Annotated in this window: 107 protein-coding genes and 1 pseudogene (1 of these 108 cut by a window edge); 28 read left to right on the top strand and 80 right to left on the bottom strand. The window is 60.3% G+C overall.

The annotated features are described in order from the left end of the window. Positions 1–149: 149 nt before the first annotated feature. The 3 genes from nrdA (at position 150) to yfaE (ending at position 3900) form a co-directional block, all read left to right on the top strand. Positions 150–2438, top strand: coding sequence for a class 1a ribonucleoside-diphosphate reductase subunit alpha (gene nrdA / locus ACJ8HA_RS01125; protein ID WP_025303641.1), 2289 nt, complete (start codon positions 150–152; stop codon positions 2436–2438). A 67-nt stretch (positions 2439–2505) separates the two neighbouring features. Next, positions 2506–3636, top strand: a complete 1131-nt coding sequence (nrdB, locus tag ACJ8HA_RS01120) for a class Ia ribonucleoside-diphosphate reductase subunit beta (protein WP_019453694.1) — start codon at positions 2506–2508, stop codon at positions 3634–3636. 3 nt (positions 3637–3639) lie between these two features. Next, positions 3640–3900, top strand: coding sequence for a class I ribonucleotide reductase maintenance protein YfaE (gene yfaE, locus ACJ8HA_RS01115; RefSeq protein WP_025303642.1), 261 nt, complete (start codon positions 3640–3642; stop codon positions 3898–3900). Positions 3901–3959: 59 nt separating this feature from the next. Here the strand turns inward: yfaE and ACJ8HA_RS01110 are convergent, their stop codons facing one another. Together ACJ8HA_RS01110 and ACJ8HA_RS01105 are read right to left on the bottom strand one after the other, a co-directional pair. Beyond that, entirely contained in the window at positions 3960–4112 is a 153-nt protein-coding gene (locus ACJ8HA_RS01110; protein WP_004935921.1) for a Hok/Gef family protein, read from the bottom strand. 230 nt (positions 4113–4342) lie between these two features. Then, a complete protein-coding gene (locus ACJ8HA_RS01105; protein ID WP_043136550.1) occupies positions 4343–5164 on the bottom strand; it encodes an AraC family transcriptional regulator in 822 nt (273 codons plus the stop codon). A gap of 116 nt (positions 5165–5280) precedes the next feature. Between ACJ8HA_RS01105 and ACJ8HA_RS01100 the strand changes: the two genes are divergently transcribed. Beyond that, the gene (locus tag ACJ8HA_RS01100; RefSeq protein WP_238969529.1) at positions 5281–6489 is read left to right on the top strand and encodes an FAD-dependent oxidoreductase; all 1209 of its coding nucleotides are present in this window, start codon (positions 5281–5283) and stop codon (positions 6487–6489) included. Between the two features lie 3 nt (positions 6490–6492). On the opposite strand, the gene ACJ8HA_RS01095 is transcribed toward ACJ8HA_RS01100, so the two are convergent. After that, on the bottom strand, positions 6493–7689 hold the full coding sequence (locus ACJ8HA_RS01095; protein WP_043136517.1) for a nicotinamide mononucleotide deamidase-related protein YfaY: 1197 nt from the start codon (positions 7687–7689) through the stop codon (positions 6493–6495). A 245-nt stretch (positions 7690–7934) separates the two neighbouring features. Between ACJ8HA_RS01095 and tyrP the strand changes: the two genes are divergently transcribed. After that, positions 7935–9143, top strand: a complete 1209-nt coding sequence (tyrP, locus tag ACJ8HA_RS01090; protein WP_004935940.1) for a tyrosine transporter TyrP — start codon at positions 7935–7937, stop codon at positions 9141–9143. A 61-nt stretch (positions 9144–9204) separates the two neighbouring features. Here tyrP and ACJ8HA_RS01085 read toward each other — a convergent pair whose 3' ends face one another. Further along, positions 9205–9744 (bottom strand): YfaZ family outer membrane protein, encoded by a 540-nt coding sequence (locus tag ACJ8HA_RS01085; protein ID WP_038876374.1) that lies wholly within the window; start codon positions 9742–9744, stop codon positions 9205–9207. A gap of 338 nt (positions 9745–10082) precedes the next feature. Here ACJ8HA_RS01085 and katA point away from each other — a divergent pair, with 338 nt between their 5' ends. Beyond that, positions 10083–11519 (top strand): catalase KatA, encoded by a 1437-nt coding sequence (gene katA / locus ACJ8HA_RS01080; RefSeq protein WP_033651930.1) that lies wholly within the window; start codon positions 10083–10085, stop codon positions 11517–11519. Between the two features lie 44 nt (positions 11520–11563). On the opposite strand, the gene menE is transcribed toward katA, so the two are convergent. The 10 genes from menE to ACJ8HA_RS01030 form a co-directional block, all read right to left on the bottom strand. Beyond that, positions 11564–12949: an o-succinylbenzoate--CoA ligase gene (gene menE / locus ACJ8HA_RS01075; RefSeq protein ID WP_442515160.1), complete on the bottom strand. Its 1386-nt coding sequence runs from the start codon at positions 12947–12949 to the stop codon at positions 11564–11566. Continuing rightward, the gene (gene menC, locus ACJ8HA_RS01070) at positions 12937–13920 is read right to left on the bottom strand and encodes an o-succinylbenzoate synthase (RefSeq protein WP_049207305.1); all 984 of its coding nucleotides are present in this window, start codon (positions 13918–13920) and stop codon (positions 12937–12939) included. The genes menE and menC overlap by 13 nt, the downstream gene beginning before the upstream one ends. After that, positions 13920–14777, bottom strand: coding sequence for a 1,4-dihydroxy-2-naphthoyl-CoA synthase (gene menB / locus ACJ8HA_RS01065; protein WP_049207307.1), 858 nt, complete (start codon positions 14775–14777; stop codon positions 13920–13922). Before menB ends, menC begins: the two co-directional genes overlap by 1 nt. 11 nt (positions 14778–14788) lie before the next feature. Then, positions 14789–15559, bottom strand: coding sequence for a 2-succinyl-6-hydroxy-2,4-cyclohexadiene-1-carboxylate synthase (gene menH, locus ACJ8HA_RS01060; RefSeq protein WP_043136534.1), 771 nt, complete (start codon positions 15557–15559; stop codon positions 14789–14791). Beyond that, positions 15556–17232, bottom strand: a complete 1677-nt coding sequence (gene menD / locus ACJ8HA_RS01055) for a 2-succinyl-5-enolpyruvyl-6-hydroxy-3-cyclohexene-1-carboxylic-acid synthase (RefSeq protein ID WP_147824053.1) — start codon at positions 17230–17232, stop codon at positions 15556–15558. Before menD ends, menH begins: the two co-directional genes overlap by 4 nt. Positions 17233–17612: 380 nt before the next feature. Next, the gene (gene elaB, locus ACJ8HA_RS01050) at positions 17613–17924 is read right to left on the bottom strand and encodes a stress response protein ElaB (RefSeq protein ID WP_025303653.1); all 312 of its coding nucleotides are present in this window, start codon (positions 17922–17924) and stop codon (positions 17613–17615) included. A gap of 115 nt (positions 17925–18039) precedes the next feature. Beyond that, on the bottom strand, positions 18040–19071 hold the full coding sequence (gene idnD / locus ACJ8HA_RS01045) for an L-idonate 5-dehydrogenase (protein ID WP_049203676.1): 1032 nt from the start codon (positions 19069–19071) through the stop codon (positions 18040–18042). Positions 19072–19093: 22 nt separating this feature from the next. After that, complete coding sequence (gene idnO, locus ACJ8HA_RS01040; RefSeq protein WP_025303655.1) at positions 19094–19858, bottom strand: gluconate 5-dehydrogenase; 765 nt, start codon at positions 19856–19858, stop codon at positions 19094–19096. A 239-nt stretch (positions 19859–20097) separates the two neighbouring features. Next, positions 20098–20607, bottom strand: coding sequence for a DUF1097 domain-containing protein (locus tag ACJ8HA_RS01035; RefSeq protein ID WP_025303656.1), 510 nt, complete (start codon positions 20605–20607; stop codon positions 20098–20100). Positions 20608–20737: 130 nt separating this feature from the next. Continuing rightward, positions 20738–21973: an MFS transporter gene (locus tag ACJ8HA_RS01030; protein ID WP_049203678.1), complete on the bottom strand. Its 1236-nt coding sequence runs from the start codon at positions 21971–21973 to the stop codon at positions 20738–20740. A gap of 288 nt (positions 21974–22261) precedes the next feature. Here ACJ8HA_RS01030 and ACJ8HA_RS01025 point away from each other — a divergent pair, with 288 nt between their 5' ends. Further along, positions 22262–23137: a LysR family transcriptional regulator gene (locus ACJ8HA_RS01025; RefSeq protein WP_025303658.1), complete on the top strand. Its 876-nt coding sequence runs from the start codon at positions 22262–22264 to the stop codon at positions 23135–23137. Positions 23138–23196: 59 nt separating this feature from the next. Here ACJ8HA_RS01025 and nuoN read toward each other — a convergent pair whose 3' ends face one another. The 14 genes from nuoN to lrhA form a co-directional block, all read right to left on the bottom strand. Then, positions 23197–24654, bottom strand: coding sequence for an NADH-quinone oxidoreductase subunit NuoN (gene nuoN, locus ACJ8HA_RS01020; RefSeq protein ID WP_025303659.1), 1458 nt, complete (start codon positions 24652–24654; stop codon positions 23197–23199). 6 nt (positions 24655–24660) lie between these two features. After that, positions 24661–26190, bottom strand: coding sequence for an NADH-quinone oxidoreductase subunit M (gene nuoM, locus ACJ8HA_RS01015; protein ID WP_025303660.1), 1530 nt, complete (start codon positions 26188–26190; stop codon positions 24661–24663). Between the two features lie 95 nt (positions 26191–26285). Then, positions 26286–28133, bottom strand: a complete 1848-nt coding sequence (nuoL, locus tag ACJ8HA_RS01010; RefSeq protein WP_019453716.1) for an NADH-quinone oxidoreductase subunit L — start codon at positions 28131–28133, stop codon at positions 26286–26288. Continuing rightward, complete coding sequence (gene nuoK / locus ACJ8HA_RS01005) at positions 28130–28432, bottom strand: NADH-quinone oxidoreductase subunit NuoK (RefSeq protein ID WP_004936014.1); 303 nt, start codon at positions 28430–28432, stop codon at positions 28130–28132. Before nuoK ends, nuoL begins: the two co-directional genes overlap by 4 nt. Then, positions 28429–28986 carry an NADH-quinone oxidoreductase subunit J gene (nuoJ, locus tag ACJ8HA_RS01000; protein ID WP_019453717.1) on the bottom strand — a complete coding sequence of 186 codons (558 nt, stop codon included), beginning with the start codon at positions 28984–28986 and terminating at the stop codon, positions 28429–28431. The genes nuoK and nuoJ overlap by 4 nt, the downstream gene beginning before the upstream one ends. A gap of 13 nt (positions 28987–28999) precedes the next feature. After that, a complete protein-coding gene (gene nuoI, locus ACJ8HA_RS00995; RefSeq protein WP_025160170.1) occupies positions 29000–29542 on the bottom strand; it encodes an NADH-quinone oxidoreductase subunit NuoI in 543 nt (180 codons plus the stop codon). Between the two features lie 14 nt (positions 29543–29556). After that, positions 29557–30534, bottom strand: a complete 978-nt coding sequence (gene nuoH / locus ACJ8HA_RS00990; RefSeq protein ID WP_025303661.1) for an NADH-quinone oxidoreductase subunit NuoH — start codon at positions 30532–30534, stop codon at positions 29557–29559. Next, positions 30531–33269 (bottom strand): NADH-quinone oxidoreductase subunit NuoG, encoded by a 2739-nt coding sequence (gene nuoG / locus ACJ8HA_RS00985; RefSeq protein ID WP_049234003.1) that lies wholly within the window; start codon positions 33267–33269, stop codon positions 30531–30533. Before nuoG ends, nuoH begins: the two co-directional genes overlap by 4 nt. 77 nt (positions 33270–33346) lie before the next feature. Beyond that, positions 33347–34693: an NADH-quinone oxidoreductase subunit NuoF gene (gene nuoF, locus ACJ8HA_RS00980; protein WP_442515159.1), complete on the bottom strand. Its 1347-nt coding sequence runs from the start codon at positions 34691–34693 to the stop codon at positions 33347–33349. Further along, a complete protein-coding gene (gene nuoE / locus ACJ8HA_RS00975) occupies positions 34690–35241 on the bottom strand; it encodes an NADH-quinone oxidoreductase subunit NuoE (protein WP_004936034.1) in 552 nt (183 codons plus the stop codon). The genes nuoF and nuoE overlap by 4 nt, the downstream gene beginning before the upstream one ends. 2 nt (positions 35242–35243) lie before the next feature. Continuing rightward, entirely contained in the window at positions 35244–37040 is a 1797-nt protein-coding gene (gene nuoC, locus ACJ8HA_RS00970; protein ID WP_025303662.1) for an NADH-quinone oxidoreductase subunit C/D, read from the bottom strand. Positions 37041–37136: 96 nt separating this feature from the next. Beyond that, on the bottom strand, positions 37137–37811 hold the full coding sequence (locus ACJ8HA_RS00965; protein ID WP_004936039.1) for a NuoB/complex I 20 kDa subunit family protein: 675 nt from the start codon (positions 37809–37811) through the stop codon (positions 37137–37139). Between the two features lie 15 nt (positions 37812–37826). After that, positions 37827–38264, bottom strand: a complete 438-nt coding sequence (gene nuoA, locus ACJ8HA_RS00960) for an NADH-quinone oxidoreductase subunit NuoA (RefSeq protein ID WP_025303663.1) — start codon at positions 38262–38264, stop codon at positions 37827–37829. Positions 38265–38972: 708 nt separating this feature from the next. Then, positions 38973–39917 (bottom strand): transcriptional regulator LrhA, encoded by a 945-nt coding sequence (gene lrhA / locus ACJ8HA_RS00955; RefSeq protein ID WP_025303664.1) that lies wholly within the window; start codon positions 39915–39917, stop codon positions 38973–38975. A gap of 856 nt (positions 39918–40773) precedes the next feature. Here lrhA and ACJ8HA_RS00950 point away from each other — a divergent pair. Continuing rightward, positions 40774–41988: a pyridoxal phosphate-dependent aminotransferase gene (locus tag ACJ8HA_RS00950; protein ID WP_025303665.1), complete on the top strand. Its 1215-nt coding sequence runs from the start codon at positions 40774–40776 to the stop codon at positions 41986–41988. Positions 41989–42095: 107 nt separating this feature from the next. Continuing rightward, a complete protein-coding gene (gene yfbR, locus ACJ8HA_RS00945) occupies positions 42096–42695 on the top strand; it encodes a 5'-deoxynucleotidase (RefSeq protein ID WP_025303666.1) in 600 nt (199 codons plus the stop codon). A 27-nt stretch (positions 42696–42722) separates the two neighbouring features. On the opposite strand, the gene ACJ8HA_RS00940 is transcribed toward yfbR, so the two are convergent. The 4 genes and pseudogenes from ACJ8HA_RS00940 to yfbV form a co-directional block, all read right to left on the bottom strand. After that, positions 42723–44573 (bottom strand): SLC13 family permease, encoded by a 1851-nt coding sequence (locus ACJ8HA_RS00940; protein WP_072008257.1) that lies wholly within the window; start codon positions 44571–44573, stop codon positions 42723–42725. 79 nt (positions 44574–44652) lie between these two features. Then, positions 44653–45263: pseudogene (locus ACJ8HA_RS00935) on the bottom strand (sugar phosphatase). Between the two features lie 17 nt (positions 45264–45280). After that, the gene (locus tag ACJ8HA_RS00930; protein ID WP_016926898.1) at positions 45281–45775 is read right to left on the bottom strand and encodes a YfbU family protein; all 495 of its coding nucleotides are present in this window, start codon (positions 45773–45775) and stop codon (positions 45281–45283) included. Positions 45776–45918: 143 nt separating this feature from the next. Next, positions 45919–46374, bottom strand: a complete 456-nt coding sequence (yfbV, locus tag ACJ8HA_RS00925; RefSeq protein ID WP_004936061.1) for a terminus macrodomain insulation protein YfbV — start codon at positions 46372–46374, stop codon at positions 45919–45921. A gap of 358 nt (positions 46375–46732) precedes the next feature. On the opposite strand from yfbV, the gene ackA reads away from it, so the two are divergent. Together ackA and pta are read left to right on the top strand one after the other, a co-directional pair. Further along, the gene (gene ackA, locus ACJ8HA_RS00920) at positions 46733–47935 is read left to right on the top strand and encodes an acetate kinase (protein WP_025303669.1); all 1203 of its coding nucleotides are present in this window, start codon (positions 46733–46735) and stop codon (positions 47933–47935) included. A 74-nt stretch (positions 47936–48009) separates the two neighbouring features. Then, positions 48010–50172 carry a phosphate acetyltransferase gene (gene pta, locus ACJ8HA_RS00915; RefSeq protein WP_043140081.1) on the top strand — a complete coding sequence of 721 codons (2163 nt, stop codon included), beginning with the start codon at positions 48010–48012 and terminating at the stop codon, positions 50170–50172. 63 nt (positions 50173–50235) lie between these two features. Here the strand turns inward: pta and ACJ8HA_RS00910 are convergent, their stop codons facing one another. From ACJ8HA_RS00910 to ACJ8HA_RS00890, 5 genes are all read right to left on the bottom strand, one after another. Further along, on the bottom strand, positions 50236–51195 hold the full coding sequence (locus ACJ8HA_RS00910; protein WP_049207313.1) for a transketolase family protein: 960 nt from the start codon (positions 51193–51195) through the stop codon (positions 50236–50238). Continuing rightward, positions 51188–52039 carry a transketolase gene (locus tag ACJ8HA_RS00905; RefSeq protein WP_099816994.1) on the bottom strand — a complete coding sequence of 284 codons (852 nt, stop codon included), beginning with the start codon at positions 52037–52039 and terminating at the stop codon, positions 51188–51190. The genes ACJ8HA_RS00910 and ACJ8HA_RS00905 overlap by 8 nt, the downstream gene beginning before the upstream one ends. Before the next feature lie 13 nt (positions 52040–52052). Then, a complete protein-coding gene (locus ACJ8HA_RS00900; protein ID WP_043140091.1) occupies positions 52053–53432 on the bottom strand; it encodes a PTS ascorbate transporter subunit IIC in 1380 nt (459 codons plus the stop codon). Positions 53433–53455: 23 nt separating this feature from the next. Next, entirely contained in the window at positions 53456–53737 is a 282-nt protein-coding gene (locus ACJ8HA_RS00895) for a PTS sugar transporter subunit IIB (protein WP_197822672.1), read from the bottom strand. A 92-nt stretch (positions 53738–53829) separates the two neighbouring features. Further along, the gene (locus tag ACJ8HA_RS00890; RefSeq protein WP_025303677.1) at positions 53830–54273 is read right to left on the bottom strand and encodes a PTS sugar transporter subunit IIA; all 444 of its coding nucleotides are present in this window, start codon (positions 54271–54273) and stop codon (positions 53830–53832) included. A 310-nt stretch (positions 54274–54583) separates the two neighbouring features. On the opposite strand from ACJ8HA_RS00890, the gene ACJ8HA_RS00885 reads away from it, so the two are divergent. After that, entirely contained in the window at positions 54584–55603 is a 1020-nt protein-coding gene (locus ACJ8HA_RS00885; RefSeq protein WP_442515158.1) for a LacI family DNA-binding transcriptional regulator, read from the top strand. Positions 55604–55657: 54 nt separating this feature from the next. On the opposite strand, the gene yfcD is transcribed toward ACJ8HA_RS00885, so the two are convergent. Together yfcD and yfcE are read right to left on the bottom strand one after the other, a co-directional pair. Beyond that, positions 55658–56203, bottom strand: coding sequence for an NUDIX hydrolase YfcD (gene yfcD / locus ACJ8HA_RS00880; RefSeq protein WP_004936086.1), 546 nt, complete (start codon positions 56201–56203; stop codon positions 55658–55660). A gap of 99 nt (positions 56204–56302) precedes the next feature. Next, complete coding sequence (gene yfcE / locus ACJ8HA_RS00875) at positions 56303–56854, bottom strand: phosphodiesterase (RefSeq protein WP_025303680.1); 552 nt, start codon at positions 56852–56854, stop codon at positions 56303–56305. A gap of 233 nt (positions 56855–57087) precedes the next feature. Between yfcE and yfcG the strand changes: the two genes are divergently transcribed. The 3 genes from yfcG (at position 57088) to ACJ8HA_RS00860 (ending at position 59131) form a co-directional block, all read left to right on the top strand. Beyond that, a complete protein-coding gene (gene yfcG, locus ACJ8HA_RS00870) occupies positions 57088–57717 on the top strand; it encodes a GSH-dependent disulfide bond oxidoreductase (protein ID WP_043140104.1) in 630 nt (209 codons plus the stop codon). Positions 57718–57828: 111 nt separating this feature from the next. Beyond that, positions 57829–58200: a dihydroneopterin triphosphate 2'-epimerase gene (gene folX / locus ACJ8HA_RS00865; RefSeq protein WP_025303682.1), complete on the top strand. Its 372-nt coding sequence runs from the start codon at positions 57829–57831 to the stop codon at positions 58198–58200. Positions 58201–58216: 16 nt separating this feature from the next. Continuing rightward, positions 58217–59131, top strand: coding sequence for a TIGR01777 family oxidoreductase (locus ACJ8HA_RS00860; protein ID WP_149570090.1), 915 nt, complete (start codon positions 58217–58219; stop codon positions 59129–59131). Between the two features lie 7 nt (positions 59132–59138). Here the strand turns inward: ACJ8HA_RS00860 and hisP are convergent, their stop codons facing one another. From hisP to ACJ8HA_RS00785, 15 genes are all read right to left on the bottom strand, one after another. Beyond that, positions 59139–59912 (bottom strand): histidine ABC transporter ATP-binding protein HisP, encoded by a 774-nt coding sequence (gene hisP, locus ACJ8HA_RS00855; protein WP_004936098.1) that lies wholly within the window; start codon positions 59910–59912, stop codon positions 59139–59141. Positions 59913–59933: 21 nt separating this feature from the next. Beyond that, positions 59934–60638: an ABC transporter permease gene (locus ACJ8HA_RS00850; protein WP_025303685.1), complete on the bottom strand. Its 705-nt coding sequence runs from the start codon at positions 60636–60638 to the stop codon at positions 59934–59936. Continuing rightward, positions 60635–61321: a histidine ABC transporter permease HisQ gene (locus ACJ8HA_RS00845; RefSeq protein WP_089196116.1), complete on the bottom strand. Its 687-nt coding sequence runs from the start codon at positions 61319–61321 to the stop codon at positions 60635–60637. The genes ACJ8HA_RS00850 and ACJ8HA_RS00845 overlap by 4 nt, the downstream gene beginning before the upstream one ends. Before the next feature lie 82 nt (positions 61322–61403). After that, entirely contained in the window at positions 61404–62186 is a 783-nt protein-coding gene (gene hisJ / locus ACJ8HA_RS00840; protein WP_004936109.1) for a histidine ABC transporter substrate-binding protein HisJ, read from the bottom strand. Between the two features lie 303 nt (positions 62187–62489). Continuing rightward, a complete protein-coding gene (locus tag ACJ8HA_RS00835; protein ID WP_060433724.1) occupies positions 62490–63062 on the bottom strand; it encodes a UbiX family flavin prenyltransferase in 573 nt (190 codons plus the stop codon). 131 nt (positions 63063–63193) lie between these two features. After that, positions 63194–64711 (bottom strand): amidophosphoribosyltransferase, encoded by a 1518-nt coding sequence (gene purF, locus ACJ8HA_RS00830; protein ID WP_025303688.1) that lies wholly within the window; start codon positions 64709–64711, stop codon positions 63194–63196. 21 nt (positions 64712–64732) lie between these two features. After that, a complete protein-coding gene (cvpA, locus tag ACJ8HA_RS00825) occupies positions 64733–65233 on the bottom strand; it encodes a colicin V production protein (protein WP_004936119.1) in 501 nt (166 codons plus the stop codon). 234 nt (positions 65234–65467) lie between these two features. After that, on the bottom strand, positions 65468–66205 hold the full coding sequence (dedD, locus tag ACJ8HA_RS00820) for a cell division protein DedD (protein WP_049203693.1): 738 nt from the start codon (positions 66203–66205) through the stop codon (positions 65468–65470). Continuing rightward, entirely contained in the window at positions 66206–67471 is a 1266-nt protein-coding gene (gene folC / locus ACJ8HA_RS00815) for a bifunctional tetrahydrofolate synthase/dihydrofolate synthase (protein ID WP_025303690.1), read from the bottom strand. Positions 67472–67662: 191 nt separating this feature from the next. Further along, the gene (accD, locus tag ACJ8HA_RS00810; protein ID WP_025303691.1) at positions 67663–68571 is read right to left on the bottom strand and encodes an acetyl-CoA carboxylase, carboxyltransferase subunit beta; all 909 of its coding nucleotides are present in this window, start codon (positions 68569–68571) and stop codon (positions 67663–67665) included. Between the two features lie 232 nt (positions 68572–68803). Next, positions 68804–69466 carry a DedA family protein gene (locus ACJ8HA_RS00805; RefSeq protein ID WP_004936130.1) on the bottom strand — a complete coding sequence of 221 codons (663 nt, stop codon included), beginning with the start codon at positions 69464–69466 and terminating at the stop codon, positions 68804–68806. Between the two features lie 78 nt (positions 69467–69544). After that, complete coding sequence (gene truA, locus ACJ8HA_RS00800) at positions 69545–70366, bottom strand: tRNA pseudouridine(38-40) synthase TruA (RefSeq protein ID WP_025303692.1); 822 nt, start codon at positions 70364–70366, stop codon at positions 69545–69547. After that, the gene (locus ACJ8HA_RS00795) at positions 70366–71376 is read right to left on the bottom strand and encodes an aspartate-semialdehyde dehydrogenase (protein WP_025303693.1); all 1011 of its coding nucleotides are present in this window, start codon (positions 71374–71376) and stop codon (positions 70366–70368) included. The genes truA and ACJ8HA_RS00795 overlap by 1 nt, the downstream gene beginning before the upstream one ends. A gap of 110 nt (positions 71377–71486) precedes the next feature. Then, a complete protein-coding gene (pdxB, locus tag ACJ8HA_RS00790; protein ID WP_043140127.1) occupies positions 71487–72608 on the bottom strand; it encodes a 4-phosphoerythronate dehydrogenase PdxB in 1122 nt (373 codons plus the stop codon). A 53-nt stretch (positions 72609–72661) separates the two neighbouring features. Further along, complete coding sequence (locus tag ACJ8HA_RS00785) at positions 72662–73435, bottom strand: AraC family transcriptional regulator (RefSeq protein ID WP_025303695.1); 774 nt, start codon at positions 73433–73435, stop codon at positions 72662–72664. A gap of 117 nt (positions 73436–73552) precedes the next feature. On the opposite strand from ACJ8HA_RS00785, the gene ACJ8HA_RS00780 reads away from it, so the two are divergent. After that, complete coding sequence (locus ACJ8HA_RS00780) at positions 73553–74473, top strand: DMT family transporter (RefSeq protein ID WP_019453750.1); 921 nt, start codon at positions 73553–73555, stop codon at positions 74471–74473. Here ACJ8HA_RS00780 and ACJ8HA_RS00775 read toward each other — a convergent pair. The 3 genes from ACJ8HA_RS00775 to ACJ8HA_RS00765 all read right to left on the bottom strand — a co-directional run bounded on the left by ACJ8HA_RS00775 (position 74470) and on the right by ACJ8HA_RS00765 (position 77046). Continuing rightward, entirely contained in the window at positions 74470–75888 is a 1419-nt protein-coding gene (locus ACJ8HA_RS00775; RefSeq protein WP_043140131.1) for a sensor histidine kinase, read from the bottom strand. The genes ACJ8HA_RS00780 and ACJ8HA_RS00775 overlap by 4 nt on opposite strands. Then, positions 75875–76549 carry a transcriptional regulator TctD gene (tctD, locus tag ACJ8HA_RS00770; protein ID WP_025303698.1) on the bottom strand — a complete coding sequence of 225 codons (675 nt, stop codon included), beginning with the start codon at positions 76547–76549 and terminating at the stop codon, positions 75875–75877. Before tctD ends, ACJ8HA_RS00775 begins: the two co-directional genes overlap by 14 nt. Positions 76550–76716: 167 nt before the next feature. After that, positions 76717–77046, bottom strand: coding sequence for a hypothetical protein (locus tag ACJ8HA_RS00765; RefSeq protein ID WP_025303699.1), 330 nt, complete (start codon positions 77044–77046; stop codon positions 76717–76719). 275 nt (positions 77047–77321) lie between these two features. Here ACJ8HA_RS00765 and ACJ8HA_RS00760 point away from each other — a divergent pair, with 275 nt between their 5' ends. From ACJ8HA_RS00760 to ACJ8HA_RS00745, 4 genes are all read left to right on the top strand, one after another. Then, entirely contained in the window at positions 77322–78302 is a 981-nt protein-coding gene (locus ACJ8HA_RS00760; protein WP_025303700.1) for a Bug family tripartite tricarboxylate transporter substrate binding protein, read from the top strand. Between the two features lie 15 nt (positions 78303–78317). Continuing rightward, positions 78318–78749, top strand: coding sequence for a tripartite tricarboxylate transporter TctB family protein (locus tag ACJ8HA_RS00755; protein ID WP_313244478.1), 432 nt, complete (start codon positions 78318–78320; stop codon positions 78747–78749). 11 nt (positions 78750–78760) lie between these two features. Continuing rightward, positions 78761–80278: a tripartite tricarboxylate transporter permease gene (locus ACJ8HA_RS00750; RefSeq protein WP_016926872.1), complete on the top strand. Its 1518-nt coding sequence runs from the start codon at positions 78761–78763 to the stop codon at positions 80276–80278. Between the two features lie 515 nt (positions 80279–80793). Further along, entirely contained in the window at positions 80794–81591 is a 798-nt protein-coding gene (locus ACJ8HA_RS00745; protein ID WP_127146845.1) for an MrpH family fimbial adhesin, read from the top strand. Between the two features lie 112 nt (positions 81592–81703). Here the strand turns inward: ACJ8HA_RS00745 and ACJ8HA_RS00740 are convergent, their stop codons facing one another. Further along, positions 81704–82336: a CatB-related O-acetyltransferase gene (locus tag ACJ8HA_RS00740; RefSeq protein WP_025303702.1), complete on the bottom strand. Its 633-nt coding sequence runs from the start codon at positions 82334–82336 to the stop codon at positions 81704–81706. A 156-nt stretch (positions 82337–82492) separates the two neighbouring features. Next, positions 82493–83488, bottom strand: coding sequence for a DMT family transporter (locus ACJ8HA_RS00735; RefSeq protein ID WP_089196120.1), 996 nt, complete (start codon positions 83486–83488; stop codon positions 82493–82495). A gap of 172 nt (positions 83489–83660) precedes the next feature. Here ACJ8HA_RS00735 and pdxR (ACJ8HA_RS00730) point away from each other — a divergent pair, with 172 nt between their 5' ends. Then, positions 83661–85127, top strand: coding sequence for a MocR-like pyridoxine biosynthesis transcription factor PdxR (pdxR, locus tag ACJ8HA_RS00730; protein WP_148123621.1), 1467 nt, complete (start codon positions 83661–83663; stop codon positions 85125–85127). Here the strand turns inward: pdxR (ACJ8HA_RS00730) and ACJ8HA_RS00725 are convergent. The 4 genes from ACJ8HA_RS00725 to ACJ8HA_RS00710 are packed head-to-tail and all read right to left on the bottom strand — an operon-like array spanning position 85124 to position 88778. Beyond that, positions 85124–85624 carry a protein disulfide oxidoreductase gene (locus ACJ8HA_RS00725; RefSeq protein WP_089196121.1) on the bottom strand — a complete coding sequence of 167 codons (501 nt, stop codon included), beginning with the start codon at positions 85622–85624 and terminating at the stop codon, positions 85124–85126. The genes pdxR (ACJ8HA_RS00730) and ACJ8HA_RS00725 overlap by 4 nt on opposite strands. After that, positions 85617–86333 (bottom strand): DsbA family protein, encoded by a 717-nt coding sequence (locus tag ACJ8HA_RS00720; protein ID WP_049294894.1) that lies wholly within the window; start codon positions 86331–86333, stop codon positions 85617–85619. Before ACJ8HA_RS00720 ends, ACJ8HA_RS00725 begins: the two co-directional genes overlap by 8 nt. Further along, positions 86330–88366: a protein-disulfide reductase DsbD family protein gene (locus ACJ8HA_RS00715; protein ID WP_043140150.1), complete on the bottom strand. Its 2037-nt coding sequence runs from the start codon at positions 88364–88366 to the stop codon at positions 86330–86332. The genes ACJ8HA_RS00720 and ACJ8HA_RS00715 overlap by 4 nt, the downstream gene beginning before the upstream one ends. Before the next feature lie 49 nt (positions 88367–88415). Next, a complete protein-coding gene (locus tag ACJ8HA_RS00710) occupies positions 88416–88778 on the bottom strand; it encodes a hypothetical protein (protein ID WP_033639760.1) in 363 nt (120 codons plus the stop codon). A gap of 205 nt (positions 88779–88983) precedes the next feature. On the opposite strand from ACJ8HA_RS00710, the gene flk reads away from it, so the two are divergent. Next, positions 88984–90012 carry a flagella biosynthesis regulator Flk gene (gene flk / locus ACJ8HA_RS00705; protein WP_049294895.1) on the top strand — a complete coding sequence of 343 codons (1029 nt, stop codon included), beginning with the start codon at positions 88984–88986 and terminating at the stop codon, positions 90010–90012. Between the two features lie 4 nt (positions 90013–90016). Here flk and ACJ8HA_RS00700 read toward each other — a convergent pair whose 3' ends face one another. Next, complete coding sequence (locus ACJ8HA_RS00700; protein ID WP_089196124.1) at positions 90017–90472, bottom strand: rhodanese-like domain-containing protein; 456 nt, start codon at positions 90470–90472, stop codon at positions 90017–90019. Between the two features lie 93 nt (positions 90473–90565). Between ACJ8HA_RS00700 and pdxR (ACJ8HA_RS00695) the strand changes: the two genes are divergently transcribed. Next, positions 90566–91999 carry a MocR-like pyridoxine biosynthesis transcription factor PdxR gene (gene pdxR / locus ACJ8HA_RS00695; protein ID WP_192839720.1) on the top strand — a complete coding sequence of 478 codons (1434 nt, stop codon included), beginning with the start codon at positions 90566–90568 and terminating at the stop codon, positions 91997–91999. Positions 92000–92026: 27 nt separating this feature from the next. Here pdxR (ACJ8HA_RS00695) and ACJ8HA_RS00690 read toward each other — a convergent pair whose 3' ends face one another. Then, positions 92027–92923, bottom strand: coding sequence for an endonuclease/exonuclease/phosphatase family protein (locus ACJ8HA_RS00690; protein ID WP_016926861.1), 897 nt, complete (start codon positions 92921–92923; stop codon positions 92027–92029). A 217-nt stretch (positions 92924–93140) separates the two neighbouring features. Here ACJ8HA_RS00690 and pepT point away from each other — a divergent pair, with 217 nt between their 5' ends. Then, positions 93141–94388, top strand: coding sequence for a peptidase T (gene pepT / locus ACJ8HA_RS00685; RefSeq protein WP_049207355.1), 1248 nt, complete (start codon positions 93141–93143; stop codon positions 94386–94388). On the opposite strand, the gene ACJ8HA_RS00680 is transcribed toward pepT, so the two are convergent. Further along, positions 94385–95497, bottom strand: a complete 1113-nt coding sequence (locus ACJ8HA_RS00680; protein ID WP_049207356.1) for an SLC13 family permease — start codon at positions 95495–95497, stop codon at positions 94385–94387. The two genes, pepT and ACJ8HA_RS00680, sit on opposite strands and share 4 nt — an antisense overlap. A 154-nt stretch (positions 95498–95651) precedes the next feature. Between ACJ8HA_RS00680 and apbE the strand changes: the two genes are divergently transcribed. Further along, on the top strand, positions 95652–96683 hold the full coding sequence (apbE, locus tag ACJ8HA_RS00675; RefSeq protein ID WP_049207357.1) for an FAD:protein FMN transferase ApbE: 1032 nt from the start codon (positions 95652–95654) through the stop codon (positions 96681–96683). Positions 96684–96735: 52 nt separating this feature from the next. Here the strand turns inward: apbE and ACJ8HA_RS00670 are convergent, their stop codons facing one another. Further along, complete coding sequence (locus tag ACJ8HA_RS00670) at positions 96736–96957, bottom strand: hypothetical protein (RefSeq protein WP_004936201.1); 222 nt, start codon at positions 96955–96957, stop codon at positions 96736–96738. 212 nt (positions 96958–97169) lie between these two features. Further along, positions 97170–98390 (bottom strand): beta-ketoacyl-ACP synthase I, encoded by a 1221-nt coding sequence (gene fabB / locus ACJ8HA_RS00665; protein WP_016926857.1) that lies wholly within the window; start codon positions 98388–98390, stop codon positions 97170–97172. 170 nt (positions 98391–98560) lie between these two features. On the opposite strand from fabB, the gene mnmC reads away from it, so the two are divergent. Then, positions 98561–100582: a bifunctional tRNA (5-methylaminomethyl-2-thiouridine)(34)-methyltransferase MnmD/FAD-dependent 5-carboxymethylaminomethyl-2-thiouridine(34) oxidoreductase MnmC gene (gene mnmC / locus ACJ8HA_RS00660; protein WP_442515157.1), complete on the top strand. Its 2022-nt coding sequence runs from the start codon at positions 98561–98563 to the stop codon at positions 100580–100582. Between the two features lie 41 nt (positions 100583–100623). Here the strand turns inward: mnmC and ACJ8HA_RS00655 are convergent, their stop codons facing one another. From ACJ8HA_RS00655 to prmB, 6 genes are all read right to left on the bottom strand, one after another. After that, complete coding sequence (locus tag ACJ8HA_RS00655) at positions 100624–100905, bottom strand: YfcL family protein (protein ID WP_164099840.1); 282 nt, start codon at positions 100903–100905, stop codon at positions 100624–100626. 32 nt (positions 100906–100937) lie between these two features. After that, a complete protein-coding gene (locus ACJ8HA_RS00650; protein WP_025303717.1) occupies positions 100938–101495 on the bottom strand; it encodes an elongation factor P hydroxylase in 558 nt (185 codons plus the stop codon). A gap of 80 nt (positions 101496–101575) precedes the next feature. Next, positions 101576–102382, bottom strand: coding sequence for a sulfite exporter TauE/SafE family protein (locus tag ACJ8HA_RS00645; protein WP_025303718.1), 807 nt, complete (start codon positions 102380–102382; stop codon positions 101576–101578). Between the two features lie 3 nt (positions 102383–102385). Next, positions 102386–103213: a penicillin-insensitive murein endopeptidase gene (mepA, locus tag ACJ8HA_RS00640; protein WP_043140182.1), complete on the bottom strand. Its 828-nt coding sequence runs from the start codon at positions 103211–103213 to the stop codon at positions 102386–102388. A gap of 5 nt (positions 103214–103218) precedes the next feature. Next, positions 103219–104304: a chorismate synthase gene (gene aroC, locus ACJ8HA_RS00635; RefSeq protein ID WP_004936219.1), complete on the bottom strand. Its 1086-nt coding sequence runs from the start codon at positions 104302–104304 to the stop codon at positions 103219–103221. A gap of 65 nt (positions 104305–104369) precedes the next feature. Further along, on the bottom strand, positions 104370–105302 hold the full coding sequence (prmB, locus tag ACJ8HA_RS00630; protein WP_025160157.1) for a 50S ribosomal protein L3 N(5)-glutamine methyltransferase: 933 nt from the start codon (positions 105300–105302) through the stop codon (positions 104370–104372). 170 nt (positions 105303–105472) lie between these two features. On the opposite strand from prmB, the gene smrB reads away from it, so the two are divergent. Continuing rightward, positions 105473–106003, top strand: a complete 531-nt coding sequence (gene smrB, locus ACJ8HA_RS00625; RefSeq protein WP_025303720.1) for an endonuclease SmrB — start codon at positions 105473–105475, stop codon at positions 106001–106003. 69 nt (positions 106004–106072) lie between these two features. On the opposite strand, the gene sixA is transcribed toward smrB, so the two are convergent. From sixA to ACJ8HA_RS00605, 4 genes are all read right to left on the bottom strand, one after another. Continuing rightward, on the bottom strand, positions 106073–106555 hold the full coding sequence (gene sixA / locus ACJ8HA_RS00620; protein ID WP_004936230.1) for a phosphohistidine phosphatase SixA: 483 nt from the start codon (positions 106553–106555) through the stop codon (positions 106073–106075). Between the two features lie 388 nt (positions 106556–106943). Continuing rightward, positions 106944–109109 carry a fatty acid oxidation complex subunit alpha FadJ gene (gene fadJ, locus ACJ8HA_RS00615; RefSeq protein WP_127146853.1) on the bottom strand — a complete coding sequence of 722 codons (2166 nt, stop codon included), beginning with the start codon at positions 109107–109109 and terminating at the stop codon, positions 106944–106946. Continuing rightward, positions 109109–110419 carry an acetyl-CoA C-acyltransferase FadI gene (gene fadI, locus ACJ8HA_RS00610; protein ID WP_025303722.1) on the bottom strand — a complete coding sequence of 437 codons (1311 nt, stop codon included), beginning with the start codon at positions 110417–110419 and terminating at the stop codon, positions 109109–109111. Before fadI ends, fadJ begins: the two co-directional genes overlap by 1 nt. 195 nt (positions 110420–110614) lie before the next feature. Further along, complete coding sequence (locus ACJ8HA_RS00605; protein WP_072145088.1) at positions 110615–110911, bottom strand: YfcZ/YiiS family protein; 297 nt, start codon at positions 110909–110911, stop codon at positions 110615–110617. 405 nt (positions 110912–111316) lie between these two features. On the opposite strand from ACJ8HA_RS00605, the gene fadL reads away from it, so the two are divergent. Next, the gene (fadL, locus tag ACJ8HA_RS00600) at positions 111317–112639 is read left to right on the top strand and encodes a long-chain fatty acid transporter FadL (RefSeq protein ID WP_004936243.1); all 1323 of its coding nucleotides are present in this window, start codon (positions 111317–111319) and stop codon (positions 112637–112639) included. 116 nt (positions 112640–112755) lie between these two features. Here the strand turns inward: fadL and mlaA are convergent, their stop codons facing one another. Then, on the bottom strand, positions 112756–113514 hold the full coding sequence (gene mlaA / locus ACJ8HA_RS00595; RefSeq protein WP_025303725.1) for a phospholipid-binding lipoprotein MlaA: 759 nt from the start codon (positions 113512–113514) through the stop codon (positions 112756–112758). Positions 113515–113542: 28 nt separating this feature from the next. Beyond that, positions 113543–114137, bottom strand: partial view of a c-type cytochrome biogenesis protein CcmI gene (ccmI, locus tag ACJ8HA_RS00590; RefSeq protein ID WP_043140192.1) — the 3' end only. 620 nt of this gene lie beyond the right edge of the window; the window shows 595 of its 1215 coding nt (coding positions 621–1215); its start codon lies off the right edge, out of view; its stop codon occupies positions 113543–113545.

The raw sequence follows: 114137 nt of genomic DNA, 5'->3' as shown, positions 1-114137 counted from the left end.
TTAGGCCGGTTTTGTTCACTTGCAAACGCCGTTTTTTCTCACTATCTTGTTACCTCACCGACATACAACCCCTATATATAGTGTTTACATACTGAGCAGAGCGACTACACTTCTGCTTAGGGGCACCATACGGACAGGTAAAACACCACATGAACCAAAGTCTGCTTGTAACTAAACGCGATGGCCGTAAAGAGCGCATCAATCTCGACAAAATCCACCGGGTCATCGATTGGGCCGCTGAGGGATTACACAACGTCTCGGTTTCTCAAGTAGAGTTGCGTTCACACATTCAGTTTTATGACGGCATCAAAACCGCCGACATTCACGAAACCATCATCAAGGCCGCAGCTGACCTGATCTCCCGCGATGCGCCGGACTATCAGTACCTGGCCGCTCGCCTGGCGATCTTCCACCTGCGTAAAAAGGCTTACGGCCAGTTTGAGCCACCGAAGCTGCACGCCCACGTCACTCGCATGGTCGAGATGGGCAAATACGATAAGCATCTGCTGGAAGACTACAGCGCTGAAGAGTTCGAGCAGATGGATTCCTTTATCGATCATTGGCGCGACATGAACTTCTCTTATGCCGCCGTCAAGCAGCTGGAAGGCAAATACCTGGTGCAGAACCGCGTCAGCGGCGAAATCTACGAAAGCGCCCAGTTCCTGTATTTGCTGGTGTCTGCGTGCCTGTTCTCCAACTACCCGCGTGAAACCCGTCTGGACTACGTCAAACGTTTCTACGATGCGATTTCCACCTTCAAGATTTCGCTGCCTACGCCGATCATGTCCGGCGTGCGCACCCCAACCCGCCAGTTCAGCTCCTGCGTGCTGATCGAGTGCGGCGACAGCCTGGACTCCATCAACGCCACCTCCAGCGCCATTGTGAAATACGTTTCGCAGCGCGCCGGCATCGGCATCAACGCCGGCCGCATCCGCGCGCTGGGCAGCCCGATCCGTGGCGGTGAAGCCTTCCATACTGGCTGCATTCCGTTCTACAAACACTTCCAGACCGCCGTCAAATCCTGCTCACAGGGCGGCGTGCGCGGTGGCGCGGCAACGCTGTTCTACCCGATGTGGCACCTGGAAGTAGAAAGCCTGCTGGTGTTGAAAAACAACCGTGGCGTTGAAGGCAACCGCGTGCGTCACATGGACTACGGCGTGCAGTTGAACCGCCTGATGTACCAGCGTCTGATCAAGGGCGAAGACATCACCCTGTTCAGCCCGTCCGACGTGCCGGGGCTGTACGACGCGTTCTTCGCCGATCAGGACGAATTCGAGCGCCTGTACACCCAGTACGAGAAAGATGACAGCATTCGCCAGAAACGCGTGAAAGCGGTTGAGCTGTTCTCGCTGATGATGCAAGAACGTGCCTCTACCGGCCGTATCTACATCCAGAACGTCGACCACTGCAACACCCACAGCCCGTTCGATCCGCAGATCGCGCCGGTGCGTCAGTCCAACCTGTGCTTGGAAATCGCCCTGCCGACCAAGCCGCTGGAAGACGTCAACGATGAAAACGGCGAGATCGCGCTGTGTACCCTGTCTGCCTTCAACCTGGGCGCGATCGACAGCCTGGACGACCTGGAAGAGCTGGCGACCCTGGCGGTGCGTTCACTCGACGCCCTGCTGGATTATCAGGATTACCCGATCAAGGCTGCGCACCGTGGCGCGATGGGTCGCCGCACCCTGGGCATCGGCGTCATCAACTTCGCTTATTACCTGGCGAAGAACGGCGTACGCTATTCCGACGGCAGCGCCAACAACCTGACCCACAAAACGTTCGAAGCCATTCAGTACTACCTGCTGAAAGCCTCCAACCGTCTGGCTCAGGAACAAGGCGCTTGCCCGTGGTTCAACGAAACCACTTATTCGCAGGGCATCCTGCCGATCGACACCTACAAGAAAGACCTGGATGCGATCTGCAGCGAGCCGCTGCACTACGACTGGGAAACCCTGCGTAAAGAGATCCAGGAAACCGGCCTGCGCAACTCGACGCTGTCCGCCCTGATGCCATCGGAAACCTCTTCGCAGATTTCCAACGCCACCAACGGCATCGAGCCGCCGCGCGGCCACATCAGCATCAAGGCGTCGAAAGACGGCATCCTGCGCCAGGTGGTGCCGGAGTATGAGCGTCTGAAAGACAACTACGAGCTGCTGTGGGAAATGCCGAGCAACGACGGCTATCTGCAGCTGGTTGGGCTGATGCAGAAATTCATCGACCAATCGATCTCGGCCAACACCAACTACGATCCGACCCGCTTCCCGGGCGGCAAGGTGCCGATGAAGCAGCTGTTGAAAGACCTGCTCACCACCTACAAGTTCGGCGTGAAAACGCTGTACTACCAAAACACCCGCGACGGTGCGGAAGACGCCCAGGAAGATTTGCAGCCTGCCAAGGCCGGCGATGACGACTGCGAAAGCGGCGCCTGCAAGATCTAAAGTTTGACCTAGCGGGCCGGAATTTTCCGGCCCCTTCATTTAGCCACGTTACGATGGATTCAGGCTTATGGCTTACACCACTTTTTCTCAGACCAAAAACGACCAGCTGCAAGAGCCGATGTTCTTCGGCCAGTCGGTAAACGTTGCGCGTTTCGACCAGCAAAAGCATGAAATCTTCGAAAAGCTGATCGAAAAACAGCTCTCCTTCTTCTGGCGCCCGGAAGAAGTTGACGTTTCCCGCGACCGTATCGATTACCAGGCGCTGCCGGAGCACGAGAAGCACATCTTCATCAGCAACCTGAAATATCAGACGCTGCTGGACTCCATCCAGGGCCGCAGCCCGAACGTCGCCCTGCTGCCGCTGATCTCGATCCCTGAGTTGGAAACCTGGGTGGAAACCTGGTCGTTCTCCGAGACCATCCACTCCCGTTCCTACACTCACATCATCCGCAACATCGTCAACGATCCGGCGTTAGTGTTCGACGACATCGTCACCAATGAAGAGATCAAGAAGCGCGCGAAAGACATTTCCGGCTACTACGACGATCTGATCGAGATGACCAGCTACTATCACCTGCTGGGTGAAGGCACCCACCAGGTGAACGGTAAAACCGTCACCGTCAATCTGCGCGCGCTGAAGAAGCAGCTGTACCTGTGCCTGATGAGCGTGAACGCGCTGGAAGCGATCCGCTTCTACGTCAGCTTTGCCTGCTCCTTCGCGTTCGCCGAGCGCGAACTGATGGAAGGCAACGCCAAGATCATCAAGCTGATCGCCCGCGACGAAGCGCTGCACCTGACCGGCACCCAGCACATGCTGAACCTGATGCGTTCCGGCGCCGACGATCCGGAAATGGCGGAGATCGCCGAGGAATGTCAACAGCAGTGCTACGATCTGTTCGTGCTGGCCGCCCAGCAGGAGAAAGAGTGGGCGGAATACCTGTTCCGCGACGGCTCGATGATTGGCCTGAACAAAGACATCCTGTGCCAGTATGTGGAATACATCACCAATATCCGCATGCAGGCGGTCGGCCTTGGTCTGCCGTTCGAAACCCGCTCCAACCCGATCCCATGGATCAATGCCTGGTTGGTGTCCGACAACGTGCAGGTAGCGCCGCAGGAAGTGGAAGTGAGCTCCTACCTGGTTGGCCAGATCGACTCGGAGATCAACGCCGACGACCTGAGCGACTTCGAACTGTAAGCGATGGCGACGCCAATCGTAACGCTGCGCGCCGCCGGCACGCAGCTCTCCTGCCCCAACAGTGAAAACTGTCTGCTCGACGTGCTGGAACTGCACGACGTGCAGGTGGAGTATCAGTGCCGATCCGGCTATTGCGGTGCCTGCCGCCTGAAGCTGGTGAAAGGTGAAGTGACCTACCGCCAGCAGCCGCTGGCGTTTATCAACGCCGGCGAGATCCTGCCCTGCTGCTGCATGCCGCTGACGGATATCGAGCTGGAAATGTAAAGTCGGGTGCCGGAAACCGCGCCTGGAGACCAGAAGGCGGGGTTGCCCCCGCCCTATGATTACCGCTTCACCTCACACGCCAACCTGATCAGGATAGTGATATTTTCCTGGTAGATTTTCAGCTCGCACAGCGAGTCTCTTATCATCCAGATAAATAACAAAACCGTAATACATACAACGGTTAGCGAGTGAAACACATGCCTTAAGCGCATGCTTGCCTCCTTGCTGTGAAGGGGCTACCATAACGGTGTCTAGGCGTTAGGGCAGCCCCATTCTGATTGAGAGTCAGTTTGGGGCTTTCATCTATCCGCCTTGTCACACAATGCCCAAGACGAACAGTCTCAAGCACCCGTCAAGAGAGTAACAGCATTCTCTCGCCGCGAATATCCCCTATAACCTTATGATTAATTAGGGATATATAACTATCCTCAAAGTATTTCGCTTAGCGCCCCTTTCCCGCCGATGCGGAAAAATAACGTGCCGGAGAATCGCCAAAGGCTTTGCGAAACATGGCGATAAAATTACTCGGCGAGGCATATCCCAGCGTTTCCGCTATCTGCAGCACCGTCTCGCCTTCGGCCAGCTTCGCTAACGCATACGACAACCGGGCCTGCTGGCGCCACTGTGCAAAACTCAACCCCGTCTCGCCGATCATCAGCCGCCGCAGGGTACGCGGCGACATCGCCCCCCATTCAGCCCACGCCTCCAGCGAACGCTCGCTCCCCGGCTGCGCCAGCAAGGCCTGCAGAACGCCGGCCAGGCGCGGATGGGACGACATCGGCAAATGCAGTGGTTCCGTCGGCGCCAAACGTATCTCGTCCCGCATCACCTGCGCCATGCGATCCTGCTCCAGGGTGAGCGCGCTGCGCTTGTCCCAGCCTTCTGCTCGCTGAGCCAGCGCCTGCAGCACGGCGCTAATGCCGATGACGCAGGGTACATTCGACAGATCGTGGCAGGCCTCCGGCGCCAGCAGCAAACTCCAGCCGCTCAGTGCGCCGCAGACCTGCACCCGGTGCTCCGTCGCCGGTGGGATCCAACCCGCCCGCTGAGGCGGAAGCACCCAATCGCCCTGCGCCGTGCGTACATGCAACAAGCCGCTTTCGACGCACAGCAACTGCCCGCGCACATGCTGATGCCAGTCGTATTCGCGCGTGCCCAACCGATACTCCCGGCCTGCCGCGTCGCGGCCGCCAAGGGCGATCAGCCAGGGGCCCGCCCGCCATTCGCTGCAGTCTGCGTCAGTGAAGTGAGGGTTATCGTTCACATTGGCCACTTATCACTATTTTTAGTCCAGATACCGTTATATCAACCTTTTCCTGCGCCGACATAATGAAATGCTTCCGGCCGCTCCCGTTTGTGGCCACTGACTCACGAGGGAACATGATGACAACACCCAGCATTGGCATTATCGGCGCCGGGCCCGGCGGTCTGTGTCTGGCTCAGGGGCTGAGCCGCTTCGGCATCCACGCCACGGTGTTTGAACGCGACACCACGCCGCAAGCGCGCGATCAGGGCTACCGGCTGCGCATCGATCCGTCTGGCCAGCAGGCGCTGGCCGCCTGCCTGCCGCCGGCGCACTACCGGTTGCTCTGCGCCGGCAGCGCGCAAAACAGCGGCGAGAGCAATCTATGGGATCCGCAGCTTGCCCCGCTCACCGGCCGGCGCCCCGAGCACTGGTTGCCGTCCAGCCAGCGCCAAACGCAAGAACCGAGCGGCGATCTCGGCATTCATCGCCAAACGCTGCGCGAGATCCTGCTTGCCGGCCTGCAAGACCGGGTGCGTTTCGGCCATACCTTGCGTGAATTTGCACAAACGCCGCAGGGCGTGGAGCTACAGTTCGCAAACGGCGAGCAAGTGCGAGTCGATGTGCTGATCGCCGCCGACGGCGTCAACTCGCTGGTGCGGCGGCGCTGCCTGCCCGAGGCGGGGCCCGAAGACAGCGGCGCGGTCACCCTCTACGGCAAAACACCGCTCGATGCGGCAACCCGGGCCCAATTGGCCCCTGAGCTGCTGAACGGCGTATCGGTGATCTTCGCCGACGGCGTATCGCTGGTGATTGAACCGATGCGCTTTCAGGCGCCCATGGCGCAGCTGGCGGCCGACTACGCGCCCGATTGCCGCCTCACGCCGGTCGACGATTATCTCTATTGGGCCTGTATCGGATCGGCTGAACGGCTCGGCGGGCCGACACGGGCGAAGGGAAGCGCAACGCTGCAGGCGCATGTACGGCATATCTCGCAGGGATGGGCGCCCGCTTTGCAAACGGCGTTAGCGCTGGCGGATCCCCTGTCGCTCAGCGTGCGGACGGTGCAGGTTACGGCGGCAATGCCGGAATGGCACAGCGAACGCATCGCCTTTCTCGGCGACGCCGTGCACGCCATGAGCCCGGCGGGCGGGCTTGGCGCCAACACCGCGCTGGCGGACGCCGCCAGCCTGGCGGCGCATCTGGCGCAAGCCGGCAGCGCCGCGCAGGCGCTCAGGGACTACGGTCTGGAACTGCACGTGCGGGGTGCCGCGGCGATACGCCTGTCACGGCTGGCGTCCGAACGGCTGCAGCAAAGCCGTGACGCCGGCAACTCGGCGCCATGACCGTCACTCGATAATTTCCACTACCTCCAGCCAGGCGTTTTTACCGCACGCCTGGCCCCCATTCAGCCAGCGGCGCAGCATATCCAGCGCCAGCATCGCTACCGACTCCTGACGCAGCCGCAGGCCGTGGCGCGACGCACGATAACGCACGGTCTGGCCAATACCGCCGCGCGGCGTGTGCAGCGCAATGCTCACCTGCTCATCGCGCATGGCGCTGACCGCCAACGCCAACGGCGCACCGGTCAACTCCGCCAGCGAGCGGGCGCGGGCCAGCGTCGTTTCCAGCGTTTCGATACAGTGCGCCGGCAGCAGCTCGCCCCCCGCCAGCGGTGCACCCTCGCTTTGCAGCTGCAGATTGATCAACCCGCCGCTGAATTGCTCGCTCAACGCCAGCTTCAGCCCTTGCTGACTCAGCCGCTGCGTTAACAACGCCGGCAACCCGACGGTGCCTTCAAAAATGCAGTTGTCCCCCGCCACTTCGCGCACGCGCCGCCATGCCTGCTCCATTTCCGCACGCCGGCTTTCCGGCCCGGTCAGCTTCAGTTCGATAATCGGGCTGGATGAGCGGTAACCCAGCACCACTTCCGGCGGCAGCGGCATGCCATCCAGCTCGGCGGCCAGATCGCTCTCGGAAGTGCCGAACGTCGTCAGGCGCAGGCACAGCGGCGGCGCCGGTAAGGTGAAGCGCTGGCGCAGGCGCGGCACGATCTGCTGTTCGACCATCACTTTGAATTCCGACGGTACACCGGGAGTGAAGAACATCTGACATTTGTTCAGCTGCAATGCGAAACCGCAGGCGGTGCCCACCGGGTTATCCAGCATTTCCGCGTTGGCCGGGATCTGCGCCTGCTTACGATTGGAAGGAGCCATCGGCCGCCCACGCTCGGTGAAATAGGCTTCCATGCGCGCCAGCCAGTCGGCCCGTTCGACCAGCTCTACGCCACAGGCTTTCGCCGCGGCCAGCGCGCTGAGATCGTCGCTGGTCGGCCCCAGGCCGCCGTTGACGATCAGCACATCGGCGATATGGCTTCGTTCCTGCAGGATCTCGATCAACGCAGAGAGGCTGTCTCCGACCGTTTCACGCCCGCTCATCGGCAGCCCCTGCTGGAACAGGTAGTCCGCCAGCCAGGCGGCGTTGGTATCAATAATTTGCCCGTGCAGCACCTCATCGCCGGTACTGAGCATCTCTACCCTTAACATTGATCTCTCCCACATTTTTTGGTCATTCCACTATAGAAGCCCGTAAATAACTTTTCACTAGCCGCCTGCGGATAATTTCAGCCATGGGTCCGTTTCTCATGTGCGATGCAGGCCTGCGAGATGTAAACATTAATGTACATCATGCGTAACGTCGGTTTGACACAAATTAGGGCTTCCACTATCCTGCCATCCTCATAAATCGTTACCTATAATTTTCAAAATCTTTCGGCTGGTAGAGAAAAAACGTGAAGAATCGCACTCTTGGCAGTGTTTTTATCGTGGCGGGCACCACCATTGGCGCCGGGATGCTGGCGATGCCGCTGGCGGCGGCCGGCGTCGGTTTCGGCGTCACGCTGGCCTTACTGGTCGGGCTGTGGCTGTTGATGTGTTACACCGCGCTGTTACTGGTGGAGGTTTACCAGCATGAGCAGGCGGATACCGGTCTGGGCACGCTCGCCAAACGTTATCTCGGCGGTGGCGGCCAGTGGCTGACCAGCTTTAGCATGATGTTCCTGATGTACGCCCTCACCGCCGCCTATATCAGCGGCGCCGGCGAACTGCTCGCCACCAGCATCAGCCAATGGACGTCGCAGGACTTCCCGGTGTCGCTCGGCGTCCTGCTGTTCACCCTGGTGGCCGGCGGCGTGGTGTGCATCGGCACCCACTCGGTCGACTTGTTCAACCGCATCCTGTTCAGCGCGAAAGTGGTGTTCCTGGTGGTGATGCTCGGCCTGATGTTGCCGAATATCCACCAGACCAATCTGATGACGTTGCCGCTGGAGCAAGGCCTGGCGCTGTCGGCCATTCCAGTGATCTTCACCTCTTTCGGCTTCCACGGCAGCGTGCCGAGCATCGTCAACTACATGGGCGGCAACATTCGCAAACTGCGTTGGGTGTTTATCATCGGCAGCGCGATCCCACTGATCGCCTATATCTTCTGGCAGCTGGCGACGTTGGGCAGCATCAGCTCCGACACCTTCGTCGGCATCCTGGCTCAGCAGGCCGGGCTAAACGGCCTGTTGCAGGCGGTGCGTGATGCAGTAGCTTCACCGCACGTTGAACTGGCGGTGCACCTGTTCGCCGATCTGGCGCTGGCGACCTCGTTCCTCGGCGTCGCGCTCGGGCTGTTCGATTTCCTGGCTGACCTGTTCAAGCGTCAAGATAACGTGCGTGGCCGCCTGCAAACCGGCGCCATCACCTTCCTGCCGCCGCTGGCCTTCGCGCTATTCTACCCGCGCGGTTTCGTGCTGGCGCTGGGTTTCGCCGCCATCGCCCTGTCGGTTCTGGCGCTGCTGCTGCCTTCGCTGCTGGTGTGGAAAACTCGCCAAAAGCATCAGGCACAATATCGCGTCTGGGGCGGCACCCCTGCGCTGGCGTTGGTGTTTGTCTGCGGGGTAACGGTGATCGCCATTCAACTGGGCATCGCCAGCGGCATGCTGCCGGCGGTCGGGTAAGCGCCGAAAGACAAGAAATGATAGAGAGAAAGGGGCCGCAATGGCCCCTTTTTTCGCAGCCTTAGAAGCTCAGACCGACACCGACATAAGGGCCATCGGCCAGGGTGTTGTCGCGACGCCCGTCTTTGCCTTCCATCTGCATGTAACGGTAGCCCACGTCCACGCTCAGCGGACGGAACTTCCAGCGCAGGCCGCCGCTGGCTTCGTTATAGGCCTTCACGCCGCTGGTGAAAGAGTCAGGCGCAAAGTAACCTTCGCCGTGCAGGCTGAAGTAGCGGTTGATCTCCCACTCCAGGCCGCCGCCCAGCGCCACCGCCCCGCCGCTCTTCCCGTCTTTCGGGCTGAGGTACAGCGCTTTGGCGCCTACGGTCGCCGTCAACGGCCCCAGCGGCACACCGAAGTTCAACCCCACGCTGCCGACGTTGCCGTCGTGGTCGCTGCGCGCCCAGTTGCCGGTCAAGCCCAGACCTGAAGAGCCGGTGCTCATGCCAACGCCCAGGTTGGTGTAGTGTTGCCCGGCTTCGCCCGACACGCTGATGGCGTTCGCCGCACCGGTCACAAACAGCAATCCTGCCGCGCACGCGACCCAAGTCTTTTTCATCATCTTTCCCTCTGGTTTGTCATCCGTACCGAATGATCGAATCAACGCATAATAATAACGTCATGAGTCTATACCAAAGCGCAATGAGTATTTAAGGGATAAAAGCGAAAAAATTCTTCAATAATCAAATAAATGTAAAAATTTGCAAACAAAAATCCATATTCGTCAAGGCGATGCCAACGATAACCGAGACCTATTTGCCGTCGCTCGGCAATAGGGCTACAACTAGTAGTGACTTTGACCAAGGTCAGGGGAAGAAGCCCCGCCAAAGGACTATGCTGATGAACGCTTAAACCGCCCGAGTCTTTACTTAACTGCACTACGATAAGGAGCAAGTGATGAGCAAGAAAGGACTGACCACCGCAGCCGGCGCCCCGGTTGTCGATAACAATAACGTGATCACCGCAGGCAAACGCGGCCCGATGCTGTTGCAGGACGTGTGGTTCCTGGAAAAACTGGCCCACTTCGACCGTGAAGTCATCCCCGAGCGTCGCATGCACGCCAAGGGTTCCGGCGCCTACGGCACCTTTACCGTTACCCACGACATCACCCGCTACACGCGCGCCAAGATCTTCTCCGAAATCGGCAAACAGACCGACATGTTTATCCGCTTCTCCACCGTCGCCGGTGAGCGCGGCGCCGCCGACGCCGAGCGCGATATTCGCGGCTTCGCCATGAAGTTCTATACCGAAGAAGGCAACTGGGATTTGGTGGGTAACGATACGCCGGTGTTTTATCTGCGCGATCCGCTGAAATTCCCCGATCTCAACCACGTGGTGAAACGCGATCCGCATACCAACCTGCGCAACCCAGTCTACAAGTGGGACTTCTTCTCCCACCTGCCGGAGTCGCTGCACCAGCTGACCATCGACTTCAGCGATCGCGGCATTCCGAAATCCTACCGTCACATGCACGGTTTCGGCAGCCACACCTTCAGCTTTATCAATGCCGCCAACGAACGTTTCTGGGTGAAATTCCACTTCCGCTGCGAGCAAGGCATTGAAAACCTGATGGATGAAGAAGCGGAAGCGATCATCGCCAAGGATCGCGAAAGCTCACAGCGCGATCTGTTCGATGCGATCAAACGCGGCGACTTCCCGCGCTGGAAGCTGCAAATTCAGATCATGCCGGAGCATGAGGCCTCGCAGACGCCATACAACCCGTTCGACCTAACCAAGGTGTGGCCGCACGGCGACTACCCGCTGATCGACGTCGGCTTTTTCGAGCTGAACCGCAACCCCGACAACTACTTCTCCGAGGTTGAGCAGGTGGCGATGAACCCCGCTAACGTGGTGCCGGGCATCAGTTTCTCGCCGGATAAAATGCTGCAGGGCCGCCTGTTCTCCTATGGCGATGCGCACCGCTACCGCCTGGGCGTCAACCACCACCAGATCCCGGTGAACGGCGCCAAATGCCCGTTCCACAACTACCATCGCGACGGCGCGATGCGCGTGGACGGCAACAGCGGCAACGGCGCCACCTACGAACCGAACAGCTTCGGCCTGTTCCAGGAGCAGCCGGACTTCAGCGAGCCGCCGCTGAGCATTGAGGGCGCGGCCGACCACTGGAATCATCGTGAAGACGACGATTACTACAGCCAGCCGCGCGCGCTGTTCAACCTGCTGAGCGCCGAAGAGCACCAGCGCATGTTCACCCGCATCGCCGGCGAACTGTCGCAGGTGCCGGAACACATCCAGCGCCGTCAGGTCGAGCTGTTCACCAAGGTGCACCCCGACTACGGCGCCGGCGTCGCCAAGGCGTTGGGGCTGAAATAATCCCCCTGCATCATTCACTCAGCCGCCCTTTCGGGCGGCTTTTTTTATGCCGGACGCAGGCGCTCCGCCACCCATACCTGCAACCGGCGGCGCGAAATCTTGATGCCGCCGTTTTTCAGCTCGTCAGGCAGCGGAAGCAATGCCGTCGGGCGTTGGAAATTGGCGAGCTTATCCTGCGACCAGGCGAGCAGCGTCGCCAGCGACAGCGACGGATCGCCATCGATTACCGCCACCGGCCGCTGGCCGAACTCGGCGTCCGCCACCGGCACCACAAACGCCTGCGATATCTGCGGATGCGCCGCCAGCACGCGTTCGATATCTTCCGGCTGCACCCCTTCGCCACCGCTGAAAAACAGGTTGTCCAGCCGGCCGAGAATGCGTAGCTCCCCCTCGATCATCGCGCCGCGATCGCGGGTCGGGAACCAGCCCTGTTCATCGGCCAACGGCTGCAGATGGCCATGACGCCAGTAGCCAAGCGCCAGGCTGTCGGCGCGGATCCAGACCTCTTCATCCACCAGTTTTACCTCGCGGCCGCCGAGCGGCAGGCCGACACCCGGCCGCGCATCGGCGCGCTTGGCGCACACCGTGGAGGCCAGTTCGGTCAGCCCGTAGCCGCACCAGCAACGGATCCCCGCCGCCTCCGCCCGCTCGGTCAGTTCCACCGGGATCATCGCGCCGCCGAGCAGCACCGCCTTCAGCGTCATGTCCGCCAGCGGTTGCGCCAGCAGCCGCCACAGCTGGGTCGGCACCAACGAGGCATGCGTGCATCCCGCCAACGCCTCGTTCAGCGGGTGCATCTCGCGCACCGCCAACCGGGCGCCCGCCGCCAGCCAGCGCCAGACAATGCCCTGTCCGGAGACGTGAAACAGCGGCAATGACAGCAGCCAGCAATCTTCGCGCTGAAACGCCATCAACCCCAACACCCCGGCGGCGCTGGCCAGATGGTTGGCATAGCTGTGCGCGGCCGCTTTCGGCATGCCGCTGGAGCCCGAGGTCAACGTCAGCGTCGCCAGACGGTGCGCATCCCACGTCGGCAGGTCTGGCCAACGCGGCTCGGTCGAAGGCGGGGTCAATCGAATCACGTCTTCCGGCAGCGCCGGCAACGAGTCCGGGCCGAAGACAAAGGTCATATCCAATTCCGGCAACAGCTGCGCCAGCAGCGGCGTCGGCAAGGCGGGATTGAGCGGCAATAGGCGTGCGCCGCACTGCAACAGCGCCAGATAGGCCAGCAGCAGCGGATAGCTGTTTTTACCGCACAGCGCCACGCCGCAGCCCGGTTCAACGCCCTGATGCTGGAAATCCGCCGCCAGCTCATCCACCTGGCTCTGCAACGCCAGCCAGCTCAGCGGTTGTTCGCCGAGCATCAGCGCCGTCGCCTGCGGCTGAGTGCGGGCCCAGTGTCGCCACGGCCAATCGTTCAACGGCGCCATAGGCACTCCAACGCCGAGACATCCAGCAGCGGCAACGCGCTGCCCGGCCACGGGCGCAGCACCTGCGCCTGCATCAACCCCAGCGTATCCAGCCCCGGCACGGTGTCCGGCGTCAGCCAATGGGCGATGCGCGCCAGTTGGGTCAACCCCAGGCTGGATTCGAGGCTGGAGCTGATCACCGCCGTCAGGCCCGCCGCGTGCGCCTGCGCCACCAGCGTCTGGCAACGCGCCAGGCTGCCGACCAGCGTCGGCTTGATCACGATGGCCGCCACGCCCGGCTCGGCCTGCACCACAAAGTCCGCCTCCCGCACGCTCTCATCCCAGGCGATGGCGATACCGGTCGCCCGGGCGAAGTCGCGCGATTCATCACGGGTCTTGCAGGGCTCTTCCAGGAAAGAGATACGATCGCGCCATGCCGGGTTAACATACCTGGCGAAGCCGTCGGCCTTGGCGCGGGTCCAGCTGCGGTTGGCGTCCAGCCGCAGCCGCAGATCCGGCAACGCCTCCAGCAACACGTTGACGATCATGCCGTCCCGCACCGCCTCATACAGCCCCACCTTCACCTTGGCGACTTTCTCGCCCGGCAAAGCGCTCAATGTCTCGAACAGCTCATCCGGATCGCCGGTGCACAGCGGCGCCTTGCGAAAATCCGCCTGCATCGGCAAACGCTGCTCCAGCTCGGCCTGCGCACAGCTGAGCCCAAAGGCCACCGAGGGCAGCGCGCTGTGCTCCGGTTCGTTGCCCGCCAACCAGGCCTGCAGCCAGCCCAACGCGGCCTGTTCGGCCTGCGCCGGCGTTTCCCGGCTGAATTCCGGCAGCGGCGCGATTTCTCCCCAACCTTCACGCTCGCCCTGACACAGCTGCACCACCCATCCGTCACGCGTTTTCAACCGTTGATTGCGCAGCACCACGCCCGCCTCCATCGGCAGGCTGTAACGGTATAGCGCCGCGCTGCGGTTTGCCCCGTTCATTACGGGTTACGCTTGAATTTGCTGAAGTCCGGTTGGCGCTTCTCGTTGAACGCGTTGCGCCCTTCCTGCCCTTCGTCGGTCATGTAGAACAGCATGGTGGCGTTGCCCGCCAGCTCCTGCAAACCGGCCTGGCCGTCGCAGTCGGCATTCAGCGCCGCCTTCAGACAGCGCAGTGCCATCGGGCTGTTCTGCAGCATTTCGCGGCACCAGCGCACCGTCTCTTTTTCCAGTTCGGCCAGCGGCACCACGGTATTGACCAGGCCCATGTCCAGCGCGGCGGCGGCGTCGTACTGGCGGCACAGGAACCAGATTTCGCGCGCCTTCTTCTGGCCGACGATGCGCGCCATGTAAGACGCGCCCCAGCCGCCGTCGAACGAGCCCACTTTCGGACCGGTCTGGCCGAAGATGGCGTTATCCGCCGCGATGGTCAGATCGCACATCATGTGCAGCACGTGGCCGCCGCCGATCGAATAGCCGGCCACCATCGCCACCACCGGCTTCGGGCAGGTGCGGATCTGGCGTTGGAAGTCCAGCACGTTGAGGTGGTGTACGCCGCTGTCGTCGCGATAGCCGCCGTAGTCGCCGCGCACTTTCTGATCGCCGCCGGAGCAGAAGGCCTTATCGCCGGCGCCGGTCAGAATAATGACGCCGATGCCGTCGTCGTAACGGGCGTTGGCCAGCGCGTCGATCATCTCTTTGACCGTTTGCGGGCGGAACGCGTTGCGCACCTGCGGCCGGTTAATGGTGATTTTGGCGATGCCGTCGGCGGATTTTTGATACAGGATGTCTTCGAAATCGCCGGTGCAATCCTGCCAGGCGATAGCGGCATACAGGTGTTCTTCATTCGGATAAAGCATGTTCGGTTCCTTTAACCAGGGTTAACGAGAAATGTCTGCAGCTCGGCGACGAAATCCTGCGGATTGGCCAGATGCGCGTTGTGGCCGGCCTGCGGCACGATGCGCAACGGCAACCCGGCGTCGCGCGCCAGCCGTTGAAATTTGGGATCGTTCTCACCGCACAGCACCCGCAGCGGCACGGTCAGTTGGCGCAGCTGCGGCGCCAGATAAGGCTGCCGCCCGAGCGAGGTGGCTTCGAGCATGTCGGCAATCGCCGGGCCGCTGTTGACCGAACGCGCGGCGATCAGCGCCTGGCGGTGCACATGGCTAAGCTCTTTGAACACCGGCTGCTGATACCAGTCCGCCAGGACTTCGGCAATCAGCTCACTGCGAAAACGCGCCGCCCATCGTGCATCCTGCTCGCAACGATCGCGGCGCTGTTGTTCGTCCTCCAGCCCCGGATTGCCGCCCTCGACGATCACCCCTTGCAGGCCGTCATGGCGGCCGTGGCAAGCGTGATACATGGCGATGCGCCCGCCGAGCGAGTAGCCCACCAGCCAATAACGTTCAATATTGCGCAGTTGCAGGGTCGCGGCGATTTGCGCGCTGATGTCGTCGAAGCCGCGGCAGCCCACCGCCACGGAATCGCCGTGGCCGGGCAGATCGATGGCCAGCGACGGCCATTCCGGGCAGCGCGCGGCGATCACCCGCCATTCATTGTTGTTGCCGAGCAGGCCGTGCAGCCACACCAGCCACGGACGCCCCGCTTCGCCCTGTTGCAAAATTCGCGTCGCCAGCATCATTGCACCGCCATCTGTTGTACCAGGTATTGCAGGCTTTCGGCCCCTTCACTCGGCGACACCTGCAGTTCTATCAGCGTGGCGCCGCCGCGCCGCCAGCCTTGCTCAACCGCTTGTTGCAGCTGGCTCCAGTTCTCCGGCCGCGCGTAGTCAAGCTGGAACATCGCCGCCGCATGGCTGAACTCGACGTTCTGCGGCATGCAGTAAAAGCGCTGACGATCTTCTTCGGGCGTCGGCAGCAGCGAGAAAATTTGGCCGCCGTTGTTATTGACGACGATCAGCACCGTCGGCGCCGAGCAGTGGCGCAGCAGCGCCAGCGCATTGAGGTCATACAGTGCGGAAAGGTCGCCCACCACCGCCAACGTTGGCCTGGCGGTGGCACGTTGTACGCCGGCGGCGGTGGAAATCAGACCGTCGATACCGCTGGCGCCACGGTTGCTGAATACCGGGTAAGCGACGGGCAATGGCGTTAACGCGTCGATCAGTCGCACCACCAGGCTGTTGCCGAGAAACAGCTGGCCGTTCTCCGGCAACAGTTCCGGCAGGCGGTGCGCCAGCTGCGCTTCGCCAAAGTTATCGTACAGATGCGTGGACGCCGCCGTCAGCGCCTTATCCGCCAGCGCAGCCAGCCCGGCGGCCCACGGCGCGCGCGGTTGCGCCGGATGCTGCGCCAACCACTGCGCCACGCCGGCGCGCAGGCGCCGCCCCCGGTGCTGGGCCGGATCGAGCCGCCCCGGCAGCTCGTCGATGACCCAATACTCTTCCGGCCGGCACTGCGCCTGCCACTGCAGCAGGCGTTTGCCGGTCAAGCTGCCGCCGAACTGCACCACCAGCTGCGCGTCTTGCAACAGGCGCTGCGCCTGCGGATGCGCGAGCCATAAATCGGCACAGGGCAGCGGTTGCCCGGTCTGCGACAGTACATCGCCGATCAGTGGCCAACCCAGCGTTTCGGCCCATTCGGCCACCTGTGCGCCCTCTTGTGCGTTCATGCGGCCAGCCAGCACCACGCCGCGCTTTTGTCGCCAGAAAAACCAGTCCGGCTGCGGCAATGGCACTGCATGCGTCTCGCTTTCCTGCAGCCAAGGCCGATCGCTCTGCCACCAGTCGCCCAGCGCGGCGGACCAATCGGCATAGTGACGCTCATCGCCGCCGTACAGCGGTTCGGCGAACGGGCAGTTGATATGCAAAGCGCCATGCTGCAAGCGCGCCATCGCGCTGTCGACGCTGGAGGCCAGCCACGCGGCCGGAATATCCGGCGTAGGACGCGGCAGATCGATCGCCAGCGTCGGGTGGCTGCTGTAGAGGCCGTTTTGACGGATCGCCTGATTGGCGCCGCAGTCGATCAGTTCCGGCGGCCGATCGGCGGTGAGAAACACCAGCCGTTCACCGGTCAGGCCGGCTTCGATTAAAGCCGGGTAAAGGTTCGCCGCCGCGGTGCCGGACGTGACGATCACCGCCACCGGCTCACGCGCCGCCTTCGCCAGCCCGAGTGCCAGATGACCGAGCCCGCGCTCATCAAAATGGGTATGGCAGATAAACGATCGGTTGGCCGCGGCGGCCAGCGTCAGCGGCGTGGAGCGCGATCCCGGAGCGATACAAACATGCCGCACCCCATGGCGGGCCAGCGCCTCGAGCAGCACAGCCGCCCACCGGCGATTAAAAACACTTGTCGACATAGTTCGCTCACAAGTCAGTTAGCAGAGATCGTCTCCGACGCAGCCGACAGACGCCGCGCCTGTAGTTACGCTCTGTATTATATGAGGTGTTATTTTCACGGCTTTTGCGCCAGCGCAAGAACGCCGTATATCCCTGGGTGTTTACACCAGATAATTATTTGATTTAGAACAAAAAACAAACAATAAATACACAAACACTTTACACTTGCGGCGGCATCGGCTCAATCCGTCCATATAAAAACAAGGGAAATAGGGGTGCTCCAACGGCGGCTAGCGGGAAGTATAGGCGGGATAAGGAAAAGCTTTCGGTAAAACGGCGGAATGAACAACACAGTCTGAAGAAAAACACGGGGCGGCCTGCGCCGCCCCGATGGCATGGTTTATTTGCGAGCCAGCAACAATCCCAGCACCAGCCCGACGGTGGCGCCGATGCCCACGCTGTGCCAGGGTTTGTCCCGCACGTAGTCGTCGGTGCGGTGCACCGCTTCTTTGGCGCGCGCATAGTAAGATTCGCCGGTGTTCGCCCAGCGCGCTTTGACCTCACTCAGCGCCTGCTCGGCGTGCGACTTGATGTCGATGTAGGCCTGATCCGCGCGGTCGCCGGTGTATTGCAGCACTTCTTCCAGCGTCTCGGTCAGCATTCTCAGATCGTCATCCAGCGTAGTTTGCTCAGCATCCGTATGTCTTGCCATCGTGAGATCTCCGTGGTTGAAAAATTAAGCGTTCCTACACTATAGACAAGGATCGCCGCCTGCGGCCATCGGACTTTTACCCTAAAACACCACCTGCGGCCATCGGACTTTTACCCTAAAACACCAATTGCACCTTGGCAGCCTGGCGTTTATCGCCGGCAAACGTCAGCGCCTGCGCCAACTGCTCGCTGGCGAATTCCGCCGACAGCAACGGCAGCGGATCGATCACGCCGTCGGCCAGCCAGGCCACCGCCAACGTGAACTCCGCCACGAAGCGGAACGATCCAAGCAGATTCAGTTCCTTGGCAATCAACAACATCAGCGGAAAATCGGGGAAGCTGCCGCCCATGCCCACCTGCACCACAGTGCCTTTGGCGCGGGTGATCTCCAGACAGCGCTGCAGCGACTGCGGGTGCCCCGCCACTTCGAAGGCGACGTCAAAATACCCCTTGTCCTGCAGATAACCGCTAAAATCGTCGTCCGCGGCATGCAGGCACCGATCGGCCCCCATTTGCCTCGCGATCGCCAGGCAGCGCGGACTGAGATCGGCGCAGACAATCTCGGCGGCGCCCAGCGCTTTCAGCGCCGCCACCAGCAGGCAGCCGATCGGGCCAACGCCGGACACGAAAATCTTTTTCCCCGTCACATCGCCGGGCTGCTTCGCCGCGTGGACAGCCACCGCCAGCGGTTCGGCGAACACCATTACCCTGTCGTCGCGATCGGCAGCGTAAGGAATGCACTGCGCGCTATCCACCACTTTGTATTGGGTAAAAGCGCCGTCGACGTGCGGAAAATACATCGCGCTGCCGAAAAAGCGCATCTCGACGCATTGATTGCTTTGCTGCGCCAGACAGTATTTGCACTGCCCGCAGGGTTTGCTGGGATTGAGCGCCACCTTCTGCCCGACCGGCAGCTGCGGCGAATCGCTGGCGACCACCTCACCGATCACCTCATGGCCCAGCACCATCGGCTGACGCACCTGAAAATTGCCGACCTTGCCTTCCTGGAAGTAATGCAGATCCGAGCCGCAGATGCCGCCGCGGCTGATTTTTACCAGCGTTCCCTGCCCCCGATAATCCACTTCTTGCGCGATCACCGCCACGTCTCGCTTGCCATTGACCACGCAGGACTGGGTTTGAATTTTCATCTCCAGACTCCACGAAAAAAGATTACACCGCCGCAGACATGCCGCCATCGACAAACAGCAACTGCCCGTTGACGAAGGCGGAGGCGTCGGCGGCCAGGAACACCGCCGCGCCGATCAACTCCTGAGGATCGCCCCAGCGCGCGGCAGGCGTGCGTTGGGTCAGCCAGGCGGTGAATGCCGGATCGTCGGCCAGCGCCTGCGTCATCTCGGTTTTGAAGTAGCCGGGGGCGATGCCGTTGACCTGAATGTTGTAGCGCGCCAGCTCCACGCACATGCCGCGCGTCAGCATTTTCACCGCGCCCTTGGACGCCGCATAAGGGGTAATGGTGTCCCGCCCCAGCTCGCTTTGCATCGAACCGATATTGATTATCTTGCCGCGCCGGCGCGGCACCATATAACGCGCTACGGTCTGCGACACGATGAAGACCGCCTTCTGGTTGACGGCGATGATGTCGTCCCAGTCTTGCTCCGGAAATTCGGTGAACGGGTGGCGGCGCTGGATACCGGCGTTGTTGATCAAGACGTCTATCGCGCCGATGTCCGCTTCGATACGGTCGATGGCGGCATGCACCGCCTGGGAGTCGGTGACGTCGAACGCCGCCGCATCGGCGCGCAGCCCCTCTTCACGCAGGCGATCGGCGGCGTGCCGGGCATGTTCTTCGGTGGTGGCATTGATCAGAATATGCGCGCCTTGCTGTGCCAGGCCGCGCGCCAGCAGAAAACCAATGCCGCGCGAGGCACCAGTGATTAAGACGGTTTTGTTATCCAGAGAAAACAGGTTGTGCATGGTGATTCCCGGCCTTCAGGCCTCCAATCGGACAGACCTCTATCTCAGCCGATTGTTACCGGTAAAAACGTGATGGGAATCACTGAAAATAATGTTACGAAACCCTGTTACTTTTAACGTGATCTCACGCAATCCCTACAGGAAGAGTCAATACCTATCCCTTTTAAAATAGACAATTTTCAACAGCGTTACCGTCCTGGTTATCAGGAGATACTGCCGCACAGCGGCGCGGCAGCAACTCACTCGGCGGCACCGTTTGAGCCGGCATTCGGGTCCATCGGCGGCGTAGCGCGGGCTTTATCGCTGCGTGCCGCCCACCACAGACCGCTGTTTTTCATCGCATAGCCGAACAACAGGCCCACCAGCAGGGAAAGCGTCACCAGCGGCCAATCGCCGCCGCCGGCGAAGGTCGCACAGGCGCCGATAAAGGTGCCGGGTACGAATCCCAGCCACTGCTGTTTAGCCTGAATGCACATCAGGAACGCCACGATGCCGGTCAGCAGATACCCCAGCAGATTCCACTGCGGCGCCAGTTCGCTGCCGTGGATGATCGCCATTGCCCAGAAGACGCCGCTGCAGCAGGTCAACGCGCCGATCAACAGCCCTTTCAGTCCGCCCTGCGGGCAGGCGAAATACGCCGTGCAGCCGAGAAAGCCGGCCCAACCGATCAGGCCCAAACTGACGGCAACCCATCCCCAAACGCCGGACAGGATCCCGGTGGTGACGGCAATGGCGAAAAGAACGTTCATAAAGTGACCTGCAGCAAAAAGAAAGCGCGCAGTGTACCCGAAAATAGGCCAATTTATGCGATGAAAATCACACTATAAATGTAATTAAAGAATCATTAATTATAAAAAATAGATATTCATCACAAAGTAATTAGCGAGGGAACCCCACCCGGGACGTCTTCCATGCCAACAACAGGCACACCACGGTGCTGCCCAGGAACAGCAAATGGGTTGCCTGATTCAGATCGACGCGATCGACCACCACGCCCAGCAAGATCGGCACCCAGTTGGCGATATAAGCGATAACGTAAAACAGCGAAAGCAAGCGCGCATGGCTGGTCGGCGGCGAAATCAGGTTCACCAGGGTCGCGCTGCCGACGAAAATGGCGCCATAAGCATAGCCGGCCACCACCAGCCCCACCGCCGCCAGCCCAAGAGAATGCCACTGGATCGCCATGGTGAACACCACTGCCGCCAGCACCTGCGCCAGGCAACCGAACAACAGCGAATGACGGGCGTTAACGCGGCGGCTCAGGATCTGGCTGATACCGGCGATCAGCAGATACACCGCAATCGCATAGCCAAAGACGCCACGAGCGTGCAGGCCTAACAGCGTTTCCGCCACGCCGGGGCCGATTGCCAAAATACTGGCGGCCAGCGCCCAACAGATAAATAAAGCCCCTGCACACACAAAGAATTTACCGCCGGTGGCGCGCAAGCCATCGAGCAGCGAGCTTTTTTCTGTCTCGGCCGACGTAACATGGCTCGGCGCCGTAACCACGCCACGCGGCCACGAGAACATCACGCCCAATGCAGCCACGGCGGCCATGACCATGATGAAAACAAATGGCAGCGTCGTGGGATGGAAACCGGTCTGCAAGGCGATGCCGCTGAAGATCGGGCCCAGCGCCAATCCGGTGGTGAATGACAGCGTCGCGATCAACGCCGCATTTTTGCCGCCGTCGCGCGGCCCAAACCGCACCAACGCGATGTTCGCCGCGCCGGTTAGCGCCCCGGTGCCCACCCCGGCCAACAGCCGCGCCATCAGCATCATGGCAAAGGTATCAGCCCGCGCGAACAGCAGGGCGCCGCTCAACACCACCAGCAATGCCGGCACGATCATGCTGCGTAAATCCTTTACTTTGCCGGCCAGATTGCCGACGCCGAACAAAGAGATCAGCACGCCGGCGGCATAGGCGCCGTAGATGACGGTCAGACTGACCGAGCTTAGCGTAAGCTGCTGCTGATACAGCGGATAAAGCGGCGTCGGCGCGCTGCTGTTCAGCAATGCCGACATCAAAGCCAGCGCCAGGAACAATAAAATTGTCCTGCCCGACGCCTGAGCATTTTGCGGCGCCGCAATCTGGCTGGCGGTATTTTCTGACATGTTTCAACTCCCAAAGACGGCAGACGGCGGCCTGCCGTCGACATTTTCCTCACCCGGCCTGCCGGGAACGGCGCTTATCATAGCGTTCCGGCGACGGGCGAAGTATCGTCAAGAATGAATCACCCTGATGCATTCTTGCATCACCGGAGAAATAACCGCCGATGTGCAGCCCGCTAACCGTCTTTCTCTCCCCCCGGGCAGAACAACGCTTTATGATAGAAACCGTTATTGTTCGCCTGGCTCGGCCTGTGCCCCACGGCGCCGACAAATCTGCAGAGAGGAAATGGCATGATGAATTGGGACGACGCGCGCTTCTTTTTGGCCGTCGCACGCTGTGGCACGCTACGCAAAGCCGCCAACCAGCTGCATGTCGATCAGGCGACCGTCGGTCGACGGCTCTCCGCTTTCGAAGACGCTCTCGGTTCCAAGCTGTTTATCCGCACGCCGAAATCCTTCGCCCTCAGCCCGTTGGGGGAAGAAATGCTGGCGGACGTGATGAAGATGGAGAATGCGGTGCAGGCGATCAACCGCAAAGCCGCCAGCGGCGATGACAGCCTGCACGGCCACGTGAGCATCGCCACCACCGATACCCTGGCCGAAGCCTTCGTGATACCCGCGCTGCAAGATCTGCGGGAACGCTATCCGGCCATCACCGTCACGCTGTTGACGGCACTGAACATCGCCGATATCTCTTATCACGGCGCGGATCTGGCGATCCGCGGTGCACGCCCCGATGACGATGAACTGATCATCAAGCGGCTGGCCACCATCGAGATGGGCCTGTACGCCAGCCCGCACTATCTGGCTCGGCGAGGTATGCCGGTCAAAGGCGAGCAGCTGCGCGGTCACGATCTGCTGATGTTCCCGCGCGAGCTGGTGCCGCGCCACTGGAACAATTTCTGCGGCGAAGCCCTGCACGAGCCCAACGTCGTGCTGCAATGCAATTCACAGCTGCTGCTGCGCTCCGCCACTCGCAGCGGGCTAGGCATCGGCCTGCTCTCCGCGTTTCTGGCGGATAAAGACCCGGAGCTGGTGCGCCTGTTGCCAGAGAATAAAGACTGGGTGGATATCTGGCTGGTGCTGCATCCCGATTTGCAGCGTGCCGCCCGCGTGCGCGCGGTGGTGCAGGCGCTGGAAACGTCGTTTAGCGCCCATTACGGCTAAGTGCCGTTTCTCCATAAAAAAAGGCCGCCGAAGCGACCTTTTTACCGTCTGAAGCGTTATCAGAACGTCGGCTGCGCCATCTGCACCAGCGAAATCAGCGGCTGAGGATAAACCCCCAACAGCAGCACCAGCGCGGCTGAGATCAACACCACGACGCCACCGGCGGTCAACGCCCAGTTGTTCGGGGTGTCGCGCTGCAGCGATTCCGGCGCGCTGAGGAACAGGCTGACAGTCACGCGCAGGTAGTAGTACAGGCCAATGGCGCTGCCTACCACGACTGCGCCGGTCAGCCACCACAGGTGTGCGCTGACGCCCATCGCGATCACGAAGAACTTACCGATAAAGCCCAGCGTCATCGGGATACCGGCCAGCGACAGCATCATCACCGTCATTACCGCGGACAAGATTGGCTTATGCCAGAACAGACCACGGTAAGAGAACAGCGAATCCGCATCCGGGCCGCGGTACGGGCTGGACATCAGGCTGACCACGCCGAAGGCGCCCAGGCTGCTGAACAGGTAACCGGCCAGGTAAACGCCGGCGGTTTCCAGCGACAGCTGATGGGTTTGCACCGCAATCAGCGCCACCAGCAGGTAGCCCAGGTGAGCGATCGACGAGTAGCCCAGCAGACGCTTGATGTTGGTCTGGCTGATGGCCATCAGGTTACCGAACAAGATAGAGCAGAACGCGATGATCGACAGCACCAGACGCAGCGCTTCGTTGTCGGCGGCCGGGGCATACAGGAACAGACGCATCACGACCGCGAAGATCGCAATCTTGCTGGCGGTTGCCAGGAAGGTCGAGACCGGCGCAGGCGCGCCCTGATACACGTCCGGCGTCCACAGTTGGAACGGCACCAGCGACAGCTTGAAGCCCAGACCGACGATCATCATGCCCATACCGGCCAGGATCAGCGGCTGGTGCATCATGTTTTCCTGCAGGCTCTTGCCGAGGCCGGCCAGCGACAGATCGCCGGATTCAGCGTACAGCAGCGCCATGCCGAACAGCAGGAACGACGACGCGGCGGCGGACAGCAGCATGTACTTGATGGCGGCTTCCAGCGGGCGCTTCTGACGATAGGCATAACCCACCAGGCCGAACAGCGGCAGCGAGATCAGCTCGATACCGATGAACAGCGAAGCCAGATGGTTGGCGCTCGCCAGCAGGATGCCGCCCATGGCGGCGATCAGCACCAGCAGGTAGAACTCTTCGCGGTTATCCGGATAGCCGACCAGCCACGGATAGGCGAAGGTGCAGGTCGCCAGACTCGCCAGCAGCACCAGCCCGGTGTAGAACATCGAGTAACCGTCAACCCGCAGCAGCGGGGTGACGTCCATTGGGCCTGCCTGGCCGACAAAGTACAGCGAAAGCAGCGCCAGGTTGAGACCGATCACGGTCAGGGTGGCGTTGATAAAGTGGTCGCGTCGCCACGCAATGCCTAGCATCACAACCACCACCGTCAATCCGACGATCAACAGCGGCAGCAGTGCGATCAGTTGTTGAGGAGTTATTGTCATGGCGAATTACGGCCTTGTTGTTGAAATTGCTGAAACTGACGAACCAAACCAGTGTTGCACGTTGCTCATCGCCGCGTTGGAAGTATCCAGAATCGGCTGCGGGTAAACCCCCAGCAGAACCAGCAACACCACCAGCAGCAGAATGATGAACAGTTCGCGCGCGGTCATGCCCTGCAGCGGCTGGTCGGATTTAGGCGCACCGTAGTAAGCGCGCTGCATCATGATCAGCGAGTAAACCGAAGCGAACACCAGACCGAAGGTAGAGATCACGGTGATCACCGGCACCACCTGGTAGCTGCCGAACAGAATCATGAATTCACCGACGAAGTTACCGGTACCCGGCATCCCCAGCGTAGCCACGGCGAAGAACAGCGACAGCGCAGGGATGAACTTGATACGCCCCCACAGGCCGCCCATCTGACGCATGTCGCGGGTATGCAGACGCTCATACAGCTGGCCGCAGATAATAAACATACCGGCGGCGGACAGACCGTGCGCGATCATCTGGATCACGGCGCCCTGGTAAGCCAGCTGGCTGCCGGTGTAGATGGCAATCAGCACGAAGCCCATGTGCGATACCGAGGTGTAAGCGATAAGACGCTTGATGTCGGTCTGCGCGAACGCCATCCAGGCGCCGTAGAAGATGCCGATCACGCCCAGCCACATGGCGATTGGCGCGAACTCGTGCGAAGCCTCAGGGAACAGCGGCAGACTGAAACGCAGCAGGCCGTAGGCCGCGGTTTTCAGCAAGATGCCCGCCAGGTCGACGGAACCTGCGGTCGGTGCCTGGCTGTGCGCGTCCGGCAACCAGCCGTGCAGCGGCACCACCGGCATTTTCACCGCGAAGGCGATGAAGAAGCCCAGCATCAGCAGATATTGCACGTTGTGGGACATCGGCGTTTGCAGCAGGTCTTCGTAATCGAAGGTCCACACGCCGGTGGCGTTGTAATGCACGAACACCAGGCCCAGGATCGCAATCAGCATCACCAGACCGCTGGCCTGGGTGTAGATGAAGAACTTGGTCGCCGCGGTGATACGGGTTTTACCGTCCGACGCTTTGTGCCCCCACAGCGCGATCAGGAAGTACATCGGCACCAACATCATTTCCCAGAAGAAGAAGAACAGGAACATGTCGATGGCGAGGAACACACCGATAACGCCGCCCAAGATCCACAGCAGGTTGAGGTGGAAGAAGCCCTGATACTTCTGGATTTCACGCCAGGAACAGAGGATCGCCAGAACGCCCAGCAGACCGGTCAACACCACCATCAGCAGCGACAGACCGTCCAGCGCCAGGTGGATGGAGATGCCGAAGCGCGGGATCCACGGCAGCAGGAATTCGCTCTGCCACTGCGGAATGCCTTTCGGCGTGGTCAAGGTATAGCCGCCCTGCATCCACAACTGCAGAGAGAGCGCCAACGTCAGCCCCATTGCGATCAGCGCTATCCAGCGCGGCACCTTAGTACCGAAGCGCTCAAGCTGCCAGCACAGCAGACCGCCGATAAAGGGGATAAGAATTAGCCAAGGTAATAGCATGGCGTTTTGTGTCCCTTATACGAATAATTTCAAACTTTGTACGTAGCGCCTGCCCGGCGCTACGCCCGAAAAATGCGTCTGTTTAAATTATTCAATTAAACCAAAATCAACAGAGCCAATACGACCACTGCACCCACACCCATAGACGCTATATACCAACGCACCTGACCGTTCTCGCTCACCGTCAGACCGCGGTTCCCCCAGCGGGAGAAGACGGCCGGCAGGTTCATCAGCGAGTTCAGCGGATCGCGCTGCAGCAGCTTCGCAATGCCCAGGTACGGCTTGACGAACACTTTGTCATACAGCCAGTCGAAGCCCCAGGCATGGAACCACCAGGTCGAGAAGAAACGACCCGGCGCGCTGTTGGCGATGCTGTTGACCAGGCTGCGTTTGCCCAGCCACAGCGCGGCCGCCAGCAGAATGCCGACGATAGCCACCACGCCAGAGGTGATTTCCAGCGTCAGCACGCTGCCGTGCGCCAGTTCAGTGGTATCCGGCAGCACGCCCTGCAACGGCGGCACGATCATCGCGCCGACGAAGGTAGACAGCACCAGCAGAACCAGCAGTGGCAGGTGGTGAGTGATGCCTTTACCGGCATGCGCTTTGATTTTCTCTTCGCCATGGAACACGATGAAAATCATACGGAAGGTGTACAGCGAGGTCATGAACGCACCAACCAAGCCGGCCACCATCAGGTTGATATGGCCGTTGGCCATCGCGCCCGCCAGGATCTCGTCCTTACTGAAGAAGCCGGCCGTGACCAGCGGCAACGCAGACAGCGCCGCGCCGCCCACCAGGAAGCAGACGTACACCAGCGGGATGCTCTTGCGCAGGCCGCCCATCTTGAAGATGTTTTGCTCGTGGTGGCAAGCCAGGATCACCGAACCGGACGACAGGAACAGCAGCGCCTTGAAGAACGCGTGGGTCATCAGGTGGAAGATCGCCGCGTCCCATGCCTGCACGCCCAGCGCCAGGAACATGTAACCGATCTGGCTCATGGTGGAGTAAGCGAGCACGCGCTTGATGTCGGTCTGCACCAGCGCGGCGAAGCCGGCCAGCAGCAGAGTGACCGCACCGACGATGCCCACCAGGTGCAGCACTTCCGGCGCCATCAGGAACAGGCCGTGCGTACGGGCGATCAGATAGACGCCCGCGGTCACCATGGTCGCCGCGTGGATCAGTGCGGAAACCGGGGTTGGGCCCGCCATCGCGTCCGCCAACCAGGTTTGCAACGGCAGCTGCGCCGATTTACCGACCGCGCCGCCCAGCAGCATCAGGGTCGCCCAGGTGATGGCCGTGTCGCCCACCGCCAGTTTCTGCGGCGCCAGGATCATCAGCTCGCGGATGTTCAGCGTGCCCAGCTCGTTGTAGAGGATGAACAGCGCGAACGCCAGGAACACGTCGCCCACGCGGGTGACGATAAAGGCTTTCATCGCCGCCGCGCCGTTGGCCGGATCTTTATAGTAGAAACCGATCAACAGGTAGCTGCACAGGCCCACGCCTTCCCAACCCAGATACATCAGCAGCAGGTTGTCCGCCAGCACCAATACCACCATGCTGGCGATAAACAGGTTGGTGTAAGCGAAGAAGCGCGAATAGCCCTCTTCACCGCGCATGTACCAGGAAGCGAACATGTGGATGAAGAAGCCGACGCCGGTGACCACCGACAGCATGGTCAGCGACAGGCCGTCCAGCACCAGGGTCACGCCGATATTGAAGTTGCCGACGGCCATCCAGGTCCACAGGCTTTGCTCGAACAGCTGCACGCCGGCGGCTTTCTGGGCGAAGAAATCCATCGCCACATACACCGTGACCAGCGCAGCCAGGCCGATAGAACCCACGCCGACGGTGGCCGCCGTGTTTTCAGACCAACGACCGCGGGAAAATGCCAACAGCAGGAACCCGATCAGCGGTAGCAGAATTGTTAAATATAATAGGTTCATCCGCGCATCTCACTGACAGTATCAATATTCAGGGTATGACGACGACGGTAGAGCTGCAGCAGCAGCGCCAGGCCGATACTGGCCTCGGCTGCCGCCAGGCTGATCGCCAGGATGTACATCACCTGCCCATCCGCCTGGCCCCAGTAGCTTCCCGCCACGATAAACGCCAACGCCGCAGCGTTGATCATCACTTCCAGGCTGATCAGCATAAACAGCAGGTTGCGGCGCACCAGCAGCCCGGTCAGCCCGAGCACAAACAGGATAGCCGCCAGGATCAGGCCGTGTTGAAGAGGGATCATGCTTGCTCCTCCGATTTTCTTCTCGCCATTTCGCCACTCGCCGGCGCGTTGCTCAGCACCTCGCCAGGCTTGTGCTCGCGGCCGATATGGAAGGCGACAACCAGACCCGCCAACAGCAGCATTGAAGCCAGCTCAACCGCCAGTACGTAAGGCCCGAACAGGCTGATACCCACCGCCTTCGCGTCGACCATCTCACCGCTGATACCCTGATCGGATACGCTGCGGATCGCGACGATCAATACCACCAGCAGCGCCAGCGACAGCAGGCCAGGCCCGATCCACACCGTCGGCTTCATCCAGTCGCGCTCTTGCTGCTGCACGTTGCCGAGGTTCAGCATCATCACCACGAACACGAACAGCACCATGATGGCGCCCGCATAGACGATGATTTCCAACGCGGCGGCAAAGTAGGCGCCGAGAGAGAAGAAGACTGCCGAGATCGCCAGTAACGAGACGATCAGATACAGCAGCGCATGCACAGGGTTGGTATGGGTGATCACGCGAATCGTCGCGGCCACCGCAATCAAACCTGCCAGATAAAATGCAATTTCCATGCTTGCTGGCTCCTTAGGGCAACAGACCTTTGACGTCGATCGGTTTGGCTTCGTTTTCGGCTTCGCCTTTGGCTTTGCCGTCAATCGCCATACCGGCCATCCGGTAGAAGTTATATTCCGGATATTTACCCGGCCCCGAGATCAACAGATCTTCTTTTTCGTACACCAGATCCTGACGCTTGTACTCACCCAGTTCGAAATCCGGCGTCAGCTGGATAGCGGTAGTCGGGCAAGCCTCTTCGCACAGGCCACAGAAAATGCAGCGCGAGAAGTTGATGCGGAAGAACTCCGGATACCAACGGCCGTCTTTCTGTTCCGCTTTTTGCAGCGAGATACAGCCGACCGGGCAGGCCACCGCACACAGGTTACAGGCGACGCAGCGCTCTTCGCCGTCCGGATCGCGCGTCAGCACGATGCGGCCACGGTAGCGCGGCGGCAGGTAAACCGGTTCTTCCGGATACATCTGGGTTTCGCGCTTGGCGAAGGCATGCATGCCAATCATCCAAATGCTGCGCACCTGGGTGCCGAAACCAACCACTAACTCTTTCAATGTCATGGTTTATTCACCCCTTATTGAGCGTTGTACAAAATGACCGCGGCGGTTGCCAGCAGGTTCAGCAGCGTCAGCGGCAGGCACACTTTCCAGCCGAAGGACATCACCTGGTCATAACGCGGACGCGGCAGCGCGGCACGGATCAGGATGAACATCATCATGAAGAAGGCCGTTTTCAACGCGAACCAGATGAATGGCGGCAGGAACGGACCCTGCCAGCCGCCGAAGAACAACGTCACAATCAGGGCGGACACGGTGACGATACCGATGTATTCCCCCACGAAGAACAGACCGAACTTCATGCCGGAATATTCGATGTGGTAACCGTCGGCCAGTTCCTGCTCGGCTTCCGGCTGGTCAAACGGGTGGCGGTGACACACCGCCACGCCGGCGATCGCGAAGGTCACGAAGCCGAAGAACTGCGGAATGACGTTCCAGACGTGCGCCTGGGATTCAACGATGGCCTGCATGTTGAACGAATCCGCCTGCATCACCACGCCCATCAGCGACAGGCCGATGAACACTTCGTAGCTCAGGGTTTGCGCGGAGGCGCGCATCGCGCCCAACAGCGAGTATTTGTTGTTGCTCGACCATCCGGCGAACAGCACGGCGTACACCGCCAGGCCGGCCATCATCAGGAAGAACAGAATGCCGATGTTGAGATCGGACACCGCCCAGGTCGGGCTGACCGGAACGATGGCAAATGCCAGCAACAGGGAAGTAAAGGCGATCATCGGCGCCAGGGTGAAGATCACCCGGTCGGAGAATCTCGGTACCCAGTCTTCCTTGAAGAACATTTTGATCATGTCGGCGACCAGCTGCAGCGAGCCGCCCCAGCCTACGCGGTTCGGTCCGTAACGGTTCTGGAACAGGCCGAGCAGGCGGCGTTCGCCGAAGCTCATGAACGCCCCGCACGCCACGACCACCAACAGGATCACGACCGCTTTAAGAACGGCGATCAGAATGTCGATCACCTCAGGGGTAAACCAGCTCATCGTGCTGCCTCCCGCAGATTGTCTACCTTAGCACCCACCAAAATCGGCGGGATCCCTGGCAAGCCGAGCGGCAAACCAACCTGGCCCTGGGTCAGGGTTTCACTCAGACGTACCGGCAGACGCAAGGTCTGGCCCGCACAGCTGAACTCCACCAGGCTGCCCGCGTTGACGCCAAGGGTCGCCGCGTCGGCCGGGTTGACCATCACGTAAGCTTCCGGCATGCGCTGCTGGATCACGTGAGAGCGCTGCGACATTTCATCGCTGCCGAACAGGTGGTAGTAAGGCGCGACACGCCAGCCGTCGTTCGGATTGAAGGCGGCTGGCACGCGGTCGAAGTAACCGAGGCTGCCCTCCCCCGCTTCGATCAGGCGCACGCCCGGATCGCCGTGGCGCAGTTTGCCGCCCACTTCGGCCTGGAACTTGTTCCATGCCTGCGGTGAGTTCCAGCCTGGCGCCCAGGCGAACGGGATCTGCTGACGATCGGCCAGCGGGCTGTTGTTCCCTTCCATCGAGAAGGCGAACATGGTGTCTTTATCCTGCGGCTGACGCGGCTCGTGCACGCTGATGTTGGCGCGCATGGCGGTACGGCCGCTGGAACGGTGCGGCGAACGCGCCAGCTTCTGACCGCGAATGCGGAACGTCGCGTCCGGCGCGGCATCGACGATGCCCTGCAGCTGCGGCAACGCGGCGACGCAAGCGGCGATCACGTCATCGAGCTGAGTCCAGTCCACATGGCGGCTGGTGTAGGTGGAGTGCAGCGAGTGCATCCAGCGCCAGCTTTCCAGCATCACGGTGAACTGATTCTTCTTGGCGTCGTCGTAGTAAGCCGGATCGTATACCTGGAAGAAGCGCTGCGCGCGGCCTTCCTGGTTGATCAGCGTACCGTCGCTCTCGGCAAAGCTGGCCGAGGAGAGGATCAGGTTGGCTTTGTCCATGATCGCGGTGCGCTGGTGATCGGCGACGATCAGGTTGTTGACCTTGGCCAACGCTGCGTCCACCTGCGCCGCCGGCGCATGGCGATAGAGATCGTTTTCCATCACGATGGCGGTATCGGCTGCGCCGCTCGCCAGCTGTTCCAGCGCCTGATCGAGCGAACCGCCGCCGATCATCGCCAGGCCCATGCTGTTGGCGGCGCCCGCCACGAAGGTGATGCCGACATCGGAACCGCGACCCTTCAACGCTTTGGCGATGTTGGCCGCCGCTTCGATGATGGCTTCGCTGCCGGCGTTGCTGCCGGTAATGATCAGCGGTTTGCGTGCGCCGGTCAGCGCCTGCACGATGATATCGACTTTCTTGTTCAGGCCTTCGGCCAGATCGTTTACCGCCGGTGCCGCGCTATCCAGCGCGTGCGCGATGGCGAAGCCGAAGCGCGCCTGCTCGTCAACCGGCGCGCGGTAGTTCCAGGCGGCGATGTCGTCCAGGCGAGTGTTGTCGACGTTGGTGGTGAACAGCGGGTACTTGGCGTGCTGGCCGATGTTCTGCACCGCCGCGATCTGCCAGTCGGCAACGCGCTGCGCCGCCGCCATCGCGCGGGCTTTCCCCTTGACGGCCTGACGCACGGACAGCGCGATGCGCGCGCCGGTTTGCGTCAGGTCTTCGCCCAGCACCAGCACCGCGTCGTAATCTTCGATCTCACGCAGCGCCGGCGTATGAACGCCGCCGTTCTTCAGCACGTTCAGCATCAGCGCCAGGCGTGATTGCTCCGCCTGAGCGATACCGGTGTAGTAGTTCTCGGCGCCGACCAGCTCGCGCAGCGCGAAGTTGCTTTCCAGGCTGGCGCGCGGGGAGCCGATGCCGATGGTTTTCTTCGCCTGACGCAGGATGTCCGCCGCGCCCTGCATCGCCTGCTCGGCGTTCAGGGTGATCCAGTCATCGCCGCGCAGCTGCTGCGGTTGACGCGGACGATCTTTCTGGTTGACGTAGCCGTAACCGAAACGGCCGCGGTCGCACAGGAAGTAGTGGTTCACGCTGCCGTTGTAACGGTTTTCGATACGGCGCAGCTCGCCATAGCGCTCGCCCGGGCTGGTGTTACAGCCGATGCTGCACTGCTGGCAAATGCTCGGCGCGAACTGCATGTCCCATTTACGGTTGTAGCGTTCGGAGTGCGTTTTGTCGGTGAAGACGCCGGTCGGGCACACTTCCACCAGGTTGCCGGAGAACTCGCTTTCCAGCGTGCCGCTTTCCGGGCGACCGAAGTAGACGTTGTCGTGCGCGCCGTACACGCCGAAGTCGGTGCCGTCCGCATAGTCTTTGTAGTAACGCACGCAGCGGTAGCAGGCGATGCAGCGGTTCATCTCGTGCGAGATAAACGGCCCCAGCTCCTGGTTGTTGTGGGTACGCTTGGTGAAGCGGTAGCGGCGGAAGCTGTGGCCGGTCATTACCGTCATATCCTGCAGGTGACAGTTACCGCCTTCTTCACAGACCGGGCAATCGTGCGGGTGGTTGGTCATCAACCACTCGACCACGCTTTCACGGAACTGCTTCGCTTCGCCGTCATCGATGGAGATGAAGGTGCCATCGGATGCCGGGGTCATACAGGACATCACCAAACGGCCGCGCGTATCTTCCGCGTTTTGGTATTGCTTTACCGCACATTGGCGGCAAGCGCCGACGCTTCCCAGCGCCGGATGCCAGCAAAAGTAAGGAATATCAAGGCCGAGGGAAAGACAAGCCTGCAGCAGGTTGTCCGCCCCGTCTACCTCATACTCTTTGCCGTCTACATGAATCGTAGCCATAGTCAGCATGCTTCCAAGTGGCCTGCCTTGCGGCAGGCGTTAATCAAAAATTCTGGCCGTGTTCGGGCGAGTTCGGCTTACCAGCGCTGCTTCAGCAGATTGTTCGGCTGAATGCCGCAAATCGCATGGGCGTTGCCGAAGTGCTGCACGGCGATACCCGCCTCGAACTCTTCACGGAAATATTTAATCGCGCTTTGCAGTGGCTCTACGGCACCTGGCGCGTGGGCGCAGAAGGTTTTGCCCGGGCCGAGGGAGCGGCACAGCTGTTCGAGGGTTTCGATATCCCCCGGCTGCCCTTCGCCGTTTTCCAACGCACGCAGGATCTTCACGCTCCACGGCAGGCCGTCGCGGCATGGCGTACACCAGCCGCAGGACTCGCGGGCGAAGAACTCTTCCAGGTTACGCACCAGCGGCACCATGCCGATCTCGTGGTCTACCGCCATCGCCAGCGCGGTGCCGAGACGGCTGCCGGCTTTGCCGATCGCGCCGTATTCCATCGGCAGGTCGAGGTGATCGGCGGTCAGGAAGTCGGTGCCCGCGCCGCCCGGCTGCCAGGCTTTGAAACGCAGACCGTCGCGCATGCCGCCGGCGTAGTCTTCCAGGATCTCGCGCGCGGTAGTGCCGAACGGCAGCTCCCAGACGCCCGGATTTTTCACCCGGCCGGAGAAGCCCATCAGCTTGGTGCCTTTGTCTTCACTGCCGGAGATGCCGGTGTACCACTCCACGCCGTTCGCCAAAATGGCCGGCACGTTGCACAGCGTTTCGACGTTGTTGACGCAGGTCGGCTTGCCCCAGACGCCGGCACTGGCCGGGAATGGCGGCTTGGAACGCGGGTTGGCGCGGCGGCCTTCCAGCGAGTTGATCAGCGCAGTTTCTTCGCCGCAGATGTAACGGCCGGCGCCGGTGTGCACGATCAGCTCGAAATCAAATCCGGTGCCGAGAATGTTCTTGCCCAGATAGCCGGCTTCGGTGGCTTCCGCGATGGCGCGACGCAGATGCGCCGCTGCTTCGATATATTCGCCGCGCAGGAAGATGTAACCGCGGTAGGCTTTCAGCGCGAACGCGGAGATCAGCATGCCTTCCACCAGCAGGTGCGGCAGCTGCTCCATCAGCAGACGGTCTTTATAGGTGCCCGGCTCCATCTCATCGGCGTTACACAGCAGGTAACGGATGTTCATGGATTCGTCTTTCGGCATCAGGCTCCACTTCAAACCGGTGGAGAAGCCCGCGCCGCCACGGCCCTTCAGCCCGGAGTCTTTCACCAGGCCGACGATCTCGTCCGGGGCCAGGCCTTTGAGGGCCTTTTCTGCGCCGGCATAGCCGTTTTTGCTGCGGTATTCGTCCAGCCACAGCGGCTGCTTGTCATCGCGCAGACGCCAGGTCAGCGGATGCGTTTCGGGAGTGCGTACAATGTGCTTGGTCATTGATACTGCTCCAGTAGCGTCTCGATATCTTCAGGCTTCAACTGACTGTGAGTGTCCTCATCAATCATCATGGTCGGCCCTTTATCGCAGTTGCCCAGACAGCAGGTCGGCAGCAGCGTGAAGCGGCCATCAAAAGTGGTTTGACCCGGCTTGATGTTCAGCTTCTTCTCGATAGCGGCCTGAATGCCCTGGTAACCGGTGATGTGACAAACAACGCTGTCACAATAACGGATCACGTGACGTCCTACTGGCTGACGGAAAATCTGGCTGTAGAACGTGGCCACGCCTTCTACGTCGCTGGCGGGGATGCCCAGCACTTCCGCGATGGCGTAAATCGCACCGTCCGGAACCCAGCCGCGCTGCTTCTGCACAATTTTCAGTGCTTCGATGGAAGCGGCGCGCGGATCCTCGTAATGGTGCTTTTCGTGCTCGATCGCATCACGTTCTTCCGCGCTCAGTACAAATGCATCAACGCCGCTCTGAGGAGCGGCTGCATTGATGGGCTCGAGCGCATCGTTGACTGCGTGATTGTCTTTTTGATCATGCATAGTTAGCGGTCCACATCTGACATTACAAAATCGATACTACCCAGATAGACGATCAGGTCGGAAACCAGGCTGCCTCGGATGACCGATGGGATCTGCTGCAGGTGCGCAAAGCTCGGCGTACGTACCCGGGTGCGGTAGCTCATGGTGCTGCCGTCGCTGGTCAGGTAGTAGCTGTTGATCCCTTTGGTGGCTTCAATCATCTGGAATGATTCGTTGGCTGGCATCACCGGGCCCCAGGAAACCTGCAGGAAGTGGGTGATCAGCGTTTCAATGTGCTGCAGCGTGCGCTCTTTCGGCGGCGGCGTGGTCAGCGGGTGATCGGCCTTGAACGGGCCTTCCGGCATGTTGTTCAGGCACTGTTCGAGGATACGCAGGCTCTGGCGCAGCTCTTCCACCTTCAGCATCACGCGGGTGTAGCAGTCGCTGTTGCCGTCGCCCACCGGCACTTCGAAGTCGAAGTTCTCATAGCCGGAGTAAGGACGCCATTTACGCACGTCGAACTCAACGCCGGTAGCACGCAGGCCGGCACCGGTCACACCCCACTCCAGCGCTTCCTTGGCGTTGTAAGACGCTACGCCGATGGAACGGCCTTTCAGGATGCTGTTCTTCAGCGCCGCTTTCACGTAAGAATCCAGACGTTTCGGCATCCAGTCGAGGAATTCACGCAGCAGGCGATCCCAACCGCGCGGCAGATCGTGCGCGACGCCGCCGATGCGGAACCAGGCCGGGTGCATACGGAAGCCGGTAATCGCTTCCACCAGATCGTAGATTTTCTGACGGTCGGTAAAGGCGAAGAACACCGGGGTCATCGCGCCGACGTCCTGAATGAAGGTGGAGATATACAGCAGGTGGCTGTTGATACGGAACAGCTCGGACAGCATCACGCGGATAGTGTCGACGCGCTCAGGCACCTTAATGCCGGCCAGCTTCTCGACCGCCAGCACGTAAGGCATTTCGTTCACGCAGCCGCCGAGATACTCGATGCGGTCGGTGTACGGAATGTAGCTGTGCCAGGATTGACGCTCGCCCATCTTCTCGGCGCCGCGGTGGTGATAACCGATGTCCGGCACGCAGTCGACGATCTCTTCGCCGTCCAGCTGCAGAATGATGCGGAACGCACCGTGCGCAGACGGGTGGTTCGGGCCGAGGTTGAGGAACATGAAGTCTTCGTTCTCGGTGCCGCGCTTCATGCCCCAGTCTTCCGGCTTGAAGGTCAGCGCTTCCATCTCCAGATCTTCTTTCTGCTTGGTCAGCACGAAAGGATCGAATTCGGTGGCGCGCGCCGGGTAGTCCTTGCGCAGCGGGTGCCCTTCCCAGGTCTGCGGCATCATGATGCGCGACAGGTGCGGGTGGCCGTCGAAGGTGATGCCGAACATTTCCCAGGTTTCGCGCTCATACCAGTTGGCGTTCGGGAATACCTTGGTCGCCGTGGGCACGTGCAGGTCTTTTTCAGACAGCGCCACCTTCAGCATGATGTCGCGGTTGCGCTCGATGGAAATCAGATGGTAGAAAACGGAGAAATCCGCAGCGGGCAGGCCGTCGCGGTGGGTGCGAAGACGTTCGTCCACGCCATGCAGATCGAACAGCATGACATACGGCTTCGGCTGTTTTCTCAGGAACGTCATTACTTCCAGTAACTGGTCAGGTTTAACCCATACCACGGGCATGCCGGTACGGGTGGCCTGAACAGTAAAGGCTTCCGGCCCAAAACGGTTGCGCAGTTCGCCGATCACCGGGTCGTCAAGGTGATCTCGGGTCTGCCAGGCAGGCAAGGCGTCGTGCGTCGTCAAATCTGTCATAATTTTTTTTCACCACACTAAAGGGTTATTCGCCGCAAGTTTCACTTTTCGCTGTGTTAACCAATAGCGCACTAAGATGGACGTTAAATGAACGTCTTAAATCTCGTCAGGCGTCCGGAGGTTGGTCACCGCGATGCGCTCGCCGTGTTTACGCTCTCTTTCAGACTGCATATTGGCGCGGTAAACGCCCTGATCGCCGACAACCCACGACAGCGGGCGACGTTCTTTGCCGATAGATTCCTGCAGCAGCATCAGCGCTTGCATGTAGGCTTCCGGACGCGGTGGGCAGCCGGGAATGTACACGTCGACCGGCAGGAACTTGTCCACGCCCTGCACCACGGAATAGATGTCGTACATACCACCGGAGTTGGCGCAGGCGCCCATCGAGATCACCCACTTCGGTTCCAGCATCTGCTCGTACAGGCGCTGGATGACCGGGGCCATCTTGGTGAAACAGGTACCGGCCACCACCATCAGGTCAGCCTGACGCGGGGAGGCGCGCAACACTTCCGCACCGAAACGCGCCACGTCGTGAACGGCGGTAAACGACGTCACCATCTCCACGTAACAGCACGAAAGGCCGAAGTTATACGGCCAAATAGAGTTTTTACGCCCCCAGTTCACCATGTCATGCAGCGCATGTTCGAGTTTACCCATGTAAACCGTGCGGTGGACCTGTTGTTCCAGGGGATCGGCGACGATCTCCTGTTTTTGCAGGGGATAACGGTCGTTCTCACCGTTCGGGTCTATGCGGGTGAGCGTATAGTCCATCTTAATGCCTCGCTGTTACTGCGGATGACTGTTGGTGTTAGTGATCGTGCTCGGTTTGCTGCGGCGTTGGGAACGCGCCGGAGTCCAATCCAACGCGCCGATGCGCACCAGATAAACCAGACCGGCCAATAGCACCAAAATGAAAATGGCGGCTTCGATAAAGCCTACCCAACCGCTCTCGCGAACCGAGACCGACCAGGCATACAGGTATAAGGCTTCAACGTCGAAAATAACGAAGAACATGGCCACCAGGTAGAACTTGGCGGACAAGCGCATGCGCGCCGTGCCGACCGAGTCGATGCCTGATTCAAACGGGGTGTGTTTGGCGCGCGCCCGGGCTCTCCCGCCCAAGAAGAACGCGCCCAGCAGCATTAAGCCGCAGAGCCCGATAGCCACAACGAGAAATACGGCGAGCGCCCAGTGATGAGCGATAACTTCAGTGGTTGTTGACATACTCTATGCTTACTCATCAAAAGTGGCGTCGATCGCACTGCTCTTGTCACCGGCAGTTAGTGCGCCACATCGATTTAAGGGAAGGATAAATAACCACACAAACAAACTGCTTTTACAGCGAGTTAGGCAGCGTTTTTCTGTGGGCTTTTTACTCCTTTCTATAACCTTTTGTCAACTTTGACAAAAGTATCTACACACTAGTTTACATACGTATCATTTGATTAACATTTGATGCGCCAGGGACAGGCTAAATCGTGTCAGTTAATTTTTGTGTAGAAACAGATAGATATAAACCAACATGCACATTTCAGTTTTACTATACCATTGTCTCAGGAATTCCCTGTTCTTCCACTCACTACCTAGGGGTATTTTTTTGATCCAGGACACGTTTTCAGCATAAATCCTCAAAAAAAGTGTGGCCCTTTAACAATTTTCCTCAAATTGAGCCGCAAAAACGGCCGCTATAAGCTAACAAAATACCCCTGCTATTACCATGCCTTTAACCCATTCAATCTTATTGCTCAAAAAACGAACTTAGCGTATTAAACCCGGCCAAACTCTCTTTTCATTAACGCTTAAAAGTTAACAAAACAGCCAACTCAATTGAAAATACAAGCCAAATACATATAAATAAATTTTTAGGTAAAAAAAGGGCAAAAAAAACCTCCGCCGAAGCAGAGGTTTTTCATCAGATATCGCGCCGCGACGTTATTCTTCTTCGTCCACCAGGCTGGCGTCATCCTGATCGCTCTGGAGACCGCCTTCCGCACCGTTGAAGCCATAGCCGTCATTGCCACCCTGCATCGCGCTGAAGATGGCCATCGCCAGCTCGTTGCTGCACTGCGCGTTTTTGCACAGCGCATACTGGGTATCCGGCAGCGGCGGCAAACCTTCCACCGCGCCCAGCACCCGCAGATCGGGGCTCATCATCTCGATCGGCCGTGCGGTCACGCCCAGGCCGGCTTTACAGGCCGCCCGCACCGCGGACAGCGTGGAGGCGACGTAGGCGATACGCCACGGAATACCGGCTTCGTCCAACTGTTTAATCGCCAGCGCGCGGAACGGGCTTGGCTCATCCATTACCACCAGCGGGATCGGTTCGCCGGCCTGATAGTGATAATCGGCGGCGCAATACCACAGCGTCGGCGACGTGCGCAGCACGATGTGCGGGTGCCCGGCCGGATCCGCCGTGGTCACCGCCAGATCGATCTCGCCCTCTTCCAGCAGATCAACCATCGTCGTACTGCGCTTTACGCGCACGTCAATGGCCAGCTTCGGATAGATGGCGGTCACGCGGTTCAACAGGAAAGGCAGAATGGTATCGGCGGTGTCGTCGGAAGCACCGATGGTCAGAACACCTTTTATATTGTTGTACATCAGCGAGGTACAGGCTTCGTCGTTAAAGCGCAGGATCTTCCTGGCATAACCGAGAAGCTGAATACCATGCTCAGTCAGGAGTTTGTTGCGCCCATGGCGGGCAAACAGTTCTTTGCCGACCAGTTGCTCTAATCGCTGCATTTGTTGACTGACGGCTGATTGAGTACGGCAAACGGCAACAGCCGCCGCGGCGAAGGTATTCAAATCAGCAACCGCAACAAAGGTTCTTAGCAGATCGAGGTCGAGATTAAGTATCGGACGATTTGCAGTTGTCATAGTGTATTCTTCACTTTTTTAAATTCTAATTTACGAACTACTACCCTGGTGTGTTTCTCAGACGCCGTTGAAAAGGACGGCGCCTGTTATGACAGTACCCCACTCATAAGTGGAGGGCAAAAAAATTACTTATGATTCGTTACCTCTATCGCTTTTTAAAATGCGATCTATCGATGGTGCTTATAGAACGCGGGGGACTGAATACCGGTGAAAAGGGAAAACCCCCACCGAACCTGAGATTTTACTCATTCATACTGCCTGATTTCCACTCCATTCGTGCTACTGAGAACCCTTATCAACCGGCCTTCAGACTGCATTCCAGAGCAAAAAAGATAAATAATTAACGGTACCGACTTCGTGTGACTACTCAATGAATTTAATAAATTCAATCATTAAGATTTTTGCTTTAAATAATAATCTTATAACCACATAAACAATGCTTAAGGTAAAATATAAAGTAAAGCTAATGTAAATATGTCATTTTCCTTAGTGTGGTGCGCGAACCGACACCCCGCTATCAGACTACTCCGGTATTATCGTTCCTTTACAGTTTATTGAAGCCTATTCTCCCTTTCGGCTTATCAGTTCACTGCTGCCGGCCGCGATCGCCGGCACGTCTCGTTTATCGACGCTTGATTTAACAGAACAAAACCCTAGTAAAATTATAGTTCATGAAATTATGAACCACAAAATAACTTTACCTTTGCTTATCATAACTAAAATCCCCCGTTACGACATGCATTTGCACCAAAGGCGTGCAAAACCCTTCAAAAGCAACTACGCCAGGAGTACATTGGGCGGGTTGCGGCGTCCCACGGTAGGAGCGCCCCTATCCCAGCAAAAGGCTCAACTTTTTATGTCCCCCATTGAGAAATCCAGCAAACTGGACAACGTCTGCTATGACATTCGCGGCCCGGTGCTTAAAGAAGCTAAACGTCTTGAAGAAGAAGGCAACAAAGTCCTGAAACTGAACATCGGCAACCCTGCCCCGTTCGGTTTCGACGCCCCGGACGAAATCCTGGTCGACGTGATCCGCAATCTGCCCACGGCGCAAGGCTACTCCGACTCCAAGGGCCTCTTCTCGGCGCGTAAAGCGATCATGCAGCACTATCAGGCGCGCAACATGCGTGACGTGACCGTTGAGGATATCTACATTGGCAATGGCGTCTCTGAGCTGATCGTCCAATCCATGCAGGCGCTGCTCAACAGCGGCGACGAAATGCTGGTACCGGCGCCGGACTACCCGCTGTGGACCGCTGCGGTATCGCTGTCCGGCGGCAAGGCCGTGCACTACCTGTGCGATGAGCAGGCCGGCTGGTTCCCGGATCTGGACGATATCATCAGCAAGATCACCCCGCGCACCCGCGGTATCGTGATCATCAACCCAAACAACCCGACCGGCGCGGTTTACAGCAAAGCGCTGTTGGAACAGATCGTCGAGATCGCCCGTCAACACAACCTGATCATCTTCGCCGACGAGATCTACGACAAGATCCTGTACGACGACGCCGAACACCACTCGATCGCCGCACTGGCGCCAGATCTGCTGACCGTGACCTTCAACGGCCTGTCGAAAACCTACCGCGTGGCGGGCTTCCGCCAGGGCTGGATGGTGCTGAACGGGCCGAAGAAGCACGCCAAAGGCTATATCGAAGGGCTGGAGATGCTGGCTTCGATGCGCCTGTGCGCCAACGTGCCGATGCAGCACGCCATTCAGACCGCGCTGGGCGGTTATCAGAGCATCAGCGAATTCATTCAGCCCGGCGGCCGCCTGTACGAACAACGCAACCGCACCTGGGAATTGCTCAACGACATCCCGGGCGTCTCTTGCGTGAAGCCGCAGGGCGCGTTGTACATGTTCCCGCGCATCGATGCCAAACGCTTCAACATCCACGACGACCAGAAGCTGGTGCTGGATCTGTTGCTACAGGAAAAAGTGCTGCTGGTGCAAGGTTCGGCGTTCAACTGGCCTTACCCGGATCACGTGCGCATCGTCACCCTGCCGCGCGTAGACGAACTGGAAATGGCGGTCGGCAAGCTGGGCCGCTTCCTTGAAGGTTACCACCAGTAATCGCCTGGGGCGCAGCGCCTTGCTGCGCCCTTCTCTTATTGCCCGGTTGCAAAATTCGCCGTCACTGCTTCACAATGGGGCCCTCACTTGCCGTTAAAGAGAGCACCATGAGCCAGAGCCATTTCTTCGCCCATCTGTCCCGCCTGAAACTGATCAACCGCTGGCCACTGATGCGCAACGTGCGTACCGAGAACGTCTCCGAACACAGTCTGCAGGTGGCTTTCGTCGCCCACGCGTTGGCGGTGATCAAGAACCGCAAATTCAACGGCAACCTCAATGCCGACCGCGTTGCGCTGTTAGCGATGTATCACGACGCCAGCGAAGTGATCACCGGCGACATGCCGACGCCGATCAAGTACTACAATCCGCAGATCGCCCATGAATACAAGAAGATCGAAAAGATCGCCCAGCAAAAGCTGCTGGACATGATCCCCGCTGAGCTGCGCAACGATTTCCGCACCATTCTCGATGAGCACTACTACAGCGAAGATGAAAAGCAGGTAGTGAAGCAGGCAGACGCGCTGTGCGCCTACCTGAAATGTCTGGAGGAACTCTCTGCCGGCAACAATGAATTCACCCTGGCCAAGGCGCGGCTGGATAAAACCCTGGAACAGCGCCGCAGCCCGGAAATGGACTACTTTATGGACGTGTTCATTCCCAGTTTCAGCCTGTCATTGGACGAAATCAGCCTCGACAGCTCGCTGTAACCCCACCGGCGCAGCCTCGCTGCGCCGTTAAAAACCGTAGAGCCACGGCACCACAATCACGCTGACCGCCATCACCAACAGGGTGAACGGCACGCCGAGACGCACGAAATCGCCGAACTTGTAATTGCCCGGCCCCAGCACCAGCGTGTTGACCGGTGAAGAGACCGGCGTCATAAAGGCGGCGGACGCGGCGATGGCGATAATCATCGCGAACGGGTATGGCGAGACGCCCATTTCGCGCGCGGCGGCAATGGCGATCGGCGCCATCAGCACCGCCGTCGCGGTATTGGAAATAAACAGGCCAATGGTGGCGCACAAGACGAACAGGCACAGCAGCATCACGCGCGGCCCCGCGCCGCCGGCGACGTCCATCAGCCCGCGAACGATCAGATCCACGCCGCCGGTCTTTTGCAGCGCCTGCGCGAACGGCATCATGCCGACGATCAAAATGATGCTCGGCCAATGGATCGATTTATAGGCGCTCTCCATGTCGATACAGCGGAACTTGCCCATCAGCAGGCAGGCGATCAACGCCGCGATCGGGTTGGGGATTTCGTCGGTCAGCATCATCGCCACCATCAACGCCAGGCAAAACAGCGCGTGCGGCGCCTGGGTGATGGCCGGCGCCACTTCGTCCACTTCGGCCGGCAGGTTGAGCACGATAAAGTCGTGGGTTTTGGCCTGCAGCTGACGAATCGCCTTCCAGTCGCCGATCACCAGCAAAATGTCGCCCAGCTCCAGCGGCTCGTCCACCAGCTTGCCGCTCAGAGTCTCGCCGTGGCGGCGGATGCCCACCACATTCAGATCGTAGCGGCTGCGGAACGCTGCTTCACGCAGGCTTTTGCCCAGCAGCGCCGAGTCCGGGATCAGCGACACTTCGGCCATGCCGACGTTGCGCGACTGTTCAGAGAAGTAATCGCCGCGCAGCACCATCGGCTCCAGCCGCTGCTCGCCGCAGAATTCGCGCAGATCGACCTGGCTGTCCGACATGTCGATCAAGAGGACGTCGCCCTCGCGCAGCTCGGTGCTGCCGGAGGCGCTGACCATCACCCGCCGGAAGCGTTTCCAGCGCTCGATGCCCACCACGTTGGCACCATAGCGCGCACGCAGGTGCAGTTCATCCAGCGAACGTCCGATCAGCGGCGAAGCGCTGCGGACAGCCAGCCGCCGCGCGCGGCCGGTCAGCTTGTAATCACGGATCAGGTCGCGGAAGGTGCGACGCTGCCAGTCATCGCCGGCTTTGCCGGTGTCACCGCTGCCCAGCCAACGCCGGGCGATCAGCATGTAGCCGACGCCCAGCGCCAGCACCACCAGGCCAATGGGCGTCACGCTGAAGAAACCGAAACCATGGATGCCTTCCCGCACCAGTTCGCTGTTGACCACCATGTTGGGCGGCGTGGCCACCAGCGTCATCATGCCGCTGATCAGCCCGGCGAAGCTGAGCGGCATCATCAGCCGCCCCGGCGCGATCTTCATTCTGGCCGTCACGCTGAGCACCACCGGGATAAAGATCGCCACCACGCCGGTCGAGCTCATGAACGCGCCCAGCCCGGCGACCGTCACCATCAGCAGCATCAACATTTTGGTTTCGCTGCTGCCGGCCACTTTCACCAGCCAGTCGCCCACCTGATAGGCCACGCCGGTGCGCACCAGCCCTTCGCCGATCACGAACAGTGCGGCGATCAAAATCACGTTGGGATCGCTGAAACCGACCGTCGCTTCCTGCAGGCTGAGCGTGCCGCTCAGCACGAAGGCGATAATCACCAACAGCGCCACCACGTCCATCCGCAGCTTGTTGGTGGTAAACAGCACGATGGCAATCAGCAGTAAACTCAGCACCCACAGTAATTCGCTGTTCAAAACGGCCTCATCCGGCAAATGTCCAAGGGTCTAAAAAATAGCATAAAAAAACCCCGCCGAAGCGGGGTCTAATCAATTAGGGTGAAGATAATGCCACTCAGGCCAGCCGGCGAACGATCGCGCCCTGCGCCGTTTTATCGACGGCGATCTGCGCCAGCGAATCCAGCCGCAGGTCGACCTGCTCCAGCTTCGGCGCATCGGCCGGGGCGTTGACCGCAATCACCTGACAGCCCGCAGCCAGACCCGAAAGAATGCCGGCCGGCGCGTCTTCAACCACCACGCACTCGTGCGGCGCCAGCCCCAGGCGCTCGGCGCCCAGCAGGTAGGCATCGGGCTGTGGCTTACCGTGTTTAACCTGCTCGGCGGTGATGAACACCGCCGGCTGCGGCAAACCGCCGGCCTGGCGGCGAGCGCCGGCCACCGGCACCGAACCGGAGGTGACGATCGCCCAAGGGATGCCGAGCGCGTTCAGGCGCTCCAGCAGCGCGATGGCGCCCGGCAGCGCGCGAACGCCGTCGGTATCCTGCGCTTCCACCTGCTCCAGCAGTTGGAACTCGCGCTGAATTTCCGCTTCGCTTTCGCCCGGCATAAAGTGGCGCAGAGAAGTAATGGCCTGTTTACCGTGAATGAAGTCCAGGCACGCTCTACCGCCGGCAGAGAATCCACCAGGGTGCCATCAAGATCGAACAGAAAACCCTTACACTCCACAGAAAACCTCTTCTTAATCAAGCATTGATGATTTGCGCTATCTCAACGGCGCTCAAGTGATACTGGCGCGGACAGGCCAGCCAGATCGCCAGCATACGCTGGTACTTTTCCCACATTTTGGTCTGGGCGTTAAAACCGTGGCTACCGGAATCGAAGTGAGTATAACGCCCCTCGGTGCTGACCAGGAAACGCACGTAGCTCAGGTAGCGCGCCTCGGTAGCGGCGTCGAAGCCGAGAAACGCCAGGCGGCGCTCGTCCAGATCCTGCTTCTCTTTCAGGTTGCCCCAGGAAACCTGCAGCGCATGGTGCATCTCCATCACGTTGATGATGGTGCGGCACACCTCTTCGCTCAGTTCGCCGAAGTCGCGATCCAGTTCGCGCATTTGCAAACCGAAGCCGCGTTCGACGATGGTTTGCAACCGGCGATAACGGTCGCCGTTGTCCGGATCGAGCAGGGTCATCATCTTGTACTGGTTCGACAGGATCAGCCGCTGGGCGTTGGTCATTTCCATCAGGATTTCCTCATTTCTGTGTGATGGCGGGAGCATCGCACAGCGCAAGAACGCAGGAAATCACAACTCGACCGTTCTTTGATTTAAACCGGGGTTATTGCCGCTTTGACGAGAAAGGCCGCATCAGCGCGGCCTTTTTTCATTTACAGATCGTCGAGGAAGGTTTTGTCCAGCTGCTTGAAGGCGCGCTTGAGCAGATCGGCCAACGTCTGATAGGTCGGCGTGCCTTCGAGCGGCGCCACCGCCTGCCCGGCTTCCGTCAGCTTGTTGCGCACCTCATGGAACCATTGCAGCAGCGTCGGCGGCAGCGGCGTGACCGAACGGCGCCCCAGCCACCACAAGCCCTGCATCGGCAGGCTGCAGGCGAACAGCGCGGTGGCGATCGCCGGGCCCAGCTGGCCGCCCAGCGCGATCTGCCAGGTCAGCGTGAAAATCGCCAACGGCGGCATGAAACGGATAGCGAAACGGGTGGCACGCGCAACGCGATTCTCCGGAAAGACCGGTGCCAGACGTTTGTCCGACGGCCAGGTTTTCATATAATGCTGCCCGCGCTGGAAGACCTGAAACCAGCTTACGGAACCGGACGGTTTGCTCGTCATTGCGTACCTCAACGTCACGTAAAGAAACTAAAAGCGTGCTGCCAGAGACCATACTAAAAAATTTGAAGCTTTAAATTTATTTTGTGTTTGCACCGGGCTATCGGTATCCTAAGCCGGCCTTGTGGCCGGTAGAAGATGACGTAAATTTTGTCAACTTTTAGCCCTATAAAAATCAAGATTATTTAAACCGCAGAGAAATCATCGGTTTTTCCATCATCCTGTGATTTGTGCACTTCACATGATGTTAATCATAAATGTCATCGGCACTATGCGCTACGCTTGTTGTCTGATTGACGATTAATTCACCACGTGTGTTCGATTTTCTTTTAACAACACGACTATTTAAGTAGGTACTTCCATGTCGAGTAAGCTAGTACTGGTTCTTAACTGCGGCAGTTCTTCTCTGAAATTCGCCATCATCGATGCCGTTAACGGCGACGAATTCCTCTCCGGTTTGGCCGAGTGTTTCCACCTGCCTGAAGCTCGCATCAAGTGGAAAATGGACGGCGCCAAACACGAAGCTGCCCTGGGGGCCGGCGCTGCACACAGCGAAGCGCTGAACTTCATTGTTAATACTATTCTGGCACAAAAACCAGAGCTTTCCGCGCAGCTGACCGCTATCGGCCACCGCATCGTGCACGGCGGCGAGAAGTTCACCGCTTCTGCCGTGATCAACGACGAAGTTCTGCAGGGTATCAAAGATTCCGTGCCGTTTGCACCACTGCACAACCCAGCTCACCTGATCGGCATCGCGGAAGCGCTGAAATCCTTCCCTAACCTGGCCGACAAGAACGTTGCCGTGTTCGACACCGCGTTCCACCAGACTATGCCGGAAGAATCTTACCTGTACGCCCTGCCGTACAGCCTGTACCGCGACCACGGCGTTCGCCGCTACGGCGCACACGGCACCAGCCACTTCTACGTGACTCAAGAAGCCGCGAAGATGCTGAACAAACCGGTAGAAGAAGTGAACGTGATCACTTGCCACCTGGGCAACGGCGGCTCCGTCACCGCAGTGCGCAACGGCCAGTGCGTTGACACCTCCATGGGTCTGACCCCGCTGGAAGGCCTGGTGATGGGCACCCGCAGCGGTGACATCGATCCGGCTATCATCTTCCACCTGCACGATTCTCTGGGCATGAGCGTTGACCAGATCAACAAGATGCTGACCAAAGAATCCGGCCTGCTGGGCCTGACCGAAGTCACCAGCGACTGCCGTTACGTTGAAGACAACTACGACAGCAAAGCCGACGCCAAACGCGCCATGGACGTGTTCTGCCACCGTCTGGCCAAATACGTCGGCGCCTACAGCGCGCTGATGGAAGGCCGTCTGGACGCGGTGATCTTCACCGGCGGCATCGGCGAGAACGCCGGCATGGTGCGTGAGCTGACCCTGAACAAACTGGGCCTGCTGGGCTTCGAAATCGACCACGACCGCAACATGGCCGCTCGCTTCGGCAAATCCGGCGCCATCACCAAAGACGGCAGCCGCCTGGCGCTGGTGATCCCGACCAACGAAGAGTTGGTCATCGCGCAGGACGCATCCCGCCTGACCGCGTAATGCTCTCAAAACACCGTCAGCCCAGGCTGACGGTGTTGTTTTAGCCTCATGTTAATCGTGAAGAGGACTATTCTGTGTCACGTACTATTATGTTGATCCCCACCGGCACCAGCGTCGGCCTGACCAGCGTCAGCCTGGGTGTCATCCGCTCCATGGAGCAAAAAGGCGTTCGTCTGAGCGTGTTCAAGCCTATCGCTCAACCGCGCACCGGCGACAACGCGCTCGACCAGACCACCACCATCATCCGCAGCAGCAACTCCACCATTACGGCGGCCGAACCGCTGCGCATGGACTACGTTGAGGGCCTGCTGAGCTCCAACCAGCAAGACGTGCTAATGGAAGAGATCGTGGCGCGTTACCACGAGAACACCAAAGACGCGGAAGTGGTGCTGATCGAAGGCCTGGTGCCGACTCGCAAACACCAGTTCGCCAACGCGCTGAACTACGAGATCGCCAAAACCCTGAACGCCGAGATCGTCTTCGTGCTGGCGCTGGGCAACGACTCCCCGGCGCAGCTGAAAGAGCGCATCGAACTGGCGCGCACCAGCTTCGGCGGCAGCAAGAACAAAAACATCACCGGCGTTATCATCAACAAGCTGAACGCACCGGTCGACGATCAGGGCCGTACCCGTCCTGACCTGTCCGAAATCTTCGACGACTCCACCAAAGCCAGCATCGCCCACGTCGATCCTGCGCAGCTGTTCGCCAACAGCCCGCTGCCGGTTCTGGGCTGCGTGCCGTGGAGCTTCGATCTGATCGCCACCCGCGCCATCGACATGGCTCGCCACCTGAAGGCCCGCGTGGTCAACGAAGGCGACATCATGACCCGCCGCGTGAAGTCCGTGACCTTCTGTGCGCGCAGCATCCCGCACATGCTGGAACACTTCCGCCCAGGCTCTCTGCTGGTGACCTCCGCAGACCGTCCTGACGTGCTGGTCTCCGCCTGCCTGGCGGCGATGAACGGCGTGGAAATCGGCGCCATCCTGCTGACCGGCGGCTACGCCATCGACGAGCCGATCAAGAAGCTGTGCGAACGCGCCTTCCAAACCGGCCTGCCGGTGTTCATGGTTGACACCAACACCTGGCAAACCTCGCTGAGCCTGCAGAGCTTCAACCTCGAAGTGCCGGCGGACGACCACCAGCGCATCGAGAAAGTGCAGAACTACGTGGCCAGCCACATCAACACCGAGTGGATCGACTCGCTGACCGCCACCTCTGAGCGTTCACGCCGCCTGTCTCCACCGGCGTTCCGTTACGAACTGACCGAGCTGGCGCGTAAAGCCGGCAAGCGCATCGTGCTGCCGGAAGGCGACGAGCCGCGTACCGTAAAAGCGGCGGCCATCTGTGCCGAACGCGGCATCGCGGAATGCGTGCTGCTCGGCAACCCGGACGAGATCCAGCGCGTAGCGGCAGCGCAGGGCGTTGAGCTGGGCAAAGGCATCGAAATCGTCGATCCGGTCGCCGTACGTGAAAACTACGTGCCGCGTCTGGTTGAGCTGCGCAAGAGCAAGGGCATGACCGAAGTGGTCGCGCGCGAGCAGCTGGAAGACAACGTGGTGCTCGGCACCCTGATGTTGGAACAAGGCGAAGTCGACGGTCTGGTCTCCGGCGCGGTTCACACCACCGCCAACACCATCCGTCCGCCGTTGCAGCTGATCAAAACCGCACCGGGCAGCTCGCTGGTGTCCTCCGTATTCTTCATGCTGTTGCCTGACCAGGTACTGGTCTACGGCGACTGCGCGATCAACCCGGATCCGACCGCCGAGCAGCTGTCTGAAATCGCCATCCAGTCTGCGGATTCCGCCGCGGCCTTCGGCATCGAGCCGCGCGTAGCGATGATCTCCTACTCCACCGGTAACTCCGGTGCGGGCAGCGACGTCGAGAAAGTGCGCGAAGCGACCCGTCTGGCGCAGGAAAAACGCCCGGATCTGATCATCGACGGCCCGCTGCAGTACGACGCCGCCATCATGGCCGACGTTGCCAAGTCCAAGGCGCCGAACTCACCGGTAGCCGGCCAGGCGACCGTGTTCATCTTCCCGGATTTGAACACCGGCAACACCACCTACAAAGCGGTACAGCGTTCCGCTGACCTGGTTTCCATCGGCCCTATGCTGCAAGGCATGCGTAAGCCGGTGAACGACCTGTCGCGCGGCGCACTGGTTGACGATATCGTCTACACCGTTGCGCTGACGGCGATCCAGTCTTCCCAGGCTGACGCTGCCGCCGCCAAGGCCTGATATTCTTCAGGTTGAGCGATAAAAAAGCGCCGGTCATTGACCGGCGCTTTTCTTTTGCGTTCCCTAACGCGCCAGCAACTGCCCGGCAGCCTCCAGAATATGCTCGGCGGTCAGGCCGTACTCCTGCTGTAAAAACGCCTGGGTGCCCACCTGGCCGTAACGCTCCTTCACCCCCACGCGCCGCATCGGCGTCGGGCATTCCTCTGCCAGCACCTCCGCCACTGCGGATCCCAACCCGTTATGAATGCTGTGGTTTTCACAGGTGACGATGCGTCCGGTCTTGGCCGCGTAGGTTTTGATCAGTTCACGGTCGATAGGCTTGAGGGTGAACATATCGATCACTGCCGCGCTGACGCCCTGCTGCGCCAGCATCTGCGCCGCCTTCAGCGCCTCCGCCACCATGATGCCATTGGCAATCAGCGTAATGTCATCGCCGTCGCGCAGCAGGTTGCCCTTGCCGATGGTAAAGCGCGAGCCTTCCTGGTAAATGCGCGTCGCCTGCTTGCGGATGGTGCGCACCCAGTAGAAGCCGCGTAGATCCATCAGCTGGCGCAGAATGTCGGCGAACATGGTAGCGTCGGTCACTTCCAGCACCACCGAGTGCGCCAGCCCGCGCACGATGCCCATGTCCTCGAACGACATGTGGGTGCCGCCGTTGTGGCAGGCGCTCACCCCGGCGTCGGAGGCGATCACCTTGACGTTGTTGCGCTGATAATCCAGCGACATGAACAGCTGATCGAAACAGCGGCGGCTGGCGAAAGCGGTAAAGGTATGCACGAACGGCACCCGGCCGGTGAGCGACAGCCCGGCGGCGACGCCGATCACGTTGGCCTCCATGATGCCGCAGTTGATCACGTGCTGCGGGTGATCCTTGTGCACGCCGTCCATCGCCATCGAGCTCATCAAATCCGCCTCCAGCGCGATGATCGGCGCGCCCGCTTCAATCTGCCGACGCACCGCGCCGGCATAGACTTTGCGCATTTCGACGGCGTCGTTTTCCAACTGCGTCACTACGTTAAACATGGGCGGCCTCCAGTTCGGCAATGGCTTTTTCGATTTCCAGCTGCACGTCCGGCGTCAGGCGCAGGTGGTGTGAGTTCGACAGGTTTTCCAGATAGGTCACCCCCTGTCCCTTGATGCTGTCGAGCACGATCGCCAGCGGCCGCTGTTCACCGCCGCGCGCCGGCGCCACCGCCGCCAGCAGCGCCGCGATGTCGTCGCCCTTGATGGTCTGCACCTCAAAACCGAAAGCGCGGAACTTGGCGGCCAGATCGAACGGTTGGATCACCTCGTCCAGCGCACCGTCTAGCTGTTGCTTGTTGTAATCGATGAACAGCGTCAGGTTGTTCAGGTTGTGGTGGGCGATAAACTGGAACGCCTCCCAGCACTGCCCTTCGTTCAGCTCACCGTCGCCGAGGATGCTGAACACCCGGTTACGACGCCCCGCCAGCCGATGGGATAACGCCATGCCGGCGGCGATCGACACGCCCTGCCCCAGTGAACCGGTGGTGGCGTCCACGCCGCGCGTGCGCAATCGGTCCGGGTGGCTAGGCAGGCGCGTGCCGTTCTGGTTGAGGGTCTTCAGCTCCGCCAGCGGGAAGTAGCCCTTGATCGCCAGCGTGCTGTACAGCGCCGGGCCGGCGTGCCCTTTCGACAGCACGAAGTCATCGCGCTCCGGCCAGTCCGGATCCGCCGGATCGATACGCATCACGCTGCCGTACAGTACCGCCAGCGTCTCCACCACCGACATGCAGCCGCCGTAGTGGCCGAAGCCCAGCCCGGTCAACGCCTTCAATGTTTCCAGGCGGATCGCGCGCGCCAGGATCTGCAGCTCTTCAATTTCCGTTTCGCTCGTTGTGTCGTTCATCAGTCTGCCCTCGTTATTTCTCGACGCGGTCAGCGGCCGGCGCGCCTTTGCGTTTTCCCAGGAAGTTATGCGCCACCAGCAGCGCGAACACGGCGACGATCGCCAGCATGATCATCTCCTTCGACATAAAGCGCGCCATGTTGCCCAGCAGGATGCCGATCACGCCGAAGTCGGCGTCGGAGAAGGTGGTGTTGGCAAAGCCCAGCGCCCCCAGCACCGGCAGCAGCAGCACCGGCAGGAAGGTGATCAGCAGCCCGTTGGCGAAGGCGCCCAGCATCGCGCCGCGCCGCCCGCCGGTGGCGTTGCCGAACACCCCGGCGGTAGCGCCGGTGAAGAAATGCGGCACCACGCCAGGCAGGATCAGCACCATTTTCAGCTGCCCCAGCAGGAACAGCCCGGCCAACCCGCCAAGGAAGCTGAACAGGAAGCCGATCAGCACCGCGTTGGGGGCATAGGGATAGACCACCGGGCAATCCAGCGCCGGCCGCGCGTTAGGCACCAGCTTTTCCGAGAAACCGGTGAACGCCGGCACAATCTCCGCCAGAATCAAGCGCACGCCTTGCAGAATGATGAATACCCCGGCGGCGAAGGTGATGGCCTGGATAATCGAATACACCAGGTAGTTCTGGCCGCCGCTGAGCTCGCTTTCCACATAGGCCCGCCCGGCGCAGATCGCCAGGATCAGGTAGATGACAATCATGGTCATCGAGATCGAAATGGAACTGTCACGCAAGAAACTGAGGTTTTTCGGCAGGTTCATCTCCTCGGTCGAGCGCGAGTTTTTGCCCACCTTCGAGCCGATCCAGCCGGACAACACATAGCCCAGGGTGCCGAAGTGGCCGAAAGCGATATCGTCGTTGCCGGTAATGCGGCGCATATAGCGCTGGGCGATCGCCGGGAAGAACGCCATCACCAGCCCCAGGGTCAGCGCACCGGTAAACACCAACTGCACGCCCTCGAAGCCCGCCACCGTCAGGATGATGCCGATCATGCAGGCCATGTAGAAGGTGTGGTGGCCGGTCAGGAAGATGTATTTCAGCCGGGTAAAGCGCGCCACCACGATGTTCGCCACCATGCCGAACGCCATGATCAACGCGGTGGAGGCGCCGTATTTCTCCAGCGCGATGGAGACGATCGCTTCATTGTTCGGAATGATGCCCTGAATATTGAACGCATGTTCGAACATGCCGCCCAGCGGATTGAGCGATCCGACCAATACCGTGGCACCGCCGCCCAAAACGATAAAGCCGAGAATAGTTTTTACCGTGCCTTTCACCACGTCGGAAAACGATTTCTTTTGCGCCAGCAAACCGATCAGCGCAATAAGCCCGACCAGCACCGAAGGCACCTTTAATATATCCACCACAAACTTAAGCGTTTCCTGGATAAACATATCCACCTCGCCAATCGTTTTATTTAGATGATTGAGTGGGCTTCGAAGTAAGCGCGCAGCTTGGCTTCCAGCTCATTAATGTCGATGATGTTGCTGATCACCACCAGCTGCTCGGCCGGTACGCTGGCGCTGTCGGCGATGTCTTTCGCCATCACGAACACGTCGGCGGCGCCGGGGGTAGCGGACGACAGATCGGAGTGTTCGACTTCGACCTCCACCCCCATCTTTTTCAGCACTTTTTTAATGTTCATTTCCACCATAAAACTGCTGCCGAGACCGGAACCGCAAATCGCCATGATTTTCATAATATCCACCTGTTGAATTTAGCGTGTAGGGTAGCGCCGCCGGTCATATTCCCAGCGTTGTTAGCATTAATCGTGTTCCTGGTGATTAAACGTTAATAGCGGGCGATAATATCCTCAATTTGCCGTTTATCTGTGGCGTGAAATAACGCCTCCATCGCCGAGTTATCGGAAAATAATTCCGCCAACTGCGAAATCATTTCAATGTGGCTGTTGCCGTCGGGCGCCGAAAGCATCACCACCACCTGAACCGGATCGTTATCCGCGGAATGGAAATTCACGCCCTGATGGATCTTCAACAGCGACAGCCCCAGCGCGTTGGCGCCCTCCTCCGGCCTGGCGTGCGGCATGGCGATGCCCGGCGCCAGGACGAAGTAAGGGCCGAGCTTCTCCTGCTGATGAAAGATAGCCGTCAGGTAATTCGGCGTAATCACGCCGCCTTGCAGCAGCGGCTGCGCGCTCAGCGTGACCGCCTGGCGCCAGTCCTCCACCCGTTCGCACAGCTGTATATGATCGGCGGTCAGCCACTCTTTCAGCACATTACCCTCCCAAACGTTGATGGTTTCGGCCGGTGATTAATTCACCGACGACGGTAAAACTTTAATCAACCCCTCTCGGCGACACAGTGATGGATATCACAAAGATAGCGCTACCAAAGCGCTATCATGCGAATCTGTGATAGCGCTATCAAAACACCGCGTGGCGGCATGGCGTTAACCACAATTTTTTCTCGCTCTTTCGGGTAACGGGGTAGAATGTGCCGCATACGGGGATCGTCGAAGCCGCGCCGTCGGCTTCCCACCCTCACCATTTTTATGCGCCGCTCGCGCATTTCAGTCGGGATTAGGCATGTCGATCGGTAAAAAACGACGCAGCACAGGCAGGGTGACGTTGGCTGACGTAGCGCAGCTGGCGGGCGTCGGCACCATGACGGTGTCGCGCGCGCTGCGCACGCCGGAGCTGGTTTCAGACAAACTGCGCGAGAAGATTGAAGCCGCGGTGAGCGAACTGGGGTATCTGCCCAACCTGGCCGCCAGTTCGCTGGCGTCGGCCTCGTCCTACACCATCGCCATGGTGGTGCCCAGCCTGTCCGAATCTGGCTGCGCCGAGATGTTCGCCGGCCTGCAGAAAGTGCTGCAGCCGGCCGGCTATCACATCATGCTGGCGGAGTCGCAGCACCACCTGGAGCGCGAAGAAAAGCTGCTGGAGACGCTGCTCTCTTACAACCTCGCGGCGGCGGTGCTGCTCAGCGTCGAGCATTCGCAAAACGCCCGCAACGCGTTGATCGCCGCCAACATTCCGGTGGTGGAGATCGGCGCCGTGCGCGCCGATCCGATCGATATGAGCATCGGCATCGACTATGTGGCGGCCATGTATCAGCTGACGCAAACGGTGATCGCCAGCGGCTATCAGAATATCGGGCTGCTGTGCGCCAATCAGGAACAGTGGATTTTCCAGCAGCACCTGCAGGGCTGGCACAAGGCGCTGCTGCGCAACCATATGTCGCCGCATCGGGTGATCAACGCCGCGCAGCCCGCCAGCTTCAGCACCGGTGCGCAGCAGCTGCCGGAATTCTTGCTGGCCTGGCCGGAACTGGACGCGCTGGTGTGCGCCTCGGACGAACTGGCCGGCGGCGCACTGTACGAATGCCAGCGGCGGCGCATCAGGGTGCCGGACAATCTGGCGGTGGTGGGGTTCGGCAACAGCGAGTTCGGCCGGGTGTGCCAGCCGCCGCTGACCACCATGACCATTCCGCATCGCGATATCGGCATTCAGGCCGGCCAGGCGCTGCTGGCACGGCTGAACGAACAGCCCTGGCTGCCGGAAGGCACCCTGCCCGCCACGCTGTGCCGCCGCGACAGCTGCTGAATCCGAACCGTAAAAAAAGCCGGTCGATGACCGGCTTTCTCACGCGTTGGCGCCTCAGTGGTTGTCGAGCGGCTTACCGTAATCCTGTTCGTTGTTGCGCGTCAGCCACAGCGACAGCGCCTTCAGCGAATCCGGGGTAAACTCGTCGCAGCGAGCGGTGATCTCTTCCGGCGTCAGCCAGCACACCTCGGCCACTTCTTCTTCCTGCAGTGCAAACGGGCCGTGTGACACGCAGCTGAACAGAGCGCCCCACACCCGGCACTGCTCTTCTTCGAAGTAGAACAGACCATGTTCGGCGAAAGGCACGCCGGCGATGCCCAGCTCTTCTTCCGCCTCGCGGCGCGCCGAATCCAGCACGTTTTCACCGCTTTGCACTACGCCACCCGCCGTCGCGTCCAACCAGCCCGGGTAGAAGTCTTTAATCTCGGTGCGACGCTGCACCAGAATTTTTCCCATCCCATCATGCACCACAATATAGGTCGCACGATGACGCAGCCGCTCCGCCCGCATCTGTTGACGACTGGATTGCGCAATCACCTCGTTTTGCTCGTCGACGATATCAACCCATTCGGTATCTGCAGCCTGACCCTGTTCCGCCATCCTCTAAAACCTTCTATTTTGGCGCGATGCATCCCGCGCGCTGGTTAATCAATGAGTGTTTTTCAAAGATTTTTATTGTGTGTGTATAAATTAGTGCGTTTAGCGTGTTAACGCCACCTCCGCGACGACCTTGCCGTCGTCGAGCGTCAGCACCCGCAAAGTGCCCCGATCCAACATGCCGTAGCTAGCCGGGAAGCCCCCTTTCGGGATGCTGACAGAGCCCGGATTGAAGCAATAGATCTCACCCTGCCGCTCCGCCTGCGGCAGATGCGTATGGCCGTAGGCCAGGACGTCACCGCGGGATAACGGCGGCAGTGCCGAAGGATGATAAAGGTGACCGTGGGTCAAAAACAATCGTCTTTTTTGCAGTAGAACCTGTTGCCACGGCGCCTCGATAGGAAACGTCAGCAGCATCTGATCGACCTCGCTGTCACAATTGCCGCGAACGGCGATGATCTTGTCGCTATAGCGATTCAATCGTTCGGCAACCTGAGCGGGCTGATAGCCGGCCGGCAGCGCGTTGCGCGGGCCGTGATTCAGCAAATCACCCAGAAGAATCAGCCAGTCAGCGCCGTGTTGTGCGAATAATTCCAGCACGCGTTCGGTGGCCGGCAGCGATCCGTGGATATCCGAGGCGAACATCAGCTTCATAACCTTGTCCTATAGAGGGAAATAAGCGCCATTTTACCGCGCCGGCGCCGTACGGCAAACCGCCGCCCGCCCCGGTGGAGAATTGTGATCCAACTGCGCAGATAGCATCGGACGAATCCCACATAGCCTGCTATCCTTAGCTGCTATTGTTGGATCTCTGATATACCTTTGTGCGCGGCGAAGACCGCAGCAACGTGTAATGAATTACAGATCACCTTACCGCAGGAGGCAACATGATTGACCTGTATTACGCGCCTACTCCCAATGGTCACAAGATCACCTTGTTTTTGGAAGAGGTCGGCTTACCCTACCGTATCCATCGCGTAAACATCAGCGCCGGCGACCAGTTCAAACCGGACTTTCTGAGCATTTCTCCCAACAACAAAATCCCGGCGATCGTCGATCAGCAACCGGTGGACGGCGGCGCGCCAATCAGTCTGTTCGAATCCGGGGAAATCCTGCTGTATCTGGCGGAGAAGACCGGCAAGCTGCTGAGCACCGGCCTGCGCGAACGCGCCGCGACCCTACAGTGGTTGTTCTGGCAGGTGGCGGGGTTCGGGCCGATGCTCGGGCAGAATCACCACTTTAATCACTACGCGCCGCAGCCGGTGCCTTACGCCATCGAGCGTTACCATCTGGAGACCAAGCGGCTGTACGGCGTGCTGGAAGCTGAACTGCAAAAACACCCGTACCTGGGCGGCGACAACTACAGCATCGCCGATATCGCCACCTATCCGTGGGTCGTATCGCATCCGCGTCAACGCATCGATCTGGCAGATTACCCAGCGGTGCGCAACTGGTTCGAGCGCATCAGCAACCGCCCGGCGACCGAGCGCGCCTACAAACTGGCCGAACAAGGCTAAGCGCCTTCCCCGACTCCCCGTCGGCCGGGGAGTCACATCGTCCCCTCGTTATCTTTTCCTTACTTTCCGTGTATTCTGAACGCTAATAATCAGACCTATGGAGAATCTCTGATGTCTTTCAGTCAACCCGACGCCGTTATTCGCATTAAAAATCTGCGGCTGCGCACGTTCATCGGTATCAAGGAAGAGGAAATCAACAACCGACAGGACGTCCTGATCAACGTGGTGATCCACTACCCGGCGGACAAAGCGCGCAACAGCGAAGACATCGCCGATGCACTCAACTACCGCACCATCACCAAAGCGATCATCCGCCATGTGGAAGATAACCGTTTCGCGTTGCTGGAAAAATTAACGCAGGATGTGCTCGACATCGTAAAAGAACACGCCTGGGTAACCTATGCTGAAGTGGAGATAGATAAACTTCTGGCCCTGCGCTACGCCGATTCGGTTTCCATGACCATGAGCTACCGCCGGGACTAACTCAGGGAGGTCGACCATGCGGATCCTGATCACCGGCGCAACGGGATTGATAGGCAGCAGTCTGACGGCCAGGCTGCTAACGCTTTCTCACCACATTACGGTGTTGACCCGAGACGAGCGGCGAGCCCGAGCCAGGCTGGGCGATCGGCCGAGCTATTGGCAAACGCTGGACGACCGGCAGTCGCTGGATGAATTCGACGCGGTGATCAACCTGGCCGGCGAACCTATCGCCGACAAGCGCTGGAGCGCACAGCAGAAAGAGCGCCTGTGCCGCAGCCGCTGGGATCTGACCGAACGGTTGGCGAGGCTGATCAAGGCCGGCAGCACGCCGCCCGGTGTGTTGATTTCCGGTTCCGCCGTCGGCTACTACGGCGATCAGGGGCAGGCGGTGGTGACCGAAGAGGAGCCACCGCACGACGAATTCACCCACCAGCTGTGTCAACGCTGGGAAACGCTGGCGCTGCAGGCGCAAAGCGATGCCACCCGCGTCTGCCTGCTGCGCACCGGCGTGGTGCTGGCGCCACAGGGCGGCGCGCTGGCCAAAATGCTGCCGCCGTTCCGCTTCGGGCTGGGCGGCCCGATCGGCGACGGTCGCCAATATCTGCCGTGGATCCATCTCGACGACATGGTCAACGGCATTATTTATCTACTGGATCACGCCACGCTGAGCGGCCCGTTTAACATGGTCGCGCCCTACCCGGTGCACAACGAGCAGTTCGCCGCCCAATTGGCCAACGTGCTCGATCGCCCGGCGTTTCTGCGGGTGCCGGCGTTCGCCATGCGGCTGTTGATGGGGGAAGCGGCGGTGCTGGTGCTCGGCGGCCAGCGGGCGGTGCCGAAGCGCCTGGAAGAGGCCGGCTTCCACTTCCGCTATCTGGAATTGGAACAGGCATTGGATGACGTGATTAATCAGCGGGCCGAAGCCCGCTGATCTGAGGTTACTTCAACGCGCCGGACAGGAACTGCTGCAGGCGCGGGCTTTTGGGGTTGCCGAACAGCTCGGCCGGCGGCCCCTGCTCTTCGATCAACCCTTTGTGCAGGAAGATCACGTGGTTGGAAACGTGGCGCGCAAATTCCATTTCGTGCGTCACCACCACCATGGTTTTTCCCTCCTCCGCCAGCTTCTGCATGATGCGCAGCACCTCGCCCACCAGCTCGGGATCCAGCGCCGACGTCGGTTCGTCAAACAGCAGCACCTCCGGCTCCATCGCCAATGCGCGAGCAATGGAGACGCGCTGCTGCTGGCCACCCGACAGGTGCACCGGGTACTTGCCGCGCGCCCGCTCGTCGATGCCCACTTTATCCAGGTAACGCACCGCGCGCTCATGCGCGTCGGCCTTGCTCAGCCCCAGCACCTGCACCGGCGCCTCCATCACGTTCTCCAGCACCGTCATATGGCTCCACAGGTTAAAGTGCTGGAACACCATGGTCAGGCGGGTGCGCAGCAGCTGCAGCTGCTTCTTGTCGAACACTTTCAGCTGGCCGTCCTTGTCGCGCACCATGCGAATATCTTCGTTGTTCAGGCTGATCGAGCCTTCGCTCGGCTTCTCGAGGAAGTTGATGCAGCGCAGAAAGGTGCTTTTGCCGGAGCCAGAGGAGCCGATGATGCTGATCACATCCCCGGCGTTGGCCGCCAGCGAGACGCCTTTCAGCACTTCGTGGTCGCCATAGCGTTTGTGCAGTTCCGTGACGGCTAATTTATTCTCAGACATGGTTTTTCTTCCCGTCATTTATCAGTGACTAACGTGTGCCATCCAGCGTTTTTCAGCTTTGCGGAACAGGCTGATTAACACGTAGGAGATGATCAGGTACAGCACCGCCGCGATGCCGAAAGCGTAGAACGGCTGGTAGGTCGCGGCGTTGATGTCGCGCGCGATCTTCAGCAGATCCGGCACGGTGGCGGTAAACGCCAGCGCGGTGGAGTGCAGCATCAGGATCACTTCGTTGCTGTAAGCCGGCAACGCGGTGCGCAGTGCCGAAGGCAAAATGATGCAGCGATACATCTTGAAGCGCGAGAAACCGTAGGCGTTGGCGGCCTCGATTTCACCGTGCGGCACCGCGCGGATCGCCCCGGCGAAGATCTCGGTGGTATAGGCGCAGGTATTGAGCGTCAGCGCCAGGATGGTGCAGTTAAGCCCGCTGCGGAAAAACGCATTAAGAAACTCGGTGCCGCGCACAATCTCGAGGCTGTACATGCCGGAGTAGAACACCAGCAGCTGCACGTACAGCGGCGTACCGCGAAACACATAGGTGTAAAGCCACACCGGGAAACGCACCCAGCGAAGGGAAGAGACGCGCGCCACCGCCATCGGGATCGCCAGCAGCCCGCCCATCACCACCGAGGCGATCAGCAGCCACAGCGTGACTGCCACGCCAGTGAAACGGTAGCCGTCGCTCCACAGCAGCGACTGCCAATACTGTTGCAAAATCTCGATCATAGCTCGGCCCTCTTGACGCCCAGTGAGTAACGCCGTTCAAGCCACAGCAGCACGCCGTTGGAAACGGTAGTGAAGATCAGGTACACCATGCCGGCCACGATGGCGAAGAAGAACGGCTGATAGGTGCCTTTCCCCGCCAGCTGCGTGGCTTTCACCACGTCGTTCAGGCCGAGGATCGACACCAGCGCCGTCGCCTTCAGGATCACCTGCCAGTTGTTGCCGATGCCCGGCAAAGCGAAACGCATCATCGCCGGGAACAGAATGCGCCGAAAGATCTGCGCGCCGCTGAAGCCGTAGGCCGTCGCCGCTTCGATCTGCCCTTTCGGCACCGCCAGATAGGCGCCGCGGAAGGTCTCAGTGAAGTAAGCACCGTAGATAAAGCCGAGGGTAATGATACCGGCGCCGAGAGGATCGATATCGATCTGCGAGAAGCCGAGCAGCGTGGTGATGTTGTTCAGCGCGATTTGCAGGCCGTAAAAGATCAGCAGCATCAGCACCAGATCGGGCACGCCGCGGATCAGCGTGGTATAGGCGCCGAACAGACCGGAGATAAAGGGGTTATGAGACAGTTTGCCACCGGCGCCGATCAGGCCGATCACCACCGCCAGCAACACGGAACTGAGGGCCAGCTCCAACGTCACCAGAGCCCCCTCGAAAATCAGTTGGGAATAGCCTTGCAGCATCTACTTCACCCTGTGGTCTAGGATCCGAACCATCGGGGCCGGCACGCCGGCCCCGCAGTCACAGCATGGAACGGTAAGCGGATTACCCGCCGTAGACGTCAAAGTCGAAGTACTTTTTCGCGTATTTGTCGTAGGTGCCGTCTTTGCGCATCTCGGCGAAGGCTTTGTCCAGCGCCGCTTTCAGCTCGGTATCGGTCTTGCGCAGCCCCATGCCGGTGCCGACGCCGAAGAACTTGTCATCCTTCACCGATTCGCCGGCGAACGCATAGTCTTTGCCCGGCGGCTGTTTCAGGAAGCCGTCGCTGCCCGCCACTTCATCCTGGAAGGCGGCGTCAATACGGCCGGAAGCCAGATCGGCGTAAACCAGATCCTGGTTCTGGTAAGGCACGACGGTGATGCCCTTCGGCTGCCACATGGCGTTGGCGTAGGCTTCCTGGGTGGTGCCCTGCAGCACGCCCACGCTCTTGCCTTTCAGAGCGTCCACGGTAGGCAACAGCTTGGACCCTTTCGGCGCGATCAGACGCGCGTTGGCGGCATACAGCTTGTCGGTAAAGGCGATTTCCTGCTGGCGTTTTTCAGTGATGGACAGCGAAGAGATGATGGCGTCGATTTTCTTCGCCTTGAGGGAGGGGATCAGCGCGTCGAAGTCGCTCTCCACGAAGGTGCATTGGGTATTGATGCGTTTGCACAGCTCTTTGGCCAAATCAATGTCAAAGCCAACCAATTCGCCTTTGGCGTTTTTGGATTCAAACGGTGCGTAAGTCGGATCGGTGCCAATCTTCAGCGTGGAAGGAATGGCGGCAAAGGCGCTGCTGGCGGCGCTCAAAGCCAGAACTAACGGCAAAATCAAAACCCGCTTTTTCATAAATTACCCTCAAATTGATTTTTTTGATGCCACTACGGGCATTACTTTCCCCACCAAATCAATTTGCAGTAATCGTGCCACATTAGGTGCTACGGGCGGAGGGAACGGCTCCGGCCTTCACAATACTGTTTCCTGGGACGATAACCGCAAAATTAAATCGGCCGGTTGGGGCCGCGCCACTGGCAACCGCAATAAGGCGGCGCCATGAAACAGTGAGCGTGATGAAGTGGGATCATTATGGTGCATACTCCGCCCCAATTCAGTGCGGTGTTGCACAAATGTACCAATTTAGGGATAAAACTGTTAATTAGCACCCTGCCAGCGGGTGAACAGATCGGTCGGCAATTCGATATCAAACTGGTCGATCACCCGATTGACGGTCTGATCGATGATGTCTTGCACGCTTTTTGGCTGGTGGTAAAACGCCGGCACCGGCGGCATGATCACCGCGCCCATCTCTGCCGCCTGCGTCATCAGCCGCAAATGACCAAGATGCAACGGCGTTTCCCGCACGCATAAGACCAAACGGCGGCGCTCTTTGAGCACCACGTCGGCGGCGCGGGTCAGCAATCCGTCACTGTAGCTGTTAACGATGCCGGACAGGGTTTTGATTGAGCATGGCAGGATCGCCATACCCAGGGTTTTGAAAGAGCCGGAGGAGATGCCGGCGGCGATGTCGCGCGCATCGTGCACCACGTCGGCCAGCGCCTGCACTTCCCGTAGGCTGTACGGCGTTTCCAGCGCCAGCGTCTGTCTTGCAGCATTACTCATCACCAGATGGGTTTCCACCTCTGCGACGTCGCGCAAAACCTGTAACAGGCGCACGCCGTAGATCGCGCCGCTGGCGCCGGAAATGCCGATGATGAGTCGTTTCATGAAGAATGGCCTCTGCCGTAAAAAGTAAGATCAGGCAGACTTTGCCGCAATGGCGAGGGATAAGCAAGTCAGAGGAACAAGGTGCACCGCCGCAGACGCGGCGATGCACCTTGAGGGATCAACGCAGACCGTTAGCCTTCGTTGTGCAGTTCCAGATTTTCCGCTTCGGTTTGCACCCGCATCGCCTTGGCATCGTCGCTGCGCAGCGACTCCAGGTATTCCAGATAGCTTTGGTCAACGTCTTTGGTCACGTAGATACCATTGAAGACCGAGCATTCGAACTGGATGATGTCCGGGTTCTCTTCGCGCACCGCTTCGATCAGATCGTCGAGGTCCTGGAAGATCAGCCCGTCGGCGCCGATAATCTGACGGATTTCATCCACTTCACGCCCGTGGGCGATCAGTTCGTTGGCGCTCGGCATGTCGATGCCGTAGACGTTAGGGAAACGCACTTCCGGCGCGGCGGAAGCCAGATACACGCGCTTGGCGCCCGCTTCGCGCGCCATCTCGACGATTTGCTCAGAGGTCGTGCCGCGCACGATGGAGTCATCCACCAGCAGCACGTTCTTGTCGCGGAACTCGGCACGGTTGGCGTTCAGCTTGCGGCGTACCGACTGGCGACGCGCCTGCTGGCCCGGCATGATAAAGGTGCGGCCAACGTAGCGGTTTTTCACGAAGCCCTGGCGGTATGGCTTCTCGAGAATACGCGCGATCTCCAGCGCGATATCGCAGGAAGTTTCAGGAATCGGGATCACCACGTCGATATCCAGATCTTCCCACTCGCGGGCGATCTTCTCACCCAGCTTCTGGCCCATGCGCACGCGGGCGCTGTAGACCGAGATCTTGTCCATAAAGGAGTCTGGGCGCGCAAAATAAACATATTCGAACAGGCACGGGTTGGTTTTCGGGTTCTCTGCGCACTGGCGGGTGAACAGCTGGCCCTTGGTGGTGATGTACACCGCTTCGCCCGGCGCCACGTCGCGCAGGAACTCAAAGCCCAGGGTATCCAGCGCCACGCTCTCGGAAGCCACCATGTACTCGCTGCGGCCATCCTCCAGCGTGCGCTTGCCGATCACCAGCGGACGAATACCGTTGGGATCGCGGAACGCTAGCAGGCCATGACCGATGATCATCGCCACGCAGGCGTAAGCGCCGCGCAGTTGCTGATGCATAGCGGCGACCGCGGTAAAGATGTTGTCGGCTTCCAGCGGATAGTGCGGGAAGCGATCCAGCTCGCTGGCCAGCACGTTCAGCAGGATTTCCGAGTCGGAGGTGGTGTTGACATGGCGGCGGCCGCTTTCGAACAGCTTTTGGCGCAGCTCATGGGCGTTGGTCAGGTTGCCGTTGTGGGCCAGCGTAATGCCGAACGGCGAGTTGACGTAGAAAGGCTGGGCCTCAGAGGCGCTCGAGCTGCCGGCCGTCGGGTAACGCACATGGCCAATGCCCATGTTGCCCTGCAAGCGTTGCATATGGCGCGCCTCAAACACATCCTTCACCAGGCCGTTGGCTTTACGCAAACGGAACCCGTTGTGGGCGTCAATGGTGACGATGCCTGCGGCATCCTGGCCACGGTGCTGAAGCACCGTCAGCGCATCATAAATCGACTGGTTTACCGGCATGAAACCGGCGATACCGACAATACCGCACATGTTGTCTTTTCCTCATCAGCGCTACCGCCCCGGCAATTGGGTCGGCAAGAAACTCGACGTGCTCTGCAGGTAGTCAAAGAACCACCTGATGACGTAACTGAACTGGGGGATCAGCTGCGACTGTTTCCAGTCGGCACTTTGTGAAAAGCCGGTAAAGGTATCCAGGAAGAACAGGATCGCCGCGACAATCAACACGCCGCGCAGTGCGCCGAAGCAGATGCCCAGCACCCGGTCGGTGCCCGACAACCCGGTTTTCTCTACCAGTGAGCTAATCACATAGTTAACAATAGCCCCTACGATCAGGGTCGCGATGAACAAAATCGCGATCGCGATGCCGTTTCGCACCAGTTCATCTTCAAAACGAGTGAAATAGACCGCAAGGTAAGAGTAGAAATGGCTGGCAACAAAAAACGCACATCCCCATGTCACAAGTGACAATGCTTCGCGAACAAACCCTCGGATCAGGCTCACCAGAGCCGAAAATCCAATCACCGCTATAATGACGTAATCAATCCAGACCATGAACTATTCCAATGATGAATCGCCCCTGCATCCAATTCGCGGCGAATTCTAACAGAAAAAGAAAACGTTTGCGTAGGGGATTTCCTACCACGTTACAAATAAAAAGCGGCGATTAAAAAATTCCCAATCGCCGCGCCTACATAGGTGATTTCGCCTGTAAAAGGCGCGGTTTCTCTCGCTTTCTCTCCACTACTCCTGAATTCAGGGGCGCATCCTGCTGCGCCCCCGCGGGGTTTAACGGCCGTACGGCTTCACCTGCCCGCTCAGCCCGCTGATCGAGTTCAGCGACGGCAGCGCCGCCTGCAGCTTCTGCTTGGAAGCGTCCGGGCCAACGTAGATGCGGGTGATCTGCCCTTGCACCGGCGTTGACGGCACGGTAAAGGCGCGATAGCCCGAGAGACGCAGCGAAGCGACAATCTCGTTCGCCTTGGCGGCGTTCTTCAGCGCCCCGAGCTGCACGACATAGGCTTGCCCGGACGGCGCTTTTTCTTCCGCCGGTTTTGGCTGCGGCGTCGGTTCTGGTTTCGGCGTCGGTTCCGGCTTCGGCACCGGTTTCACCTCCACCGGCTTCGGCTGCGGTACCGGTTTTGGTTTCACTTCCACCGGTTTGGTTTCCACCGGCTTCGGCTTAGGCTGCTGCACCGGCTGAGGACGCGTCTCGACCGGCGGCGGCGCTACCTGCGTCGGTTGCTGAGCGCTCTGCCGCACCGCCTGTTGCGCCGCCGCTTCGTTGGCCGCCTGCTGCTCGACCAGCGCGCCCGCCCCTTCCGGCGGCTGCGCCGGCAACGGCTGCGTCACCGGCGGCAGCACGTCGTTCTCTTCGACGTCGCCCGCCTTCGGCACCAATGGAATGGCCGCGAACTCATCCTCGTAATGCTTCTTTTTGCCGTCCAGCAACCCTGGCAGGATGATTACCCCCAGCGCCACCAGAATCACGGTTCCAACCAGTCGGTTCTGAAATTTACTCGCCACTCACACTCCCCGCATCTCGTCTAACGCCGCCATCACCTGCGCCACGGTGTGGAACGATCCACAGACGATCACAATATCCTGTTTATCAGCATCCTGCATAGCCTGCCGCCAGGCAGTTTCGACATCATTAAAGCGGCGCGGTTCCGTCAGATGCTGCGCCAGCTGTTCGACGCTGGCACCGCGCGGCCCGTCGAGCGGTGCGCAGTACCATTCATCCACCTGCTCGCTGAGGCAGGCCAGCGTGCCGGCGATATCCTTGTCGGACAGCATGCCCACCACCGCGCGCACCTTGCCGCCGTCGCGCGGCAGCTTGGCCAGACGCCCGGCCAGATAGCCGGCGGCGTGCGGGTTGTGTGCCACGTCGAGGATCAGCATCGGCTCCCGCCGCACGATCTGGAAACGCCCCGGCAGCGTCGCCTGCTGCAGCCCGGTGAAGATCGCGCGTTCGTCGATTTCCAGCGGGGAACAGTTCAGCGCCGCCAGCGCGGTAGCGGCGTTGGCCAGCGGTATGTTCGGCGTCGGCAGATCGGTCAGCTGCGTGTCACCGCCCTGCCACTGCCAGCGATCGCCCTGCTCGCTGAAGCTCCAGGCTTCACCGCGGCGATACAGCGGTGCGCCCAGCGTTTCGGCGACCTGGCGAATGCTGTCCGGCATGTCGGGTTCGCCCACCACCGCCGGCTTGCCGCTGCGGAAAATACCGGCCTTTTCACGGCCGATGCTTTCGCGGTCGTTGCCCAGCCAGTCGGTATGATCGAGCGCAATGCTGGTGATCACCGCCACGCTCGGATCGACGATATTGGTGGCGTCGAGACGCCCGCCCAGGCCCACTTCCAGGATCACCACGTCGAGCCGCGCCTGTTTGAACAGCTGCAGCGCCGACAGGGTGCCGAATTCGAAATAGGTCAGCGACGTTTCGCCGCGGCCGGCTTCAATGGCGGCGAACGAGCGGCTATGCTCTGCTTCGCTCAGCTCTTCCCCCTGAATGCGCACGCGTTCGGTATAGCGCACCAGATGCGGCGAACTGTAGACGCCGACGCGCAGGCCGGCGGCCAGCAGAATGGCTTCGAGGGTACGACAGGTCGTGCCTTTGCCGTTGGTGCCGGCAACGGTGAACACCGTAGGAGCGGGGGTCAGTAAATCCAGATGCGCCGCGACGCGCTGTACGCGCTCAAGACCGAGTTCGATCGCCTGGCTGTGCAGACGTTCCAGATAGTAAAGCCACGAGCTCAATGGCGACGTGGCTTGGGGAATTTGGTGGTTTTGCATGAGTCCCGTCACTGAACTTGGGTTCATTAATCCATCAGGGCACCACCCTCACCGCGGTAAAGGCGATGCGCTTCGTAACCGCCGCCAACCCGCAAACCATGGCGCGATAGGCCACGGCCGGCAGGGAACGGGCATCAGCCGTCACTTAGCCACAAAGTGGCGGCTGAACCCGGGCGGGATCTGTCTTTGCCTCAGGCGTCGGCCTGCGGCTCCGGCTCAATGACCGGCGCGGCCTCATCGAAATGCGGCTGCGGTTGGTTGGTCAGCTTGGACAGAATGCTCGCCAACGTTTGGCGCATCTCCGGACGGCGAACAATCATGTCGATCGCGCCTTTTTCGATCAGGAACTCGCTGCGCTGGAAGCCAGGCGGCAGTTTCTCGCGCACGGTCTGCTCGATGACGCGCGGGCCGGCAAAGCCGATCAGCGCTTTCGGCTCGGCGATATTGATGTCGCCCAGCATCGCCAGGCTGGCGGAGACGCCGCCCATGGTCGGGTCGGTCAGCACGGAGATGTACGGCAAGCCGCGCTCCTGCATCTTAGCCAACGCCGCGCTGGTTTTCGCCATCTGCATCAGCGACATCAGCGCTTCCTGCATGCGCGCGCCGCCGCTGGCGGAGAAGCACACTAGTGGACAGTTGTCCTCCAGCGCCTGCTCAACCGCACGCACGAAACGCGCGCCGACCACGGAAGACATTGAGCCGCCGATGAAAGCGAATTCGAAGGATGCGGCGACGATCGGCATGCCGTACAGCGTGCCCTTCATCACCACCAGCGCATCTTTCTCGCCGGTCGCTTTCTGTGCGGCGACCAGACGATCTTTATAGCGCTTGGAATCCTTGAATTTCAGAACGTCCTTCGGCTCCAGATCGCTGCCCAGCTCCACTTCACTGCCTTCGTCCAGCAGGGTATGCAGACGCGCGCGCGCGCCCATACGCATGTGGTGGTCGCACTTCGGACACACTTCCAGATTACGCTCCAGCTCGGCGCGGTAGAGAACCTGGCCGCAGCTGTCGCATTTGGTCCAGACCCCTTCAGGAATGCTCGCCTTACGGGTTTGTGTGATATTGCTCTTGTTAAGAATTCGTTCAATCCAGCTCATCGATGACCTTTCTGTTTGAACCTGGCACACGCCAGTCCGCTGTTCATGCTTTAACAATCCCCCCGAAAACACCCCAATGAAAAAATGCCCGTTCGCGGCGCGGCAAGCGCGGCGACTGAGGCATCGGCTTCAGGGTTGTTCGCAGGAACAGACCATAATGTCGCTCATTAAACCATATCGGCCCGGCGCTGTGGACAAAAAACTGGTCGAACCGACAGGTTAAGCGATGTTTTTACTGTTTTTGCTGGCGGGCGGCCGCGCGCTTGTGACGCCAAATTTCAATCACGCCCGGCAGAATCGAAACGATGATGATCCCGACGATCAACAGTTTCAGGTTCTCCTGCACCACCGGCAGATCGCCGAACAGGTAGCCAGCATAAGTGAAGAGCAGCACCCAAACCAGTGCACCAATCACGTTGTAGGCGGCGAAGTGGCGATAGGACATATGCCCCATGCCGGCGACGAACGGCGCAAAAGTACGCACGATCGGCACGAATCGCGCCAGAATAATCGTTTTCCCACCGTGCTTCTCATAGAACTGATGCGTCTTGTCCAGGTAGCTACGGCGGAAAATTTTCGAGTTCGGGTTGCTGAACAGCTTCTCGCCGAACAACCGCCCGATAGTGTAGTTCACCGCATCGCCAATGATCGCCGCTACGGCCATCAACGCCACCATGGTGTGCACGTTGAGATCGTTGGTCGGCAACGCCGCCAGCGCGCCGGCGACAAACAGCAAAGAATCCCCCGGCAGGAACGGCGTCACCACCAGGCCGGTTTCGCAAAACAAGATCAGGAACAGAATAGCGTAGACCCACATGCCGTATTGTGCGACCAGCTCGGCCAGGTGCACATCAATATGCAAAATGAAATCAATAATAAACTTGATGATGTCCATAAATTCTCTCATTGATACCGGGTGTTTCAATCACCCGGCAGAAGCACAAGGGAGCGACGCTTTCAGGCGTGCCGGCGTTTAATCGTCGGGCAAAAACAGCGGCCCCATCGGCGGCCGCGGTAGACCAAAATGATCGGGATAGTCCACGGCAACCAGATACAGCCCCTCGGCTCGCGCCGTCGCCGCCGCCAGATTGCGATCCTTCAGCGCCAGCAACTCGGCCATCCAGTTCTCATCCTGATTGCCGCAGCCGATCTCCATCAGGCTGCCGACGATATTGCGAACCATGTGATGCACAAAGGCATTCGCCTTGATATCTACCACAATATATTCGCCGTAGCGCGTAACCTTAACGTGTTTTACGCAGCGCCACGGGGTGCGCGACTGACACTGCACCGCGCGGAACGAGGTGAAGTCATTCTCGCCCAGCAGCGCCTGCGCCGCCCGGTGCATGCGATCGGCGTCCAGGGGGTGATAAAAGTGCGTCACCCCCTGTTGCAACACCGCCGGCCGGTAGCGATGGTTGAAAATAATATAGCGGTAACGGCGCGCGGTAGCGCTGAAACGCGCGTGAAAATCGTCGGCGACGGGGCTCACCCAGCGCACCGCGATGTCCGGCGGCAAATGGGTGTTCACGCCCATCGTCCAGGCGGCGTCCTTGCGACGCGCGGTGGTTTCGAAATGCACCACCTGCCCGGTGGCGTGCACCCCGGCGTCGGTGCGCCCGGCGCACAGCACGTTGATCGGCGCATCCGCCACCTTGCTCAACGCCTGCTCAAGGCGCTCCTGCACGCTGGCCACTTCTTGCTGCCGCTGCCAGCCGTAGTACCGGCTGCCGTCATATTCGATGCCCAGCGCTACCTTCAGCGTCGGCTGAGCGGGCGAGACCACCTCTGACATCAGTACATCTGCTCCTGCACCAGACGCTCGGCGGTTTCGATCGCCATTAACGCGCCGCCGAAGCGCACGTTGTCCGCCACCGTCCAGAACTGCAGCAGCTCGGGGATGCCGTAATCGTTACGCAGGCAACCGATGCTGAGCGCATCGCTGCCGGAGGCTTCGGTCACCTGAGTCGGGTAATCGTCCTCTTCGCTCAGCTGAATGTCCTCGACTTCTTCGAGCTCGCTGCGCGCCTCTTCGGCGGACAGCGGGCGCAGCGCTTCCAGGTGCACCACCTGCGCATGGCCGTAAAACACCGGCGACTGAACGCAGCTCACCGAAATCGGCAACCCTTCGTCCTGCAGCACCTTGCGCACCTGATCGACGATCAGACGCTCTTCGCGCACGCTGCCCTGCTCGTCGGCAACGAGCGGCAGCAGGTTAAACGCCAGCTGTTTAGCGAAGACGCCTTCCTCGGCAGGAATGCCGTTCAGCAGGCGCGCGCTCTGGCCGGCCAGATCGTCCACCGCGGCCTTGCCGCGCGAGGATACCGACATCAGCGTGGTAACGTGCAGACGCGAGAGCCCCGCCTGTTCGGTCAGCGGTTTGATCGCCGTCAGCAGCTGGCTGACCATGCTGTCGGCCACCGCGACGATATTGCGGTTGCGGTAATCCGCCAGCACCTGCGGGTTAACACCCGGTACCACCAGCGGCACATCCGGCTCCATGGCGAACAGACCGCTGGTGTCGATCACCAGGCAGCCCATGTTGCCGGCCTCTTCGGCATAGCGAGCGGAAGCGTCGCTGCCGGCGACGAAGAAGGCCAGTTGGGCCTGCGACCAGTCGAACTCTTCGGCGTTCTGCACCAGAAGAGACTTGCCGTTGAAGCGCACATTGGCGCCCGCGCTGCGTTCGCTTGCCAGAGGATAGAGCTCACCCACCGGGAACTGGCGTTCCTGCAACAATTCCAGCAACGCTTCACCTACCGCGCCAGTGGCGCCGAGCAGCGCGATATTCCAGCCGTCAGACATCGGGTTTTCTCCAGAGTATTTCATTCATAAAAGCAGACGGGCAGTGCAATCACCGCCCGATAATCTTTACCGCTCACTGTAGCGGCGTTGGCTTAAGACAACCTTACGCGCTACGCCAGGCTAAAACCCAGCTTGCCGAGCAGCTCGGCGCTGGCGCTGTCATCGCATTGCACGGCCAGCGAAGACCACTCGCGGCGCTCCTGGTAGTGCTTGCGCAGGCGATCGAATTCGCCCGGTTGCCCAGCGACTTTGCGCAGCGGCGCATCATCGCGGCGCACATCATACACCAAGTGCATCAATCGTTTTAACCGCGCTTCATCCAGCGGCCCATTGAGGCGGATCTGGCTGAACTCCGGCACCGGCAACAGCGAGGCCAGCGCCACCTGTTGCGGCTGCCCCAGATGGCGGCTGAACGCCTCGAACACCTGGGTGGTACCGCGCGCCTTGCCTTCCAGCGTATACCCAGCGATGTGCGCGGTACCGATATCCACCCGCGCCAGCAGCGGTAAGGCGAGATCCGGCTCCGGTTCCCACACGTCCAGCACCGTGCTCAGCTTTTTGCCCTTTTCCAGCGCCTGCAGCAAGGCGGCGTTATCCACCACCGGCCCGCGGCAGGCGTTGATCAGAATGCGGTTGTCCGGCAGGGCCGCCAACAGCTCGGCGTCCGCCAGATGCAGCGAATGGTATGGGCCGGATTTATTCAACGGCGTATGGAAGGTCAGCACGTCGGCCTCGGCCACCAGCTTCTCCAACGGCCAGAATTCCCCGGCGTCGCCGCGATCGGCACGCGGCGGATCGCACAGCAGCGTGCGCACGCCCAGCGCTTTGAGGCGAGCATCCAGACGGGAACCAACGTTGCCCACGCCGACGATGCCGACGGTTTTATCCCGCAGGTGGAAGCCGTCGCGTTCGGCCAGCAGCATCAAGGCAGAGAACACATACTCGACCACCGCGATAGCGTTGCAGCCCGGCGCGGCGGAAAAGCCGATGCCCTGACGTTGCAGCCAGGCTTCATCGACGTGATCGGTGCCGGCGGTGGCGGTGCCGACAAAGTCGATATGGCTGCCGGCCAACAAGGCTTCATTGACCTTGGTGACCGAACGCACCATCAGCGCATCGGCATCCGCCAGCGCCTCGAGCGGGATCGGGCGGCCCGGTACCGCCTGCACCTCGCCCAGGCGGCTGAACAGCTCGGCCGCGTACGGCATATTTTCATCAACCAGAATTTTCACTGCGTTCTCCGACGGTTTACGGCTATTTGTCTGCGAAATAGTGTGCCACTGAATCAGGCACGGCGAAAGCGCTCAGGGGTAGTGCCGGCGATCTGCTGGAACATGACGATAAAGGCCGACGCGGAGCTGTAGCCGACGTCTAACGCCACGTCCTGCACGGTCTTGCCCTGCTCGAGCAGGGAGACGGCATGCAGGAACCGCAGGCGCTGGCGCCATTCGCTGAACGACATGCCCAGATCCTGTTGGCAGCGTCGCGACAGCGTGCGCTCGGTGGTGTAGACCCGAGCCGCCCACGCCGCCAGCGAGGTGTTGTCCGCCGGACAATGCTCCAACGCTTCCAGCACCGGCGCCAAGAACTTGTCGTCCGACGACGGCAGATAGGTTTGCTGGCGCGGCGACAGGCGCAGCTGATCGATCAGCACCTGGCAGAGACGCAAATCCGCCTCCGCCTGCGGAATGTACTGCTTGCGCGCATAGAAATCCTCGGCGATGGCGCGGAATATCGGCGTTACGCTCACCAGACAGGGGTCGGCCGGCATGCCGGTGCACAGCGCCGGCGTGATGTCCACCATGCGGCACTGCGCCAGCCGCTGGTTATAGCAGGAGTGTTCGATGCCAGCCGGCGCCCACAGCACGAACTCCGGCGGCGCCAGAAAGCGCTGCCCGCCGATGCGCAGCACCATCACCCCGGCTTTAACCCACATCAACTGACCCCAGGTGTGGCTGTGCGGCTGGAATTCGGTGCGCGCGTTGAACTCCTCGCAGCGGAACTGCACCGGGTTGGGCGCCGGGATCAACGACTCGGGGAAATGGCGGATTTCTGGCATGGTTTCGTCCCGTGATTTGTCTTGTTTACGCCGATTTTTGTCTGGATATCACTATATATGATAAACCGGACACGCGTAGACTAGCCAGCATGTTGGACGTTATTGAGAATAATTATCATGAATATGCTCTTCCCGCTGTTGGCCGTGCTGATTTGGTCGATTAATGCCGTCGTCAGCAAACTCTCCGCCACCGCCATCGATCCGGCGGCCATCTCGCTCTACCGCTGGCTGCTGGCGCTGATTGCCCTCACGCCGTTCGTGCTGCCGGGCGTGCTGCGCAACTGGGCGCAGGTGCGCGCCAACTGGTGGAAGCTGATGATCCTCGGCCTGCTGGGCATGGTGCTGTACCAAAGCCTGGCCTATTACGCCGCGCACAGCGTCAGCGCGCTGTTTATGGGCATCATCGTGTCGCTGATCCCGCTGCTGACCATCCTGATCAGCATCGTTCTGCTGCGCATTGCGCCAACCGTCGGCGTGCTGCTCGGCAGCATACTCTCCTTCTGCGGCCTGATCTGGCTGGTCAGCGGCGGTCAGCCCGGCGTGCTGTTGCAGCACGGTATCGGCAAAGGGGAATTGATGATGCTGCTCGCCACCGCCTCGTACGCGCTGTATGGCGTGTTGACCAAACGCTGGGCCATCGCGCTGCCGAACTGGCAATCGTTGTACGTGCAGATCCTGTTCGGCGTGCTGTTGTTACTGCCTAATTTCCTGATGGCGCAGGATGTCGGCTTGAACGGCCATAACCTGCCGCTGGTGCTGTTCGCCGGCATTCCGGCTTCGATCATCGCCCCGTTCCTGTGGATCCAGGGCGTGATGCGCCTGGGCGCCAACACCGCCTCGATCTTCATGAACCTGGCACCGGTGTTTACCGCCGCTATCGCCGTGCTGTTCCTGCATGAGCAGTTGCACGGTTACCACCTGATCGGCGGCGGCATTACCCTGCTGGGCGTTATCCTGTCGCAGCGGCTGCGCACGCCGCTGACGCGTAAAGCCAAAGCCCCGGCGGCCAACGCAGAGTCCTGCAAAGAACAGGCTTAAGGCAGCAGCCTGAAACGCACCCGCACCAACAGGCCGCCCAGCGCGGCAGAGCTCAACAGCTCCGGGCGGGTGCCGTGATACGCGGTGATGTCTTTCACCAACGCCAGTCCCAACCCGGCGCCCGGCTGATCGCCCACGTTGTCCAGCCGGTGAAACGGCTGCAGCGCCAGCGCCTTGTCCTGCAAGGCGATGCCGGGGCCGCTGTCTTCTATCTCCAGCACGCCTTCCCCTGCCGCCTTATCCTGCGTGAGGCGAGCGGTCACCACGCCCTGACGCGGTGTATATTTCAGCGCGTTGTCCAGCAGGTTGGCGCACAGCTCGGCCAACAGCAGCGGCTCCCCCGCCACCTGACACGCCGCCTCGCCTTCGAACCCGAGATCGATCTGTTTACTGCGCGCCTGCGGCAAGCGGGAAAAGCAGGCGTCGCGCAGCACCTGCGCCAGGTTGACCGGTTGCAACTTACGATCGGCCTGGTGCTCGCTGGCCTTCAGGCGTGAAAGATGCAGCAGGCGGTCGGTCAGCGACACGGTATTATCCAACGTCGCGCTCATCGCCTGCAGGCTTTCGCGCCACTGCTGCGGCCGGTCACTGGCCAGCGCTACCCCAACCTGAGTCTTCAACACCGCCAGCGGCGTGCGCAGTTGGTGCGAAGCGTCGGCGCTGAAGCGCTCCTGACGTGCCACCATCAGCCGCAGCCGTTCGATGTAACGATTAAACGCCACCAGCAGCGGCTGCATCTCCGACCATGGCAATACCCGCGGCAATGGCGTCAGCTCGCCCGGATCGCGCCGCAGCATGATACCGGAGAGCTTACGCATCGGCTTCAACACCCGCTTGAGCAATGCGAACGCCAGGATCAGGGTTAACGCCACCACCGTGCCCTGGCTCAGCAGCGCCGCGATCATCATCTGCCGCGCCAGGTAACGGCGCGACTCCAGGGTTTCCGCCACCAGAATGGTCGCCATGCCGCTCACGCCCGACTCGTTGACCGGTTGAAACAGCGCCGCCACGCGGATCGGCCTGCCGAGGTATTCCGCATCATAAAAATGCACCAGCGCCGGGTAGAGCGTGGAACGCGGGATATGGGGCGGCAAAGGCGGCAAATCGTCATAGCCCGAGATGCTTTTCCCCTGCGGCGAGATCACCTCGTAATACAGCTGATCGTTCATGTTGCGCTCGAAGCTGTCGAGCACCACATAGGGCACATCAACCGCCAGCTTGCCTTCGCGCACCACCAGTCGCTCCGCTACGGTGCGCGCCGACGCCAGCAGCGTGCGATCGTAAGCCAGGGTGGCGGCGCTCATGGCGCTGAAATAGTGGGTGTAGATAGAGATGCCGCCCAACGCCAGCAGCGGCAGGCCAAAAAACAATAGCAGTTGATAGAACAGCGAACGCGGCGCGTTAAACCACCGCATCGCACAGCTCCAGGCTGTAACCCAGGCCACGCAGCGTGACGATCGCCACGTCGCTGCCCTGCAGCTTTTTCCGCAGGCGGTGTACGTAAAGCTCGATGCTCTCCGGATTGGCCTCGTCGGACAACGTAAATACCTGCTCGAACAGCTGTTGCTTGGCCACCGGGCGGCCGCGCCGGTGCATCAACGCGGTCAACACCGCCAGCTCACGCGGCGTCAGCGCCAGCGGTTTGCTCTCCAGCAGAAAATAGCCTTCGTCGTGATAGGTCAACGCGCCGTACTGCAACGCCGGCTGCGGGGCGCCGACGCTGCGGCGCAGCAGCGCCCGAATACGCGCTTCCAGCTCGTCCAGTTCGAACGGCTTGGTGAGGTAATCGTCCGCCCCCAGATTCAGGCCTTTTACCCGGTCGGCCACGTCGGTGCGCGCCGTCAGCAGCAGCACCGGCAGATCCTGCCCGCGCTTGCGCAGGCGCGCCAGCAAATCCAGACCGTTCATACGCGGCAGCGCCACATCCAGCACCGCGAGCGCATAGCGTTCGTTGAGCAGCAGGTGATCCGCTGCCACGCCGTCCGGGGCGACGTCGACGGCAAAGCCGGCGCCGGTCAGCGCCTTTTGCAACCAGTGAGACAGCTCGGGGTGATCTTCAACCAATAACAGTCGCATGTTCCCATTCCATTGATTTATCTGAACAACCTGGCGCCAATATCGCGCTTGTTAACAGGTCGATAACAGAGAATGGCATGGAAAATAAGGGGATAAAAGAGCGCCGCGCCGCCAGTTTTGGGAGCTGGCACACAATTATGCGTATAGAGCGCGATCGCAGGACGATGTCAGATCAGCGGAATGGGGCTATCGGCCACGGCAATGTCCAGTACCGGGCGCAGCTTGTCGGCGGTAAACGGCGAAGAAACCAGCACGGAGCGATTGTTGACGGCAAATACCAGATCGATGCCGGTCACGCAGGCGGTCATCTGGCAGGCATACTTTTCACCGTCGGCGTTGACGAAATGCAGTTCAAACACGCCAACGTCGGCACGCAGTCGCTTCAAACGGCACTGCCCGGTTTCACCGACCATCTCCGCATAGACCTCAGGCAACCGTTTAATCGCGCATACTTTGGCGCTGTCCCTACCACCAAATAATTTCCCTAACGAAAACATATCACTGCGTCTCTATTCATTTCACTGATCATGATTTTATCGCGAAAGCAGAACGGCAAACCTGATATTACGCAGGATTTTGGCCGGTTTTGCGCCCTGTTCCTGCCCGCATTTCTATGGTAGCGCACCCGTGATTCACTGGCGACAAGAGACCCTAATCACAGACTGGAAACTTTTCCGGCCACTGAAAGGTAAATGAAAGGTTGTTGTTTTAACAATCCTGCAACCGCGCTCTGCGGGATTCACAACCAGAACAATACCGAGGGCAAGCCACAATGAAAAAAATAATGACCCGTACCTTTACCGCCGCCGCACTGTTGCTGGCAGCCTCTCAGGCCTTTGCCGTGGAAGCGCCCAAACGCACCGAATGTATTGCGCCGGCCAAGCCCGGCGGCGGCTTCGATCTGACCTGCAAGCTGATTCAGGTGTCGTTGCAGGACACCAAGGCCATCGATAAACCGATGCGCGTCACCTATATGCCCGGCGGCGTCGGCGCGGTGGCCTACAACGCCATCGTCGCGCAGCGACCGGCGGAGTTCGGCACCGTGGTGGCCTTCTCCGGCGGCTCGCTGCTCAATCTGGCCCAGGGCAAGTTCGGCCGCTACAACGTGGACGACGTGAAATGGCTGGCGGCGGTCGGAACTGACTACGGCATGATCGCGGTGCGCGCCGACTCGCCTTACAAGACTCTGAAAGACCTGATGGACGCCTTCCAAAAAGATCCCAACAGCGTGGTGTTCGGCGCCGGCGCCTCCATCGGCAGCCAGGACTGGATGAAAACTGCGCTGCTGGCGCGCGAAGTCGGCGTGGATCCGCGCAAGATGCGCTACGTGGCGTTCGAAGGCGGCGGTGAGCCGGTCACCGCGCTGTTGGGCAATCATATTCAGGCAGTTTCCGGTGATCTGAGCGAGATGGTGCCTTACCTGCAGGGCGACAAAATCCGCGTGCTGGCGGTGTATGCCGAGCAACGTTTGCCTGGCCAGTTGGCCGACATTCCGACCGCCAAAGAACAGGGGTACAGCCTGGTGTGGCCGATCATTCGCGGCTTCTACGTCGGGCCGAAAGTCAGCGATGAAGAGTATCAGTGGTGGATCGACACCTTCCAGAAAATGATGGCGACCGATGAATTCAAGCAGCAACGCGATCTGCGCGGCCTGTTCGAATTCAACATGACCGGCAAAGAGCTGGACGCCTACGTGAAGAATCAGGTTGCCCAATACCGTGAGCAGGCGAAAGTGTTCGGCCTGGCCAAATAACCGCAGGGGAAAACCATGAGCGATCGTATTTTTGCCTGCTTTTGGCTGCTGCTGTGTATCGGCGGGCTGTTCATCGGCTGGGGCATTCAAAGCGAATACAGCTATGAACCGCTGGGGCCGCGCCCTTTCCCGCTGGCGATCCTCAGCCTGATGGCGCTGTGCGCGGCCCTGTTGTTGCTGCGCCGCCCACAGGCGGTGGACTGGCCGCACCACAAGGTGCTGCAGCGGCTGCTGGTGCTGGTGATCACCCTGGTGCTGTATGCCTGGGGCTTTGAATGGCTGGGCTTTCCGCTGGCGACCGCGCTGCTGACGTTCAGCATCGGCCTGTTGTTTCAGGCCAGCCTGCCGGCGGCGGCCCTCTCCGGCGTCGTCATGGGCGCAGCGCTGTACTACGCCTTTGACCAACTTCTCGATGTCACACTGCCGCTCGGCATCTGGCTGAGCTAACGGGAGCGATGATGGATACCTGGATGTATTTGACCCAAGGGTTCGAAGTGGCGCTGGTGCCGCAGAACCTGATTATCGCCCTGATCGGCTGCTTCGTCGGCACCATCGTCGGCCTGCTGCCGGGCCTCGGGCCGATCAACGGCGTGGCGATCCTGCTGCCGCTGGCATTTGCCCTCAAGCTGCCGGCCGAATCGGCGCTAATCCTGCTGGCGACGGTGTATATCGGCTGCGAGTACGGCGGCCGCATCTCGTCGATTCTGCTCAACGTGCCGGGCGACGCGGCGGCGATCATGACCGCGCTGGACGGCTACCCGATGGCGCAGCAGGGGCGCGCCGGCGTGGCGCTGTCCATCTCGGCGGTCAGTTCGTTCGTCGGATCGATGATCGCCATCGGCGGCATCATCCTGTTCGCGCCGCTGCTGGCCCGCTGGTCGCTGGCCTTCGGCCCGGCAGAGTATTTCGCCCTGATGGTGTTCGCCATCGCCTGCCTCGGCAGCATGATGAGCCAGAACCCGCTGAAATCGCTGCTGGCGGCGCTGATCGGCCTGGGGCTGGCGACGGTGGGCGTCGACGCCAACACCGGCGTTTACCGCTTTACCTTCGACAGCGTGCACCTCTCCGACGGCGTGCAGTTTATCGTGGTGGTGATCGGCCTGTTCTCGGTCAGCGAAATCCTGCTGATGCTGGAAAGCACCAGCGCCGGGCAAAAGCTGGTGCGTAAAACCGGCCGGTTGCTGTTCAACCGCAAAGAGGCGGCGCAGTGCGCCGGCCCGACCCTGCGCTCGTCGGTGATCGGTTTCTTCGTCGGCATTCTGCCGGGCGCCGGCGCCACCATCGCCAGCGCGTTGACCTACATGACCGAGAAGAAAATCAGCGGTAACAGCGACACCTTCGGCAAGGGCGACATCCGCGGCGTAGCGGCGCCGGAAGCGGCCAACAACGCCTCGGCCTGCGGCTCATTCATTCCGATGCTGACGCTGGGGGTGCCGGGTTCCGGCACCACGGCGGTGATGATGGGGGCGCTGACGCTGTACAACATCACCCCCGGCCCGGCGATGTTCACCGAACAGCCGGATATCGTCTGGGGGCTGATCGCCGCACTGCTGATCGCTAACGTCATTCTGCTGATCATGAACCTGCCGCTGGTCGGCCTGTTCACCCGCATGCTGACCATTCCGCTGTGGTTCCTGGTGCCGGCGATCGCCGCAGTTTCCGCGGTGGGGGTTTATGCGGTGCACAGCACCACCTTCGATCTGCTGTTGATGGTGGGGTTGGGCGTGTTCGGCTATATCCTGCGGAAAATGCACTTCCCGATGTCGCCGCTGATTCTGGGCTTTGTTCTGGGTGAGATGCTGGAGCAGAACCTGCGCCGCGCGCTGTCGATCAGCAACGGCGAATTCGGCATCCTGTGGAGCAGCAGCATCGCGCAAACGCTGCTGGTGCTGGCGGTCGCGGTACTGGCGCTGCCGCCGCTGCTGCGCCTGATGCGTAAACGCCGCCAACCGGCGGCCGAGGCCAAGGCCGAGTAATGCGAAACGGGCGGTGTTATGATCTCTGATGCCGATCGTTTGAGAGAGCTTGAATAAGCCGACCAGAGAAAAAATCCAGAGCCAGACTTTTGACTCTGGATTTTTCATGTCTAAACACGCAAAAACTTTTGTTGTCCGCGATTGATCCATTACAGATGTCCGTTACCTTTTTGATACCGTTTTTTAACCTGATAACGGCTATCAATTTTTGCCACTACATTTGGCCCCTCCTCCTCCCCCCACACACACTCTACGTGACCCTTTTATATCGTTATTGACGGAGAGAGTGAAGAAAGTAACCTGAGCTATTACATTGTCATTAATTATACTTTTTATTTAATCATAAAAATAAAAACCCAGACTAAATCAACCAGCTAATTCGAGAACCCAAATTATTGCTGTTCACTCAGACACATGATAATGTGATGCCGATATTCTCTATAAATCCACCAAAACATGGGCGGCATTATAGATGACAATCAATAGGGAAGATAAATATAAAATCAGGAGTTATAATGTTTAGAATATTTATTTTTTGCTGCACATTTTTATTATCTCAACAAGCTATAGCTGGCGCATATATGCTTCCCGTATCTTTTGTTAACCTAACGGTTGTTCAATCGTTGGTTGCGTGGGATGAGAACCCTTCCGATCTCAATCCTTGTTATGGATGGTCGTCTTGTTTTATTGGCCCTGATGTCAAATACAGTACCCGAAATCCTGGGCTACATGGCTCATGTATAGACTCTAAAAATTGTCTTCGAATTGAAAAATATAGAACCGCAAAAGAAATAGAGATCGCCTGGAAAAACTCCTTTGGCATTCCATGGACCTCGCGACCCTACCTGGTGAACGGTAGGGATGCCAGTTGCGTTGGGCTTTTTTATGTACATACGCCATCACTAGCCGGGGGGGCGTTTTTATGGCCTAATTCTGTTTGCGGCAAATTGCCTCCCCAAAACCAATCTTGTGATGTGAATCTCCCTCCTGTGATAGATTTTGGTACGCTTTCGCAGGACGAGATTTCCGGGATGGAGAGAACGATTTATGGAACAATCGGATGCACTCAGTCAGGCACGGTAAAAATATATGCCCAATCTACATTAGGCGATGGAAATATTTATTTCAGAAACACCAAAAATTTTTATTCGACGCTTTTTTTAGATGGAAATTCCGCATGGACAGGCGTGGATTATTCTTTGACTGGCGGCCAACAGAAAAATATCAATCTAAAAGCAAAACTGACAGCCAATAATACCGTAGACCCAGGACCTTTCTCAGGCAATGCTATTATATACATTGCATTTCTATAATGCAGTTATACGGCTGCCGTGGAGCGAGGATTAACAGTCGGAGAGTTTCTGGTACACTTGGCCCGATTATCTCAGTCACACTCGGACGGGGTCATTACCCCGTCCTTTTCATTTAATAACGCTTAATGTTGCATATCGCCCGCTCTACGGCCGCAATATCATTGTCGACCAGCAAAGGCTGTACCACCGCAAAGTCCGCCTCGGACAAGTCATAGAGGCGCAACGCAAGCAACCGCGCGATGATTTCCGGCGCGAATCGCCAACGGATAAACCTCGCCGGGTTACCGCCGACGATGGCATAAGGCTCAACATCGCCGGCCACCACGCTGCCAGCGGCGACGATCGCCCCTTCGCCTATCGATACCCCTGGCATCAACATCGCCCGCATGCCAATCCAGCAACCGTCCCCCAGCCGGGTGTCGCCTTTGGGGCGGTACGCCCGTTTGATGGTTTCCATAAAGGGGTACAGGCTCAACCAGTCGATACGGTGGGTGTGATTGCCCCCCATCAGGATCACCGCTTCGGCCGCGATGCACACATAATCGCCGATCAGCAAGCGATCTATGTCACCCAGCGGCTGCCATTGCCGGCTGACCGCGTCGCCGTGCAGATAGCGCACTACCGAGCGTTCGAAGCCGTTATCCCAACAGTCGCTGTAGTAGCTGTGGGTGCCTTTGACGATGATATTCGGGTTGGTCACCGTCTGATGCAGCAGCTCGGTTTTAGACCAGTGTTTTTCGGACATGGCGTATTCTCTTGTTACGGGAATAAAAGCCACGGAACGGAATGTCTGTGGCCGTGTTGTCGTTCACTCAACACGGCCATTCAAGCGATAAGCGCTCGTTTCAATCTCGGGTTATTCATCATTACCGCCTCTCTTGCGAGGCGTAATGGTAGCCGATCACGCCTCGGCGGTCTTGCTTTTCAACAGCAGCACTCCGCCCATCACCAGCGAGCTGCCCAGCAGCTGCAGCTGATTCATGTTTTCCCCCAGCAGGAAATAGGCGATCACCGCGGTGAAAACCAGCTCCAACGACAGGATCAGGTTGGCTACGGCCAGCGGCAGCGTTTTCAGGCTGATGTTATACAACCCGAAGCCCAACAGCGTCGGCCCGGCGGCCAGCGCCAGCAGCAACAGCCAGCCGCTCCACTGAATGCCCTGCGCGCCGTGCGACAGGAACCACAGAGAGCCGGCCATGCCGTGGAACGCCGCCAGCGGGAACGCCGTCAGCGCCGCGTTGAACACCAGCTGATACAGTGCCGAAAAACCGAAAACGTACAAAATGGTGTTCCACACCGGATAGCCCCGTTCGCTGGCCACCCGCCCGCCGAGGGTATACAGGGTATAGCCGATGCCCGACAGCATCCCCACCAGCAGCCCCAACAAGTCGAAGTGCTGGTTGCCCATGCTGTCGCCGTTGCTGACCAGGAAACAACCGCCCAGGCTGATGGCGATCACCAGCAGTTGGCGCAGCGTCAGGCGTTCGCTGTACATCACCCAGCCGAGGAACACGGTAAAGCCCACCGAGCAGTAGGTCAGAATGGTCGCCACCGATGCGCCGTTCAGCGCCACCGACAGCGTCCACAGGCTGTTGAACAGCGCCAGCAGCAGCCCGTAAAGCGCGTAGAACAATACCTGTTCACGGCGCAGGCGCGCCCACTGCGGTTTCACCACCAACAGCAGCGGCAACAGCACCAGCGCCACCAGCGCCGCGCGCCAGAACGCCAGCACGAAAGTCGGCAGGTGATAGTACTCGGTCAGCGCGCGAATGATGATGGCGGTAAAGGCCAGCAGCATGGCGCTGATAATGGCGATGACGTAACCCTGGCGGCTGCCCTGAAAGAGACGCGCGCTGGGCAGCAAAGGCCGGGCGGAAACGCCTGACGGTAATGACATGAGATCCTCGGAGAAATGGCGACATAAATACTCAGGCACAGAGTGTAACTCGGCCATTTTTTCTCACTATAGCCACTTTACGGCGTTGTCATGCAGGCCACTTTTCTGCGCTTGAAGCCCCGTTGACATGGGTTATAGTAAAAATCTCTCTCCCTAACCGGGCCAATTTCGCATGCACATTCCGTTAGATCGCGAGCAGGACGTTCCGCTCTATTTACAGATCGAAGAAGCGCTGCGGCGCGCCATCCTCACCGGCGTGTTCGTCGATGGCGACAAGCTGCCCTCGACGCGCACGCTGGCGGCCGAGCTGGCGGTCAGCCGTTTAACGGTGGATAACGCCTACGCCGAGCTGGCGGCCAAGGGCTTTTTGCATCAGCGGCGCGGCAGCGGCGCCTATGTTGCGCACCCGCAGGCGCAAACGCGCCCAGCCCGGCCGAGCAGCGATACCCCCTTCCCGCTGGAGAGCTTCACCACCCTCACCTCGCGGCTGGACGGCTATGCCGACGCCCCGCTGCCCGAGGGGCTGATCAACTTCGCCGCCGGCGTCGGCAGCCCTAAGGTGTTTCCGCTGGAGGCGTTTCGCAAAGTGCTGCTGTCGGTGCTCAGCCGCCATGCGGAAGAAGCCTTCAGCTACGGGGAGTACTGCGGCTACTACCCGCTGCGCGATACGCTGAGCCGCATCCTCAGCGCACAGGGTATCCCCACGCAGGCGGAACAGGTGCTGATCACCAACGGCTCGCAGCACGCCATCAGTCTGGTGGTGCAAAGCCTGCTGGCGCCGGGCGATACGGTGATCGTCGAAGAGCCGACCTACGCCGAAGCGCTGGGCCTGCTGCGCCAGCACCGCATCAATATCGTCACCGTGCCCGGCGATCGCCACGGCATGCTGGTCGAACGATTGCCCGAGTTGCTGGAACGCCACCGCCCTAAACTGATCTACACCATCCCCAATTTCCACAACCCGACCGGCCGCTGCCTGAGCGAGGTGCGTCGGCGACGCCTACTGGCGATCGCCCAACAGGCCGGCGTGGTGATCCTGGAGGACGATTTCGTCGGCGATCTGCGTTACCAGGGCAAGCAGCTGCCGTCGCTGCGCGCGCTGGCGCAGCCGGGCGCGGTGATCTACGTCAGCACTTTCTCCAAGATGCTGCTGCCCAGCATGCGCATCGGCTATCTGGTGGCGGACAGCGAACACTATCAGCGTTTCGCCAGGCTGAAACACGTCGACAGCTTCACCAGCTCCAGTCTGATCCAGCGGGCACTGGACGCGTTCGTCACCGTCGGCCGTTACGACAAGCAGCTGCGGCGCGCCGGGCGCGTCTACCGCCGCCATCTGGAAGTGATGATCGACGCGTTGCAACGGCGGTTGCCGCCGGGGTGCCGTTTCGAAACGCCGCAAGGCGGCTTGTTTATCTGGCTGACGCTGCCCGCGACGGTAACCACCACCGAACTGATGCCGGTGGCCTGGCGACACGGCGTCACTTTCGCGCGCGGCGAATGCTTTTATGCCCAGGAACAGCTGGGCGCGCACAGTCTGCGGCTAAACTTTGCCGCCAACTCGCCGCCGCAGATTGAAGAAGGTATCGCCCGGCTAGGCCGGGCGATTGAGGAAGTGATAACAGAGAAAAACGCCGGTTAGACGGCGGCCCACCACAGCCGCAGCTTCATCCCCCAGTAACTGGTCCAGCCGGTGGTGCTCTGCACCACTTTGCCCTGCGAGATCACCACGAAGGTCGGCGTCACACCAATCTGCCACTGCGCCGACAGCGTACCGGCCGGATCGTTGACCACCGGCAGCGCCAGCCGTTTGCGTGCCAGCCACTGTTTCACCTGGGTATCGTCGCCCGAGCGCAGCGCGACGGTCAGCACGTTGCCGCCCGTCGCCTGCAAACGGGCGACGTCCGGCGTGGTGAAACGGCAGACGCCGCACCAACTGGCCCAGAAGTAAACCAGCAGCGGCCGTTCATGGCTGAGCTGCGCCAACGATACGCGATCACCGTCCAACGTGGTCAGCGTCTGGGCATCGAAGGCCGGCGGCGCCTGCGGCGCGTTCAGCCAATCCATTACCGTGACCACCGCCAGTACGATCAGCGCCAGCAGCAGCAACTCGCGCCCCCAGCGCTTGAGCTTAGCCATGGTTGGCCTTCGCCAGCTGCTGCTTCACCATCGTTTCCAGCTCTTCATAGGACACCGCCCCCGGCAGCATCCGATCGCCGATCAGCGTCGCCGGCGTCCCTTGTACGCCCAATTGTTCCGCCAATTCCATATTGGTGCGCAGCGTGGTCATGCTTTGTTCGCTCGGAGCCACCGCCTTGACGCCGGTTTTCTCCTGCGCGGCGGCGATGCTGGCCTTGTCGTGGAAGCCCTTTTTCGCCATCAGCCGCTGGTGCAAAGCCCAGAATTGATCCGGATGCTGCTGCCAGGTGGTGAGCGCCACGCGCGCCGAGCTGACCGAGCTTTCGCCCTTGAACGGCAATAGCTTCACCACCAGCGCCACATCCGGGTATTGCTTGACGATCTTCTCCAGCATCGGATCAAACCGCTTGCAGTACGGGCAGTTATAGTCGGTAAAGGTCACCAGCGTCAGTTTGGCGTTGGCGGCGCCCAGGCGCGGGCTGGCCGGATCCTGATACAGCGTTTTGGCATTCTGCTTGATAGCCTGGCTGATTTGCTGGCCTGCGGTCTGCTGCTGCCAGGCGTCCACCGCCTGCGCCAGAATGTCCGGGTTGGACACCAGCGTTTCGCGGATCATCTCTTTAATGCGCGCCTCTTGCGCCGGGGTGAAAGGCTCGGCGGCCCACGCCGGGGCGGCGATGATCATCAGTAAAATCAGTAGCTTTTTCATTGTTCGGTTCCTTTGGCATGGGAGAGCGTTTGCAGCACGGCGTCACGGGTCAACAGCGGGGATAACACCTCGCCGTCCGGGCTGCCGGGGCCATAGATTTGGTTGAAAGGCACGGCGACGCTGCCGCGCTTTTGCAGGAAGGCGCTGATGTCGGCCGACGGGCGGCTCCAGTCGCCGCGCAGCGCGACCACATCGTCGGCGCTCAGCGCGCGCTGTACGTCATCGCGCAGCAGCACATTGAATTTGTTGGCTTTACAGGTCACGCACCAGTCGGCGGTCACGTCGACGAACACCCGCTTATGCTGGGCCAGCGCCTCGGCAATCGCCTGTTCGCTCAGCGGTTGCCACTGCACCCGATCCTGCAACGGTTGGCGCCACAGGCCGGCGGTCAGCGAGCCGGCCAACAAGGCCACGCCAGCCAGCACCAACGTGCCCGCCGCCAGCTTGGCCGCTAACCGTGCTCCCTGCTGACGCCATACTGCCAGCAGCAACGCCAGCAGCGCCAGCGCCCCCAGCCACAGCGTGGCCTGCACGCCGATATGATTGCTCAGCAGGCTCAGCAGCCACAGCGACGACGCCAGCATCAACAACCCCATCGCCAGCTTGACGGTATTCATCCAGTGGCCGGGGCGCGGCAAGCGCAGCGCCAGCGAAGGCCAGGCGGCAATCAGCAGCCACGGCAGGCTCATGCCGATGCCGAGTGCGATGAACATGCCCCACAGCACCGGCAGCGACGCCGCCAGCGCGAAGGCCACCGCCGTGCCGAGAAACGGCGCCGAGCACGGCGTCGCCAGTAGCGTAGCGAACGCGCCCTGCCAGAAATGGCCGCTCAGACCGTGCCCGTTATGGGTGGCCAGTGAGGTATTCAGATCGGATGAGAGGCGCAGATGGAACAGGCCAAACAGGTTGGCGCTGAACAGCAGCGTCACCAGCACCATAAAGCCGATAAACCACGGATTCTGGAACTGAATGCCCCAGCCAAGCGCGTGGTTGCCGAGTCTCAGCAGCGTCATCAGCAAGGCCAACGCCATAAACGAGGCGACGATACCCAGCGACGACGCCAGGAACTGCAAACGAACGCTGCGCCGATCGCGATGCTCCACCTGCAGGATAGAACCGAGCTTGATGCCCAGCACTGGCAGCACGCACGGCATCAGGTTGAGGATTAACCCACCCGCCAGCGCCATCAATACCGCTTGCCATAACGGGAACGCCGCACCGGCAGGCGCGGCCAGCGGATCGCCAATCGGCAGCGTAATCTGCTGCGCCATGCCGCCGTCGTCAATCACCAACGTCAGCGTTTTGCCGCGCAGATCCGGCGCCGCATCGCCCCAACCGTCGCTGACCGGCACTCGCGCCAACAGCTGAGCACCGTCGGTCTCGACCTGCGGCTTGCCGAGATCGGCATCCGCTAGCGTATCGAAGAACAGCGCGGGTTGCTGCCAACCGGCGGCACGTTCGGCGGAAATCTGCAGCTCGCCGCTGCGGTAACCGGCCTTGACGCTTTCCGCCAACCCAGCGGCGATCGGCACCTGCCCCATCGCCTGCGCGAAATCGTGGTTAAACAGCGGATCGTTCGGCGTAGTCAGATCCAGGCTGAACGGGTAGTCGGTCAGAATGCAGACATTGCTGCAAGTGGACAGCGTCAGGGTGCCCGCCAGCGGGCCGGACACCTGGCCTGGCATCACGATCGGCAGCGTGACCCGATCGTGATAGCCCTGGGTGGAAATGCCGGCCACCTCGAAACGCTGCGGCGTCGGCCAGTGCCAGGTTGCGGGCGGCGGGTTGCCCTGCCAGACGATAGCCGGCGCGATGCCGCCTTCGCCTGGAGAGCGCCAGTAGGTTTTCCAGCCTTTTTGCAGCTCGACCGACAGCAGCAGACGGGTCTCTCCCGGCTGTGACGTGTCGGCGCGCAGCCGCACCTTGGCATGATCGTTGGCCGGATTTTGCAGCCAGCCGCTGTCCGCCGCCTGCAAGGCGGGCAGCCACAGCATAAACAGGCAAGCGCAGGCCAGCCTGATAATTTTCAACATGTTAATTCTCCATAAATGATTAATTCACCGCGAAAAACGGGCGATTAACTCATTCACGGAAGACGCATAATCGAAGGTGCACCCTGAGGGTGGGCGGAGAAATGGCGCGAGGAGGAGGAATGCGCAGACGCGCGGCAATGGTCGGCGCCAACAGAGCCAGCAGCAGACCCAGCCCGAACAGCACGGTTTCGAACATTACCGGCGGCGCAGCCAGCAATGATTTGGCGCTCAGTTCACAGGGCGTCGGCTGCGCTTCGGCGGCGGCATCGCTGGACTGAACGGCGGTAGCGGCCGGGATCCCCAGCGTTTGCTGCAGCGCATGCAGGCCCGCCATGCGCTGGGTCATGCACGTCAGCACCACCAGGCAAGCCAGGCATAAAAACCATTTTGCAATCCGCTGCCGTTTAACCATGCCATCCTCATGTTCAGATCTGGGGTTATCTTAGCGGCGCAGACGCGATTAGCAACGTTTTGTCGGTAAAGAAATGTCTGAGCGGCGGTATTGATGGCGGCGAATTACAGGTATCATAGAGGGTAAGCCTGCGCTTTTCGCCGGGTACGATGACGATTCTCTCCTCCAGGCACACTGCGGGGATACACAGCGAAGGACTGGTGATATGCAACCTTTGAGTGGGCCGGGCACCCCAATCGCCGGCGAGCGCCCCCCTTCCCCGGGCAAAGCGGCGGCCACTGACGATCAACCCCTCTCTCCGGCGCAGCGCACGACGCTGGAAAAACTGATCGTGAAAATCATGACGCTCAGCCCGGCAAAGTCGGCGGAGATCTGGGCGTCTCTGCGTCACGATCTTGGCGCCGACAACGGCGGCGAACTGCTGGCGCGCCATTTTCAACCGGCGGAACAGCTGCTGCAAACGCGCCTGACGCAGGCGCAGCAAAACCACGCCGGGCGCCAGCTGTTGCAACAGCTGGCCGAATTACTGCCCCTGGGCAACAACCGCCAGGCGGTCAGCGACTTTATTCGCCAGCAGTTCGGCCATACGGTGCTGAGCCAGTTGAGCCCGCCGCAGCTGCAGCAAGTGCTGAATCTGTTGCAGACCGGCGGCCTGACCATTCCCCAGCCGCAGCAAACCGCCACCAGCGATCGCCCGCTGCTGCCCGCAGAGCATCAAAGCCTGCAGCAGCAGATCACCAAACTCAGTGCCGCCACCGGCGAAGCGCCGGCTAAAATCTGGCAAACGCTGTTCGATCTGGCGGGTGTGAAAACCAACGATCCGCTGCCGGCGCGCCACTTCCAGCTGCTGAACCAGTTTTTACAGGTGAAAGTGGCGCTCAGCCCGCAGAGCGCACCGACGCTGAACAACCTGCTGGCGGCGCTCAAACAGCCGGCGGACGAGCAAGAACTGCAGCAGATGAACGACTATTGCCAGGCGCGCTTCAACTGCGGCGCCAATGCGCCGCTGACGCACCCGCAAATGAGCGACGCCATTCATCAACTGTTTGCCCGCCGTCTGGAGAAGGCCGGCCAGGCGCAGCCGATCGCCAGCCACCCTGTCGAGCCACAGCCGCTGCTCAACCCGCTGATCGCCGCCCTGCCTCTGCCACTGCAAAAAGCGCTCAGCAAGCCGGCCGTGGCGCTGATCCTGCTGCTGTTGGTGCTGGCCGTGGTGCTGGCGCTGGTATTTTAACGCCTCAGGCGCAGCCGCAGTCCGCAACAGCCGCCCGATCGCGCAGCGATCCCGGCTGTTCGCCGATGGCCAACGGATGGCCGTCGCGCAGCCAGAAATCCAGCCCGCCAATCAACTCCTTCACCCTGAACCCCAACGTCGCCAGCTTGTAGGCGCCTTTGGTGGAACCGTTGCAGCCAATGCCGTCGCAGTAGGTCACATACACCTTTTGGCGATCCAGGTGCGCCGTGCCGGCTTCATCCATCAGGCGATGCGGCAAGCTGAACGCGCCGGGGATATGCCCGGCGGCGTACAGCGCCTCCGCACGGGTATCGATCACCACCATCCCGTCCACGCCATTGCGCAAATCTTCCGCCACGTCCCAGGCATCCGCATAGCGGCTCAGTTTAGCCGCCAGATAGGCCTGGCTCTCTTCCGGCGCTGCCGGTGGAAAGGCCAGCACCAAGGATTCTTTCGACATATCACTCACTCCCGTTGATCAAGACAGATGACAATAGTGCCCGATTTTGGTCTTATGATTGATACCCATTTTTTACTCATGATAAGACCCATTATGCGGCACACGCTGATCACGCTGTTTCAGCAATCGCCCCAGGCCATCGGCACGCTGCGCGAACGTCTGTGTGCGGCATTGCGGCAGGCCATCCACCACGGCGCATTGAGCGTTGGGCAACGGCTGCCCTCCAGCCGAGTGCTGGCTGGGGATCTGAACCTCTCAAGGGTGACCGTCGAAGCAGCGTACGGCCAGTTGGAGGCGGAAGGGTATTTGCAGCGCCGCGTCGGCCAGGGCACATTTGTGGCTATCCGCATCGCCAAATCGCCGCCGCCGGCGACCCTCACCGCCATGCCGCGCCTTTCGCTGCGCGGCCAACAGATCGTGCAAACCGGCGGCTGCCGCGATCCGCAGCATCCTCAAGCCTTCGCTGCCGGCTCGCCGGACCTGCGCGCGTTTCCGCTGGCCCTGTGGAAGCAGCTGACCGCTCAACGCCTGCGCCTGCAGGGAGAAAGCCTGCTGCGCTACGGCGACCCTCAGGGCTATCTGCCGCTGCGCGAAGCCATTGCCGCCCACGTCAACCAAACGCGCGGCGTAGTCTGCGATGCGAGCCAGGTTATCGTGCTGACCAGTTCGCAGCAGGCGCTGCAAATGATCGCCACCTTACTGTTGGACAGCGGCGACAGCGTCTGGATGGAAGAGCCGGGTTACGCCGGGGCGAGAAACGCCTTTATCAGCGCCGGCGCCGCGCTGACGCCGGTGGCCGTAGACGGCGACGGCCTGCAAGCAGAACCTTCCTTGCCCGATCCGCGTTTGATTTATCTGACGCCCTCGCACCAATACCCGACCGGCGCGGCGCTCAGCCTGGCGCGCCGCTTGGCGTTGCTGGCGCTGGCGGAGCGGCAACAGGCCTGGATCATTGAGGACGATTACGACAGCGAATTTCACTACGACGGGCTGCCGATTCCGGCGATGCAAGGCTTGGATCGCCATGGCCGGGTGCTCTATCTCGGCACCTTCTCCAAATCGTTGTTCCCTTCGCTGCGGCTGGCGTACCTGATCGTGCCACCCGCGCTGGTCGCTCCCTTCGTCACCGCGCGCACGGTCTATGACGGCCACAGCGCGCAATTGATGCAGGCGGTGACCGCCGAGTTCATCCGCCAGGGGCACTTCGCCGCGCATATTCGCTATATGCGCCAGCTCTACCACAGCCGGCGCGATGTGCTGCTGACGGAAGTACGCGAAAAACTCGGCCACTTCGCCACACCCGCCCCTGCCGCCGGCGGTCTGCAGCTCAGCGTTTGGCTGCAGCCCGGCCGGGAGGCGGCACTCAGCCAACAGGCGCGGCGGCTCGGCGTCCTTACGCCCGGGTTAACGGCGCAATACCAAACGGTTCAGGCCCAGCGCGATGGCTGGCTGCTGGGTTTTTCGGCCCTGACGCCGGGCGAGATCCGCAGCGCCGTCGAGCGGCTGGCGCGGATCGCCGCGGCTTAGCCCTGCCCCGGAGAGACGCCGGCCGGCTTATTGCTCGGTCAGGCGCATCTCCGCCACCAGCGGCAGGTGGTCGCTCACCGCCGGCCAGTGCACGCCGTTCCAATCACCGCTGGCGTTCGGCACCGTCAGGCTGTCCAGATGCCAACGCTGCGCATTGCCGCTAAAGATGTAATCCACCTTGATCTCGGCGTTTTCCGCCGGCCAGCTGCGACCGTCCTGCCCGTTGGGCATGATGTCGTTCCAATAGCGGCTCAGCTCCAGCCAGGTGACGCTGCCCGGCACGTCGTTCATGTCGCCGAACAGCAGTTTGATGCCGCGCACTTCGATAGTGCGATCGTTCAGCTCCCGCACCTGATCCAGACGCATCGTCGGATCTTCCTTGGTATCGAGATGGGTGTTGAACAGGGTGATCGGCGTCGGGAACTCCGGCACGTCAACTTTGGCGCTGAAGGCGATGCGCTGCTCGCGCTGGCCGGACGGCAACGGATAGATTACGGCATCGTGCAGCGGATACTTCGAGAGAAACGCCAGGCCGTATTCACCGCCGTCGAAATCGATCGCCCGGCCGAACACCGCCTGCATGCCGGTCAGCTTCGCCAGTTCCGCCGCCTGATCGACCCGCCCGCTGCGGGCGGTGAGTTTATCCACCTCCTGCAGCGCCACCACGTCGACGTTCATCGCGCGAATCGCCTTGGCGATGGCGGTCATGTCGCTGACCTTGCCGGCGGCGATATTGAAGCTGGCGACGCGGATCTTCGGCGCCTGCTCCAGCTCGTAGGTTTTGTTCTTCAGGCCGCCCAACGCGCTGGCCACTTCGCGGCTGTTGGCGTTGCTGTTGGCGTGCCCGGTATCGGCAGACGACCAGGCGCTGTGAGAGATGCCCAGGGACAGTAAAGTGATAAGCAGAGCGTGACCGGTATGCATGAATTCTCCTTGAGGGACAGATAAGTGTTATGTGGGCGCTTCCCGGCCCACAGCTAACACCGATTTTGCCGCAGAAACCTGCGACTATTTCCTAGTTGCACCGCTATTTTTCGTTTCTGCGCGATGCTTCGCATTCTGGCGGTTTACGCATTGCGCCGTTGGACAAACGGCTGATTTCGTTTTAAAACCGGTAGATTGCCAACCGCGAGGAATTCCGATGACCAGCTCGATTGCCGAACAGCTTACCGAACGTTTCTTCCGCTACCTGGCGGTCACCAGCCAGAGCAACGCCGCCGCAACCGCCCTGCCCAGCACGCCGGGGCAGCATGAGATGGCGCAACTGTTGGCGGACGAGCTGCACCGGCTCGGCCTGGCCGACGTGCAGATCGACGAGCACGCTACCGTCACCGCCCGCAAGCCCGGCACCCAGCCCGGCGCGCCGCGCATCGGCTTCATCACGCATATCGACACCGTGGACGTCGGCCTGTCGCCCGAGATTCGCCCGCAGCGCCTGCGCTTCACCGGCGAGGATTTATGCCTGAACGCCGAGCAAGACATCTGGCTGCGGGTCGCCGAGCATCCGGAGATCCTGCCCTACCGCAACGAAGAGATCCTGTTCAGCGACGGCACCAGCGTGCTGGGCGCCGACAATAAGGCGGCGGTCACCGTGGTGATGACGCTGCTGGCCAACCTGACCGCGGCCGATCGCCACGGCGATATCGTGGTGGCGTTCGTACCGGACGAAGAAATCGGCCTGCGCGGCGCCAAGGCGCTGGATCTGCAGCGTTTCCCCGTCGATTTCGCCTACACCATCGACTGCTGCGAACTGGGTGAAGTGGTGTACGAGAATTTCAACGCGGCAGCGGCGGAGATCCGCATCGAGGGGGTGACCGCCCACCCGATGTCGGCGAAAAACGTATTAATCAACCCGATACGCATCGCCAACGACATCATTAACCGATTCGATGTACTGGATACCCCGGAGCACACCGAAGGGCGCGAGGGCTATTTCTGGTTCACCGATCTGGCCGCCAACGCCAATCAGGCGACGCTGAAGGTGTCGATTCGCGACTTCGATCGCGCGGCGTTCGAGGCGCGCAAGGCCCGCCTTGAGGAGACGGTGCGCCAGGTGGCGGCCAACTATCCGCGCGCCAACGTTAGCTGCAACGTCAGCGACATCTACAGCAACATCAGCAATGCCATCGGCGAAGATCGACGCGCTATCGATCTGATCTTCGGCGCCCTTGCCGCCCACGGCATCCCGCCGAAGGTGATCCCAATGCGCGGCGGCACCGACGGCGCGGCGCTCTCCAGCCGCGGTATCCTGACGCCCAATTACTTCACCGGCGCGCATAACTTCCACTCGCGCTTCGAGTTTTTACCCGTCAGCGCCTTCGTGAAATCCTATCAGGTGACCCGCAGCATTTGCCTGCTGGCCGCGCGGCAAAGCGGCCAACCGGCTTAGCTCATCACCCAGCCGAGCAACGCGGCCCATACCAACAGCGGCAGCGAATAATAGTGGAAGCGCAACCAGATCTTGCGCTCCCCCGCCATGCGCAGCGCAATCAGGTTGGCGAGCGATCCGATCGCCAACCCGAAGCCGCCGGCGTTGACCGCATAGGCCAGTTGAGCGCTGGAGGGCACATAGTTGAGCAACAGTATGGTGGCCGGCACGTTGCTGACGATCTGCGACAGCCCGACGCCCAACGCATACACGCTCCCCTCGTTCAGCCCGGCGATGGCGGCGAACGCCGGCTGAAGCGGCGGCAAGCGGGTAAACAGGCCGACATCGATGAACATGGCGGCGAACACGAAAATCAGACTCCAGTCGATCTGCAACAGCACTCGGCGCGCCAGCAGCAAGAAACCGGCGAACACCGCCAGCAGCCCGTACAACGGCAGATCGAAATCGAGACACAGCAGGAAAACTGCATACAGCCCTACACAGCTCAGCAACAGCGGCCGCTGGTAGGGATACCCCTCGGTATTCGGCGTTTTCACGATGTCGCGCGCCGGGAAGCTGAACCAGGTCAGCGCCAGCAGGCTCAACATCATTGCGGCGCCAAACGGCGCCATCTGGCCGATGAAACCGAGGAAAGAGAGGCCGGAGCGGCTCCACAGCAGGATATTTTGCGGGTTGCCGATCGGCGTCAGCAACGAACCGGCGTTCACCGCCAGCGCCTGGAAGATGATCAAGCGGCCAACCGGCAGCGCCGACAGCTTTTTCAGCGTGATGGTGAGCGGAATGACGATAAACAGCGCCACGTCGTTGGTAAGAAACGACGACAGCAGCGCGGCGGAAAACACCAGGAACAGCGCTAGCCGTCGTTCGCTGTGCAAGCGGTTGATAATCTTGCGGCCGACAAAATCGAAGTAGCCGCTAATCTCAACGCCTTTGGTCAGCAGCATCAGCCCCAGCAGGGTGATGAGGGTACGGCCGTCGATAAAGCCGCCCAACGCCGCCAATGGCTGCGGATGAAAGACGAACATCGCCACGCCGGCCAGCAGCAATACATGCAAGAAGCGATCTTTGACAAAGGGATGGATAAGCCGGGAAATGGCGGTTGCACTCATGGTGGCAGCTTGAAACCTCAGCGAAAAGCATGAGCGAGACGTTAGCTCAGGCGCAGCCGCAACGCCAGCAAAATGCTATTTTACCTTTATCCGCTTTCCATTTGCCGCGCTTTACTTTATTTGTAGCGGCTTTCTCGTTTTCAAAGGACATGTTATGGCTTCCCTGTTCGCCAAAGGGGCGTTGCTCAGCGCCTTATGCGCCCTGCTCGCCGCCTGCGACGATGCCGCCTCTCGCCCGCAAATCGATATCGACGGCAAGACCATGGGCACCTTCTACAGCGTTAAGGTCAGCGGTGACGTCGCGATCGGCAAACAAGAGTTGCAGCGGCAGATCGACACGGTGCTCGAACGGGCCAACGACGATATCTCTACCTACCGCGTCGATTCGGTGCTGTCGCGGTTTAACCGCAGCGCCAACCTCGAGCCGCAGCCTATCCCGCGCGGCATGGCGGACATCGTGTTGATGGCCCAGCGTATCGGCCGCGATACCGGCGGCGCCATGGACATCACCGTCGGCCCGCTGGTGAACCTGTGGGGGTTCGGCCCAGACAAGCATCCGGTCAAGGTGCCGGAACAGGCGCAGATCGACGCGGCGAAGCAGAACATCGGCCTGCAACACCTGAAGCTGATCAGCGACAGTCGCGGGGAGTGGCTGCAAAAAGATCTGCCGGGCATGTATGTCGATCTCTCGACGCTGGGCGAAGGCTATGGCGCGGATGAGTTGGTGCGCCTGATGAACCGTCACGGCATTACCAACTACCTGGTATCGGTCGGTGGCGCGGTCTCTTCACGCGGCGTCAACGGCCAGGGCAAACCCTGGCGGGTAGCGATCCAAAAGCCGACCGATCGTGAAAATGCGGTGCAGGCGCTGGTGGATCTGCACGGTTACGGCATCAGCACCGCCGGCAGCTACCGCAACTACTTTGAACAAAACGGCCAGCGCTACTCCCATGTCATCGATCCGACCACCGGCAGGCCGATCAACCACCGGCTGGTTTCCGCCACGGTGATCGCCCCCACTGCGCTCGAGGCCGACGGCTGGGATACCGGCTTGATGGTGCTGGGCCCGGAGAAAGCGTTGCAGCTCGCCGAAGAGAAAGGGCTGGCGGTCTACCTGATCAGCAAAACCGACGACGGTTTCAGCGCCGTGATGACGCCGCAGTTCAAAGCGTTTTTGGTGCAGTGAGATAAAAAAAGCCCGGCGCGCCATGGCCGGGCTTATTCCTGTTCCGCGCCGATCACTTGGTCAGCGCGATGATACCGAGGGTCAGACCGGCAACCGCCGCCGCGCCGCCGGCGATCGCGCCCGCGGTTTCCCAGTTATCCTGAGTGGTGCCCTTCATACAGGTGTTGGTGTGCACCAGACGCCCCTGGTCATCGTAGACCGGCACGCAGGGAGAATCGGTGGCGCATCCGGCCAACACGGCCGACAGTAACCCAACCGCAATTAACTTTTTCATACTTCTTGCCTCAATGTTCGATCACTTTAGAAAGCTACGCCGAGCGATAATCACGCTACCTGGCTATTGTATGCTCAACGCGTGTAATGGCGAGGTAATGATGTGTCAGGGGATGTGATTTGGGAAAACTCCGAGCGCTCGCCCGGCGGGCTTTGAGCAGTAAAAAGCCCGCGAAAACGCGGGCTTGATAGCGAAGTGACGCGCCGGCGGAATTATTTCGCCAGTTTGCGCATCACCAGGGTGGCGTTGGTGCCGCCGAAACCGAAGCTGTTGGACATCACGGTGGTCAGCTCGCGCTGAGTCGGCTGGGTCACGATGTTCATGCCGGCCGCCTGCTCATCCAGCGTTTCGATGTTAATGCTCGGCGCGATAAAGCCGTGCTCCAGCATCAGCAGGCTGTAAATCGCTTCCTGCACGCCCGCGGCGCCCAGCGAGTGACCGGTCATCGCCTTGGTGGAGGAGATGGCCGGGGTATTGTCACCGAACACTTCACGAATAGCGCCCAGCTCTTTCACATCGCCTACCGGCGTAGAGGTGCCGTGCACGTTGATGTAGTCGATCGGCGCATCCAGATCCTGCATCGCCATTTTCATGCAGCGCACTGCGCCTTCGCCCGAAGGGGCAACCATGTCGGCACCGTCGGAAGTCGCGCCGTAGCCAACGATTTCTGCATAGATGTGCGCACCGCGCGCCAGCGCGTGCTCCAGTTCTTCAACCACCACCATGCCGCCGCCGCCGGCGATGACGAAACCGTCACGATCGGCGTCGTAGGTGCGGGAGGCTTTTTCCGGCGTGTCGTTGTATTTGGTGGACAGCGCGCCCATCGCGTCGAACTCGCAGGCCATTTCCCAGCACAGCTCTTCACCGCCGCCGGCGAACACGATGTCCTGTTTGCCCAACTGAATTTGCTCAACCGCGTTGCCGATGCAGTGCGCGGAGGTCGCGCAAGCGGAGCTGATGGAGTAGTTTACGCCATGGATTTTGAACGGCGTTGCCAGGCAGGCGGAAACGCCGGAAGCCATGGCTTTGGTCACCACGTACGGGCCAACCGCTTTCAGGCCGCGCGGGCTGCGCATCGCATCGGCGCCGAACACCTGGAAGCGCGGAGAACCGCCGCCGGAACCGGCAATCAGGCCTACGCGCGGATTGTTTTGATACTCTTCTTCCTTCAGGCCGGAAGACGCGATCGCTTCTTGCATCGCCAGGAAGGCATAAATGGAAGCATCGCTCATGAAACGCACTGCCTTGCGGTCGATCAGGCCGGTCGTGTCGAGCTTAACTTGCCCCCATACGTGACTACGCATGCCGGAATCTTTCAGCTCCTGGGAGAAAGTGATCCCAGAACGTCCTTCCTGCAGGCTTGCCAGGACCTCCTGCTGGTTATTACCAATGCTGGAGACAACTCCCAGGCCAGTAATCACTGCACGTTTCATTCAATACCTCTTCCACTATTTACCTACGGGATTTTGCATCGCACTTTAGCGTACAGATGTAAGCCGAACAAGTCCGATCAGCGTTTTTCAGCTTTATTGTTGTCCAGTTTGCGCCGGGGCGCCAGCGCCGTTAGAATTCGCGGCATCCCTTGAATTTCGAGCCATTGACCGTGAACCACGCCCCCATCCAAACCGCAACGCTAACCTGGAACGAACAGGGTACACCTGTTTCGAAACAGTTTGATGACGTCTATTTTTCCAATCAGGATGGGCTGGAAGAAACCCGCTACGTCTTCCTGCACGGCAATCGGCTGCCGCAACGTTTCGCCACCCACCCGCGTCCGTTGTTGGTGGTGGCGGAAACCGGGTTCGGCACCGGGCTCAATTTCCTCACGCTGTGGCAGGCCTTCGCCGGCTTCCGCCAGGCCGAGCCGGACGCCGCGCTGCAACGCCTGCACTTTATCAGCTTCGAAAAATTCCCCCTGCAGCAGGCTGACCTGGCGGCGGCGCATGCGCGCTGGCCGGAGCTGGCGCCTTATGCCGACGAGCTGCGCGCCCAATGGCCGCTGCCGCTACCGGGCTGCCATCGTCTGTTGCTGGCCGAAGGCCGCATTACGCTCGATCTGTGGTTCGGCGACGTCAACGACCTGCTGCCGCAGTTTGACGCCAGCATGAATAACCAGGTGGATGCCTGGTTCCTCGACGGTTTCGCGCCGGCAAAAAATCCCGACATGTGGACCGAGCAACTGTTCGCCACCATGGCGCGTTTCGCCCGGCCGGGAGGCAGCTTCGCCACCTTTACCGCCGCCGGCTTTGTGCGCCGCGGCTTGCAACAGGCCGGTTTTCAGGTCAACCGCTGCAAAGGCTTCGGCCAAAAGCGTGAGATGCTCGCCGGCGAGCTCCCGGCCGATGCGCAGCCCGCCGCACATCCGGCGCCCTGGTATCGGCGCCCGGCGGCGGACAACACCGCCGACATCGCCCTGATCGGCGGCGGCGTCGCCAGCGCGCTCACCGCGCTGGCCTTGCTGCGGCGCGGTGCCACCGTCACGCTGTACTGCGCCGATGAGCAGGCGGCGGAGGGGGCATCCGGCAATCGCCAGGGGGCGATTTATCCGTTGCTGAACGGCAGCGGCGACGCGCTGGAGAGCTTCTTCAGCGCCGCGTTTCCCTTCGCCCGCCGCCAGTACGACGCGCTGTTGCAACAAGGCGTCGCCTTTGATCATCAGTGGTGCGGCGTCAGCCAGTTGGCCTATGACGACAAGAGCGGCGCCAAGATCGCCAATATGCTGAAAACCGACTGGCCGCAGGCCTTGGCGATGGCGGCCGACCGCGAGACGCTCAGCGGACTGTGCGGCGTCGATACCGGCTTTGGCGGCATCACCTACCCCCAAGGCGGTTGGCTCTGTCCGGCCGAGCTGACGCGCGGCGCTCTCGCGCTGGCGCAGCGCCAGGGCTTGGTCTGCCACTACCGGCACGATGCACAGAGGCTGACGCAGGAAGAAAACGGCTGGCGCATCGACTTCGCCCACGGCGAAAGCCGCAGCCATGCGACGGTGATCCTGGCCAATGGCCATCGGCTGGCCGAACTGGCGCCGACGGAAGCCCTGCCGCTGTATTCGGTACGCGGACAGGTATCGCATATCCCAAGCTCGCCGGCCCTCGGTCAATTGAAACAGGTCTTGTGTTACGACGGCTACCTGACGCCGGTTAATGCCAACAACGGCCACCACTGCATTGGCGCCAGCTACCAGCGCGGCGACATCACCACCGACTACCGCGAGCAGGAGCAACAGGAAAACCGTGAACGCCTGCTGCGCTGCCTGCAGGAGCAGGCCTGGCCGCAGCAGGTGGACGTCAGCGCTCATCAGGCGCGCTGCGGCGTGCGCAGCGCCACCCGCGATCATTTACCGATGGTCGGCGCGCTGCCGGACTATCAGGCCACGTTGACGCAGTATCAGGATTTGCAGCGGCAGAACCAGCGCGGCGAAACCGTCGCCGATGCGCCGGTCTATCCCGGCCTGTTCGCTATCGGTGGGTTGGGATCGCGCGGGCTGTGTTCGGCGCCGCTGGCGGCGGAAATTCTGGCGGCGCAGCTGTTCGGTGAACCGTTACCGGGCGACGCGCGCCTGCTGGCGGCGTTGAATCCGAATCGAATGTGGGTGCGAAAGTTACTGAAAGGACGTGCGGTTTAATTCATGGATGAGGGGCGCGGCGACGCGCCCCGGCATGGCGGTCAGGCGGCTGGGGTGGCAGCCTGATAGAGGTTTTCCCACATGCCGCGCACCAAAATCTGATCCGGCGGCGAGAGTTCCCCAGCGGCGATCGCCTTGTGCAGGCTCTCTTCCACCCGCGCTTTCAGCGCTTCGGCAGTATGCTCGCCCTGTTCTTCCGCTTCGGCCACCGCCAGCGTCAGATGACCGCGCAGGTAGCCACCGGCAAACAGTTCATCATCGTTGGCGTGCTCTACCATGTCATCAATCAGCGCCAAAATGCGCGCTTCAAATTCTGCGATCATCAAATTTCCTCATTAAATAACGGGCTGTGGCGTCAGTTGAGATCTTCCGGATACGGAAAATGCTCGGCCGCCAGCGGTGGCGTATTGTAGAACGATTGCAACGCCTGAATAAAGCGCGCAGGCCGTGTGGGTATTCCCTGCTCCAGTAGCATCAATACCCGGGCGCGCACCTTGCGCTGGAACGCGATGCGATCCGGCTCGCAGTCGCCGTTCAGGTTGTCGCAGCTGACGTTGAACGGGAAACCGGCCGCCACGCAGAACATCCATTCCAGCGCCTGCGGTTTGATCTCCACCGCTTCGAATTCACTCTGGGTTTGCGCGTCGCGCCCGTCCGGGCAATACCAGTAACCGAAGTCCACCAGTTGGCGGCGCGCTTCACCGGCGATGCACCAGTGCGAGATTTCATGCAGGCCGCTGGCGTAGAAGCCGTGGGCGAACACGATGCGGTGATACGGCAATTCGTCGTCGGCCGGCAGGTAGATAGGTTCGTCGTCGCCCTTCACCAGGCGGGTGTTGTAGTCATCGCTGAAGCACCGATTGAAGATCTCGATCAACTGCTCATAGTGATGGCGGGTCTGCTTGTCTGACATAAAAACTCTATAACCACAAAAATAAAGAGGCCATTATACCCGATAAGACAGGGCGCGTAAGCAACGCCCCCTCTTCATCTTTAACCGTGCACCAAGGCGGTCAACCACTGCTGAATTTCCGCGCCGTGATTGTCGTACAGCAGCTTGAGGCTCATCACCAGCGAGACGATCACGATCATCGGCCGAATCAATTTCTGGCCGCGGGTCAGCACCATGTGCGCGCCCAAACGCGCCCCCAGCACCTGCCCCACCAACATCACCAGACCAATGCTCCACACCACCTTGCCGCCGATGATGAACAGCGCCAGCCCGCCGACGTTGGAGGTAAAGTTCAGCACCTTGGCGTGCGCCGTGGACTTGGCGAGGTTGAAACCGCACAGCGTCACGTAGGCCAGCGCGTAGAATGACCCGGCGCCGGGGCCGAAGAAACCGTCGTAAAACCCGACGCAACCGCCGGCCACCAGCCCGAACGGCAAGGCCCCGAGACGGCGTTGACGATCTTCCTCACCCAGTCGCGGCATCAACAAGAAATAGAGACCGATGCCGATCACCAGCAGCGGCAACATCTGCCGCAGCAAATCGGCGCGCATATGCTGCACCAAAATGGCGCCGGCGATCGAGCCGATCAGCGTCAGAAAAATCGTCAGCTTCTGGTCGTTGAGGTTCACCGCTCGCCGACGAATGAAGTACAGACTGGCGGAGAAGGAGCCGCCGACCGACTGCAACTTATTGGTCGCCAGCGCCTGCGCCGGAGGAACCCCCACCGCCAGCAGGGCCGGCACCGTCAGCAACCCGCCGCCGCCGGCGATGGAGTCGATAAACCCCGCCAGCAGCGCTACCGCAAACAACACCCCGAGCATCTCGGGGCCAATGACGAACCAGTCCATGTGTTATTCCGCTGAGAAATGGTGATCCAGCAATGCCTGACAGGTCGGCGGTAACGGCGGCGGCACGGGTTTGCCCGGCTTCGCGTTCGGCTGATGCGGCACGAACCAGCTCGCCAGTTCGGCGCCGCAGCCGTCGCCCGGCGGCGGCGTATCCTGCTCCTGGCACTCCAGGCTGCCGGCCGGACAACGCAGACGCACGTGCATGTGCGCACGGTGGCCGAACCACGGCCGCACCTTGTGCAGCCAGGCGCGATCGGCGCCGGCGTCCAGGCACAGACGCTGCTTGATCGCCGGGTTGACGAAGATGCGCGTCACGTCCGCGTCCTGCGCCGCCAGTTTGATCAGCGACTCAATTTGCGGCTGCCATTGGCTCGCCACCACCTGCTTGCCATCGCCCGACACCAGGTCGATCGGCTGCGGTTTGAGCAATTGCTGCGCGCTCCAGCGTTGGCGCGGCAACTGCAGCCAGATGTCAACGTCGAGCCCCGACTGGTGGCTGGCGTGGCCGCTGCTGAAGCGCCCACCGGCCGGCATCGCCATGTCGCCGATCAGCACCGTGCCCAGCGCTTTCTGGTTCGCTTGGCTGCTGAGGCGCTGTATGAACGCCAGCAGATCCGGATGGCCGAAATAGCGGCGCTGGTCGGTACGCATCACCTGGTAGTCCGGTGAATTCAGCGGCAACGGCTGCGCGCCGATGACGCAGCCGTTGGCGAAACCGCCCACCGCCTGCGGTGCGCCGGCCACCGGATGGTCGATTTTCTGCCACGGCGTCAGCGCCATGGCGGAAGCGGAGGCCGTCAAGGCCACCAGGCCCAACATCCAGTTTTTCATGGCGATTACCAGCGAGGTACGTCGGAAACCACATCACCGTTTTGCGCACGCTGGCGCAGCAGGTGATCCATCAACACGATTGCCATCATCGCTTCGGCGATCGGCACGGCGCGGATGCCCACGCACGGATCGTGGCGACCGCGGGTCACCATTTCCACCGCTTCGCCCTGGCGATTGATGGTGCGGCCCGGTACCATGATGCTGGAGGTCGGCTTCAGCGCCAGATGCGCGATCACCGGTTGGCCGCTGCTGATGCCGCCGAGAATGCCGCCGGCATGGTTGCTCTGGAAGCCTTCCGGGGTGATTTCATCGCGGTTTTCGCTGCCACGTTTGGTCACGACAGCAAATCCGTCACCGATCTCCACGCCTTTCACCGCGTTGATGCTCATCAGCGCGTGCGCCAGATCGGCGTCGAGGCGATCAAACACCGGCTCGCCCAGGCCAACCGGCACGTTCTCCGCAATCACGCTGACCTTGGCGCCAATGGAGTCGCCCTCTTTTTTCAGCGCGCGCATCAGTTCGTCCAGTGCTTCCAGCTTGTCCGGATCCGGGCAGAAGAACGGGTTCTGTTCGACCTGATCCCAGTCTTTCAGCTCACAGGTCACATCGCCGATCTGCGCCAGATAGCCGCGCACCTGCACGCCGAACTTCTGCTGCAGGTATTTCTTGGCGATGGCGCCCGCCGCAACGCGCATGGCGGTTTCGCGCGCCGAAGAGCGGCCACCGCCGCGATAGTCGCGCAGACCGTATTTCTGTTCGTAGGTGTAGTCGGCATGCCCCGGACGGAACACGTCTTTGATGGCGCTGTAGTCTTGCGAGCGCTGATCGGTGTTTTCAATGATCAGACCGATGCTGGTACCGGTGGTCACGCCTTCGAATACGCCGGAGAGAATGCGCACCTGATCCGGTTCGCGACGCTGGGTAGTGTAACGCGAGGTGCCCGGACGACGACGATCCAGATCGTGTTGCAAATCGGCTTCGGTGAGCGGAATGCCGGGCGGTACGCCATCGACGATACAACCCAGCGCCACCCCGTGAGATTCACCGAAGGTGGTGACGCGGAAAATCTGCCCAATACTGTTTCCTGCCATCACGGCTCCTTACCGTTAGTCTTTTATCGTTATGAGGCCCGCCGTGCGGGCCCTGGAAATGCGGTTTAGCTGCGATAGAGGCTGAAGTGATCCTTGCAATCCACCAGCTGCTGTTTGGTCAGCATGAACACGCCGTCGCCGCCATTTTCGAATTCCAGCCAGGTGAACGGGATGTCCGGATATTGTTCCATCAGATGTACCATGCTGTTGCCCACTTCACAAATCAGCACGCCGTCGTCGGTCAGGTAGTCCGGCGCGCAGGCCAGGATGCGGCGCACCAGCTTCAGGCCGTCGCTGCCCGCCGCCAGGCCCAGTTCCGGCTCAAAGCGGAACTCCTGCGGCAGATCGGACATGTCTTCCGCATCGACGTACGGCGGGTTGGTGACGATCAGATCGTACTGGATCGCGGGAACGTCGCGGAACAGATCGGAACGGATCGGGATCACCTGATGTTCGACGCCGTGCGCCTGAATATTGCGCTCGGTCACCGCCAGCACTTCGCTGGAGATGTCCACCGCGTCCACTTCCGCTTCCGGGAAAGCGTAGCCACAGGCGATGGCGATGCAGCCGCTGCCGGTGCACATGTCGAGAATATGGCGTGGCGGGTGCGGGATCAGCGCGCTGAAACGATCGTTGATCAGCTCACCGATCGGCGAGCGCGGCACCAACACGCGTTCGTCGACGTAGAATTCCATGCCGCAGAACCAGGCCTTGTTGGTCAGGTAAGCGACCGGGATGCGTTCGTTGACGCGGCGGATCACGCGCTCAACGATGCGATGGCGCTCGCTGGAGGTCAGACGGGCGGTGTGCATGTCCTCCGGAATGTCCAACGGCAGGAACAGGCTTGGCAGCACCAATTGCACCGCTTCGTCCCACGGATTGTCGGTTCCGTGACCATAATAGATATTGGCGGCGTTGAAGCGGCTTACCGTCCAGCGCAGCATATCTTGAATGGTGTGCAGTTCGTTCACTGCTTCGTCGACGAAAATTTTGTCCAATTTGCCCTCCGGCAGGCGCTGTGTTTCATGATTTAGCCGCATAGTTTGCCATGAAGCCCGCGACAAATCACGCGCGCCCCTCGCGCTTTTCACTCTGGCCCGAGTTTTGCGTCGACAGCGCTCATTCACAAGGTAAACTAGCGAAATAAACGATTTCCGGTGAATGAAGCATGAAGAACAAGCCCCCTCTGAGCAAAGACGAACAACAGCTCTTCAGAGAGTCGGTGGCGGGCGCAAAAAAGCTGCGCCAGGACACTATCGTCCACCGCCCGCCGAAGCTCAAGGTCAAACAGGTTGCGCCGCAGCGGCTGCTGCAGGAGCAGGTCGATGCCAGCTATTATTTTTCAGATGAATATCAGCCGCAGCTGGAAGAGGAAGGCCCGACGCGCTACGTGCGCCCCGGCAGCAGCCCGTATGAGCTGAAGAAGCTGCGACGCGGCGATTATTCGCCGGAGCTGTTTCTCGATTTGCACGGCCTGACCCAGCTGCAGGCCAAGCAGGAGCTGGGGGCGTTGATCGCCGCCTGCAAACGCGAGCACGTGCACTGCGCCTGCGTGATGCACGGGCACGGCAAACACATTCTCAAACAGCAAACGCCGCTGTGGCTTGCGCAGCATCCCGACGTGCTGGCGTTCCATCAGGCGCCGAAGGAATGGGGCGGCAACGCCGCCGTCCTGCTGTTGGTGGAGCTGGCAGAATAGCCCCCCGCAGAAACGACTCAGGGCGATGTCAGACATCGCCCTGAGTTTATTCCGCACCGCATCCGCGGCTCACACTTTGGCCATCACCTGCGACGGGCTGACCTGCCATTCAAATTTGCCGTAGCTGCCGTCCGCCGGCAGATCGACGTTAGCGATCGCCGAGGTCGCGAACATCGGCGGGCACTCGCCCGGGCACAGTTCAGCCACCAGGTAGCCCACCAGCGGCAGGTGCGACACGATCAGCACCGAGCTCACCCCTTGCATCGCCAGCGCCTGCAGATAGCTGCCGACCTGTTCGGCGTTGCCGCCCGGCGTCAGCTCGGGCAGCACTTCTTCGCCCTCCGGCAGCGTCAAGGCTTCACGCACCGTCGCCAGCGTCTGTTCGGCCCGCAGATAGGGGCTGACCAGCACGCGTTCAATATCCACAGACTTGGTGTTCAACCAGGCCGCCATCTGACGGGACTCGTCGCGGCCGCACAGGGTAAGGGGCCTTACCGCATCGCTGGCTGCCTCGAGCGCCGCCTCTCCGTGACGCATAATCAAAACTTGCATATTGCACCGCTGTTGTTGACAAAGTAACGCTATACAGAAACGCCGTGCGTGCTGTACCGCCGAGTTTTACAACCCAAAGCCAAAGCTTTAAAACGATAACGCGCCGTCTCTTTATGGCGGCCGGGCATTTTGCCTGAAAGTTTGCCTAAAGAAAATGCTGTTTTTTACAGCAACCCTCCCCTGGCAAACCTCGATTGCTCACAGAACAATCAATTCAACGGGTTAAATTTTAACCTTACCGCCATGAAATTTATTGATGGCGGTCAAGCTAACTTACCGCTGCCTACGCCTTGCTGTACAGCCTCACCGGCTGACGCTGTTACAAGGAGTGATGGCGATCACAACGCGGCCCTGTTGCAACTATAGTGCAAATCGGGCCGCCCTGCGTTCAGCTCCCCAGCGGGTAAAAACGCTCGCCCTGCTGCGCCATGCGCTGCAAGCGTTCGCACGGCGCGAAGTGCTCGCCGTGCTGCTGGCGCAGGTATTCCAACGTTTTCACCACTTTTTCGGCGCCGAGCTCGTCCATATAGCGGAACGGGCCGCCGAGGAACGGCGGGAAGCCGATGCCGAACACCGCGCCGATGTCGCCGTCGCGCGCGCTGCGGATCACGCCTTCATCCAGGCAGCGCGCCGCTTCGTTCAGCATCATCATCACGCAGCGCTGGGCGACGGTCGCCGGCAGCATGTGCGCCTTCGGCGTGACGCCGAGCAACGTATACAATGAGGTATCCGCACGTTTACGCCGCTGCCGCTGCTGCCCTTCGCTCGGGTAAAGATAGAAGCCGCGGCCGTTCTTGCGCCCTTTACGCCCGTCCTTCAGCACCGCATCGAACGCAGCCGGCGCGGCGAAGCGCGGCCCCAGCGCCTCGACCAGCACCGGAATGATCTTGGTGCCGACGTCGATGCCCACTTCGTCCAACAGGGTGATCGGGCCGACCGGGAAACCGAAGTCCACCAGCGCCTTGTCCAGCGACTCCATCGGCTCGCCTTCCAGCAGGCAACGGGCCGCTTCGTTGATGTACGGCGCCAGGATGCGGTTGACATAAAAACCCGCGCTGTCGCCCACCACGATAGCGGTCTTGCCCTGCTTGTGCGCCAGCGCCACGGTGGTCGCGATAGTCTCTTCGCTGGTGCCAGCGTGCGGGATCACTTCCACCAGCGGCATTTTGTCCACCGGGCTAAAGTAGTGCAGACCGATCACCTGCTGCGGCCGCTGGGCTTTTTCGGCGATGTGGCCGATAGGCAACGAGGAAGTATTGGAGGCAAACACGGTATGCGGCGCACAGTTCGCTTCGACCTCGGCCACCATCTTCTGCTTCAGCGCCAGATCCTCAAACACCGCCTCGACCACGATATCCACCTGCTCAAAGCCGGTGTAATCGGTAGAGCCGGAGATCAGCATCATCTGTTTTTGCCGTTCCGCCGGGCGCATGCGCTTGCTGCGTACCCGTTTGCCAAGCACGTCCCAGCTGTATTTCAGCGCGTGATTGATGCCGGCTTCATTAATGTCTTTGATACGAACCGGCAAACCGCCGCGCGTGGCGGTGACGCAGGCGATGCCGCCGCCCATCAGGCCGCCGCCGAGAATGCCGACACGATGCAGGACATGCGGCTTGGCATTGCCGCCCCGCTCTTTTTTCAGCGCAGTGGAGGCGAAGAACAGGCTGCGCAGCGCCGCCGACTGCGGCGTCATCGCCAGTTCGCCAAAGGCGCGCGCTTCGGCTTCATAGCCGCTGGCGCTGCCGTGATCCAGCCCGGTGCGCACTACCTGAATGATGCGTTCCGCCGCCGGGTAGTTGCCGTGGGTTTTCGCCAACGTTTTTTTGCGCACAATGCTGAACAGCAGATTTCTGCCCAGCGGGCCATTGAGCAGGCGATCCTGCCACGGCAGCTCGCGCTGATGCTTCCAGCCCTGTTTCACCCGCTCGATGGCGGTCTGCAACAGGATCGACTGCGGCACGGCGTCGTCCACCAGCCCCATGCGCAGCGCCTGGCGGGCGCGAATGTGCTTGCCGGTCAGGATCATGTCCAGCGCCTTGGCGGCGCCAACCAAGCGCGGCAGGCGCTGAGTGCCGCCGGAGCCCGGCAGCAGGCCCAGCTGCACTTCCGGCAGACCGAGCGCGGTTTTGTCATCCAACGAACAGACGCGGCCGTGGCAGGCCAGCGCCAATTCCAGGCCGCCGCCCAGGCAGGCGCCATGAATGGCGGCCACCACCGGCACCGGGAAGGCGGCGATCTGCGCTAGCGTGCTCTGCCCTTTCTTGGCCAGCGTTTCCGCCTCTTTGGCGCTGGTGCAGGCGGCAATCATGGTGATGTCGGCGCCGGCGATAAACGAGTCCGGCTTGCCGGAAACGATCACCAATCCTTCCAGCGCGGTATGCTGCTGCGCCCGGATCAGCACGTCGTTCACCTGTTCGACGAACTCGGCCTTGAGCGTATTGACCTTATCGCCCGGCACGTCGATGGTGATCACGCCGATGTTGTCGGGGCGAATCGTCAGCTGAAAGGCCGACGGTTTGGCCCGCTGTTCGTGCAATGCGTTTTCGGCACTCATCATTCCACCTCCACGATCATCGCGGCCCCTAACCCGCCGGCGGCGCAGGCGGTGGTCAGGCCCAACCCGCCACCGCGGCGTTTCAGCTCACGCAGCGTCTGGGTAATCATGCGCGCGCCGGTGGCGGCGAACGGGTGACCATAGGCGATAGAACCGCCCAAGACGTTGAATTTGTCCATGTCCACTTCGCCGATTGCCTGGCTGCGGCCAAGCTTCTCGCGGGCGAACGCTTCGCTGGCGAACATCTTCAGGTTGGCCAGCGTTTGCGCAGCGAAGGCTTCATGCATGTCGATGAGCGTCAGATCGGCCAGACCGATGCCGGCGCGATCCAGCGCCAGCGGCGTAGCGTAGGAAGGCCCCAGCAGCATGTCTTCCCACACGTCGATGGCGGCGAAGGCGAAACTGCGTAGATAGCCGAGCGGCTGCAGCCCCAGCTCTTTGGCGCGCGATTCGCTCATCATCAGTACCGCCGCCGCGCCGTCGGTCAACGGCGTGCTGTTGGCCGCAGTGACGCTGCCGTGTTTGCGATCGAACGCCGGTTTCAGCTTGGCGTAGGAAGCCAGGCTGGAGTCTTTGCGGATGTTGTTGTCTTCAGAAAGCTGCGCGCGGTAAGGCGGCACGTAGGCCGTCATCACCTCATCGCGCAGCCACCCTTCACGCCAGGCCCTGGCCGCCAGTTCATGGGAACGGTGCGCCAGCGCATCCTGCGCTTCGCGGGTGATGCCGTGGCTTTTCGCCATTTGCTCAGCGGTATCGCCCATGCGCAGACCGGTGGAATACTCCGCCACCGCCGGCGGCACCGGCATCAGATCGCGGAATTTCAGCCGGCTGAACAGTTTGAGACGCTGCGACAGCGTGCGCGCCTTGTTGACGTCCACCAGCGTGCGCGCCAACGCCTTGCTGACGCCGATCGGCAAGACGGAAGAAGAGTCCGCCCCGCCGGCGATACCGACGCTGATGCTGCCGGCCATGATGCTCTCCGCCACGTTGGCGATCGCCTGGAAGCTGGTGGCGCAGGCACGCGACACGCTGTAAGCGTCGGTATGAACGCTCATACCGGTACCGAGCACGATTTCACGCGCGATGTTCGGCGCCTCGGGCATTTGCACCACCTGGCCGAACACCAGCTGTTCGATCAGCTGCGGATCGATGCCGCTACGCGCCAACAGCTCGCTCACCGCCGTTTTCCCTAAATCCACCGCCGGAATGCCGTGATAGGCAGTTGCCTGTTTGGCAAAGGGGGTACGCAGTCCATTCACAATCGCAATGCGGTCACCATGACGGGTCACCAACGGCAGTGCCTTACTCATAAATGCTCCTGAAGAAAATAACGTCAGCGCAATGGGCAGAAAGAGGTCTGACCTGATGAGGTCATTGTTAACCAAACGGTTACATTTGGCAAACCGGCAGAGATCAAAACTGCGAGCAGGCGCACTTTCTATCGGGGCGGCACGGGGAAGGAAATCCCCGGCGCGCAGCAGGCGGCGCCGGGGGTAAAGCGGGGATTAACGCAGGCCGAGCTGGAAGATCAGGGTTTCCGCCTGGCAGGCGAAGGTGAAATCGGCCTCCAACTGCACGCCACCGTCAACCGGTTTAATGCTACTGCTGATGTCACAAGGATCGGATTCGACCGCGCGCGCCTTTTCGCTCAGGGCGGCCAGCATCGCTTCCGCATCTTGTTGATTACTGAACACCTGGCTGTAGGACGCGGTGCAATCGGTGTTATCCATCACGGTGCCGACATCCACGCAGCAACACGCGGCGGTTTCCTGGGCGCTGCATTTATTAATTGCATCTGACATGATTGGTTCTCCTCAAGGGCCTCTGCTATCAGCCCAAATTGCCGTTTCACTCACCGGCACAAAGCCACAAAATTCTGCGGGTATTTTACGCTTCCACGCCGGCAATCACTAGCACTTACTTTTACTGGGTGTTTTAAGTGATGGAAATCACAAATAAAAATGAGCGTCTGCTAAGGAATGGTAAGAATTTTGTTATTTACCGCTGGCTTTTTGTTAAGCAGATCTCTTTTTTGATATCAGGTTGGAAATATTTCAAAAACAAACTTGCAACATTTTCACAGGTCAGACCTATACTTCAGCCACTGGTCTGATTTGTCTGAACGATAACGGACCCTACAATCCCGCGCTCCTTGTTACTTCGTGTAACAATAGTTTAAATAATAAACACATAATGAGGTTTTGGTCATGAGCCAGAAAAACCTATTGACTAAATCAGCTCTCGCAGCTGCAGTGGCAATTATTTCTTCAAACGTGTCTGCCGCAGGATTCCAGCTGAATGAGTTCTCATCAGCTGGTTTAGGACGTTCGTATTCTGGCGAAGGCGCCATGGCGGATACAGCGGCCTCCGCAAGCCGCAACCCGGCATTGCTGATGATGTATACCCGCCCGGAACTTTCTTTCGGCGCAGTCTTCATCGATCCGGACGTCGATATCAGTGGCCGATCTCCTTCCGGCGCCAGCCTGGATGCGAAAAACATCGCACCGACAGCCTGGGTGCCGAACCTGCATTATGTTCACCCAATTAACGATCAATTCGCCGTAGGCGGCTCGGTCACCAGCAACTTCGGTTTGGCGACCGAATATAACGACGGTTACGCGGCGGGTTCCATGGGCGGCAAAACCGATCTGGAAACCCTGAACCTGAACCTGAGCGGCGCTTATCGCCTGAACAAAAACTTCAGCTTCGGTCTGGGTTTTGACGCCGTCTACGCCAAGGCTAAACTCGAGCGTTACGCCGGCGATCTGCCAAAATTGATCGCCGGTTCAGGCAAATTGCCGCCACAGTTGGCCGGCCCGGTTTCGCAGATCCCGGCAGATACCCAAATTTCTCATCTGAAAGGCGACGAATGGGGCTTCGGCTGGAACGCCGGTATTCTCTACGAAGTGGATGAAAACAACCGTTACGGCTTCACCTATCGCTCAGAAGTGAAAATCGACTTCGACGGCGATTACAAGAGCAGCCTGCCTTCAGCCTTCAACCCGTTGCTGGCCTCTCAAGGTCTTCCGTGGGGCACCAACGGCACCACCATTCCGGGTTCTCTGAGCCTGCACCTGCCGGAAATGTGGGAACTGTCCGGCTATAACAAAGTGGCGCCGCAGTGGGCCATCCACTACAGCCTGGCCTACACCAGTTGGAGCCAGTTCCAGGAGCTGAAAGCCACCGGCAACAACGGCCAGACCCTGTTCCAGAAGCATGAAGGCTTCAAAGACGCTTACCGCATCGCGCTGGGTACCACCTACTTCTACGACGATAACTGGACCTTCCGTACCGGTATCGCCTTCGATGACAGCCCGGTGCCTGCCCAAAACCGTTCGATCTCCATTCCCGATCAGGACCGTTTCTGGCTGAGTGCCGGTACTACCTATGCGTTCAACAAAGACGCCTCGGTCGACGTCGGCGTGTCCTACATGCACGGCCAGAAAGTCACCATCAACGAAGGTCCTTATACCTTCACCTCCGAAGGCAAGGCCTGGCTGTACGGCGCCAACTTCAACTACCGCTTCTAATCTCACTTGAGATGGATGCCAAAGCGCCCCCTGGGGCGCTTTTTCTTTGCCTGTCGCTCGCGCGGGCATAAAAAAACCCGCCTGACGGCGGGTTTTCATTGGCATAATGCCCGGGATTACTGCGAGTCGATCTCGTCCAGTTCGCCCTGAATCGCCTTGGCGTTCGGGTTCTCTTCCGGCTTGAGCGAACCGCCGTTGGCGATGAAATCGTGGCGCTGGAAGTAAGCTTCGCGCACCATGATGTAAGGATCGGAGGAATTGCGCAGCAGACCGTCGGAATCCAGCAGTTGAGCGCGGGTTTCGATACCCTCGACCACCCATTTGCCCGCCGACATCCAGAAGGTCAGGTAGCTCAGCATCGGATACAGCGTATCCGCAAAGTCGCCACCTTCGTCACGCAGCGTGAAGCTGCCGTAGCCCGGCAACATCACGTACGGGCCGTAACCCACATCGTAATGCCCCAACGTGCTGCCGAAGCGATTCGGCTCTTCGCGCGCCAGTTTCGGGTTGGCCATGCCGGCCACGTCGATCAGGCCGCCCATCCCGAGTAGGGTGTTCAGGAAGAAACGGTTGAAGTGGATCATCCCGCGGTAAGGATCGCCCTTCAGGAAGGCGTTGACCATGCTGGCCGGCTCTTCCAGGTTGGAGGTGAAGTTGCTGATGCCGTTACGCGCCGGCATCGGCACGTAGTCACGCCAGGCCACCGCGACCGGACGCAAGATATAAGGATCTAGGACGTTGTAGTTGAAGTCGAACATCGTCCGGTTAAATCCTTCCAGAGGATCAGAACGCCCTTGCGGCTCATTGTCTGGCGCGCTGGCACAGCCCACCAGTAATGCCGCTGCGAATGCCACCCCAGTCAGGCGAAAGTTCATATTTTTCTCCATAAAAACACGTTCGGTCTTATTTTTCAGGGACCTGCTTGTTTATCTGAACGCTAACCTGCTCTTTACCGCTGAATGTCTGCAGCGAGCTTTCGCCGAACCAGTCCCCCGGTTGCGGCGTGGCCAATCCGTCCTGTGAGAGGCGCACACGCACCTGCACCTGATGCTGCGCCGAGAGCAGACGCTCGGGCATCATGGCGTTGCTGTCATCCAGTGAGAAAGACAGCGGAAAACGGCTCAACGGCAATTGTTTTACTGCGACCGGCACCGGGCTGACGCCGTCGGTGACCGAAATAACCAGCGTCCCCTGCGGCGGCATGGCTTTCGCCGCCTGCGGTGACAGCGCAACGGTCACATTCAGTTTAACAGTTTCTCCGCCGGCCTGGGCTTTTGCTTGTGCAATACTGCGCTTTATCACTTCCGCGCGCGGATCGTTGGCCGGCAGCAGCTGCAGCATCACTTGCCAGGCGCCGATCGCCTGCTTGAAATCGCCCTGTTCGAAGGCATTGAACGCCAGCAGGCTGAGCACCCGCGGATCGCTGTGGTTTTCCGCGATCATGCGCCGCAACAGCTGCGTCGCCTGCTTGTTATCCTCCGGATCGTTGGATCGCGTC

It is taken from the genome of Serratia sp. CY33802, assembly GCF_052169095.1.
In the GTDB taxonomy this organism is placed as follows: domain Bacteria; phylum Pseudomonadota; class Gammaproteobacteria; order Enterobacterales; family Enterobacteriaceae; genus Serratia; species Serratia bockelmannii.
The sequence above is the reverse complement of the archived record's forward strand: the minus strand, read 5'-3'. Positions and strand labels throughout refer to the sequence as shown.

Bases quoted from the DNA above. Each gene is read 5' to 3' on its own strand.
- pdxR (WP_192839720.1), top strand. From the start codon at position 90,566: ATGCGGCACACGCTGATCACGCTGTTTCAGCAATCGCCCCAGGCCATC.
- nrdA (WP_025303641.1), top strand. From the start codon at position 150: ATGAACCAAAGTCTGCTTGTAACTAAACGCGATGGCCGTAAAGAGCGC.
- ACJ8HA_RS00885 (WP_442515158.1), top strand. From the start codon at position 54,584: ATGTCGATCGGTAAAAAACGACGCAGCACAGGCAGGGTGACGTTGGCT.
- ACJ8HA_RS00765 (WP_025303699.1), bottom strand. From the start codon at position 77,046: ATGTTTTCGTTAGGGAAATTATTTGGTGGTAGGGACAGCGCCAAAGTA.
- ACJ8HA_RS01100 (WP_238969529.1), top strand. From the start codon at position 5,281: ATGATGACAACACCCAGCATTGGCATTATCGGCGCCGGGCCCGGCGGT.
- nuoI (WP_025160170.1), bottom strand. From the start codon at position 29,542: ATGACATTGAAAGAGTTAGTGGTTGGTTTCGGCACCCAGGTGCGCAGC.
- apbE (WP_049207357.1), top strand. From the start codon at position 95,652: ATGGCTTCCCTGTTCGCCAAAGGGGCGTTGCTCAGCGCCTTATGCGCC.
- folX (WP_025303682.1), top strand. From the start codon at position 57,829: ATGTCTTTCAGTCAACCCGACGCCGTTATTCGCATTAAAAATCTGCGG.
- mlaA (WP_025303725.1), bottom strand. From the start codon at position 113,514: ATGAACTTTCGCCTGACTGGGGTGGCATTCGCAGCGGCATTACTGGTG.
- ACJ8HA_RS00860 (WP_149570090.1), top strand. From the start codon at position 58,217: ATGCGGATCCTGATCACCGGCGCAACGGGATTGATAGGCAGCAGTCTG.
- ACJ8HA_RS00780 (WP_019453750.1), top strand. From the start codon at position 73,553: ATGAATATGCTCTTCCCGCTGTTGGCCGTGCTGATTTGGTCGATTAAT.
- nuoH (WP_025303661.1), bottom strand. From the start codon at position 30,534: ATGAGCTGGTTTACCCCTGAGGTGATCGACATTCTGATCGCCGTTCTT.
- nuoF (WP_442515159.1), bottom strand. From the start codon at position 34,693: ATGACCAAGCACATTGTACGCACTCCCGAAACGCATCCGCTGACCTGG.
- ACJ8HA_RS00715 (WP_043140150.1), bottom strand. From the start codon at position 88,366: ATGTTGAAAATTATCAGGCTGGCCTGCGCTTGCCTGTTTATGCTGTGG.
- yfbR (WP_025303666.1), top strand. From the start codon at position 42,096: ATGAGCCAGAGCCATTTCTTCGCCCATCTGTCCCGCCTGAAACTGATC.
- fadI (WP_025303722.1), bottom strand. From the start codon at position 110,419: ATGAGTAAGGCACTGCCGTTGGTGACCCGTCATGGTGACCGCATTGCG.
- sixA (WP_004936230.1), bottom strand. From the start codon at position 106,555: ATGCAAGTTTTGATTATGCGTCACGGAGAGGCGGCGCTCGAGGCAGCC.
- ACJ8HA_RS00680 (WP_049207356.1), bottom strand. From the start codon at position 95,497: ATGAGTGCAACCGCCATTTCCCGGCTTATCCATCCCTTTGTCAAAGAT.
- ACJ8HA_RS00745 (WP_127146845.1), top strand. From the start codon at position 80,794: ATGTTTAGAATATTTATTTTTTGCTGCACATTTTTATTATCTCAACAA.
- smrB (WP_025303720.1), top strand. From the start codon at position 105,473: ATGAAGAACAAGCCCCCTCTGAGCAAAGACGAACAACAGCTCTTCAGA.
- yfcD (WP_004936086.1), bottom strand. From the start codon at position 56,203: ATGGCGGAACAGGGTCAGGCTGCAGATACCGAATGGGTTGATATCGTC.
- flk (WP_049294895.1), top strand. From the start codon at position 88,984: ATGCAACCTTTGAGTGGGCCGGGCACCCCAATCGCCGGCGAGCGCCCC.
- nuoL (WP_019453716.1), bottom strand. From the start codon at position 28,133: ATGAACCTATTATATTTAACAATTCTGCTACCGCTGATCGGGTTCCTG.
- ACJ8HA_RS00700 (WP_089196124.1), bottom strand. From the start codon at position 90,472: ATGTCGAAAGAATCCTTGGTGCTGGCCTTTCCACCGGCAGCGCCGGAA.
- ACJ8HA_RS00900 (WP_043140091.1), bottom strand. From the start codon at position 53,432: ATGTTTATCCAGGAAACGCTTAAGTTTGTGGTGGATATATTAAAGGTG.
- ACJ8HA_RS00755 (WP_313244478.1), top strand. From the start codon at position 78,318: ATGAGCGATCGTATTTTTGCCTGCTTTTGGCTGCTGCTGTGTATCGGC.
- yfbV (WP_004936061.1), bottom strand. From the start codon at position 46,374: ATGACGAGCAAACCGTCCGGTTCCGTAAGCTGGTTTCAGGTCTTCCAG.
- yfcG (WP_043140104.1), top strand. From the start codon at position 57,088: ATGATTGACCTGTATTACGCGCCTACTCCCAATGGTCACAAGATCACC.
- ACJ8HA_RS00930 (WP_016926898.1), bottom strand. From the start codon at position 45,775: ATGGAAATGACCAACGCCCAGCGGCTGATCCTGTCGAACCAGTACAAG.
- idnD (WP_049203676.1), bottom strand. From the start codon at position 19,071: ATGAAAATTCAAACCCAGTCCTGCGTGGTCAATGGCAAGCGAGACGTG.
- lrhA (WP_025303664.1), bottom strand. From the start codon at position 39,917: ATGACAACTGCAAATCGTCCGATACTTAATCTCGACCTCGATCTGCTA.
- purF (WP_025303688.1), bottom strand. From the start codon at position 64,711: ATGTGCGGTATTGTCGGTATCGCCGGTTTCATGCCGGTAAACCAGTCG.
- menD (WP_147824053.1), bottom strand. From the start codon at position 17,232: ATGTCGACAAGTGTTTTTAATCGCCGGTGGGCGGCTGTGCTGCTCGAG.
- ACJ8HA_RS00690 (WP_016926861.1), bottom strand. From the start codon at position 92,923: ATGCATACCGGTCACGCTCTGCTTATCACTTTACTGTCCCTGGGCATC.
- ACJ8HA_RS00655 (WP_164099840.1), bottom strand. From the start codon at position 100,905: ATGATCGCAGAATTTGAAGCGCGCATTTTGGCGCTGATTGATGACATG.
- ACJ8HA_RS00750 (WP_016926872.1), top strand. From the start codon at position 78,761: ATGGATACCTGGATGTATTTGACCCAAGGGTTCGAAGTGGCGCTGGTG.
- ACJ8HA_RS00760 (WP_025303700.1), top strand. From the start codon at position 77,322: ATGAAAAAAATAATGACCCGTACCTTTACCGCCGCCGCACTGTTGCTG.
- hisJ (WP_004936109.1), bottom strand. From the start codon at position 62,186: ATGAAAAAGCGGGTTTTGATTTTGCCGTTAGTTCTGGCTTTGAGCGCC.
- ACJ8HA_RS00725 (WP_089196121.1), bottom strand. From the start codon at position 85,624: ATGGCTAAGCTCAAGCGCTGGGGGCGCGAGTTGCTGCTGCTGGCGCTG.
- ACJ8HA_RS01095 (WP_043136517.1), bottom strand. From the start codon at position 7,689: ATGTTAAGGGTAGAGATGCTCAGTACCGGCGATGAGGTGCTGCACGGG.
- ACJ8HA_RS00735 (WP_089196120.1), bottom strand. From the start codon at position 83,488: ATGTCATTACCGTCAGGCGTTTCCGCCCGGCCTTTGCTGCCCAGCGCG.
- yfaE (WP_025303642.1), top strand. From the start codon at position 3,640: ATGGCGACGCCAATCGTAACGCTGCGCGCCGCCGGCACGCAGCTCTCC.
- ACJ8HA_RS00795 (WP_025303693.1), bottom strand. From the start codon at position 71,376: ATGTCTGACGGCTGGAATATCGCGCTGCTCGGCGCCACTGGCGCGGTA.
- ACJ8HA_RS01030 (WP_049203678.1), bottom strand. From the start codon at position 21,973: ATGTCAGAAAATACCGCCAGCCAGATTGCGGCGCCGCAAAATGCTCAG.
- ACJ8HA_RS00910 (WP_049207313.1), bottom strand. From the start codon at position 51,195: ATGTTTAACGTAGTGACGCAGTTGGAAAACGACGCCGTCGAAATGCGC.
- ACJ8HA_RS00895 (WP_197822672.1), bottom strand. From the start codon at position 53,737: ATGAAAATCATGGCGATTTGCGGTTCCGGTCTCGGCAGCAGTTTTATG.
- ACJ8HA_RS00710 (WP_033639760.1), bottom strand. From the start codon at position 88,778: ATGGTTAAACGGCAGCGGATTGCAAAATGGTTTTTATGCCTGGCTTGC.
- menB (WP_049207307.1), bottom strand. From the start codon at position 14,777: ATGCTTTATCCGAATGAAGAACACCTGTATGCCGCTATCGCCTGGCAG.
- accD (WP_025303691.1), bottom strand. From the start codon at position 68,571: ATGAGCTGGATTGAACGAATTCTTAACAAGAGCAATATCACACAAACC.
- ACJ8HA_RS01035 (WP_025303656.1), bottom strand. From the start codon at position 20,607: ATGAACGTTCTTTTCGCCATTGCCGTCACCACCGGGATCCTGTCCGGC.
- tctD (WP_025303698.1), bottom strand. From the start codon at position 76,549: ATGCGACTGTTATTGGTTGAAGATCACCCCGAGCTGTCTCACTGGTTG.
- nrdB (WP_019453694.1), top strand. From the start codon at position 2,506: ATGGCTTACACCACTTTTTCTCAGACCAAAAACGACCAGCTGCAAGAG.
- fabB (WP_016926857.1), bottom strand. From the start codon at position 98,390: ATGAAACGTGCAGTGATTACTGGCCTGGGAGTTGTCTCCAGCATTGGT.
- ACJ8HA_RS00905 (WP_099816994.1), bottom strand. From the start codon at position 52,039: ATGAACGACACAACGAGCGAAACGGAAATTGAAGAGCTGCAGATCCTG.
- ACJ8HA_RS01110 (WP_004935921.1), bottom strand. From the start codon at position 4,112: ATGCGCTTAAGGCATGTGTTTCACTCGCTAACCGTTGTATGTATTACG.
- ACJ8HA_RS00845 (WP_089196116.1), bottom strand. From the start codon at position 61,321: ATGCTGCAAGGCTATTCCCAACTGATTTTCGAGGGGGCTCTGGTGACG.
- nuoC (WP_025303662.1), bottom strand. From the start codon at position 37,040: ATGACAGATTTGACGACGCACGACGCCTTGCCTGCCTGGCAGACCCGA.
- ACJ8HA_RS00950 (WP_025303665.1), top strand. From the start codon at position 40,774: ATGTCCCCCATTGAGAAATCCAGCAAACTGGACAACGTCTGCTATGAC.
- ACJ8HA_RS01025 (WP_025303658.1), top strand. From the start codon at position 22,262: ATGATGAATTGGGACGACGCGCGCTTCTTTTTGGCCGTCGCACGCTGT.
- ACJ8HA_RS00605 (WP_072145088.1), bottom strand. From the start codon at position 110,911: ATGTCAGATGCAATTAATAAATGCAGCGCCCAGGAAACCGCCGCGTGT.
- yfcE (WP_025303680.1), bottom strand. From the start codon at position 56,854: ATGAAGCTGATGTTCGCCTCGGATATCCACGGATCGCTGCCGGCCACC.
- menH (WP_043136534.1), bottom strand. From the start codon at position 15,559: ATGATGCTGGCGACGCGAATTTTGCAACAGGGCGAAGCGGGGCGTCCG.
- ACJ8HA_RS00645 (WP_025303718.1), bottom strand. From the start codon at position 102,382: ATGGACTGGTTCGTCATTGGCCCCGAGATGCTCGGGGTGTTGTTTGCG.
- nuoN (WP_025303659.1), bottom strand. From the start codon at position 24,654: ATGACAATAACTCCTCAACAACTGATCGCACTGCTGCCGCTGTTGATC.
- ACJ8HA_RS00720 (WP_049294894.1), bottom strand. From the start codon at position 86,333: ATGAAAAAGCTACTGATTTTACTGATGATCATCGCCGCCCCGGCGTGG.
- nuoA (WP_025303663.1), bottom strand. From the start codon at position 38,264: ATGTCAACAACCACTGAAGTTATCGCTCATCACTGGGCGCTCGCCGTA.
- ackA (WP_025303669.1), top strand. From the start codon at position 46,733: ATGTCGAGTAAGCTAGTACTGGTTCTTAACTGCGGCAGTTCTTCTCTG.
- ACJ8HA_RS00850 (WP_025303685.1), bottom strand. From the start codon at position 60,638: ATGATCGAGATTTTGCAACAGTATTGGCAGTCGCTGCTGTGGAGCGAC.
- ACJ8HA_RS00835 (WP_060433724.1), bottom strand. From the start codon at position 63,062: ATGAAACGACTCATCATCGGCATTTCCGGCGCCAGCGGCGCGATCTAC.
- nuoJ (WP_019453717.1), bottom strand. From the start codon at position 28,986: ATGGAAATTGCATTTTATCTGGCAGGTTTGATTGCGGTGGCCGCGACG.
- idnO (WP_025303655.1), bottom strand. From the start codon at position 19,858: ATGCACAACCTGTTTTCTCTGGATAACAAAACCGTCTTAATCACTGGT.
- hisP (WP_004936098.1), bottom strand. From the start codon at position 59,912: ATGTCTGAGAATAAATTAGCCGTCACGGAACTGCACAAACGCTATGGC.
- menC (WP_049207305.1), bottom strand. From the start codon at position 13,920: ATGAACGGGGCAAACCGCAGCGCGGCGCTATACCGTTACAGCCTGCCG.
- fadL (WP_004936243.1), top strand. From the start codon at position 111,317: ATGAGCCAGAAAAACCTATTGACTAAATCAGCTCTCGCAGCTGCAGTG.
- ACJ8HA_RS00650 (WP_025303717.1), bottom strand. From the start codon at position 101,495: ATGTCAGACAAGCAGACCCGCCATCACTATGAGCAGTTGATCGAGATC.
- menE (WP_442515160.1), bottom strand. From the start codon at position 12,949: ATGGCGCCGTTGAACGATTGGCCGTGGCGACACTGGGCCCGCACTCAG.
- ACJ8HA_RS00670 (WP_004936201.1), bottom strand. From the start codon at position 96,957: ATGAAAAAGTTAATTGCGGTTGGGTTACTGTCGGCCGTGTTGGCCGGA.
- ACJ8HA_RS00775 (WP_043140131.1), bottom strand. From the start codon at position 75,888: ATGCGGTGGTTTAACGCGCCGCGTTCGCTGTTCTATCAACTGCTATTG.
- nuoM (WP_025303660.1), bottom strand. From the start codon at position 26,190: ATGCTATTACCTTGGCTAATTCTTATCCCCTTTATCGGCGGTCTGCTG.
- pepT (WP_049207355.1), top strand. From the start codon at position 93,141: ATGACCAGCTCGATTGCCGAACAGCTTACCGAACGTTTCTTCCGCTAC.
- nuoE (WP_004936034.1), bottom strand. From the start codon at position 35,241: ATGCATGATCAAAAAGACAATCACGCAGTCAACGATGCGCTCGAGCCC.
- elaB (WP_025303653.1), bottom strand. From the start codon at position 17,924: ATGGCAAGACATACGGATGCTGAGCAAACTACGCTGGATGACGATCTG.
- pdxR (WP_148123621.1), top strand. From the start codon at position 83,661: ATGCACATTCCGTTAGATCGCGAGCAGGACGTTCCGCTCTATTTACAG.
- ACJ8HA_RS00965 (WP_004936039.1), bottom strand. From the start codon at position 37,811: ATGGACTATACGCTCACCCGCATAGACCCGAACGGTGAGAACGACCGT.
- truA (WP_025303692.1), bottom strand. From the start codon at position 70,366: ATGTCAGAGGTGGTCTCGCCCGCTCAGCCGACGCTGAAGGTAGCGCTG.
- ACJ8HA_RS00805 (WP_004936130.1), bottom strand. From the start codon at position 69,466: ATGGACATCATCAAGTTTATTATTGATTTCATTTTGCATATTGATGTG.
- ACJ8HA_RS00740 (WP_025303702.1), bottom strand. From the start codon at position 82,336: ATGTCCGAAAAACACTGGTCTAAAACCGAGCTGCTGCATCAGACGGTG.
- katA (WP_033651930.1), top strand. From the start codon at position 10,083: ATGAGCAAGAAAGGACTGACCACCGCAGCCGGCGCCCCGGTTGTCGAT.
- folC (WP_025303690.1), bottom strand. From the start codon at position 67,471: ATGCAAAACCACCAAATTCCCCAAGCCACGTCGCCATTGAGCTCGTGG.
- nuoG (WP_049234003.1), bottom strand. From the start codon at position 33,269: ATGGCTACGATTCATGTAGACGGCAAAGAGTATGAGGTAGACGGGGCG.
- fadJ (WP_127146853.1), bottom strand. From the start codon at position 109,109: ATGAGTGCCGAAAACGCATTGCACGAACAGCGGGCCAAACCGTCGGCC.
- mepA (WP_043140182.1), bottom strand. From the start codon at position 103,213: ATGAAAAACTGGATGTTGGGCCTGGTGGCCTTGACGGCCTCCGCTTCC.
- nuoK (WP_004936014.1), bottom strand. From the start codon at position 28,432: ATGATCCCTCTTCAACACGGCCTGATCCTGGCGGCTATCCTGTTTGTG.
- cvpA (WP_004936119.1), bottom strand. From the start codon at position 65,233: ATGGTCTGGATTGATTACGTCATTATAGCGGTGATTGGATTTTCGGCT.
- ACJ8HA_RS01085 (WP_038876374.1), bottom strand. From the start codon at position 9,744: ATGAAAAAGACTTGGGTCGCGTGCGCGGCAGGATTGCTGTTTGTGACC.
- aroC (WP_004936219.1), bottom strand. From the start codon at position 104,304: ATGGCAGGAAACAGTATTGGGCAGATTTTCCGCGTCACCACCTTCGGT.
- ACJ8HA_RS00785 (WP_025303695.1), bottom strand. From the start codon at position 73,435: ATGCCAGAAATCCGCCATTTCCCCGAGTCGTTGATCCCGGCGCCCAAC.